This window comes from Cohnella hashimotonis, assembly GCF_030014955.1.
GTDB lineage: Bacteria > Bacillota > Bacilli > Paenibacillales > Paenibacillaceae > Cohnella > Cohnella hashimotonis.
Map to the genome: position 1 here is coordinate 115,344 of NZ_JAGRPV010000001.1, position 115,343 is coordinate 230,686.

The window sequence follows — 115,343 nt, forward strand, 5'->3', positions numbered from 1 at the left end:
GTGCCGGAGACGACCGTCGTCGACGAAGTTCTCGCCGCCAAGCTGGAAGATCTCGCTGCAGCCGGCGTGCCGCTTGTGCTAGTCGGCGCGGGGCCGGATTATATCCGGACCGACGGCGGCCTGAAGGAGGCGGACGGTCTGTACGACAGGCTGGCCAAGTTCCCGGGCGTGAAGCGCGTCGGTTCGGCGAAGGAGCTGGACGCGCCGCTCGCGGCGCTGGTCGCGCCCGATCTGAAGCTCGGGCAGGCGGATCCGGATATATTAAGCGCCATGCGCACGGGCGAGGGAGGCAAGACGTACCTGCTCGTCAACACCGCGGACGAAGCGAAGACGCTCTCCGTGCAGTTCCGGGCGACCGGTTCGCGCGCGCGGCTATGGGATCCGGACGGCGGCGAGGTGAAGCCGCTGGCCGTATCGGCGTCCGGCGACGGGTACACGCAGGCCGAGCTTGCCCTCGGGGAGCGGCAGGCGCTGATCGTGACCTTTGAAAATGAAGTTGGGGAATGAAGCTAGAGAATGAAGCTAGAGAATGAAGCTGGAGCATGAAGGGCATTAAGCGGGAAAAAGGAAGTCCTGACGCAAGAAGAAGGGATGGCGGCAATCGACCGTCATCCCTTTTATTCCGCCCCGGACCGGATGAAGTGATTGCGCTTGAAGGCGCTCGGCGTCTGCCCGGTCAGTTTGCGGAACGTGCTGGCGAACTGCGAGCTGTTGGAGAAGCCGCAGTCCAGGGAGATGGCGCACATCGTCATGTCTGTGGACAGCATCAGCTTCTTGGCGTGCTCGACGCGCTTGTTGATGATGAAGCTGAGCGGCGATTCTCCCGTCTTGTCCTTGAATACGTGGCGAAAGTGGTCGTAGCTGTACCCGGTAATTTTAGCGAGTGAGGGCAGGTCGATTTCCTGATGGAAATTCTCGTTGATGTAATTCTCGATATACTCCAGCAGGTCGGCGAACGATCGGGATGACCGCGTCCGTTCGATCTCGATGATGAACTCGTTGAGCAGCAGCTCGAGCTTGTGCTGGTAATGCAGACGCTGGGTCGAGAGCTCGTGCTTGAGCTTGTTGACGATCTGCATGAGGAGCGAGGAGCGATCCGGATAGACGCCGTTTTCGAATTGAACGGAAGCGCTCTCATTTAACGAAAAGCCGATGCACAGCAGCTCGGTCGTCTCGTCATGCACTTCGTTGTGCGCGGTGCGGGGCCTGATCAGGCTGAAGGTGTTGGGCGCGTAGCGGTATTCCGTGCCGCCGATCGTCGTGGAGCCGGTGCCGGACGTGTAGTACACGAGCTCGTAGCAGTTGTGGTGGTGCGTCGTAATCTCGGTCTGCGGTTTGTGATGGTAGGTAAAGGCGAATTCAAGCTGATCGGCGAACATGCTCGTCCTCCTGACATCCCCATATATGAATGATTGCCGCAGGGCAATCTCACCAACAGTATAGTGGCAAAAGGCATTTTTGTCTGCATCGTACGCGGGATGATCACCATTTTTCGATAATGTTCAACCACTTCCGGATAGATGGTCCTCGCGTGCTGTGTTACATTCAGGTAGGAATGGAAAACGGCTCTCGCGAGGCTGCGCTTTACAGAACAGAGGGGTCTGCGTTCGAAGTACTTCGGTACAAGGGCTTCAGTACGACTATGGAAAGGCCGGCCGCGCGACAATGGTTAAGCGCTTCCATTATCGGCGTTCGGAGAATCGAAGGAGGTTGCAATCGCTTTGTCTACGATAGCAGGGAACGCGCAGCGCGTTATCATCGACACCGATATCGGAGACGACATCGACGACGCGCTCGCGATATGGCTGGCCGTCAAGTCGCCGGAGCTCGACATCGCCGGCATCACGACCGTATATAAGCAGACGCACAAGCGCGCGCAAATGGTATCCGCCTTGCTGAGGGCGACCGGCAGATCAGACATTCCGGTCGTGCCCGGCGCCTCGCTGCCGCTGATCAGCAGGCAGATCTACGGCAAGCCGGTCGATCCCGAGGAGGCGCCGGTGCAGTATCTGGAGGAGATGCGAGGCGAGCCGGTCGACACGCGCCTGACGGCGGCCGAATTCATCGTGCGGACCGCGCTCGAGGCCGAGCGGCCGATCGCGCTCGTCACGCTCGGCGCGTTGACCAACGTCGCGTTGGCGCTGCGCGTCAAGCCGGAGATCGCGGACCGTATCGCCAAGATCGTCGTCATGGGCGGCGCCTACGATATGAACGTGTCCGAATACAACTTCTCCTGCGACCCGGAGGCGGCGCAGATCGTGCTGGGCGCGGGCGTCCCGATCGTCGCCGTGGGGCTCGACGTCACCTTCAAGTGCCTCTTGTCCGAACGGCAAACGGCTTCGATCCGCGACAGCGCGGATCCCGCAGCCAAGCTTGTCATGAGGATGCGCGAACATTGGGCTTCTCCCCACATCTATCTGCACGACCCGCTCGCGGTGGCAGCCGTATTTCGAGAAGACTTCGTCCGTACCGAGCGGCGGGTGATCGATATCGAGACCGGCGGCGCTTATACGCGGGGGATGAGCATCAGCCTTTCAGGCATGAACTGGCATCGGCCGGCCGCGGATTCGCATGTGCGGGTAAGCACGGGCGTCGAGCATCAGGCTTTTATGGATCTGTACATGGAGCGAATATTGGCTTTTACCCCGATAGAGGAGCGTGACGGCATTGCTTAAATTCAAATGGAAGTCCCAGACTCTTATGCTGGCGGCGGCTGCGCTCGTTGCGAGCGGCTGCTCCGGCGGATCCGGCCAATCGGAGTCGACGGCGACGGCTTCGCAAACGGCGAGCGCATCGCAGACGGCGACCGGCTCGGCAACCGCATCGCCCGAAGGGACGGAAGCCGGTCCCAAGGAGATCGCCGGCGGACGTCCCGTGACGCTGACCGTCGACCTTCACGGCTGGATGCCTACGGTCAATACGGAGCCGACGGCGGAAAATCCGACGGTATTCCTGTCCACGCAAAAGATCGCCGACGCGTTCATGAAGCTCCACCCGAACGTGAAGATTGCCTGGGCGCGCACGAAGCCGGTCGGCAAGCTGCAAAACGAGATCGCGGAGTGGCTGACGACCCAGATCTCCGCGGGTACCGCCCCGGCGATCACCTTTACCTGGGGCAACAATTACCTGGATCGCGACTGGTACGAGCCGCTAGGCGACGCGCTGTCGTCGCCGGACGAATACGTGGCGGGCAACGCGAAGTGGAGCGACCTGTTTCCCGACTACCTGATGAAGCACCGTTCGCTTGTCGATAACAATAAGCAGCCGGTCGCCGTGCCGATCGTCCTGTACTCGGGACCGGCTACGGGCTACTACTACAACAAGGACCTGTTCGAGTCGCTCGGCATCAATCCGCCCAAGGATTGGGAGGAGATGTTCACGGACGCCAAGCTGCTCAAGGAAAAGGGCTACGTGCCGTTCGCCCAATGGGGCAACTTTAAGCAGATCGAGCTCGGCCAGTGGAACCAGCAATTCAGCGTCGGCCCGTTTTTTGCGGCGGCGCTCATGGACAAGACCGACTACGACAAGGACGGCCAGGTCGACACGCTCGAGACGCTGCGCGCGACGAAGGCGGGATTGTTCAATGCGGCGGAGCACGATTACGCACAGGAGATGTACCGGCAACTGAAGCGTATGTACACGGAACTGCTGCCCGCAGGCTGGCAGAACACGGATTTCTCGCAGCCCTGGAACGACGGCAAGGTCGCCATGCGCGAGGAAGGGCTGTGGGCGCTCCAGGCGGAGAACGGCAACAAGCAGCGCAAGTTCAATTACGGCGTTATCCCCGCTCCGCCGATCACGAAGTCGACCTCGCCCGACGTCGCCGACGTGCAATACACGGAGAAGGGGCCGTATCAGCCCGATCCGGACTTGTCGCTCAACATCCTGAAGCCGATCGTCAAGGACAATCCGGATCTGAAGGAAGCGGCGATCGCCTTCCTCAAGTATTTGACCGTCCCCGAGAATATTTCGATGATGGTGCTGGAGCAAGGCGCCGCGCTCGGCGCGGTCAAGGGCTCGGAGATTCCGCCGCTGCTCGACGACTGGATGAACAATTCGTTCCCGATTATGCCCAAGGCCAGCTGGCCGAACGCCTTCACCGACGAGCAGGGCATCGCGCTCAACAAGCAGTTCGAGATGTGGGTGAAGGGCGAGACGGACGACGCCAAGTTTTTTGCGAAGAGCAACGAGATCCAGCAGAAGAGCGCGGACGACTATATCAAAAAAATGAACATCGATACGACCGGCTGGTAAGCGGCGGGAGTCGGGGCGGCAGGCGATCGGCCTGCCCTCCCGCATATCGCTCCGGGCTTCCGGCCGGCGTGGAATGGAGAGCGGCATGAAAAGAAAATGGACGATCGCGACGGTCGTGCTGGCCATCGGCGCCCTGCTTGCGGGCTACGATGCCTATCGCGCTACGCAGTACCGCATCGCGCTGCTCGCGATGGACCCGCAGCAGGCGCCGGCGGACGGCCAATCGCCCGTCGCGCTGCGCTTCAAGGTTACGGATGCGAGCGGGCGGCCGGCGAAGGGACATTCGCTCTACGCGCTGCCGAGGGGCGGCGGCATTCTGTCCGCCAGCCGCGTCGTGACCAACGAAGCGGGCGAGGCGTCGTACACCTACTATCCGTACAAAGCTTCCGATTTGCAGCCGGCCAAAGACGTGCAGATCAAGGTCATCGACGAGTCGAACTCGGTCTTCATCGAGATCAACGCCAAGACGACCGTGACCGTGCCGCTCGTACAGCCGGAACGGTCGGCCAAGAGCAATCACAGCCTGGACGACATTTTCGGCGAGTGACCGATAAGCGTCGAGCTAGGCAGGAAAGGAATGACACAAGGATGGCAACCGGTCCTACGCTCTGGGCGAAAATCTGGAGCAGCCGCAAGGCGTATCTGTTTTTGTCCCCGCTGTTTCTGGGGCTGCTTCTGTTCTGCTATTATCCGCCGGTCAGCGGCATTTACCACTCCTTTTTCGACTGGGACAGCGTGGGCAAGGCCGTCTTCATCGGCCTGGACAATTACAGGGAACTGTTCAGGGACCAAGTGTTCCTCGATTCGATCCCGACGGCGTTTCTCATCCTCGTGCCGCGCCTGATCATCGGCATCGTCGTGCCGCTGATCGCGGCCGAGATGATTTTTAACGTGAGACAGAAAAAACTGCAGTCGGCGTACCGGGTGCTCGTGCTGCTGCCGATCGTGGCGCCGGGCGTCGTCGGGCTGCTGATCTGGAAAAACATATACGATCCGACGAACGGCCTGCTCGTCTCGCTGCTGCGCGGAACGGGGCTGATCGCGCCGGACCGGGTGATCGACTGGCTGGGCAGCGCCGATCTGATCATACCGAGCATCATCTTCATGGGCTTCCCCTGGATCGGGGGGACGAGCGTGCTGATCTACATGGCCGGCTTGATGAACATCTCAAGCGAGGTGATCGAGTCCTCGGAACTGGACGGCGCAGGGCTGCTGCGGCGCATCTGGCATATCGATCTGCCGCATTTGATGGGCCAGGTCCGCTTCTTTCTGATCTTCGGCATCATCGGCGGCTTGCAGGACTTCGGCATTCAGATCGTCCTCACGTCGGGCGGTCCGGGCTACAGCACTTACGTCCCCGCATACTACATGTACATCGAGGCCTTTACCGCCGGCCGGATGGGCTACGCGACGACGATCGGCACGGTCATGTTCGCAGCGATCTTCCTCCTGAGCCTGGTCGCGTACCGGGGCATGAAGACGGAGACGAATTAATGGAACGGGGAGAAGAGGCATGACTCAATACAGACGGCTGCCGCAATGGTTCCTGAACGCCGCGCTCGTCGCGCTGCTCGCCATGCTGCTGTATCCGCTCGGGTTCACGCTGTGGGGCGCGTTCAAGTCGGACGTGGCGTTCACCGCGACCCGGTGGTATCCGACGCTGCCGCTTCGCGTCGGCAACGTGTCCAGCGCGTTCGGCAGCATCTGGCGCTATTTGCTCAACACGGTGTTCGTAGCGGGCGTGGGTACGGCGGGCATGCTGCTGATTGCATCGCTGTCGGCTTTTACGTTTGCGCGTATGAAGTTTTTCGGCAAGGAATGGCTGTATATGCTCGTCCTGGCCCTCATGATGATACCGGGGGCGCTTACGCTCGTGCCGGGCTACATGCTCTACAAGACGTTTGGCCTGCTCAACTCCTACTGGGCGCTCATTCTGCCGCTCGTCACGGGCGGTCCGATCTTCGGTATTTTCCTGCTGCGATCGTTCTTCGAGAGCATCCCGAAGGACTACTTCGAGGCGGCTCAGATGGATGGCGCGCACGACTTCAAGCTGTACTACCGAATCGCGCTGCCGCTCTGCATTCCGATTATGGGAACGCTCGCGATCATGCAGATCGTCGGCGCCTGGAACGAATATCTGTGGCCGATGATCACGATCGCCGACCACGAGAAGCTTACGATCGCGGCAGGCCTGCTCATCAGCTTCACCGGACAGTACTCGTCCAACATGCCGGTGACGTTCGGCGGCTATCTGGTCGCGTCGGTGCCGCTCATCCTGCTGTTCACGTTTACGAATCGCTATTACGTGCAAGGGCTGCTGTCGACAGCGATCAAGCTGTAGGGGCGGGCAAGGTTAAACTTTCAAGCGGTTGGTGTTCGAGCTGTTGACGTTCGAGTGATTAACGTTCAAGTGGTTAATGTTCACGCAGTAAATGTGTCAGGCAGTGAACGTTCACACAGTTAACGTTCACGCAGTTAATGTGTCACGAAGTTAACGTGTCATGCGCTTAACGTTCGAGTGGCTAGCGAGCGAATTTAGCGCCATCAAGTCCGACGCCCTCAGGGGCTGCGGGCTTTTTTTGATGCGCAAGAAAGAACGAAAGGACGGGCCTTTTCCAATAAAATTGGACTCGCTCTCTACCAAATCGAATTGGAAGGCGGCAAATCGTGGACGGGCCAAGTGCGCGTTCGGTCCAGCGGCGTTTTTGGAAAGACTGGCGGGGCGAAAAGCCTGCATTTGCGCATGTATTTTCTGCCGGCCCGCGACACTTGATGAAATACCTGCAAATGTGCAGGTAAATTCAAGGCACTAGCCGGACATCCGGCCAGGGGAGGGAAATAACTGCATTTTTGCATCTTTTACGTCCAAAAGGGTCGAAATCGCAAAAAAGGATGCATATTTGCAGGCTTTGCCACGAAGGAAGGACGAGGGCCGGATGGAGCCAAACTATCGGAACGGTAGTCGGATGAGTCGCCGTTGGGCGTTTTGCGTGCACGGTAGTCGGATGAGCCGCAGTTAGGCGTGTTGCGCGAACGGTAGTCGGATGAGCCGCAGTTAGGCGTGTTGCGCGAACGGCAGTCGGATGAGCATCGTTGGGCGGTTTGCGCTCACGGCAGTCGGATGAGCCGACGTTACGCGATTTGCGCGAATCGGGATTCCTCTTCTTGGCATGCGGGTCTGCCCTGGTCGCCGCATGGCGTGTATAATAGACGGCATGCGGTTCAAGGAGGGTGAGTCAGGCAGTGAGCAATAAAATATCCGGCGATAAGCCGGGCGGAAAATACCGCGCGATGCTGCGCGGCTATTTGCTGCCCGAATGGCGGGCGCTGATCGGGCTCGGCGCGCTGCTGCTGTCGTCTATCGCCTTGCAGCTCGTCAATCCGCAAATCATCCGATACTTCATCGATACGGCACAGGGGCACGGCAGCCTGACGCCGCTCTATTACGCAGGCGCGCTGTTCATCGGCTTTTCCCTTCTGCAGCAAGGCGTGTCCGTCGCGGCGTCTTACTTTAGCGAAAATCTCGGCTGGAAGACGACCAACAAGCTGCGCGTCGATCTGGCCGCGCATTGCCTGTCGCTGGACATGTCGTTTCACAAGAAGCATACGTCGGGCTCGCTGATCGAACGCGTGGACGGCGACGTCAACGCGCTCGCGCAATTTTTCTCCAGCTTTATGATCAATCTCGCAGGCAACGGACTGCTTACGCTGGGCATCCTCATCCTGCTGTTTCGCGAGAACTTCTGGATCGGCATCGTGATGGCTGTCTTCGTCGGCGGCAGCATCTGGGCGATCCAGCGCATCCGGGCGTTCGCGGTGCCCGTCTGGACGCGGTGGCGGCAGGCCAACGCCGAATATTACGGCTTTATCGGCGAGCAGCTCGAGGGAACCGAAGATACGCGCGCCAACGGCGCCGTAGGCTTCGCGATGAGCCGCTTTTACGACATGACCCGCAGGATGCTGCCCATGCGCGTGCGGGCATTCTTGGGCTACTTTCTCATGTGGAGCACGACGATTCTCGTATTTGCGCTCGGCAACGCGGCGGCTTTTGTCGTCTGCGCGATATTGTGGAAGCGGGGCGAGCTGACCATCGGGTCGGCGTATCTCGTCTTCTACTATACGGAGCTGCTGGCCAAGCCGATCGAGAAGATTCGGACCCAGCTCGAGGATCTGCAAAAAGCCGATGCCAGCCTCGTTCGGATCGGCGAGCTGCTCGCGACGCAATCTGCGGTCCAGGACGGCCCCGGCGCATCGCTGCCGAGCGGACCGGCTGCCGTGGAGCTGAGCGGAGTCACCTTCGCCTACGAAGAAGACGGCGAGCCTACTCTCCACGACGTGAACCTGAAGCTCGAGCGCGGCCGCACGTTGGGCTTGCTGGGTCGTACGGGCAGCGGCAAGACGACGATCGCGCGCCTGCTGCTCCGCTTCTACGATCCGCAGCAGGGCGCCGTAACGCTGTCCGGTACGGATCTGCGCGCATTCAAGCTCGGCGAGCTGCGCGGGTACGTCGCGATGGTGACGCAAAACATCGAAATACTAGCGGGCACGGTCAGGGACAATCTGACGCTGTTCGACGGGCGCATCCCCGATAGCCGCATTATGGACGTGCTGTCCGAGCTCGGACTGGACGGCTGGTTCGCGGGCATGCCGGACGGACTGGATACGTACTTGTCGTCCGGCGGCGCGGGTTTGTCTGCCGGCGAAGGACAACTGCTTGCTTTTGCGCGCGTGTTCCTTACCGACCCTAAGCTGGTCATCCTGGACGAGGCTTCGTCGCGGCTGGATCCGCTGACGGAGAGCCGGATCGAAGCGGCCGTAGACCGGCTGCTGCAAAACCGGACCTGCATCATCATCGCGCACCGGCTGGCGACGATCCAGCGGGCGGACGATATCGCGATCCTGGAGCAGGGGCGGGTCGTCGAATACGGCAGGCGCGCGTCGCTGGCCGGCAATCCGGATTCCCGCTTCAGCCGGATGCTGGCCGTCGGCATGGAGGAGGTGCTCGTATGAAGACAAGCGGATTTTTCTGGCGAATGCTCGGGTACCGGCCCGGCTTGTACCTGCTGAACCTGCTGGCATGGACGCTCATCCACATGGCGCCGCTGCTGCCGGGTCTGCTGACCAAAGCCTTTTTCGATCATCTGGAAGGCACGCATCCGTTCCCCTTCGGCGCCGGCGCGATCGCCGCGCTTCTTGTGGCCGCGGCGCTGGCGCGGATTGCGCTGATTTATTGCGGATTCCTGACGGACGTCGCGTTCCGCTACCGCATCTCCAGCCTGCTGAGACGCAATTTGCTCGCGCATGTCCTGCGGGCGCCCGGCGCGCGCGCGATTCCCGGTTCCCCCGGCGAAGCGATCAGCAACTTCAGGGACGACGTCGAGCAGGCCGAAGAGGCGACGAGCTGGTCGGTCGACACGCTCGGTCTCGTCGGATTCGTGGTCGCGGCCAGCTGGATACTGCTCTCGATCGACGCGCAGTTGACCGTACTCGTCTTCGTGCCTCTCATTCTCGTCGTCACGGCGGCTCAGATCGCCACGACCCGCATCCGCAAGTACCGGGCGGCGAGCCGGGAATCTACGGCCCAGGTGACGGGCGCGATCAGCGAGATGTTCGGCAGCGTGCTGGCCATCCAGGTAGCCGGCGCGGAGAAGCGGGTCGTCGACCGGTTCGCGAAGCTGGGCGAGAGCAGACGGCAGTCGATGATCAAAGACAAGCTGCTGACGGAGACGCTGTCGTCCGTGTTCAACAACTCCGTGAACCTCGGCACCGGCATCATTTTGCTGCTCGCGGGCATCAAGATGAGGGGCGGCGAATTTACGATCGGCGACTTCTCGCTGTTCGTCTATTATTTGACCTTCGTGACCCAACTGATCTCCAACGTCGGCAACTTCATGACCTATTACAAGCAGATGGACGTCAGCTTCGGCCGGCTCAAGGAGATGCTGCGCGGCGCGTCGCCTGCGCTGCTCGTAAGAAAGGCGTATATCGGTCTCGGCAAAAAGGAAGGGCGGAGAGGCGCGCACGACGAGAATGGACGGAAGGAAGGCGCGGCGCAGCACGAGGAGGAAGAGGCGCTTGCGCCGGTCGTGCAGGCGGCGCCGCTGCGCGAGCTCGCAGCGTCCGGCCTGACCTACCGGTATCCGGAGACGGGAAGGGGCATCGAGGACATCGATCTGACTCTGCCCCGCGGCTCCTTTACCGTGATCACCGGCATGGTCGGCTCGGGCAAGACGACGCTGCTGCGCGCGCTGCTCGGGCTGCTGCCGGCGGAGCGCGGCACGATCCGGTGGAACGGCGAGCCCGTCGCGCAGCCCGCCGACTTCTTCGTGCCGCCGCAGAGCGCCTATACCGCGCAGATTCCCAGGCTGTACAGCGCCACCCTGCGGGACAACATCCTGCTGGGTGCGGCTTCGACGCCGGAAGAGCTTGCGGGCGCGCTGCATGCCGCCGTGCTCGAGGAGGATATCGCGGGACTCCGGGAAGGACTGGAGACGATGGTCGGACCGCGGGGCGTGAAGCTGTCCGGCGGCCAGGCGCAGCGCACCGCGGCGGCGCGCATGCTCGCGCGGGACGCGCAGCTGTACGTCTTCGACGACTTGTCCTCCGCGCTCGACGTGGACACCGAGAGGCGGCTATGGGAGCGCCTGTTCAAGGCGAAGGGCAGCGCGACGTGCCTTGTCGTCTCCCACCGCAAGGCGGCCTTGGCGCGAGCCGACCGGATCGTGCTGCTGAGCGACGGCCGAATCGAGGCCCAGGGTACGGCGGCGGAGCTGCTCGCCTCGAGCGAGAGCTTCCGCAAGCTATGGCAAGGGGAGAGCGCGGAGGAAATCGGGGAAAAGTAAAATAAGCGAGGAGGCAGATAGGGAATGGAGAACAAAGAGCGTTTTACAGATCGCGTGGAGACGTACGTGAAGTACAGGCCAAGTTACCCGGAAGCCGCTATCGATTACTTGTACGGGGAGGCCGGCCTCCGGCGCGATTCGCAAGTTGCGGACATCGGCGCGGGCACCGGAATATTCTCGCGGCTGCTGTTGGAGCGGGGGACGCCCGTCACGGCCATCGAGCCTAACCGCGCGATGCGCGAAGAAGCGGAGCGGGCGCTGCAGGGCTATCAGGGCTTTAAGGCGGTGAACGGCGCGGCGGAGCAGACGGGGCTGCCGGACGCTTCGGCGGACTTTATCGTTTCCGCCCAGGCGTTCCACTGGTTCGATCAGGCCGCGGCGAAGCGGGAGTTCCATCGGCTGCTGCGTCCCAAAGGGAAGGCGGCGCTCATCTGGAACACGCGGCTCACGAGCGGCTCGCCGTTTCTGGAGGCGTACGAGGCGCTGCTGCTGCGTCTGGGCACCGACTATGCGACGGTGAACCATCGCAATATTACGCAGGAGCAGCTCGCGGCCTTCTTCGAGCCGGGCACGAAGCGCGAAGCGCGGTTTCCCAACCGCCAGCTGTTCGACTTCGACGGCTTGAGCGGGCGGCTGCGTTCTTCCTCGTATACCCCCGTACCCGGTGACCCGAACTATGAGCCGATGATGCGCGACCTGCGCGACATCTTCGATCGTTATCAGCAGGATGGATACGTTTCTTTTGATTATGAGACGGAGATTTACTCGGGCTCGGTATAGCGCGCTGCGGGATAAAACACTGCGGGACGCGTCGGGGGCATATCCCGGCTCGTCCGGCGGTTCGTCCGGGGAAAGACGCTTTCCGTCTCCTCGTTGTCGAAAAGCATTTTCACATTTTTAAATTTTCGCTTGCATTTTTCCGGAGGATTTGCTAATAATAGAAATTGCTTTTGGAAAAAAGCTAAAGAAGACGGCCCAGCATATTGCCACCGGACTGATCGCCATGCGCGGAAATAGCTCAGTGGTAGAGCATCTCGTTGCCAACGAGAAGGTCGCGGGTTCGAATCCCGTTTTCCGCTCCATGATATGCGCCCTTAGCTCAGCTGGATAGAGCGTCAGACTACGAATCTGAAGGCCGGGAGTTCGAATCTCTCAGGGCGCGCCACTTTTTTCATACTGTCGGGACGTAGCTCAGCTTGGTAGAGCACCTGGTTTGGGACCAGGGGGTCGCATGTTCGAATCGTGTCGTCCCGACCACTTGATTGCCCGAATGTCCTTCAATATAAAATCGCCTGAAAGCTTACTTCGGTAAGCTTTTTTAATTTCAATTTCATGCCCGACGCCATGCGCTCGAGTGAAGAAACAACGCTGTGGGGCCAAAGAGCCTCGGCAGCGTTGTTTTATATATCGGCCCCTCATCTAATTGTCAGGAATTAGAATGTTCCAGACACAGATTTGCGAACTTCTCCACAATAACGTCAGGTGAATCGAGTCCGAGCCAGAACATGCTCATATTTTCCTCCAACGTATTCCATACCCGATCCTCAAACAACTCGTTGATAAAATAATTGTTGTCCATTCTGTCAGGCGACAAGTTCAACAGCCGCAAGTAGGCTTCCGGTTTAGCGTTGCGGTTAATCGGCTCTTTGACCGAAAGAAACAACGTGTTTTCGGTTAATGCACGCTGCGTTTCGTCAGCCAGCGCGGTACGGACGAATGCGCCGGCAAGCTGCGCGTTCTCGCTGGAGGCCGGAATCATGAAGGCATTCGCCAGCAACAATGTGGAAGCATCGTTGTCGAACGGCAATGGAATGACGCGCGGCATGAAGTCGATATCGACATTTTGCCAATTAGCCATTTCCAGCATGGTCGTAAGGACCATGGCGGATTTGCCGTGGATGAAAGGGGTGCGCGGCCAGACCATCTCCGGGAAGGTGGTGGCGATCCGTTTGCGGAAGAACAAATCCCGGATAACGGACAAAGACTGCAGCAGCACCTCTGTTTGCCGGTCGATATTGCCGGGCGCGAACCCGTTCATCAAGGCGAAAGCCAGCCAACGGTTGATCACAGGATGCATGGAAAACCCGTATTGCGTCGTAATCCCGTCCTGAACGACGGTCAGCTTGGCGGCCGCGGAGACAAAGTCGTCGAAGTTCCACTGCTTTTCCGGGATCGGAATGCCGTGACGTTTGAACAGCTCTGGATTGCAAGCGAAAAAGGCCGACGAAAAAGTGAACGGGGCGGCCATGATCCGATCCCCGGCAGCGAAATGTTTCATGATTTTCGGATAGACGGTGTCGATCTGTCCGGTAAGAAAAGGCGACAAATCGACGAAATCCGCAAGGTTGCTCATCTTCGAGAACTGCATGTCCGGCACCAGGATGAGATCCGCGATCAGCCCCATCTCGCTGCCGGAACGGAACGATTCCCAGAACTTGTCGACCGGCAAGCCATGCACTTTCACTTCGACATCCGGATATTGACGTTCGAACGCTTCGACGAAGACGGGCAAGCCGTGATCGAGAAAAAAGGCCGGCGAAGGGGTCAGAATTCGCAAGGTTCGCCGTTTGTCTCCGGCAATGACGAGATCCTCCGGCACCAGGGTGCCCAGGCCGGCACGTTTCTCGATCAGCCCATCGGCGAGAAGCAGCGAAAGGGCGTGGCGTACGGACTTGCGGCTGATGCCGTAGCGGCTGCTTAATTCATTCTCGGGAAGCAGAAATTCGCCGGGCTTGATGATGCCGGTGCCGATCTGCTCTTTCAGCGTCTTGTATAGTTTGGTGTACAGAAATTCGCTTTCTCTTTTCATAGGGCCCCTCTTCTCGTCGAATTAAAGACGCGTTATCGTGCGGGCGCCGAAAAAACGCATTGACAGGCTGTCTTTTGCTCTCTAGTATAAAGGGTACAGGTTCGATACATGTTACCTGTTTAGCGCTCCTGTATTATAACACTTTTCGAGGGTCAATGAAAGGAAAAAACCGGAAAACAAAGGGGATGAGGCTGTTTTATTACTTTTTGAGCAAACCTTAGGTATTTATTGATCCAAATTCCAACTTTTATCGGGGAGGGCCTAAAAAAATGCGCAAGTTTTCATTGATTTGGACTGCCGCTCTAACCATTGCCCTGACGTTGAGCGCCTGCGGCAACGGAAGCAAGGGCGCAAACGGATCGTCATCTCCCGACAATGCCGCGACAAGCGCCGCTAGCGGTAATCAAAGCGCCGCCAAAGTGCCGATCAAACTCTGGGTTTATCCGATGATGAACGGCATTAACGGCGACGGAACCGGCAACCCGGACGACTGGGCGAAGGAATATGCCCGTCAATTCCAAGCGCAGTATCCGAACGCCGACATTTCGGTGGAGCTGCTCGATTGGGCGGGCGGTACGGAAAAAATCGACGTTGCCGTGGCTGCAGGGTCGCCGCCGGATCTCGTCTACACGATCAACAATTTCGGCGGCGTGACGAAGTACGGCAAACTAGGCGTGCTGGAGCCGATCGACGACTATTTGGAGCAAAGCGACTGGGACGATTACTCGGACGCCGTTAAAGGCGCCCTTCAATATAAAAACAAAACATACATGTGGCCTTGGCTGAAGATGGTGTCGGCCGTGGCAGTCAACATGGACCTGTTCAAAGAACGCAACGCGACGGCGCTGCTGCCGCTGGATCGCGAACTGCGGGACTGGACGTTCGACGAGTTTCTCAAGGCCGCCCAAGCCACGACTTTCAGCCGCAACGGCGGAAGCAATCCTGATGTTTACGGAACGGTCGTGTGGGGGAAGGACGCGCCATTCTATATGTATTTGAACGGATTGACCAATGGCGGCAACATCGTGAATTCGACGTTCGAAAAAGCGACCATTACGGACAAGCCGTTTGAAGAGGGGCTTCAGTTCACGATCGACCTCGCGAACAAGCACAAGGTGGCGCCTCCGGGAGGCGCGGGAATCAGCGCCATGAACGCCAAGGAGATGTTCTTGAACCAGCAGATCGCCATGATGCCCGACGCTCCGTTCCTGCTCGAGGAAGCCAAAAGCGCGCCCAAGCCTTTCGAAATCGCGTTTGTGGCTCCGCCGCACGGAGCGAACCAGCCGACCGCGGCCTGGAACAACGTCGGAGGCTTCATCGTTTTTAAGCAGCAAAACGAAGAGAAGAAAAAATTGGTCATGGAATTCGCCCGGTTCATTACGAACAGCGAAAACTCCAAAATCGTCAAGCAGATCGGCACGTTCCCGGCCCGCAATTCTTCGGGCAACCTGTACAGCGACGACCCGGTCATGACGTATTTCGACAAGCTGTCCAATTACGGCAATTCGGTATTTTCGCGCTCGTTCGGTCTGGTCGATGTCGGCGATTGGGAGAAGGAAATCCAGGCTATGCTGATCGGCGGCAAGAAGGTCGGCGATTCGCTGGCGACGCTGGACGGCATTTTGCAGAAAAAAATGCAAGAGTAGACGAATTAAAAGGATAAGCGGAGAAGTTCTCCCGGTTGCCGAATGGAGGAAACCGGGAGAACGGACGCTTAAGACGACCGGTTTGGGGTGAAATGCGATGTACCGACTGCGGAAAGCGCTTCCGGGTTACCTGTTTCTATTGCCGTCTTGTGCGTTGTTCGCCGTGTTTATGTTTACGCCCATTTTCCGGGGACTTCAGCTCAGCTTCCAGCAATGGACGGTCTCCGGCTATGAATGGGTCGGCTTTAGCAATTACGAAACGGTGTTCAGCGACGCATTTTTTTGGAAATCGCTAGGGATTACCGGTATTTTTACGGTCATTACCGTAGCGGCCGGTTTGATGTTGTCGCTGGCCGCAGCCTTTGCGATCGACCCGTTCAAGGAAAAGACGCAAAATGTGTTCAAGGCGGCATTCTACTTGCCAAGCGTGGCACCGATTGTCATCGTATCGATCATCTGGCTGTGGCTGTATCATCCGTCCTTCGGCTTGCTGAATTATTTGCTGGATTTGGCCGGATTGAAGCCGGTGTTGTGGCTGGGTGACCCGCAAGTGGCGCTGTTCTCGATTATCCTGATGACGGTAGCGGTGTCGCAAGGGCCGAACATTCTGATTTTGGTCACGTCTCTCGGCGGCATTCCGAAAGATTATCAGGAAGCGGCCCGGATGGATGGCGCCAGCCTGTGGCAAGAAATCGTTCACATCAAGCTGCCCATGCTGAAGCCGACGATGACTTATCTGGTCGTCGTCAACACTGTAGGGTCGTTTCAAGTATTCGCACCGGTCTATATGCTGACTTCCGGAGGGCCCAATCGGGCCACGACGACGATCGGCTTTCTGATTTACGAGAACGCGTTTAAAAAATTCGACTTTGGCATCGCTTCGGCCCAAGCCATCGTGCTGCTCGCCATCGTGATGATTGTCGCCATTTTTCAATTCCGCACGATGGCAGGCGATTTGGAGTATTAGGGACCGATTCGAAAACGCGGACGAGAAGGGGAGGGGATGGGATGGCCATCCGGCGAATCGACGGATTGCGATTAATCGGTTTCATCGTGCTAAGCTTGGCCGCGGTCACGCTGCTGTTCCCGTTCTATTGGATGGCGCTGCAGTCTTTCAAGCCTCCGACGTCGGCGATCCAAACGCCGCCCGATCTGTCGTGGGGCGGGCTTACGATCGCCAACTTCAAGAAGCTGACGGCGGACAACTTCATCTGGATCTGGACCTCCAATAGCCTGATTGTGGCTGCCGGCGGTATGTTTGGCAATGTCATCCTGTGCTCGATGGCCGGCTATTCGTTTGCCAAGAAGGACTTTCCCGGCAAGCGGATTTTGTTTTGGGCGATTGTCAGCATTATGATGACCTCCACGCAAGTCATCATGGTGCCGCTGTTTATGCAAATGCGCGATATGCATCTGCTCAATACGTACTGGGCGCTGCTGCTTCCGATTTTGGTTTCCCCGTTCGCGGTGTTTCTGACCAAGCAGTTCATGCATACGATTCCCGGCGAGCTGATCGCCGCGGCGAAGATAGACGGCTGCTCGGAGTGGCGCATTTTTTGGAACATCATCGTTCCGATTTCCATGCCGGTATTGGCCATGGTAGGGATCTTCGGGTTCGTCACGCAGTGGAATGACTTTCTCTGGCCGTTGCTGGCGACGGAATCCCGGAATATGCGGACGCTGCAGGTCGGATTGGCCTCTATGCAACTGCAGAACGTCGATTACGGTCTCGTGCTGGCGGGCGCGACCTGGACGATGGCTCCGATCGCCGCGCTGTTCATCGCCTTTCAGCGGTTTTTCGTCAAGGGAATTACGATTGGAGCCGTCAAAGGTTAAGCTTCGAGAACGGCCCGGAGGTGCGGAATTGTGACGATTACAAAAGTAAAGACAGGTTACTACAAGCAATACGACGCTGATTTTGAACGCCCGGTTCCCGGCGAAGGCTACGGGGGCTGGTACAAGGAAGAACTGGAGCTGGATCTCTCCCGTACGGCAGTCGTCGTTCTGCATGCCTGGGACTTTGGCACGCGCGAACAATTTCCCGGCTGGCATCGGGCGGTCGAATACATTCCGCGGGCCGAGGCGATCTGCCGCAAGGAACTTCCCTTGCTGCTCGACGCTTGTCGACGGAACGGCATGACCGTGTTCCATGTGGTTGAGCCGATCGGGGATTATTACAAAACGTATCCGGGCTACCGGCGCGCGGTACGCTTGGCCGGCGAGACGTCCCCCGAGTGGGAGCAGATTTCGGAGAACGAGACCTATAACCGTCTGCAAGCGTTCCGCCGGGCGAACGCTTTTCCCGGCAGCCATAATTTTTCCGACATAGACGCCGGCTTTGCCAGATTGGATATTCCGGAGCCGGTCCGGCCGGTCGGCGAGGAGGGGGTGGCGGCGACATCGGAGCAGTTGTTCGCGCTGTGCCGCGAACACGGCATTCATCACCTGGTCTACACGGGGTTTGCGCTCAACGCCTGCATCTTGCTCAATCCGGGCGGGATGGCGGATATGCGGCGGCACGGATTAATCTGCTCCGTCATTCCGGAAGCGACGACCGCCGTCGAGAACAAGGAGACGGCCGGTCGGGAGGATGCCAAAGCTTTGACTTTATGGCAAGTCGCTCTATTCTTCGGGTTCGTATTCGGACTGGACGACTGGCTGGCTGCGCTCTCGGGTCAAGACCGGGGCGCGGCGGGTCAAATCGATGATTGACGCGCACATTCACCTGCACGGTTCCGACATTCATCCCGACATGCTGGAGGAAGGGGATCGGCTCGGGATCAAGCTATTCGTCGGCAGCTCTTTGCTGAATCTGAATCCTTTTCCGACCGAAGACGAGGTGGTTAAAGCCAACGACGACATGGTTGCGGCGATGCAGAAGCACCCCGGCCGCTTGGCTGGCTACTGTTACGCAAACCCTCGCCACGGGGCGGCCGCTCTTCGCGATTACCGCAAGCGGGTGGAAGAGCAGGGCATGATCGGACTCAAGCTGTGGATTTCTGTCCTGTGCAACGATCCGCTTGTTTATCCCTTGATCGAGCAATCGATCGAATACCGGGCGCCGGTGCTGATCCATGCCTGGCGCAAATCGTCGGGACAATTGCCGTACGAATCTACGGCCGCGCATGTGGCCGAGCTGGCCCGCCGCTATCCGGAGGCACGCCTCATTATGGCGCATTTGGGCGGGCAGGCCGAATCGGCTGTCAACGCGGTCGCGCCTTACGGTAACGTGTACACGGATACTTCCGGAACGCCGATCGGAGCCGGCGAAGTCGCGCTGGCGGTGGAGCGGCTCGGGGCGGAGCGCGTCCTGTTCGGCTCGGATTTGCCTTACGCTTGTCTGGCGAGCAACCTCGGTAAAGTGCTGGGTGCGCGCTTGCCGGAGCGGGAGTTCCAATTGGTGATGGAAGGGAATATGGCCAGACTGCTGGCGGAGGTGCGAAAATGAACGGTTTCCTGGATCGGTTCAGTCGTGCGGGCGCGGTCGATTTGCTGGCGTTCCTGGGGCAATGGCCCGATCGCCCCGCGCTGTCCGCCGACAACGCGCAATTGTCGGCCATGGCGGACCGGCACGGGCTGCGCGCGGTATGCGTCAGTCATCTGGCATCGGTGACCGGTCACGATACGCGGAGCGGAAATGAGCTGTTGTTCCATGCGATACGAGGCGACGAACGGCTGTGGCCGTTCCCGGTGCTCAATCCGACCGAGCCCGCTTGGGAGAAAGAACTCGAATGGGCCGTGGCGGGCGGGGCGCGGGGCATTCGCCTCGTCCCGGGATATCACGGCTACGGCTTGCGGGACGCCGGAGTCGGGGAATTGGCAGCGGCGGTGCGAGAGCGGAAGCTTCCGCTGCAGGTCGTCGCGCGTATGCAGGATGAGCGGCTGCAGCATCGGCTGCTGGACGTACCCGCCGTCGAGCCGCACGAACTGGCGGAGCTGATGCTGGCGCTCGACGGGCATCCCCTGCTGATCAGCGGACTGCGGGACGGCGAGCGGGAAACGGCGATGCGGCTGGCCGGCCGCGGGGGAATTCTTCCTCATGTGCTGTTCGATCTATGGTTCTGCAACGGACCGTTGGCTGTGATCGCTTCTCTATGCCGGGCCGGCCTGGCCGGCGTGTACGGCTACAGTTCCTGCACACCTTTGCAAACGGCTGAGGCGACCGCGCTTCAACTGGCCGCCGGTGCGATCGGCGACGACGAGTTGCACGACTTGTGCGCCGGCAACGCTCTGCGATTGCTCGGCCCTGCGGCTATTCGGTCGAATTAACCTGGAAGATCGGAAAAACAATTGATGAAACGGGGCGACGGATGATGACATTCAAAAAATATGTTTCGCTGGCGACGCTGTTTTTTGTTTTTTCTTGTGCGCTGAGCCCGATGCTGTCTAGAGCGGCCGCATTGGACTTTGCGACGAAGGCGGCATTCGACGCGCTCGACAACGGCTATAACGGCGGCAACGGCTTAATCGAACCGAACGATATCGGAGCGACGAGCCTGGCCTGGGTGGAAGGTCCGACGCTGGCGTCCTACGTTTCCATGTACAAGCAATATACGGATACGGCGTACCTGGACAAGTTCATCGCGCAGGCCGATCAAGTGCTGAATCTGCGGGACAGCGTGCGGGGGAAAACGGACTACCGCGGGCTGTCTGAGCCGACCTGGGCGGCGGCGACCCGGTTTACGGCGGGGACGGCCACGCTGCGGGATGCGAACGGCGTTCCGACGCTGGAAGTACGGAGCGCCCTGCTGTTCGATTCGTCCGAGAACGAGCTGAAAATTTCCGCGGGCACGACGCCGAACACGTTTAAGCTGGAGGCGTATACGCGGGCCGAATCGATCGCCGCGGGCGGACTTCATACGGTCGCGGTCAACTCGACCGGCCGCGTGTGGAACGCCGGCAACAATTATTACGGCCAACTGGCGTTCGGGACTGCTAACCAGAGCATTCCTTTTCCCGCGGATGGCGTAATCGACTACTACAACGTACTGAGCGTGGCAACCGCGGTTTCCGCCGGTGAATTCCACACGCTGGCGCTGGCCTCTAACGGAACCGTATTGGGCTGGGGCTATAACGCCTACGGTCAATTGGGCGACGGCTCCGGCACGAATCGGTCTGCGGCCGTAAAGGCTACGGGGTTGAGCGGCGTCGTGCAGATCGCGGCGGGATACTACCACAGTCTCGCCCTGAAGGCCGATGGAACGGTATGGAGCTGGGGGTATAACAACAGCGGTCAATTGGGCGACGGATCCACATCCAACCGTTCGGTTCCTGTTCAGGTGTCGGGGCTGAGCAACGTCGTCGCGCTGGCTGCGGGCGGATACCACAGCCTGGCGCTGAAGGACGACGGCACCGTCTGGGCTTGGGGCTCGAACCAGTTCGGCCAATTGGGCGACGGCACGACCGTCAATCGACTCTCGCCCGTTCAGGTCAGCGGACTCTCCGGGGTAACGGATATTGCCGGGGGGCTCGGACACAGTCTGGCGGCGAAAAGCGACGGTTCGGCCTGGAGCTGGGGGTTGAACGCGAATGGACAACTGGGCGACGGTACGACGGCATCGTCCGCTTCGCCCGTTCAGGCCGCTTCGCTCGGCGGCGTCGTGAAAGTTGCGGCGGGCGGCTATCATAGCCTTGCGCTCAAATCGGACAGCACGGTTCGCTCGTGGGGGGCCAACGATGCCGGCCAGCTCGGGGACGGCACCACGACCCAACGGCTTACCAACGTTCAGGTGACGGGCTTGTCCGCCACGGCGATCGCCGCGGGCAAACAGCACAATATCGCCATTACAACGGATCACCGGACGGCGTCCTGGGGACAGAATAATTATGGACAGCTCGGCAACGGGAGCACCGCCAATGCAGGAACCCCTGTCGTCTTTCGCAATATGGAGCGGGCGGACACCTACGACAACTTGACGATGGATCCTTCCAGTCCGAATTACGCGCCGAAAAAAGTCAGGGCGGAAGCCCACTGCGCCTTCGACGGAATGACCAACGGCATCACGGTCAAGGATCTGTCTTCCTCGTCTCCGCTTCCGGCCCGGAACCCGGTCGCCGGATCGGCGGTATTCGTGCCGCTGAGAATGAGCTTTCCCGTGCATACCGGCTTGTTAACCTACCCGATGGCTTCCTTCGCGCGGGTGGTCTACGAGACGCCGGCCTTGAACGCAAACCCGGTCTACAAGAGCGCGGCAGACCGTTACTTCCAAGCGGCGTTGGCCGCGGCCGCGAGCCACGATTACCAGTGGGTGGAGAACGCAAGCAACGAAGGCTGGTACGTCTATCCGAAAGGCGCACCGATGTTCGTGGACGGTTCGGAAAATCAGTTCAATCATTATTTGAGCCTGGGCAAAACCTATGTAGAGCTGGCTCAAATTCCAGGCGCGCATCAGGCAGCCGCATTGAATAAAGCGACGAGAATGGCCAACCGGATGAAAAACGATATGACATGGGACGATGTCAAGAACGCATACGTTTGGTCGTATTATCCGTCCCAAAGCGCCACTTACGCGGGCTGGGACGAACGTACGGGCGCGACCGTGAACCACGAGTACAGCGCTTGCTGGACGGCCGACCATGACGTCAACAAAATCCCGTACGCCGCTATCGAGGTCGACTTTGCAGTGGCCGCTTACGATGCCGGCATCGTCTTCGACGAGCGGGATATGCAGCGATTTGCCAACACATTTACGCGAAACGTGCTGACCTACAACGGAAGCGGTTCCCCGAAGCTGTTCTTCGCCGTCGACGGCTCGGCCGGCATCGCTCCGGAGCTGCAGGAAGTGTTCGCCACGCAGTGGATCAAGACGGCGATATGGGACGACCGGATTTACCATATGTCGCGCAAGCTTTTTGCCTCGCAGTCGTTCGATCCGTCGTTGTCGCCGTACTACACGCGCGCGGTCCATTTCAACGAGTTCGCGAAGCTGGCGGAGAAGAACGGAAAGGTATATACGTGGGGCAACAACATCTACGGCCAGCTCGGCGACGGGACGACGGCTGCCCGTTCGACGCCGTCCGCGCTGAGTTTGCAAGGCGCAATGCAGATTTCATCCGGAGAATATCACAGTCTGGCACTGAAATCGGACGGCACGGTTGTGGCGTGGGGGTACAACGCCTACGGCCAAATCGGAGACGGCTCCACGGCCAACCGCTCCGCGCCTACCGCTGTCGGTTCCTTGGCCGGCGCGATTTCCGTCAAGACCGGACACTATCACAGCTTGGCGCTGAAGGCAGACGGCACCGTCTGGGCTTGGGGCTTCAATAACAACGGACAGCTCGGAGACGGTACGTTAACGAATCGCAGTTCTCCCGTGCAAGTTGCAGGCCTGAGCAACGTGGTGGCGATCGCCGCGGGAGCCTACCACAGTCTGGCGCTGAAGGCCGACGGCACGGTGTGGGCCTGGGGTTCGAATACCGTCGGTCAATTGGGAGACAACAGCACCGTAAATCGTGCGACACCCGTGCTAGTGTCGGGGTTGACCGGCGTAGAAGCGCTTGACGGAGGCATCGGACACAGCGTGGCCTTGAAAAAGGACGGCACGGTATGGAGCTGGGGGTACAACAGCGACGGACAGTTGGGAATCGGTACGACGGTCAATCGCAGCGCTCCCGTGCAAATAGCCGGACTGGCTAAAATAACGGCAGTCGTTGCCGGAGGTTATCACAGCGTCGCCTTAAAGTCCGACGGTTCCGTGTTCGCTTGGGGAGCCAACGGAGAAGGCCAGCTTGGAATCGGGACGACTGCCGGCCGCACTTCGCCCGTTCAGGTGCCGGGACTTGCCGACGTCAAATCGATCGGCGCGGGACTGTACCATAGCTTGGCCGCCAAATACGGAGACGGAACGGTATGGGCATGGGGCGACAATGGCTACGGCCAGTTGGGAGACGGAACGACGACGGATCGGTTGTCTCCGGTGCAGGCGGCCGGAATCGGTTCGATCATGCGGATCGAAGGCGGGGCTTACTCTACGACGGCTTTGCAGTTCGCAAGATGACGTTCAGGCGCTAAAGAGATGATGGAACGGAGAGATTCAGGCAAATGAGGCGTATTGCAGCGAAAGACGGAATGCCGGTACTGGAAGCTTTCGATCCGGCGGATGCGGGAGATCAGGAAGTGAGAATCCGGATGGCCTATTCCGCCGTCAGTCCGGGCACGGAGCTGATGCATCTTCGAAACAAAACGCCTCGAGCATTGTTGGGATACAGCGGGGCGGGCGTCGTCGAATCCGTCGGAAGCGGCGTTCGGCATCTTCGCCCCGGACAGAGAGCCGCGGTTTACGGCGTACCCACCCACAGCGATGTAATCGTCGCGCCCAAGCATCTGACCGTTCCGGTTCCGGACAGCGTCGATCTGCGGGAGGCCGCATTCGCCGGAATCGGTGCGATCGCGATTCATGCGCTGCGGCAGGCCGACCTGCGATTCGGCGAAAGCATGGTTGTCGTCGGACTGGGCATGCTGGGACAATTGACGGCGCAAATCGGTCACGCGGCCGCTTATGTCGTCCTTGCCACCGACAACAACGAATCGCGGTGCCGGATCGCGGCCCGCCGGCTGCCCGGATCGGCGATCGGTTCGACGGAAGCGTGGCTTGAATCCCGGCTCCAACGGGATACCGAGGGCGGCCTCGGAGCCGATTGTGTGATGCTCTGCGCAGGCGGCGGCGGGGACTCCCTGCTGGAGCAGAGCGTCGGCTGGCTGCGGGACCGCGGACGAATCGTCATCGTCGGCGTTCCCAATCCGGCGTTCGACCGCAACGCCTTGTTCGCCAAAGAAGCGGATATCCGCATCTCCCGGGCGGGGGGACCGGGCCGTTACGATCCGTCGTACGAAGCGGGCGGCGTCGATTATCCGCTCGGCTACGTACGCTGGACGGAAGGGCGTAATTTGTCGGCTTTCCTCCGGCTGCTGGAGGAGCGGCGGATCGACCTCAAACCGCTCATAACCAGCGAGTGGCCGCTAGGCAACGCGGCAGAAGCTTATCGCCGCTGCGCGGAAGCGCCGGCCGAAGAAGTCGGACTTTTGTTCAGGGCGGATTAATTCAACCGGCTTGTATTCAAGGGGCAATAGAAACCGGTTCCGGCGTTTGCCGAGAACCGGTTTTAAGGTTGAAGCGGAGGCGGCACGTATTTCGTGCCCCTCAATATCGGCAAATGGGCACGATTCGCTGCGCTGCAGTGAAGGGGGCGAATGCCATGACTTGGCATCCTTATAACCGGTCTGGCCGTTGAGATCAAGATGGCGGCAATTTGCGATTGCCTGGAATCCAACGGCTGGGACGCTGACGGCTTCCCGCTCCGTGGAGGCGAACAGGGTCACGAGCTCGGTCGCGCTGAGCTTTGACAACCTTGCGCAGCTTGGGGAGGGCGAACCGGTCGCTTGTCGGGGCGCATGAAAAGCGCTTAGTGAACCGGGCATCCCCGCTTATTCACTCTATCGTTACGCAACCGCCGGAAGGCATGTTTTTCGACCTTTTCCCGCATGCAAAAGGGGCATTTAAAGAAAATCAAAAAATAACTTGCAATTTGTTTTGGAAGTTGCTATTATAAAAAAGTCGCCTTTGAGGAAAAACGATCGCGGGCAACTGAGAAAAAGCGTTGCGAATGTCGACAATATGCGGAAATAGCTCAGTGGTAGAGCATCTCGTTGCCAACGAGAAGGTCGCGGGTTCGAATCCCGTTTTCCGCTCCATGATATGCGCCCTTAGCTCAGCTGGATAGAGCGTCAGACTACGAATCTGAAGGCCGGGAGTTCGAATCTCTCAGGGCGCGCCACTTTTTTCATACTGTCGGGACGTAGCTCAGCTTGGTAGAGCACCTGGTTTGGGACCAGGGGGTCGCATGTTCGAATCGTGTCGTCCCGACCATTTGTTGCGCGGGTGTAGTTCAATGGTAGAACCTCAGCCTTCCAAGCTGATGGCGTGGGTTCGATTCCCATCACCCGCTCCAACAACCACTTGCAAGCATCAGCCTTGCCATCAAGGCTTTTTATTTTGATTACATATGCGGAAATAGCTCAGTGGTAGAGCATCTCGTTGCCAACGAGAAGGTCGCGGGTTCGAATCCCGTTTTCCGCTCCATAACGAACCTTCATCCGCCTTGATGGCGGATTTTTTGTTTTGATGATTGGTACCAATCCAGATGCGGCGCCTAGAGCCAAACCTAACGCCGTGCTCCCGCCTGCCGCAAGAAGTCTCAACCGGAAACAAAAAAGCCCCGTCGCAACCTCGCCTGGCGTAAAAAGTCTCAACCGGAAATAAAAAAGCCTCGTCGCAACCTCGCCTGGCGTAAAAAGTCTCAACCGGAAACAAAAAAGTCCCGTCGCAACCTCACCTGCCGCAAAAAGTCTCAATCGGAAACAAAAAAAGCCTCGTCGCAACCTCGCCTGCCGCAAAAAGTCTCAACCGGAAACAAAAAAGCCTCGTCGCAACCTCGTCTGCCGCAAAAAGTCTCAACCGGAAACAAAAAAGCCTCGTCGCAACCTCGCATGCTGCAAAAAGTCTCAACCGGAAACAACGTCGCAACCTCGTCTGCCGTAAGAAGTCTCAATCGGAAACAAAATGACCGTCTTGCTGCTTGCTAAGCCGCAAGAGACGAAGCGCGAAAATCCGCGCACCGCCTCTATATGGTAAAGCGGAACCCTCAATAAATTCGCTCGATCGTGAAGTTCGGGAAATCCCCGCGGAAAATGCCGTAGTTGTATTCAAGCGGCGTGTTGTCCGTCAGATACGTGATCGTCTGCACCTCGAAACAGGGTGAGCCTTCGGGAATGTTGAGCAGCTTCGCGACCTGCTTGTCCGCAAGCACGGGCTTCAGCTTCTCGACGGAACGGTGGATCTGCAGATGGTAGCGGCTTTGGATGAGCGAAAATAACGAGCCTTCGTCATGATTGAGCGCAAGGCCCGGCGCCAGACTCCAGGGAATGTAAGAGGTCTCGTAGATCAGCGGCTCGTTATCGGCGTATCGAAGACGCACAAGCTTCGTCACCGGCGATTCGAGGGGGATGCCGAGCACGCCGGCGAGCGGCGAGTCCGCAGGCACGACAACGGCTTCGAGCACCTTGTTGCTGGGCTTTTTGCCCTGGGCGCTGATATCCTCGGAAAAGCTGCGCGTCGCGAGTAGCTGCAGCTCCTTGCGCTTGACGAACGTCCCGCTCCCTTGGATCCGCTCAAGAATGCCTTCCCTCTCCAGCTCCTGGAGCGCGTATCGTACGGTCGTGCGGCTCACTTGATACTGATCGCACAGCTCCGACTCTGTTGGCAATCGATCCCCTACTTTATACTCCTCGGATTGAATTTGAAGCAGCAGCTTCTCCTTCAGCATCGCGTAAAGGGGATTATGTTGTTTCTTTGTCATTACAAATTACCTCCACTAAGTGCAACTGCCAACATTCATCATTATAAATGTATTCGTCATATTTGTGAATCGAATCCTCATTTCCATGCAATTTCGCTATGTTTTTGCGAATTCATTGTAAAGATAACGCTTGCTTACCCTCCGAACTGTCCAAAGCATACAAAAATAATTTAGATGATTGACAAAGGTAATAACAAATAATAACATGTACTTAATTCATTATTACCATTGAGGGATGAGGGGATAAGGAAGGTACGAATTGACTGGCGGAGCAAAGCTTGGAAGAACATCCGATGTTTGCTTGCGCAGCGCCGGCGGAAACCGCAAAAAGGCACGATCAAGAGAAGTGCGAGTCCGCCAACCGTCAAGCTAATGACAAAAGAAAGCGTTACCAGACCAATGGTGAAAACGGTAACATCCAAAACGAATTCAGATCGGGAGGTCGTACGTTTTGCTAAACAAACATTCCTGGCCCAAGTGGGCCGCACCGGTCCTCTTATCCGCAGCGCTGTTGTCGGCTTGCGGTGTAACGCCGGCCGCCAAGTCGGACGCTTCGCAAGACGCTTCGTCGTCGGCTTCCGCCGGCGGCGCGCAAGCCGAGATGGACTGGTCCAAGCTCGGCGACGGCTCGCAAAAGGGCAAGAAAATCACCGTGCTTATGGTCGATACCGACGGACGCGTCGCCGAAATGGCTAAAAAGTTTACCGAAGAGACCGGCATCGAAGTAAACTTCATGGGCGTCGATTACAACTCGCTCTTCGGCAAGATCACGACGGCCTCGCTGTCCAGCTCCTCCGACATCGACATCATCGAGATGGATACGATCTGGGGTGGCCAGTTTTACGAAGGCAAGATCGCCGCGGACCTGACGAACGTCATGCCCAAGGAGACCCTCGCGAACTACACGCAATCCTCTGTCGATTCGGTCATCTACAACGGCCACGTGCTCGCCATTCCTTACTACTCCAGCAGCAAGCATCTGTACTGGAATAAAAAGCTGCTCGCCGATGCGGGCTATGACGCACCGCCCAAGACGTGGGACGAATTCCGCGAGATGTCCAAGAAACTGACCAAAAACGGCGTCTACGGCTCGGCCTGGTCCTGGAAGCAGGCGGAATCGCTCAACATCGACTTCGACACCATCGTCGCTGCGTTCGGCGGCAAGCTGCTCGACGACCAAGGCAAGCTGCATGTCAATTCCAAAGAGGCCGTGCAGGCGCTCACGTACATGACGGACCTGCTGCACGTCGACAAGACGGTCGATCCTTCCAGCCTTCAGTGGACGGAGGACGACGTGAAGAACGCCTTCGCCGCCGGCAAGATCGCCATGATGATCAACTGGGAGGGCATGTATCCCGACCTGAACAACGCGGAAATGTCGCAGGTGGTCGGACAGACCGACGTCGGCCTGATCCCTGGACAGGGAGACATCAAGTCCACCGCCGTATCCGGCTCCGAAGGCATCGGCATCATGCAGAGCAGCAAGAACAAGCAGGCCGCGCTGGAGTTCGTCAAGTGGATCGGTGAAAAGGGCTTCCAGCTCGACAACTTCAAGGAAATGGGCATCTATCCGTCGCTGAAGAGCCTGTACGAGGATCCCGACATGATCGCCGCGGATACGACCGAGACGCTGGGCAAGATCGTCGAGCAGTTCCAGTACGGCTCCAATCGCCCGAATGCGCCGGGTTACGTCGAGTGGGCCGACATCCAATCGAACGAGATTTACAGCGCGCTCGTGAAAAACAAAACGCCGCAGCAGGCGCTGGACGACGCGGCTACCAAGATCGACCAAGCGATACAGCGCGCGGCCAAATAGCAAGGAGGAGCAGGAGTGGCTGAGCCGAACGCGGCACCCAAGAGAAAACGAGCGAAATACACGCCCGCCATGCGACAAGACGCGCTGCTGGCCTATGTGCTGCTGGTGCCGACCCTTTACATTCTGTTCCGCATCTTTGTCGTACCGATCTTTCAATCCTCGGTATGGAGTCTCTATAAGTACAACCTGATGGACGGTTCGGATCCGAAGCCCGTGGGCCTTGGCAACTATGCCGACATCTTCAAGCTGCAAGACTTTTGGACGTCGATGGGGAACACCGTGTACTTCACGGTTTTCTCCGTCGCGGCCGAGCTTGCGATCGGATTTTTCGCCGCGCTGCTTCTGAACCACGCATTCAAGGGCCGGCTGCTGTTCAGAGGCATGATCATGATTCCGTGGGCGATGCTGACGCTCGTCAGCGGCCTGCTCTGGAACTGGATCTACCAGCCGGGCTACGGCGCGCTGACGGTCGTGCTGCACAATCTGCATCTGCTGCCGGACTCGTCCAACCCGCTCTGGCTGTCCAGCTCGACGAAGGTCGTCACGTTCTCGGCGATCGCGGACATTTGGAAGATGACGCCGTTCATGACGCTGCTGCTGCTGGCGGGGCTTCAGAGCATTCCGCATTCGTTGTACGAAGCGGCGGTGATCGACGGAGCGGGCTTCTGGAAAAAGCTTCGGCATATCACTGTACCGCAGCTGCTTCCTACGGCGATCGTCGCGGTTATCCTGCGCATCATCGGCGCGTACCGGGTGTACGACATCCTCACGGTATTCACGGGCGACGCCAAAACCTCGACCTCGTATCTGACTTACAATTATGCCTTCCGTTATTTCTATCTTGGCAAGGCGTCGGCGATGGCATGGGTATCCACGCTGCTGATACTGATCCTCGTCATCGTCTACATGGTGCTGCTCAAGCGCAACCAAGATTCCCACCTTTAAGGAGCCGAGCAACGTATGGAATCGACTAACAACGGCGCCGGCATCCGGCGCTGGTTCACGAGGCCGCGCGACGGCGATCTGATGCCGCCGTTTTATCTGTGGCTCGGCATCGTACTGCTGACGCTGTTCACGATGGGACCTTTCGTCTATCTGCTGACGAGCTCGCTCAGCCTGACGCGCGATCTGCTGTCCGGCCATCTGCTGCCGCATTCGCCGACATGGCTCAATTATCGGCATCTGCTGGGAGGAACGGTCGGCAGCGATTTCTTCCACGCGCTTCGCAACAGCTTCACCGTAAGCGCGCTTACGACGGTGCTGACGATCGTCGTCGGCACGTTAGGCGGCTACGCGCTGGCCAGACTCAAGTTTCCGCTGCGCGTCACGCTGCTGTTCATCATCCTGGCGATGCAGCTGCTGCCCTCGATCAGCATCATCGTCCCGCTGTACGTCATGATGCGGGACGGCATCGACTTCAGCATTCCGTTCACGAGCATCGGCTGGCATACGCCGCCGCTGCTCGATACGAACGCGGCGCTGATCGCCGCCAATTTGTCCTTTTCCCTGCCGTATGCGGCCTGGCTGCTGTCGGGCTATCTGCAGGGCGTGTCCAGGGAGCTCGAGGAGGCCGCGTACATCGACGGCTGCGGCAAGCTCGGTACGATGGCGCGCATTCTCGTTCCGCTCGCGATGCCCGGCATCGCGGCCACCGCGATCTTCACGTTCCTCAACTGCTGGGACGAATTTATCTACGCCAATGCATTCACCCAGACCGTCGCTTCGAAGACGCTGCCGATCGTCGTACGGGAGTTCATCGGCAAGCACAGCATCGACTGGGGCCTTATGACCGCCGGCGGCATCGTCGCCTCGCTGCCGCCGGTGATCATCTCGCTCGTGCTCTACCGTTATATCGTGAGCGGCCTGTCGGCCGGCGGCGTCAAGGAATAAGCCGGCGACGGGCGGAGGCCGAGGGTTGCAAGTCAGCGCGGGTCGCAAGTCAGCAAGATGAAGGAGCGTAAAAGTATGACCAGACAACATCTGAAGGTGGCCGTCATCGGAGGCGGGTCCTCCTACACGCCTGAATTGATCGACGGCATTTTGCGGTATCACGACGAATTTCCGGTTCGGGAGCTCGTGCTGGCGGACATCGCTGCGGGCGCTGAAAAGCTGGCGATCGTAGCGGATCTGGCTCGCCGCATGATCGCGCGCAGCGGCAAGGAGATCTCGCTTCGAACGACGCTCGACCGCCGCGAGGCGATCGCCGGGGCTGACTTCGTCACGACGCAGCTCCGGGTCGGCATGCTCGAGGCGAGATCGCTCGACGAAAAAATCCCGCTGTCGCACGGCCTGATCGGCCAGGAGACGACTGGGGCCGGCGGCTTCGCCAAGGCGCTGCGGACCGTCCCGGTCATCCTGGACATCTGCCGGGACATGGAGGAGCTGGCGCCGGACGCATTCCTCGTCAACTTTACCAATCCCGCCGGACTCGTCACGGAGGCGGTGCTGAAGCACTCTCGCATCAAGACGGTCGGGCTGTGCAATCTTCCGATCGACACCAAGATGCAGATCGCGGCGCTGTACGGCGTGGAGCCGGAGCGAGTGTTCATCGAGATGGCGGGCATCAACCATCTGCACTGGACGACGCGCGTGCTGCTGGACGGCGAGGACGTCACGGCCGCGTTTCTGAAGACGCTCGGCTCAGGCAAAGGACTGACGGTCAAAAACGTCCCCGACCTGGAGTGGGACGCTGCGTTCATCTCTTCGCTCGGCGCGCTGCCGTGCTCGTATCATCGCTACTATTATATGAAGAACGAAATGCTGGCCGAGCTGGCGTCCGCCTTCGAACGCACGGGCAGAACCCGCGCCGATGAGGTCAAGTCGGTCGAAGCCGAGCTGTTCGACATCTATCGCCGTCCCGAGGTGACGGAGAAGCCCAAACAGCTGGAGAAAAGGGGCGGCGCCTACTACTCCGAGGCCGCGGTGCGGCTCATGAAGTCGATCTACACGGACAAGGGCGACATTCAGGTCGTCAACGTGAGAAACGGTGGCATCATCTCCTGCCTGCCTGATGATGCCTCGATCGAGGTCAACTGCGTTATCAAGGCGGACGGCGCGCATCCGCTGCAGCTGGCAGCGCCGTTGTCTCCGCAAATTCGCGGGCTGCTGCAGCTCGTCAAGTCTTACGAGGAATTGACCATCGAGGCAGCCGTGCACGGCGACCGCCATGCGGCGCTGCAAGCGCTCACGGTTCACCCGCTCGTCGGCGACGCCGCGCTGGCGAAGGCGGTGCTCGCCGACATTCTGGAGGCGAACGCGGCTTACCTGCCGCAGTTCGCGGCGCTGGTGCCGTGAGGCCGGCCGTGAACGCGGCGGACGCGGCGGATGTGGCGGACGCGGAGGCCGGACGGCTCGTGCAGGGCGTGCAAGTCGTGATATTGCCGTCCGCGGCCGAAGCGGAGCAACATGTCGCGACGTTGTTCGCGGAGCAGCTGAGGCGCAAGCCGGACAGCGTGCTCGGACTGGCGACCGGCGGGACGCCGGTGGGCGTCTACCGGGCGCTGGTTGCGGCGCATCGCCTGGGCGAAGCGGACTTCGGCCGGGCGCGGACGTTTAACCTCGACGAATATGCCGGGGTGCCGTCCGCGCATCCGCAAAGCTACGCGGCTTACATGAGAACGCATCTGTTCGATCTGGTCAACCTGACGCCGGACAGGACGCACCTGCCGGAAGGCGACGCCGCGAATGCCGAAGACGCTTGCAGGCTGTACGACGCGCTCTATCGCTATTACGGTCCCGCGGATCTCCAACTGCTCGGCATCGGGCTGAACGGCCATATCGGCTTCAACGAGCCGGGGTTCGCTTCCGCGCCGGGCGGCACGCATGTCGTGCGGCTGGACGAATCGACCCGTCGGGCGAACGCGCGGTTTTTCGGAGCAGACGAGCAGGTGCCGGAATACGCGTTGACGATGAGCGCGGGGCGGATCCTGCAGGCCAGGTCCATCGTGCTGCTCGCCACGGGCGCGGCCAAGGCGGCGATCGTCGCCCGGGCGCTCGAAGGGCCGATCGGCACCGATTGCCCGGCGTCGCTGCTGCAGCTGCATCCGGACGCGACGGTCGTGCTTGATCGCGAGGCTGCCGGCGCGCTGGCGCCCGAGAGGGGCTGATCGGCCGGCGGCGCGGCGTCGGATCGGGCGGGGGAGCAAGGCAAGGGGTCATGCAATAGAACAATGCAATAAAGCAATGAAACAGAGCAATGAAACGAGGCAATGAAACGAGGTAATGAAACGAGGCAATGCAAGGGGTTCGGAGCATCAGACTCGTCCAAACGATCAACCGAGGAGGCTCTCAAATGGGCAAAAGGTGGAAGCAAGGAGCAGTGTCGCTGCTGTCGGCGTCGGCGCTGATGGCGCTCGGGCAAGGCGCGTATGCCGCGACGTCCGCGGAGACGATTCCGGCCTGGGCATCGGCCGAGATTCAGACATGGCAGGAGCTCGGGCTGCTGAAAGGCGATCAGAACGGACTCGTCCGTCCGAACGGCGCCGTAACGCGCGCTGAACTGGCCGCGATGCTGAATCGCATATACGGCTATGAGGCGGGCAGCGCGGCATCGTTTGCGGATGTGCCGGCGCAGGCCTGGTATGCAGCCGATATCGCGAAGGTTGCGGCGGCAGGCATTATGCAGGGCGATGCGGCAGGCAACGCGACGCCGCTGGCCAACGTGACCCGCGAGCAAGCGGCCGTCATGCTGGGCCGGGCGCTGCACTTGAGCGCGGCAACGTCCGCCGGCGCATTCGCCGACGAAGGCCAGATCGCCGCCTGGGCGAAGGACGCGGTGCATGCGCTGCAGGAAACAGGCTACATAACGGGAACGCCTGCGGGCGATTTCCAGCCCAAGAAAAGCCTGACGCGCGCCGAAGCGGTCAAGATGCTGAACGGGGCGATGGGGACGCTGATCGCCGACGGCGCCGCGCATGACGGCGTGTCCGGCGGCAATCTAACCGTCAACAAGCCGGGCGCGAAGCTGACCGGCCTGAACCTGACGGGCAGCCTGTATATCGCGCCGGGCGTAGGCGACGGCGAAGTGACGATCGAAGGCTCGAGCGTCGGCGGCACAATCTACGTGCTCGGCGGCGGCGCGCATACGGTCGTGCTGAAGGATACGAAAGCGGCGCGCCTTGTTGTGGACAAGAAATCGGGCGAGATCCGCGTTAAGCTCGAGGGAGATACGAACATCGCCAATGTCGAATTCGCGTCGGGCGGCGAGCTGGACAACGGTTCCGCGCAGCCTGTCGGCGTCGTCTTGATTAAGACGAAGCCTACAGACACGGTCCATTGGAAGGGCGATGCGAAGGAGCTGACATTCGCATCGGGCCTGTCGTTTGAAGGTTCTGCGGGACATATCTCGAAGTTCACGGCAGCCTCGGGCTTGAAGAACGGTAAGATCGTGCTGGCACCCGATTTTCAGCTGGAAACGTTCACGGCCGACGGTCCCGTACAAGTGACGGGCGAAGGCAAGATCGGGACGGCGATCATCAACGCGGAAGGCGTCGAGCTGTCCAAGGCGCCGGGCGTGCTGACGCTGAACGCGAAGAGCGCTACGGTCGCCGGCGAGACGAAATCGAGCGGCGGCACGGGCAGCAGCGGCAGCAACGGCAGCGGCGGCGTAATCGACCTCAGCACGAAGCTGTACAGCTACGCGGAAGCGTCCTCGCAATTGGGCGGCACGACGGCCGAGCTGCAGGTCAAGCAGTATATCGCGTTCCTGCAGGACCCGAGCTACAAGCCTAGCGTAGCCAACTCGGCGACCAAGGTACCGGATCTGACGAATGCGACGACCTACGTCAATTCTTCCTTTGACGTCAAGCCTTCGATCTTCGCCTCGCTCCGGGGCGTCAACACTTCGGTGCTGGACGCGTCGCGTACGTGGCTGTGGCTCGGAACGAACGACGGCGTAACGCGCGTCCGCCTCACGGACAACGAGATGAAGTCCTACACGACGGCAAGCAACGATCTGAAGGACGACAAGGTGCTGCTTCTGATCTCGGACGGCAGAACGGGCGTTTACGCGATCACCGCGACCGGCGTATCCCACATCCAACAATAAGGAAGGTGCCCCATGGCGAACAAAAAACTTAGCAAATGGATGACCGGTGCGCTGACCGCGACGCTGGCCGCCGCGATCGCCGTTCCGTCCGTCAGCGCGAATGTCGCGCTTCCCGGCGCGAGATTCGCGCCGGTCCAGCTCCATGCCGCAGCGACCAAAAACGTCGCTTATTACAAAGCGGGCGACGCCTCCATCCCGGCAGATCTCGCATGGACGACCGCCACCGACATTCCGTTTCTGCCCGGCGCCGTGACCGGCGACGTCACCGCCGCGTTCAAGGACAAGAACAACGTCTACTGGATCGGCACCAAGACCGGCTTGCAGCGCGTTGACTTCACGGAATCCGACGCGCGTGACATCGTTCAGTACTTCGCGGGTCCGCGTTATCTGTACGGCGGAGACGATAATGTGCTGGCGCTCGCCAACGACGACAACGGCGGCGTATGGGCCAAGACGGCAAGCGGCGTCACGCACATCACGATGCCCAAGATGACGCTGCTCGAGCGGACATCCGTCTACGAGAAGCTTGTCAAGGCCGTCAACGATCGCCGCGGCATGGCTTCGGGCGCCTCGTTCACTTTCTCGGACGGCGCTAACACGAGCATCGATTATAACTCCGCAACCGGAACCTTCACGGGATCGCCTGCGACCAGCGATAATGACGGCTTGTGGACGACGATGTACGCGATGGGCGAGATCTTCCGCTACCGTACGCTGAAGGACGAAGCAGGCTCGAGCCCGACGACGCAGCAGAAGGCGGATATCGCGGCCGCAAAAGCCGATGCGCTGCGCGCCTCCAAAGCGGTTCTGCTGCTGGACTACGTGTCCGGCCGCGGCAACGGTTTTCCCGCCCGTTCCTATATGCTAACCAGCGAAGGGCTTGCGCAGACGACGGACGGCACCGACTATGGCTTCCAAAGCCAGAACGGCCTCTGGTTCCATACGATCGTCGGCGACAACGCCGTCAATCCGAACGCAATCATTCCGAGCATGCAGCAGGCCGGCAAGACGCCGATCGGTTACGGCCTCGTACGGGTCACCAAGGACGCCGAGAGCAAGAAGGGCGACACGCTGTTCCCTTCCGGCGGCTCGGACGTCATGAATTACAACGGCTTCGGTCTGAGCCAAGAGGCGATCGACGCGCTGAACGCAACCCGGCCTGCAGGGCAAAAGCTGGGTATCGATATCAAGACCTCTGTCGCACAGGGCGTTTATCAGGTGCTGCCTGTCATCACCGCCAAGACGAACAACGCGAACGCGGCGGAGGACAAAACGACGAACGCTTCGAACAAGCCGCTGTTCCAGCTGACCGTGCCCGTTTACGAGAAGATTCCGAAGTTCTTCAACGATCTGTTCCCGGCCAGCGCCATCGGCAGCGACGGTTATATCGATCAGAATCAGATCGTCTACAAAGCCGATACTTCCTCGGATGAGGTCGACGGCCACTACGCGCTCTTTTTCACCGCTTATCAATATCTGGTCGACGATACGTCCGATCCTGAACTGGCCGAGTTCAAGCGTCTGACCGCAGAGGCGACCGATCGCATGACGAATTTGATCCTGAAGGACGATCACTACTACATCGAGGACGCGACGGGCAAGTCGACCCAATGGTCCAGATGGTTGTCTAAATACTTCAACGACAGCTTGTCCGTCATGGAAAAGCAGGCGCTTTGGACGCAGCACATCGGCGTGGACGAAAACGGCGACGACGCGCTGTCCTACGGTTACGAGGACGGTCCGCTCAACGCGCTTGAGATCATGTCCATGCTCAAGACGGCAATCACCGTGACCGCGGAGGCGTATCCGCAGGATCAGGCCAAGTTCAAGGCGGCCTACGATCTGGTGTACGACGGCGATTACAGCAAGGAAGAGCCGTTCGTCAACGGCAAGGGCTTCATCAACATGGCGCTGGACTATCAAGAGCGCAGACTCGTGCGTCAGGCGAACAACGCCTACAACATTAACGACAACAATCCTGTTACGTATGAGAAACCCGGCTACACGGGCGACCGCGAAGACGATTCCAACATCAACGGAACGCTGCATGGCGATTGGACCCAGTACATCAACTATTCGGACGAGGAGCTTGGCTGGTTCCCGGTCTACGAATTGATTTTGCAGGAACAAGATCCGGTCCGCAAAGCGCAAATCGTCGCGGCTTACGACCAATGGTACGCGAACGAGAAACGCGAGGAAAATCCGTTCTACACGTTCCTGTACCAAATGGCGCATCCGGAGGATACGAGCGTCGACCTCGCGTCGGCCGTCCGCTTCCTGTACCGCATGCCGCTGTACCGCATCGAGTTCGCCGCTCAATACGACCGTCAGGACGTCCTCTATATCGAGCCGGGCGATCGCGACAAGTACAAGCAAACGAACTACGCGCTTGCGCCGGACGAACGCAAGATCATCAAGAACAACAACAACCCGTTCGCCCAGCTCGACGCGGCTTATACCGTCAATCCGAATTACGATTACAACCACGGCAGCATGGACACGTCCGCGGTCTTCACCCTTCCTTACTGGATGGGCCGTTATTTCGGCATCATCAAGGAAGTGCAGTAAACCGTTCGGTTACGCCAAAGCTTGATTTAAAAAGAGCTGTCCCGCAAGTCATGAAAATGACTGTGGGGCGGCTCTTTTTCTTTTGACGGCCATCGACTTGTTCAACTGCGCTGCGGAGCGCATCATGTGCGTATCATGCGTATGAGGAAAATGCTAATTACTATAGTCTCGCGGATCTGCCAGCGGCGGGCGTGCAGGTGTGGTGGTGGTGGTGGTGGTGGTGGTGGTGGTGGTGGTGGTGGTGGTGGTGGTGGTGGTGGTGGTGGTGGTGGTGGTGGTGGTGGGAACCGAGGTGAAGAAGTTCTGTCTAGAGCTACATCGCCGGATCGCGGCACCAATAGAAGCGAAGAAGTTCTATCTAGAGCTACATCGTCGGATCGCGGCACCAACAGAAGCGAAGAAGTTCTATCTAGAGCTACATCGTCGGATCGCGGCACCAACAGAAGCGAAGAAGTTCTATCTAGAGCTGCATCGCCGGATCGCGGCACCAATAGAAGCGAAGAAGTTCTATCTAGAGCTACATCGCCGGACCGCTGCACCAATGGAGGCGAAGAAGTTCCCCATACCGCCCCGACGAGACGGAATAAATTTTTTGGGTTACTTCCGCTTGACGTTTGAACGGGCAATCGATGATATACTGGAGTCCATTAAAGGGAGGTCTCCATATGTTGGGTCAAATTTTTACGGGCTTGGTCGCCTTGGAGCATGTGTACATTCTGATCCTCGAAATGTTTCTCTGGACGACGCCGCGGGCGATGAAGTCGTTCGGCACGACGCCCGAAACGGCGGCGGCCACCAAATCGCTGGCCGCCAATCAGGGGCTGTATAACGGATTTTTGGCGGCCGGCCTGTGCTGGGGACTGCTGCATCCAAGCGCGCAGATCGGTCAGCAGATCGAAGTGTTTTTTCTGGCGTGCGTGTTGATCGCGGCCCTCTTCGGTGGCTTCACGGCGAAGCGGTCGATCCTGCTGGTGCAGGGACTTCCGGCCTTGATCGCGTTGGCGCTGGTGTTGTGGGCGTAGCGTCAAAAAAAGACGGCGAACCGCGAAGAGACAGCGAACCGCGTCATTCGTAGACGCGATGCCAGACGCCGGCGAACTCGGGCACGATCGGCGAGCCGCTAGCCGCGACCTTGTCCCCCGTCTCCTCGCCGAAGAAGAAGCGCGCAAGGCGCTCGGCCTCGGCGGCATCCGCGAACGTATAGTCGAACGGGAAGCATTCATGCGCGAACCCGTGGACGCGCTCGAGTGAATCGTAATAGTTGAGCAAAAAAACGGGCGGGTTCGGCGTTGCGAAGCCGGTGCCCATCGTTTCGAAGATGACGACGGTACCGCCTGGCCGCAGCACGCGGCGAATCTCGTCCAGGATGGCGGCGAGCGCAGAGCCGTCCGGGTCCGTGTCCGAGGCGGCCGAATAGGCGATGCTCCAGCCCGAGACGACGAGGTCGGCGCTGGCGTCCCCGGCGGGGATGCGCAAGTGCGTGCCGACGGCCGTGCGCCAGTTGTCCGCACCGGATGCCGTCAGCCTGGACGCCGCCACCTCGAGCATGGCGGACGACAGATCGACCGCCAGCACGCTGCGGGCCATGGCGGCGAGCGGCAACGTCAGCCGGCCGCTGCCTGCGCCGAGGTCGACGACGTCGAGTCCGGCCAGCGGCCGAATCGCGTTGATACGCGAGCCGAGCAAAGGCTGAGCGGCGATCAGCCGGTCGTACTGCTCCGCCTGGCTGCGGTAGATCTCGTCGTGGTTCGGCTCGGACGAGGGCGGGGGAGAAGACGAAGATGAATACGAAGTCATGGCGCTAACCTCCAGGCATACATAATAGGTATATATTACACGCCATGGCATCCTTCTGGATAGAGGCGGCGGAGGTGCCGGAAGTCGCCGCGAGGCCAGTTTGCTTTCCGCGGTCGCGTGATGCAAGGATCCGCATCCGGCGGGGATTCTTTTATGCGCAGAGCGGTCTCGCGGCACGATTCTCGGCTAACCCGATGCGGGTATATTATTTTTGAGGCTCAGAGCCGAGGGGCAGATTTTATAGATCATTTGTAGTATGATGTTTAGAAGATTGTTTAGCGTCGAAAGTCATGATTTTGAGGTGAATGGGATGACAGAAATGGCTACGGCTAGCCGCTCCTCGACCAACCATTTGCTGCGCCGGGACGTGCGTTTCCTGGGCAACATTTTGGGCGAAGTGCTGGTGCACCAGGGCGGCCGCGAGCTGCTCGACCACGTAGAGAAGATCCGGGAGACGAGCAAGGCGCTGCGTGCCGAATTCGTGCCCGAGCTTTACGAGGAATTCGTCAATACGATTACGGGATTGGAGCCGGGCGTTCGCCACCAGGTGATCCGCGCGTTCGCCATCTACTTCCAGCTCGTCAATATCGCCGAACAGAACCACCGCATCCGCCGCAAGCGCGACTACGAGCGCTCCGCGGGCGAGGCGGTGCAGCCGGGCTCTATCGAGAGCGCGATTCTGGAGCTCAAGGACAAGAACCTGCCGCTGGGCGAGGTGCAGGAGCTGCTGTCCGGCATTTCGCTCGAGCTGGTCATGACCGCGCACCCGACCGAAGCGATGCGCCGGGCCGTGCTCGACGTGCACAAGCGCATTGCCAACGAGATGATGGAGCTGGACAATCCGTCGCTCACCTACCGCGAGCGCGAGCGTCTGCGGGAGCAGCTGCGCAACGAGGTGCTCACCCTCTGGCAGACCGACGAGCTGCGCGACCGCAAGCCGACGGTTATCGACGAAGTGCGCAACGGCATGTACTTTTTCCACGAGACGCTGTTCAACGTGCTTCCTGACGTCTATGACGAGCTGGAACGCTGTCTGGCCAAGTATTATCCGGAGCAAAAGTGGCATGTGCCGACGTACCTCCGCTTCGGTACCTGGATCGGCGGCGACCGCGACGGCAACCCGTCCGTAACGGCCGACATCACCTGGCGCACGCTTAACATGCAGCGCAATCTGGTCATCCACAAGTACGAGACGCTCCTGAAGGCGCTCATGCGGAAGATGAGCTTCAGCACGACGATCGTCGACGTGAATCCGGAGCTGCTCAAGTCGATCGATCGGGAACGCGACACGGTCGAACTCCGCACGGTCGACAAGTGGACCAACGACAACGAGCCTTATCGCATCAAGATCACTTATATGATCCAGAAGCTCCAGAACATGCGCGAGGAGAAATTCAAGGGAACGACCCAGCGCTATCACCATGTGTCCGAATTCATCGCCGATCTGCAGCTGATCGACCGCAGTCTTCGGCACCACTACGCCGACTTTGTCGCCGATACGCATCTGAAGAAGCTGATTCGCCAGGTCGAGCTGTTCGGCTTCTATCTGGCTGCGCTAGACGTGCGTCAGCACTCTCAGGAGCACGAGAACGCGATGACCGAGGTGCTGGCGAAGGCAGGCGTCACGGATCGCTACAACGAGCTCGGCGAGGAAGAGAAGATTGAGCTGCTGCACGGCCTGCTGTCGGATTCGCGTCCGCTGCTGCACGCGACGGCATCGCTCAGCGAAGGCACCAAGGAATGCCTTGAGGTATACCGGACGATCTATCGCGCGCAGGAGGAATTCGGCGATAGCTGCATCACGACGTACCTGATCAGCATGACCCGAGGCGCGAGCGACCTGCTTGAAGTCATGGTATTCGCCAAGGAAGCGGGCCTCGTGCGCCGCACGCCTGAGGGCAAGCTCATCAGCTCGATCCAGTCGGCTCCGCTCTTCGAGACGATCGACGATCTGCATGCGGCGCCGTCGATCATGAAGACGCTGTTCGACCTGCCGGTGTACCGCGAAGCGGTCGCCGCCCGCGGCGACATGCACGAGATCATGCTCGGCTACTCCGACAGCAACAAGGACGGCGGCATGGTCACGGCGAACTGGGAGCTGCGCGTCGCGCTGAACAAGATCACCGAGACGGCCGGCGACTACGGCGTCAAGCTGAAGTTCTTCCACGGCCGCGGCGGCGCGCTCGGTCGCGGCGGAATGCCGCTCAACCGCAGCATTCTCGCCCAGCCTCCGCACACGATCGGCGCGGGCATCAAGATCACGGAGCAGGGCGAAGTGCTGACGTCCCGTTACTCGATGGAAGGTATCGCATACCGCAGCCTCGAACAGGCGACCAGCGCGCTCGTGAAGGCGGCGTACCTGGCGAAGCATCCAACGCTTGATCAGACGGCCGACGCGCATTGGGAGGAGATCCTCCCGTCGATCTCGGAGACGGCGCAGACCAAGTACCAGGATCTGATCTTCCGCGATCCGGGCTTCATGACCTTCTTCAAGGAGTCGACACCGCTGTCCGAGGTCGGCGAGCTCAACATCGGCTCCCGCCCGTCCAAGCGCAAGAACAGCGAGCGCTTCGAGGACTTGCGCGCGATCCCGTGGGTATTCGCCTGGACGCAGAGCCGCTATCTGCTGCCTGCGTGGTATGCAGCCGGCACCGCGTTCGATAAATACGTCGACGGAGATCCCGCCAAGCTGGAGACGCTGCGCCGGATGTACCGCGACTACTCGTTCTTCGCGACGCTCGTCGACAACCTGCAGATGGCGCTGGCCAAGGCGGATCTGCTCATCGCGCAGCAATACGCCGACATGATCAAGGACGACGAGATCCGCACGCGGATTTTCACCCTCGTCCAAGAGGAGTACGATCTGACCAAGCGCATCCTGCTGGAGATCACCGGTCAAGAAGAGATTCTGGACAACGTGCCGGTCATCCAGGAGTCGATTCGCCTGCGCAACCCGTACGTCGATCCCCTCAGCTACCTGCAAGTTCAGCTGCTGAGCGAGCTTAGACAGCGCAGGGATGAAGGCGAGGACGACACCGAGCTGCTCCGCGAGGTGCTGCTCACGATTAACGGCATTGCCGCCGGCCTGCGCAACACGGGCTGATCGGCGGCTATATATAGAAGCGGGCCCGGGCGCATGCCCGGGTTCTTTTTTTGACGAATCAATTCAGAAAGTTCGCCATCGGCTCGGATTTGTTCGCCTGTACGTCGCACGACAGAAAACGGCGTACAATTGCATTTCACGCCATCCGGACACATTCAAAAAGTCCCGTCTCCAAACGCGCGTCTTGATTTTTTGATACAGGTGCATTACCATTTTCTTGATCGCATCATGCGAAGGGTCTTCCCGACCCGGCCGGGCCTTGGCGTCCTGCTTGTCGGCATTCCGATGCCGGGCGGACGAGACGGGCCGAGCGCCGGGCGACCGGCGAAGAAGGTGAGGTTAACACGTTGAAGCCAATAGAGACGCGACTTGCGAAGCTGGCCCGCAAGGGGGATCAGCGCGCGTTCGCGGAGATCGTGGATTTATACAAGGACAAGCTGTACCATCTGGCTTACCGGATGATGAACAACCGGCAGGAGGCGGAGGACGTCGTTCAGGAGTGTTTCCTGCGCGTATACCGCAACCTGGACCGGTACGACGAGAACCAGAAGTTCTCGACCTGGATCTACCGGATCGCGACCAATCTGTGCATCGACCGCTTGCGCAAGCGCCGTCCGATCTATTCGCTGGACGCCGAGTCGTCGGAGCACGAGGGGCTCGACGGATACGCGATGCTGCCGAGCGACGACCGGACGCCCGAGAGCGAGCTGATTCTGTCGGAGACGCAGCGCATTATTCGGGATGCGATCGACACGCTGCCGGTGAAGTACAAGTCGGTGATGGTGCTGCGCTACCTGCAGGACATGTCGCTCCAGGAGATCTCCGACGTGCTGGACATGCCGGTGACGACCATCAAGACGCGCGTCCACCGGGGGCGCGAATTCCTGCGCAAGAAGCTGGAGCACAAGCTTTAGGGAATCGCCCATTTTTCCGCCAAAGATGAAACCGCCCCGAGACGGGGAACGTACAGTATAGAAGCATTCGCAAAGGAGGCTTTATGTTCTCCTGTGCAGAAAGGGATGGCTATCATGAAGTGCAACGATGCCGTGAAGCGGATGCACGAGTATCTCGACGGGGATCTGTCCCGCGAGGAGTCCGTGCTGCTGCAGCAACATCTTCGCGAATGTCCGGCCTGCGAGGCGCGCTACGGGGCGCTGGAGCGTACGGAAGCTTTGATATATGCCCAGCCTGTCCCGGCTGCGCCGTCCCATTTGTCCGACGCCATCATGAGCGCGCTGCCCAAGAAGCGGAGTCCGAAGGTATGGACCTCGTGGGTGCAGCGTCATCCGGCGGCTTCGGCGGCGGCGATCTTCCTGGTCGTCATGCTGTCCAGCTTCGTCGCGATGTGGAATCAGGACGATCAGCTCAGCCTGAGCGGAGACCTGTCGCACGTCGTGATCGAGGGCAACAAGGTCATCGTGCCTGCCGGCCAGAAGGTCGAAGGCAATCTGACGATCAAGAACGGCGAGGCCGAGGTACTCGGCGAAGTCGAGGGCAACCTGACCGTCATCGACGGCAATGTTACGCTCGCATCTACCGCGCACATCGCGGGCAAGGTGAAGACCGTGGACAGGGCGCTCGACTGGGCATGGTACAAGGTGACGACCTGGTTCGACACGGTGGCCTACGGGACATGACGGCCGCCGTCCGGCGGCCTTGGCAGGCGGCCTCCCTGGACATCGGGGAGGTTTTTTTGTATTCTAAACAGGATCTGAACAGGATTTAGAAGTACGTTTATAGAAAACAATATATACATATCCTAAGCGCAATCTGACAAGATTCGGGAAACCCGATCGAGACGCCAGACGGGGGGTGCGTCTTGGATTATTTCGAGAACTTAACGGTGTGGGGCGCCGTCAAGGACGCCGCCGACATCCTCATCGTCAGCTATCTTATATACCGCATGATCCTGCTGGTGCGCGGCACGAAGGCCGTCCAGCTTCTTAAAGGCATCCTGCTGCTCGTGCTCACCTGGGCGCTCAGCACGTGGCTTAACCTGTATACGCTCAAATGGGTGATGAACCAGCTGTTCCCGTTCGGGATTATGACGATTTTGATCATTTTCCAGCCGGAGCTTCGCAGAGCGCTGGAGCAGCTCGGACGCGGCACGCTCTTCAGCCGTTCCTCCCTGGAGGAGCACGACATCAGCCATCCGATCAACGAGGTCATTAAGGCCGTTCAATACCTCGCGAGGCGCAAGATCGGCGCGCTGATCGTTTTCGAGCGGCGCACCGGCCTTGGCGACTATATCGAGACCGGCATCAAGATGGAGTCCGCGATCAGCTCGGAGCTGCTCATCAACATTTTTATCCCGAATACGCCGCTGCACGACGGCGCCGTCATCGTGAGCGGCGGAGAGATCATGGCCGCGGGCTGTTATTTGCCGCTGTCCGAGAATCCGTTCATCTCCAAGGAACTCGGCACCCGGCATCGCGCCGCGATCGGCATCAGCGAGGTATGCGACGCGATCTCGGTCGTCGTCTCCGAGGAGACGGGGCATGTGTCGCTTGCGCTGAACGGGCAGATCGTGCGGGACATCAAGGAGGAGTCGCTGATCTCCAAGCTGTTCGACGAGCTCCGTCAGACGAGCGCGAAGAAGACGCGCCGGAGCTGGAATATTCCTTGGAAGTTCTGGCAGCGGAAAGGCGGTGACGGCCGTGGATAAATGGCTCAGCCATCCGAACGCCGTACGGCTCATCTCGCTGGCTCTCGGCATCCTGCTGTGGGCCGTCGTCCACTTCAATCCCGATTCGACGCCGAACAACGTCGCTTCGCTCATCGAGACGCGCACGTTCACAGACGTGAAGGTGCAGGTGCGCGGGCTGGACGACCAGAGCTATGTGCTCAAGAGCATGGACCCGGCCAAGGTCAAGCTGATCGTCCGCGGGACACCGAGCGACCTGCTTGCCGCGCGTGCCGACGGCGGTTATATCGTGGAGGCCGATTTAAGCACAGTCAAGGCGGGTACGCATACGATAACGCTAAGAACGGATCTGCCCAGAAGCATCCAGACGATCCAGGTCGAGCCTTCGACCGTGACGGTCGTACTGGAGGAGCTGCAGACCAAGGAATTCGAAGTGCAAGTCACGACGACGGGGACGCCCAAGGAAGGCTACAAGGCCGGCGCGCCGGTTCTTCGTCCGACCAACCGGGCGCACGTGACGCTGCCGGCGAGCGAGATGGACCGCGTCGACCATGTCGGCGGCTCGATCTCCATCGACGGCGCGGACAAGACGCTCAAGGACAAGAGCGTCAAGCTTGTCGCCTACGACGGCTCGGGACAGGAGATCCCGGGGGCGGAGGTCGATCCGGCCGTGCTCGAGGTCGAGGTGCCGATCACCAATCCGTTCAAGCAAGTGCCGATTCAGCTCAAGCTGATCGGCCAGCTGCCGGCCGGGCTCAGCGTCGCAAATCTCACGCCTAGCGCGGAGCAGGCGACGATCTACGGACCGCAGACGGAGCTGGACAAGATCGACTTTATCGAAGCCGATCTGAATCTGTCCGAGGTCACCAAGTCGGGCAAAATGGATATCGCGCTGAGCAAGCCCGATGCCGTAACGGAAGTGTCGCCGGCGGCGATCACCGTCGACGTTCAGGTCGTGCTCACGCAGACGCGGACGATTCAAGGCTTGCCGATCACGGTCAAGGGGCTGGGCAACGGCCTCAAGATGCAGATCACCAATCCGGCGGGCGGACAGGCGGATATTACGTTCAAGGGCGCGCCGGCCGTGCTCGACAAGCTGCAGCCGGGCGATGTGAGCGTCGAGGCCGACCTGAGCGGTCGAGGTCCGGGTACCTATACGATTCCGCTGAACGTGAATTCGCCGCGATTCGTCGACCAGAGCGGCGGCAATACGTCGATCGAGGTCGAGATCACGAATGTGGCCACCGAGCCGACGCCTACGCCGGGCTTGCCGAAGACGGACGAACCCGCTTCCGGCAGCGGCATCGAGCCGGATGGCAGCGAACCCTCCGGTACGGAGGCGGAAGGAACTGGCGGAACGGGCGGAAGCGCCGGCGGATCGCCGACGCCAAGCCCGACGATGGCGCCGACACCGACACCGACGTCGACATCGACGCCATCGTCATTGCCGACATCGTCGGATGGCGCTTAGTCGTCATAGTTTGATCGCATGGGGAGTATGAATTGGGGACGAAGGGGTCAAGTGAAGCATGGGGAAATATTTCGGAACGGACGGCGTTCGGGGCGTAGCCAACTTGGAGCTCACCGCCGAGCTTGCTTATAAGATCGGCCGCTGCGGCGGTTATGTACTTGCAGGGGGCGCGCAGCGTCCGAAGGTCATCATCGGCCTTGACACGCGCGTATCGGGCGCGATGCTCGAGAATGCACTGGCGGCGGGATTGCTCTCGATCGGCGCGGATGTTATCCGCCTCGGCGTCGTGAGCACGCCGGCGGTCGCGTATTTGACCCGCACGCTCGGCGCGGATGCCGGCGTCATGATCTCGGCCTCGCACAATCCGGTGCAGGATAACGGCATCAAGTTTTTTGGCGGCGACGGCTTTAAGCTGCTCGACGAGAAGGAAGCGGAGATCGAGCGTCTGCTCGATGCCGAAGAAGATACGCTGCCGCGGCCGATCGGCAAGGACCTGGGCACGGTAACGACGGATCTGGCGCTCAAGCGGATGTACGTCGATTATTTGAAGCTGACGGTGAAGCATTCGTTCGCCGGCCTGAAGATCGTGCTGGACTGCGCGCACGGCGCCGCTTACGAGCTCGCGCCGACGATTTTCCGGGAGCTGGGCGCGGAAGTGGTGACGATGGGCGCGGCGCCCAACGGCCTGAACATCAACGAGGGCGTCGGATCGACGCATCCGGATAAGCTAGCCGCGAAGGTTCTGGAGCTCGGTGCGGATCTGGGGCTGGCGTTCGACGGCGACGCGGATCGTCTCATCGCGATCGACGAGCGCGGCGAAGAGGTCGACGGCGACTATGTGCTGCTTATCTGCGGCGAAGCGCTGCGCCAGCGCGGCAAGCTCAAGCACGACACGGTCGTCACGACGGTCATGGCGAACATCGGCTTTTTCAAGGCCGCAGACAAGCTCGGCCTGACGACGGCTAAGACGGCTGTCGGCGACCGTTATGTCATGGAAGAGATGGTTCGCGGGGGCTTTAACCTGGGCGGAGAGCAGTCCGGACACGTTATTTTCCTCGATCACAATACGACGGGAGACGGCATTCTGACAGGGCTGCAGCTCGTCGACACGATCGCCGCTTCCGGCAAGAAGCTTGGCGAACTCAAGCAGGTCATGCGCAAGTATCCGCAGGTGCTCGTCAACGTTCGCGTCGCGGATAAGTCAAAGTATGACGGCAATGCGGCGATCGCGGCGGCCGTCGAGGCGGCGGAGTCGGCGCTCGGGGACAACGGACGCATCCTGGTGCGGCCGTCCGGCACGGAATCGCTCATCCGCGTCATGGCCGAAGGGCCGGACAAGGCTGAGATCGAAGGTCATGTCGAAGCGATTGCAGACGTGATTCGCGCGGAACTCGTGTAATTGACAGCATGCTGGCTCGCCCGGTGTCGAAGATGCCGGGCGGTGTCATTTCCTGGGCAATACGGTCATTTGGCGGAAAGTCGCGGATAAAGGTTGCGCCGGGTTTTCAAAACGAATATGATGAGTTAGATTATCGGCGCGAGCCGTGGGTAATAGGTTAGGAACGGGAATGTCATTCAAGAAGGAAAGGCAGGATCGGGGTCGTCAAGCAACATAAGCGCCAGAACTTGCCGCCGGCGCGCGGCGAGTTGACGAGGTGGAGGTGTTCGGATGATCGGCGGGGACCTCCCGGCCCAATCGGGGCCGTCAGCCGGAAGACAAATCGCTCAGGGCAACCGGGCGCACAATACGCCGGCACGATAAGAACAACCAATCGGAATCATACTATAGCGGAATGTCCGGCGAACCGGAGCACGGGGACCTCGACATGTCGTGGATATCGGGTAATGCTGATCCTGCGCAAGGCTGCGGCCGGCGGGACGCCTGCGAGGCGCTCGGGCCCAACTTGGCTTAGGGGATCTGCATGCATACCCCTGGTTGTCCGCGGTCTGCTATAGGCGTGCGGCAGCCTGACCGGCTCCGGTACGTCCATCGGACGTTGACCGAAGCGGAGGCATATATCAATGTGCGGAATTGTCGGATATATCGGATTTAGAGAGTCTCAGCCCATTTTGATCGAAGGGCTCAAGAAGCTGGAATACCGCGGCTACGACTCGGCGGGCATCGCCGTGCACACGGAGCGCGGGCTTGAAGTGACCAAAGCTGTAGGGCGTCTGGTCAACCTGGAAAACCGACTGACCGGCGATCCGCTGTGCGGCACGATCGGCATCGGGCACACGCGTTGGGCGACGCACGGCAAACCGTCGGATGCCAACTCGCATCCGCACACGGACAACTCGCTCAAGTTCTCCGTCGTTCACAACGGCATCATCGAGAACTATCTGGAGCTCAAGGAAGAGCTGATGCTTGCGGGACATCGCTTCCTGTCCGAGACGGACACGGAGGTCATCTCGCATCTGATCGCCGTCGAGTACGAAGGCGATATCGTGAAGGCCGTGCAGAAGGCCGTCCGCAAGATGCGCGGCGCGTTCGCGCTGGGCGTGCTGACCGAGCATGAGCCGGACCGCCTGGTGGCCGTACGGTACGCGAGCCCGCTCATCATCGGTGTCGGCGAAGGCGAGAAGTTCATCGCGTCGGATATTCCGGCGATCCTCGAGTACACGCGCGACATCTATATCCTTGAGGACGGCGAGATGGCTGTATTGACGCGCGACGGCGTGGAGCTGTTGACGGTCGAAGGCAATCCGGTCGCGAAGGAAGTATTCCGCGTCAACTGGGATCTGATGACGGCGGAAAAGGGCGGCTACGATCACTTCATGCTGAAGGAGATCTACGAACAGCCTCGCGCGTATCGCGACACGATGCGCGGACGCATCAGCGAGGACGGACGTTCGGTCGTCCTGCCCGAGCTGTCGATCACGGCCGAGCAGTTGCGCGCCGTGAGCCGCGTGCACATCGTCGCGTGCGGCACGGCGATGCATGCCGGCATGGTCGGCAAGACGGTCATCGAGCGACTGGCGCGCATTCCGGTCGAGGTCGACGTAGCGTCGGAGTATCGCTACCGTTCGCCGATCATCACGAAGGATACGCTCGTCATCGTCGTGAGCCAGTCGGGCGAGACGGCCGATACGCTGGCCGCACTGCGCGAAGCCAAGCGCTGCGGCGCCCGCGTGCTGGCGATCACCAACGTCGTCGGCAGCTCGGTCGCGCGCGAAGCGGATGACGTCATCATCACGCTGGCAGGTCCGGAGATCGCCGTCGCATCGACCAAGGCATACTCCACGATGCTGATCGCGTTTTTCCTGCTCGGGCTGTATATGGCCCAGACGCTCGGTACGCAGGATGCGGCGGAGATCGCGCACGTTCTGGCGGCGATGGACTCGCTGCCGGAGCAGGTCGAGCGCATTCTCGCACAGGCAGATACGGTCAAAGGCATCGCCGAGTCGATCGCGAAGTCGAGCAGCCTGTTCTTCATCGGCCGCGGCATCGACTACGCCGTCGCGCTTGAAGGCTCGCTCAAGCTGAAGGAAATCTCGTACATTCACTCCGAAGCGTACGCAGCCGGCGAACTCAAGCACGGCACGCTGGCGCTCATCGAGGACGGCGTTCCCGTCATCGCGCTGCTAACGCAGGAGGACCTGTTCGAGAAGACCGTAAGCAACATTAAAGAAGTGAAGGCGCGCGGCGCCGAGGTACTCGGCCTCGTGAACGAAGGCCATGAGGAGGAGTCGGCGAAGTCCGTCGACCGCCAATTCGCCATCCCGCGCACGCTGCCGCTGCTCACGCCAGCGCTGTCGGTTATCCCGCTGCAGCTGCTGTCCTACTATGCTTCGCTGGCGCTGGGGCATGACGTGGATAAGCCGCGGAATTTGGCGAAGAGCGTGACTGTCGAGTAATAAATCAAAGTGGGCCGTCGGTTGTGTTCGGTGACATTAAAGTTGGTGTCCAGACATTAATGTTGGTGTCCACTGCTGTTTGGAGCCAATAAATATCACCTAGAAATGGTTCCGATGATTAAAATCATTCGGGACCATTTTTATAAAGGCGGAGAAATCATGGATACCATAGGTGCAAGGATAAAGTATGTTAGGAAACTTTGCTGCGGGTAAAGCTCTCGCCTTTTAAACCAGTCTCTGAGGTCCTAGTAAAGAGATTACCCAAAATTAGCGGAGCACTTCTGGGGCTCTCTAAGAAACAAAGTAGTCCAGAAAGTTTCCCTGCTAACCATTTCTTAGACAATATGGCGATCGAAAAGGCACAAAAAGAACGAGAAAAACAAAAGCAACTCGAATATCTTTTCAAAGATCTAAAGATTAACGGATAGGAGTACAACTCATGTACCTAGTTGTCCCACTTCGTACCGCTGAGAAGCGAAACAGAAACGCAAATATGCTGATTCCTTGACCACCCTTTGAACAATTTCAAAGAGGTGGTTTCTCTTTTCAAAACCGCCAACCAATCACCGCGAATATAATGATTTGTACGAGTTGTACATAGCTTTATGCACATCAATACTTTATGTACATCATCCTTAGATAATAAGATCTCTTTTAAGTTAGGGGAATTTTATAAACTTCCATAAATATGTACATCAAAGTTAATTGAGATACTATGCAAATCGACAACAACAATTTTCGGAGCGATAAAAACAACACGCTGGTCAAGCCGACGGATAGGCGTATGGCGGCGCTCGTGGCCTCGTACAGCAAAGACCAGGTAACAAGCTCATACCCCCCCCCCCCCCCCCCGTTGCAGCGGGGGAATAGGAGGGTAATTCAGATGAATACTTTCGAAGAACAAACCGACTACCGTTTTGAACACGCGCCCAACCAGGTGCGCGCCTCGATCAACCTGAAACGGCCGACCAACGACACCGCTTTGTATAGGGGCTTTTGCAGGAGTACGGGTTTTCCTATTACGGCGTAATCCACGACTGGACGGCCGTATTCGGACAAGGCGGCACATTGTCGTGCTGCATCATTTCGTGGACGAGCAGCCGAGGTGGGGGCTTTACGGCAAGGATTCGGGGATCCATTATCGTCACCTGTCGATGGTTAGGGGCCTTGAGTGGTTTCTCGAAACGATTGCCGCAGCGGGATATCGAATCACCATTCCCAAGCAAGGCTCCGTCGACGCTCTGCTGCATGAAATTACCGGACCGTACAACTGGCATTATGAGTCCCCAGTTCACAAGCGAGTGCTCACGGCGCGTGACGAAAGTCTAAAAGGGTATATAACAAGAATTTCAGAAGCGAACTATAATTCTGAACCAAAATCGTTATACAGAGCATCAGGGCCCACAGTTATTTGTTCCTAAAAAGGCACTAGATTTAAAACAATTGAAAATGCTTATAGGGCATCCGGGCTTTGATGAAAAAGTGTTGTTCAAACAGGTCGAACCAATTTCAATGATCTGCCATTTAATATTAAGCACCACTTTTGGAGATTCGCAACATGTGCTGATAAGCAGAGGTTTTAGACCTTAATATGACAGGACAGCTCCAACATAGGAGCTGACCGGAAAGACAGCCGAAATAAACGGAGATTTTTATCCTGTTCGCCGTCCTGTAGTTTGTTTCAAGGTTGCCCAGGCAGTTTATTATGGGGCCAAACGACCGCAAAATACCACGAGCTTGCCAGTTCAACTTAAGTATGCGGGACTTGCGAAATGAAAAAGACTATGATGTCGTTTTCATCATAGCCAGTGACCCAGCAGGATTTTGAACGTATTTATTGTTTCCCTGTACTAGCATTATAAATAAACTGAGTAAGTTTGTTATGCTTGAAGTGTTCATCTATAAGCTTGGAGTAAAAAAGAGAAACAATTACAAATAGGACATATCCAATGATAACTCCACTCATGTTAAAGAATATGTCATTTATATCTATTATTCTGTAAAAATAATTCAGAATAAGTGAAATTGATAACTGTATAATTTCAATGCCTAAACCAAAAGCCAAACCCAAGAAAAAAATATTCAAAATATTTCTTCTTTTAAGATAATTAATTAAAAAACCTAATGGAACGCCCATAAAAGTGTTCAGAATATGCTCTCGTGTTAAAAGTGTAAATTTACTATCTACCCAAAGCGGAAAAAGATTTACGTTTGTGGAGAATGAAATCTGTTCACGCATGACTGACAAGTATTGCGCATTTACTGGAATGGGGAAAAGTGTATATTGAATTACAAATATAAAATATAGAAAAAGGGTACTCCAAAATAATATATACATGAAACTCTTTTTCTTGTATTTTAAAACAAAGATTGAAATGATAAGCACAGGTAAAAACGTTAAAAAAATGATGGAATCAAAGTTGATCACACCAATCTTCCTTTCAATGGTAATAAAGAACTGACCAATAAGGTCAGTTCTTTTAGTATTTAGTTAATTCAAGGTGTAAACGTACTTACCATCGTACCGGAACCGCTAAGATTATACCCGTCATCATTGTTCTTGCCGACTTCGATAAAGTACTCACCCGTAACGTCGCTGCTACCGTCTGCATCAAGTGCCCCAAAATTTTTATAAACGCTCACGTAGCCACCTACAGTGGTGCTAGGAGTAACAGAAAACGACGATCCTACTAATTCATTTGGATTCCAACCATTGTCATCCTCCCATAACCAAAAGGTAATAGGATTCGTTGTTGAATTAGCGCCGGCGTCCTTCGATGATGTAGTTACAGTGCCGCTAAAGACAACAGACCCATCATGTAAGCTGTGCACATTGCCATTATCTTTACCGTTAACATAACGGTTATTCATTTCAAAACCCCAATATTGAGTATCAGTTACCGCTAAAACTGGAATGGCTGTGATAGCCATAATTAAAGAAAAGAAAGACAACATAGCAATAAATTTTTTCACTTTATTTTCCTCCCTAATAATATCAAAGTGTATAATAGCCGGCCGGCATATTAACAAGGATTAATAAATTCTTATCTTCTTCTACAATATACCACTGGATAAAATTCTGTAAATAGCAAAATATAGGATTTTTTGTCGAATTTATGGGGTTGGTGATTCCGATCTCGAGATCAGAATCGCCAACATGATGTATATTCCGCACTTGCGCGGTTTACAAGATCACGCCGAACTTGACATCGGAGGACATTAAAGCGGGCAATTTTCCTGCGGCGAACTAATAGCCAGGTTCGAAAGTTTACGATATTAAACAAGTTGTCTTCTTTAAAAAAAGGCAGACTTTTGTCATTTAACATTGACTCGACTTCCTGCCAGTCATAAAGCATTAATGGAATCCATAGAGGATTTAGATTCATATTTAATTAGAGGTCTTAAACGAATTGTTCAAAAGCTAAAGAAGAAAAGTGGCTATCAGAATGTTTCTTTTGCTGCCCTAAAGTCGTATTCTCCATTGTACAAACAATGCAATAAAGATATGAAAATGAAAATAGAAAAATTATTAGATCAGTATAATTTAGAGGGTATTGAGTAACGGTTTAAGAATACGTGTAGGTTTGTAAGGGAAGAATATTAAAGAGGTGGTTACTCTTGATATCCTTCCCTTCAATTTATCCGGACGAGTTACTCTACAGTGCATTCGCTCGGTATCATCGGAACTCGGGAAATGAAAGTAGCAGGGAAACTATGAAAGAGCTTTTTGACAATCCATCCACATGTTCTTCGATATGGTTCCCATCCCAATTAACTGAATTAACTCGTCAGATACCTGGCCAGGTTTATGATCCAGATGAGCTGATTCAGAAGCATACTTTAATCCCCTACTTCGCTCCGTTTATCCCGCCAGAACGAGCCACAAGGCTTGTAGAAACCATCAAGACCTACGTTAGTTCAAGTGCCAATATGATATTGGGAAGGACTGCTTTTGCGGTAAAGCCGAAACTGAGGCTGTTTTATTGTGACCTTTGTGTTCGTGAGGATCGAGAAAAATATGGAGAGGCATATTGGCGACGCTCTCATCAAGTCGAAGGCGTTTATCTCTGCCCGGTGCATCATAATTGGCTAGTGCAATCCAAGATATCACACCAGATGCGATTGAGTCGTTACCGCTATATAATGCTCGAGCATGCTCTCCAAGAAGCCGGTGAGTCTTGTTTCTTTCCCAATCAAACATTGGATCACCTTCAGTTTATCTCCGAGCAAACACAATTCCTATTAGATAACCAATTATCATCACCGGGTTTACTTAACATCTCTCTATTCTATATATCCAAGTTACGTAGAAATGGGTTCATCTATCAGGCGAGTAATAGAATTAGGTGGGATAAACTGCTTGCCTCCTTTAAAGGTCATTATGGAGAGGCATTTTTAAGTGAGCTAAATGGAGAAGTCGGAAAAGAAGACAGTTGGTTACATAAGCTGCTAAGGAAACCTAGAGTGGCATGCCACCCGTTACGTCATATTTTGCTTCTTGGATTCTTGGGTGAGTCCGTCGAAAGTATGATGAATGAGATCTCGAAGGGATCCAATCAGTTTGATCCATTCGGCCAGGGGCCGTGGCCGTGTCTTAATAAAGCTGCGGATCACTATATGGAACAAACAATTACAAGTTGCAAAATCACCAGGGGTTCGAAGACGGGGAAACCAGTCGGAACATTTGCTTGTAATTGCGGTTTTGTTTATTCGCGAAGCGGCCCGGATATTATTGAAAGTGATCGCTACAGAGTTGGAAGAGTCAAAGAGTTTGGTGACGTTTGGATTAAGAAGTTGGCCGAAATGTCGAATCAAGATTTGGCAGCTAGAAGCCAAGCTAAATTGTTGGGTTGTGATCCTCAAACAGTAATCAACCAACGAAAGCTGCTAATTTTTAAGTAGGATACATCCGTTGTTTCAATTCCTGTGGGGCGCCGTCTTGATCTGCGTCATCATGCTGGGTGCCGTCGGCTCCCACCTGCGCGCCAAAGACAAGTTCGGCGCGATTGTGCCTGCGCTGGTACTTGCCGCGCTCGCCATCGTGCTCGCCTCGCTGCTCGGCTTCGCGCTGGGCGACTTCCCGAAACTGAAGATAACCGCGGAAAGAAGATCCAGAAACGATCCACTGGTCACTTTGATGGTATTGAAGAGCGATAAGAATCTATCTTCAGGCAAGGCACTCCGTTTTCTTACATAGAACATTCGCCGCTTTTAAGCGGGCCTAAAAAAGTATCATAAAGGACCGGTACTGAATGAATTTAAAAGACCCAAGCGCACGGTCATTTAGACCATGAGCGTGGGTCTTTTAACTTTTTAAAACTATCGGAAGGTTTTCGGTCTAGACTACACATCGATCTTAAATAGCTAAAGTAAATTGCTAGGGGAGAATCGCTGAACGACAAAAAACGACATTTAGTTCTTCTACTTTTAAAAACACTATATATAGTAGTGAATTTGAACCAAAAATTGACACCAATAGGTTATTTACATATAATAGAAAGGATAATAGACCTATCTGTCACTGTTTTTGTGACTGTAGGCCTTATAAGAAAGGAGTATACATATTGGGCAGGAAATCTAATTACAAGCAAGGGAAAACATACTCGACACTATGTATTTCTCTCTCTGTTTGTTGAATCCTGCTTCTTCACAAAAAATTCACAAAATAGCGAGAGGAAGGCGTTATATGAAAGGTAGTAAGTATAGGTCGATAACTAAATCATTTGAGAGGTATCTTTTCAGGACTAATCCATTGTATACGGTTCTGAACACATCGTCGCAAAAAAATGCAGAAGAAACGGAAATAGAAAAGATTATCACCAAGGAACTTGAGGAAGACTTTAAAATTGGCGGTCATGTTGACTTTGATTATCTACTTGAGCAACTTAAGAAAGACGAGGACTTTATTGCTGATAACAACCGGGTGACTGACGTTAAGTTTTGTGCGGTTTTTATTGATTTGCGCAATTTTACACGCCGGGCAATGTTTCTCGAAGATCCTGGAGTAGAAACACTGTCAGAAATTGCCGATATGAAACAAAATGCGATCTCCATTTGGATTAAGTTAGCCCGGTTTTACCAAGGACACATTCATTCAATTACTGGTGATGGTCTTATGGTGCTCATGGGTGGCCGGCAACCTGAAGATCAGGATGAATGGACCCTAGGAGCAAGGGCTTTTCTATTTGCGCTAAGAGTGCTCGAAAGTAACGACAGATTAAATGAAGAGTTGAAGCAAACTTTAAAATCAAAAGGTAAGGAATCACATATCAAATCGGATAATTTACTTGATATTAAAGTAGGGGTGGAATATTCGCCCAATACTCTCGTTAATACTCAAGGAGTAATTGTCAATAACAATGGCATCCTCAAAGCTGTGGGAGAAGTAAAAGCTACCTCGTTTGAGGTTGATTTTTCTGCAAAGTTACTTGGATACTACGGTGACGCTAAGAAGCAAATCGAAAACTCGCCTAAGTATGGTCGGTTGCTCATGGTGGGCGAAAAGTATCTGGAATTGATGGAATTCAATGAAGCTATAGATGTGTTAAACGCAGGAACTTACGAGAAGCAAATGTATGATATCAAACAAAAGCGGACTGTCCGCGCGCTTGATTTAAAAGAATATAAACAAACAGTGCTCACGATTGAAAACGTTGCTGCTCTCTGTAATGTATATGATGACTCAGAAGAGGCTCGTAGTGTGATTCAGACTATAGCACGCGAGCAAAAGATAATTCAACATGGGTAACATGATTGAAGCGACTATTGCGGAGCTTCAAACTTTAGGTTTCGTACTATCTGGCTCTGTTTTTGAAGGGCGAGTACCAGCAAAAGGAGATATCGACGGTATGTATATTACCGTCGGTATTTCCCTGCAAGGGTACCCTTACAAACAGCCAAATATTCGATTGTTAAAAATTAAAGAGGAGTCGGAACTCTACCGGGTTATTCCAAAGACATGGCGGCATATTGATGAATGGTTAATTACTCTGGATAGCAGGGATTCACAATTTTACATTTGTTGCCTTCATAATTGGAATGCAAAGGATGCCTACAAAGGGAAATTTATATATCTAAGAATTTTAGAATGGCTGAGATCTAACGTTATGAGAAAATGGAAAGTTGATGAAGATCTACCGAGTTGGCGTATACTTCCGCAACTTAGTAGCAAAACTCTCTTTATTGATGAGAAGGCGCTAGTTGAGTTGCAAAAACATGAACCCAAAACAATTTATACAGGAACCATGTACCATCAGCCCTACAAAATGCATTCTTTGAAGAAACGAAAGCAAATTGTCGATGGAAGCGAATGTTTATTATCTGAAATCAGTCAAGATGATACTAGACATTATTTTTCTTTTATTAATGCCGGAGAAAGATTGTCTCAAATTGGGTCTCAATATTTAACTAAAACAAATGTGCAGACTTCAAAACTACGTTTTATTAGATTGCCAGCTGCTTATCAATTTAAAACAATTTATCAGCTACTTCAAACAATCGTTGTTAACTTTGATTGGAAATCATTGCTCGAGAAACAGGAGCTCACGATCCCGCTGTTAATTATGTTCAAAGGGGATGCTGGTAAGAGAGAGGTAATAATGATTCTTCTTGATCGCGCTTGCTTCGATGAGTCCACAGGAGTAATTGCTAATAATCAAGTGCTGTATATGAACGTGGATTCATTGCCTGCTAAGTCGGAGGGGATATCTAAGTGTATTGGAGTACTGGGGATTGGTACTTTAGGTGGCTATGTTTGTAACCTATTAGTAAAGAAAAACGCATATAAGTTATTTATAAGCGATCCAGACGAGCTGAGGTTGCATAATATCGATACACACGTTTTGGGATCCTTCTACTTGGGAAGGTCTAAAGCAAATGGTTTAGAGGCATTATCAAATATTTTTAATCAATATAATAATTTAGAGGTAATGCAAGATGATACAGAGGTAGCACTTAAGAGTGAAATTCTGGTTGTAGTGGTGGGAGATAATCAATCTTTTGATCGTATTCTTAGAGATTTAGTAAATAGAAGGTATGACAAGCCAGTTATTTGGGCCTGGATGTCTTCTAAAAATATTTTACAGGATATAGTTATGACAACACCAGATACCGGATGCTTGAATTGTTATTATATGTCATTAAGTGATATAAAGCTACGATTTAAAGCGATGGAGGAGATTGATCGTACTATTGTACATACGTTCGACTTTTGTGGAAACTCCCATACTATTTCCTCTATTGAGAAGACAAATTTACTTTCAGCACAGATAGCTGCTTTAATTGAATATTATTGTAAACATGATAAGTTTCCATATGGATTCATTAATATCTACTGGGGAGAAAACGAACCTATACCGATATATGAAACCGGAGAACTTGCCCGCAAATCAGAGTGTTTTTGTGGTGGGGGACAACTGTGAGAAAAATGATCGTCACTAACCAGGTAATTCGGTTGTTAAAGGAGCAAGTGGAAAACCGTAATGTTGAAATGGGTGGGCTTCTTTACGGTAAATTAAACCCAGGATGGATACGTATTGAGAATATCGGTATTTCGGGTCCACACTCGAAGCAGACTCCCGATTATATTTCTTTGGATATGGACTTTGTACGAAAAGAGAGCATGGCCAAGGCCCAAGAGCAAATGCTTGCCGTGGGTACTTGGCACTCCCGTCCTCCGGGTGCCTTATTAAAGCCATCCGCTTTGGATACTAAAATGATGAACATTTTTAGTTCATATTATAAAAAGCCGATGTTGCCGGTGTTTTGCATTTGTTCGTATACAAATAAAAGTTTTAGCTTAGTATGGTATGAGGTAAGCAGCTTGGGTTTACCCAAAGAAGTATCTGTATCTTGCTATGAGGAGAAACCAATTTGCTGAATACAAAAATTGATGATAAAGACATGTACAAGTACAAATTGGATTTTATCTATAAGGCCATCGACGATACACAGAATGGAATTCGTTTTGCAGATACAAAAGCTGCGGCAATAGTTGCATTTTGGGGGTTGATTTGTACAATAATTGTTCGAACTGGGAAGGATTTAGTTGAGCACATATCGCAGCTTAAAAGTGGGGCGGAATTTTTACTTGTATTAGGTTGTCTGCTTGTCTGCATAATATCTTTTATTCAAAGTATCTGGCTCGTCTATCTTAGCATAAATCCAAGATCAAATCCCTCACGCCATATATACAAAAGTAGCCTTCAGCCTAAAGGCTTGTTCTACTTAGCGGAAATGAACTCACACACCGACTTGTTTAAACTCCTTAGAAGTGACCCAAAAGTGAAACTGAAAATGCCTCTAAATGATTATGTATCAAAAATGTCCTCGTTATCTGGAGAAGAATTGTATAGTGAGCTTGTTTTCGAGCTTCAAAAGGTGTCGTTTATACGAAACTTGAAGTTGGCGAGAGTTGATAATGCTATTAAGGCGGTACACCGTTTCTTTATAAGCTGTTTGCTTGTTATTAGTCTGTTAGTTGGTAACTATATCAGTGGCATAAAAGGATTACCATCACTTGATTTTAAGTTAAATGTGGAACTCAGTTTAATCTTTATTGGAATGCATATACTCCTGGAATTCGTGTATAAATATTTGCCGGAAAAGGATACAGTCCATCTTTTAGGACCTTTATTTAAAGCGGCATTTTTATTTGGAACAGTGTTGATTATTATGGGCACTTTTCACTGGCCTTATTTTATTATTTATATAACAATGCAATACGTTCTACAAAAGGATTATTTGTTTGGTAATAGTAAACTCAAGTGGTTATTAAAGAGAATCGCTCCGATTATTATAATTATTCTGATTAGCTTAACGTATTAGAATTGTGCTTAAAATTGATCACTAACTATAATGTAAATATTGAACACCAACATTAATGTAATTGGGGTGACAAGGGCCGTTGCCCAGACACCAACAATAATGTAATTATAAAGCTGAGCAAAACTCCGTTAATTCGTTGTTATTGCTGGATTCTTTAGACACCAACATTAATGTCACTGAACAAAAGTTGATTAAAAACTCCCTGGTTCACATTGCCAGGGAGTTTTTTGATTACCTTGCGATTGTGATCTAGTTGTTAGAAAATATTGTGCTGTGATCTCCTTTGTCGATTCATTCCAATTGTTCTGAGAAAATAAAGTATGACTGGTGGGGGGTATTAAGCGGGCAGGATAGCTAAATCACACGAAGATGAAGGCTAATAATAAGCCCGAGTTCGCGCTTATCCGACCGCCCAACCAAGAAAATGTCCGTATCCGAAATTCGTGAGATATTTATGATTGTCATCGGTAGATTTGCTTTGATTTCTTTGGCAAGCCGATACATTAGTAAACCGTCAAATGGCATGGAAATGCCCCTTCCGTAAGAGATTTATTGTTAAAAAAAGACGCAAAAAAAGCGCCAGTACCGGCGCTTGACATGTGTGAATTAAATTCCGCGAACACTAATAAAAATGTAGCGTAAACACGGACTACACATCGAAAGTCAAAAACACTTGACCTCCTTTGAGTTCGGATATTCATTAAGTTCTGGACTAAAGTTCACGGTTTCAATAATTGAAAAGTATAAACCTATATGATATATTATTATCTAATTTAATAAAACGATTGGAGTTGAAGAGAATAATGTAATATTTCTAGCTGACCTTGTAAAGAATAAACCAGCGCGCCTGTTTTATTCTTGATCAGCATAGAAAGTTACTTATTCTTTTCACTCGATTAAATATACCCATTCCAACACTGTTTAAGGTTGGATTTGCTGTATTTCTTTGAGCCACAAGAAGGTAACTTTCTTGTGGCTTTTTTATATTTATTCAGGAGGTTAGCATCCCAAATGTCATTAATCAATGTAACCAATCTGACGTTTGCATATGACGATACCTACGATGATATCTTCGAGAACGCAAGCTTTCAAATCAATACCGATTGGGAATTAGGATTTACGGGAAGAAACGGACAAGGAAAGACAACATTTCTTAATCTGTTGCTCGGCAAATATGAATACAGCGGTACTATTATCGTCGAACTGTAAGCTAACTTTGCTTAGATTTGGAGGCCGAAATCAATGATTGAAGTCGTAAATGTTCATGTGAACCGCTCGTTGTCCGTGGGTACGGTTCACGATCAAAATAAACGGATGCCGGAGCATTATCCATCTATCGATAGATGCACGTAGCGCTTGAAGGTGCAAGCAGCGTCGTCCATCTATCGATAGATGCACGTAGCGCTTGAAGGTGCAAGCAGCGTCGGTTAATGTAGTTGGTTAATGTAGATGTTAAGTATCCGACATGGGGTACTTAAGGCCTTTTCTCCGGCTTAAGAGGAGAAAGCATCATGAAATCTACTTCTAAATACGAAATGATTCAACGCCTATTGTCTGAATGGAAACAACCCGCCTTTCGGTTCCAACAAATCGCCGATGCGATCTTCAAGCAAAGAATCGGCGAATACGACAAGATGACCATACTACCCAAGAGTATAAGAAACGAATTAGTAAAGCAACTTGGCGAACACGTATTGAACGTAACCCCAGTGATGCAAAAGACATCCAGTCAAGTGAATAAAGTTCTTTTTTCCATTGCCGGCGGCGAACGTATAGAAGCCGTTCAACTGAGCTATGAGCGCGGCTGGAAATCTTACTGCATTTCCAGCCAGTGCGGATGCGGATTCGCTTGCACCTTCTGCGCTACAGGCACGATCGGACTGAAACGAAATCTAACGGCTGATGAAATTACCGATCAATTGTTATACTTTCATTTAAACGGTCAAGCCTTGGACAGCGTCTCGTTTATGGGCATGGGGGAAGCGCTAGCCAATCCTCATCTATTCGACGCGTTAAAGATACTGACGGATCCGCGAACCTTTGGCTTGGGGCATCGAAGAATTACCGTTTCCACCATCGGAATATTGCCGGGTATCGGTCGTCTGGCTAAGGAATTTCCGCAGGTTAACCTGACCTTCTCGCTGCATTCTCCGTTCGACGAACAGAGGAGCGAGCTAATGCCCATTAACAAGCGGTATCCGCTAAATGAAGTGTTTAGCAAGTTGGATCAGCATATTCGCGACACAGGTAGAAAAGTATATATTGCCTATATTTTACTTCGAGGAGAAAACGATTCTAACGAGCACGCGGAAGCCATTGCTGCTTTGTTGAAGCGCAGAGGTTCGTGGGAACATTTATATCACGTTAATTTGATTCCCTACAATGCAACGGACGTGACGCCCGAGAGCTTTCAACAATCGGACAAGGAACGGGTTCAAGGTTTTGTCAGGATCTTAAAGTCAAAGGGAATTCATGTCACGGTACGAATGCAATTCGGAACGGACATCGATGCAGCCTGCGGTCAACTGTACGGACATAACAAGCAATAAAGGAGGGGCAAGATGACTTCGGACACAGTTGTTACGCATGATTGACTCCGTATAAGTCGGTTTGTAGCCATTGAACTTATACGGAGTAAACGAGAATAAATGGATACAGCCGACTTTTTATAAATCAGTATGCGTTTATAAAAAGGAGGATCTACTATGTCAATGATACATGCACAAAACCTGACGTTTTCATATCCTAGCAGCTTTGATAATATTTTCGAAAATGTTAGTTTTCAAATAGATACGGATTGGAAGCTTGGGTTTATTGGCCGCAACGGCCGAGGCAAGACAACTTTTTTCAATCTGTTATTAGGAAAATACGAGTACAGCGGAAATATTATTTCTTCGGTAGAATTTAATTACTTTCCATATCCGGTTTCGGATAAAAGCAGATTCACGTATGAAATATTAGAAGAGATATGCCCTCAAGCGGAAGATTGGGAGTTTCTTCGGGAAATATCTTATTTAGATGTCGAAGCTGAAGTGATGTATCGACCTTTCGAAACGTTATCCAACGGGGAACAAACGAAAGTCTTGCTGGCTGCGCTTTTCTTGGGTGAAGGGAAATTTTTATTAATTGATGAGCCGACCAATCACTTGGATACCGCTGCACGAAAGATCGTTTCTAATTATTTGAAAAGAAAAAAAGGGTTTATATTAATATCGCATGATAGAAACTTTTTGGATGGCTGCGTCGATCATATCTTGTCGATAAACAAAGCCAATATAGAAGTTCAAAGCGGTAATTATTCTTCTTGGAAGCTGAATTTCGATAGACAGCAGGAACATGAGGAAAAATCGAACGAGCGGTTGCAGAAAGACATTGGAAGGCTACAACAATCTTCAAAACAATCGGCCAATTGGTCTAATAAAGTAGAGGCTTCCAAAAACGGTACAACGAATTCCGGTTCTAAATTAGACAAGGGTTATGTCGGACATAAAGCAGCAAAAATGATGAAACGCGCAAAGAACCTGGAATCCAGGCAAAATAAAGCGATAGAAGAAAAGTCGGCGCTGCTAAAAAACGTAGAAAAAACCGTGTCATTGCAATTAGAGCCATTGAATTACAAATCTAAAGAACTCATTCAGTTAACGGGAGTCTCTGTTAAGTACGATGGTGAATTGGTTAATACGCCAATCAGTTTTAGTGTTGAAGCAGGAGACCGAGTTGTGCTTGATGGAAAGAATGGTAGCGGGAAAAGTAGTATTTTAAAACTAATCCTAGGGAATTCACTCCAGCATACGGGTACTTTGAACGTTGGTTCAGGCCTTGTCATTTCTTATGTACAGCAAGATACCTCTCATTTAAAAGGAAAGTTATCTGCTTTTATTGAAGAAAATCAGATTGACGAACCATTATTTAAATCCATTCTACGAAAGATGGATTTTGACCGTATTCAGTTTGAAAAAGATATATCCCACTATTCCGGCGGACAAAAGAAAAAGTTGCTTATCGCCAAAAGTTTATGCGAAAAAGCCCATTTATATATTTGGGACGAGCCGCTAAACTTTATCGACGTTTATTCGCGAATGCAAGTTGAAGAGCTTATTAAAAGCTTTAATCCAACCATGGTTTTTGTAGAACATGACAAGACATTCCAAGAAGAAGTCGCAACGAAAAGAGTTGCCTTATAGTTAATAGAAAGTGATCGCATTTTTCCATGAACTTCAGAAGCTGGTGAAAATGAAACAAGCGGAAGCTCGGAAGTGGGCAGACGAGAAACGAACGAATTCTCAAGATGAAAATGCGAGCTTCCGCCTCGAAGAAAAACCAAGTGGCGGTCAAGTCGCTCTACATTACGCAACAGAATCTGTAATACCGACTGCCCTATCCGCCGAAAACGCATCCGGAACGCTTCCGGATGCGTTTTTTCGTATGATTCGCATTTTTTGTATCTTGACACCCCCTCCCGAAAACTACCATGATAAGGTCAAACAAAAATAAGGGGGCGTTCCCTCTTATGGGTATCCTACGTCTGCTTCGAAGCCGCCGCTATTTGCAGCGCATTCTGCTCTACTTTAATCTGTCCGTCGTCGGGATGCTCGTTCTGTTCTCCTTCTCGTATTACTTCTATTCCAAAGACATCGTGCTGCAAACCCAGAAGGAAGCCAACGAGAAAGTACTGTCCCAAATCAAATACAACATTAATTATTTGAATCAAATCGTGCAGAATATCGCGATCATGATCAGCTTCGATAAGAGCATGATCTATTTGATGAACGCCCGGGAGCCCGACCCGTTCACGAAGTTCCAGACGCTGCGCATGCTGGATACGGTCGCCGATTCCACCTCTTTTGTCGATTCGATCTCCGTGTACAGCGGCGCAAGCGGACAGCTGTATGTCGGAGGTTCCGGCCCCTGGACGCGCGATCATCTGCCGGAATTGAAGAAGATGACGCTGGACCGGCTGCAGGAAGCCGAACGTTCCCCGAGCGGCCGGCTGGTCCCGATGAGGACGGACAAGTCGAGTCCGAACGTGGATTTGTTCTCCTTTTTCGTCCTGGAGGGGCATCCGTCGAACGGTTCAGTGCCGAACGCCGTTATCGTCAACATCCGGCCCCAGTGGATATTCGACAATATTACCAATCTGAATGAACTTGCCGACCATCGCGACGGGGGCGTCTTGCTCGTTCAACATGGGCAGGCGCTGGCATACAGCGGCGAGGGCTCCGCGGCGCTCGGCGAGACGGAACGGCGGCAGCTGTCTGAGATCATCGCGGCCGGGCAGCCGGACGAACTGGAGCCCTTCTCCGTCCGACGGCTGAATGGGGAGAAATACTTCATCTCCGAGACGGGCATCGGCTTCAACGATTGGCGGATCGTGAGCGCGCTGCGGTACGACCAGGTGATGGGCCGCGTGGAATCATTCCGGGACATCTCGTTCATCCTGATCGGTCTGGCGCTAGCTGCGTCGATCGTGCTGTCCGCTGCCATCGCGAACCGGTTGTACAAGCCGATCGGCCGGTTGACCGAGCTGTTCAAGCGGAATTCGCCGGATTCGGGGACGGGTGAGGAGATTTCGAAGACGCAGGATGAGATGGGCTTCATCTCCGGCGTGTACGAGCTGACGCTTCATAAGCTTCAACTGGCCTACCGGGACGAGAGCCGCAATCAACAGATCGTGAACGATTATTTTTTGAGGCGATGGCTCACCGACAGCGAATCCATCACCGAGGAGGAGCTGAAAACGTGCGGCGAGGCGTATCCCGGCCTGTTCGAGGAGAATGGCGGGGAGGAACGGATTTGGCAATTGGCCGTGCTCGCGCTCGATCCCCTGCCGCAGTCCGGCGGCCTGCCGGCCGTTGCGGACGATCTGTACCGGTTCGCGGTCGGCAACATTACGGAGGAGTTGCTCTCGCGGTCGTGTCCGGTTCGCGTGCTCGATATGAAGAACGATTTTATGGTCGTGATCACCCGCGCGCCTGTGAGCGCGGATTCCGCCGCCTTGCGCGAATGTCTGGCCGAAGCGATCGAGACATGCCGCCAATATTATCGGAGGACGTTCTCGGCGGCCGTAAGCGACCCCGTGACCGACGGAATGTCGATAAGCCGGGTCTATCACGCGACGGTGCAGCAGCTGATGTACCGCCTGCTGTTCGGTGCCGGCTCCATCATCACTTCGGCGGACGTAGCGGACAATATGTATCGTCAGGACGCCGCCATCCCGCTGGAATGGGAGAAGAAGCTGGGCGAGGGCATACGCGCGCGCGATCTCAAAGCGATCCAGGCCGCCCTGGACAAATGGTTCGAAGCAATCGCCACGTTCCCTTACGACTATATGACATTCGCGGTTCAGCAGCTGGTCCTTGTCATCAAGCGGGTGCTGCGCGAGCCCGTCTTCGCTTCTCACTTCAATTCGGTCGAGATGCAGACACTGGGCAACAAAGTGATCCGGTCCGATACGCTGGCGGAGATGAGGCAGAAGATCGAGCGCTTCCTGGAGCAAGTATGTCAGGCCGAGCGGGAAGCGCAGAAGGAAGACAAGAGCAAGATTATCGTCGCCGCCATGAAGGAATTCGTAGAGAAAAACGCGCTCGACGTTAATATCAGCCTGCAGTCCATCGCGGCGAACTTCAAGATGTCGCCGGCATACATCGGCCGTATCTTCAAGCAGTGCGAGCATGTATCCGTAAGCGATTACATCACGGGATACCGGTTGGACAAGGCGCGGGATATGCTTCTCGGCAGCGACTTCAGCGTCAAGGAGATCGCCGATTATCTCGGCTTCAACAATGCGAGCTATTTTATCACCTTGTTCAAGAAGAGATTCGGCATCACGCCGAAGGAATTCCGGATGAACGCGACGCTGGAAGGGGAGAAGTCGTCGTGAAGCGGCGGGGTTTTGATACGATGTTCGGAATCTGATACGCCGCTTGTGACGAAATCGCGTTTTTAGCATAGTTTGCAAAGCCTTCATTTGCCAGAATAATAACCGCAAGGCCGCACTAAAACACGGAAAGGTGTGAAGGTGATGAGCAAGCGGATTCTGGCATTTTGTCTGGCTGTCGGATTGTTATTCGGGGTGTGGCCGCCGCCGAGCGGGCATGCGGAGGAAGAAGCGGGAACGGCGTTTTATGTGGCGCCGAATGGAAGCGATTCCAATTCCGGCGGAGAGAGCGATCCGTTCCGGACGCTCGAGGCGGCGCGGGACGCCGTTCGCTCGCTCAAGAGCGGCAGTGGGCTGCCCGACGGCGGCGTAACGGTGTATTTGCGGGAAGGCACGTACCCGAGGAGCTCGACGTTCGAGCTGGCGGAACAGGATTCGGGCACGGCCGATTCCCCGATCGTGTACCGCGCTTATCCCAGCGAGACAGTCACGCTGTCCGGGGGCACGAATCTGGAGCGGTCCGGCTTCGCAGCCGTTACCGATCCATCCGTGCTGGAGCGAATCATCGATCCGGTCGCGCGCGGCAAGGTCGTGGCATTCGATCTGGCCGCCCACGGCCTGACCGATTACGGGCAAATCAGCAGGCACGGGTACTGGAAAGCGAGCGACATCAGCCTGCTGCCGCCAATGGAGCTGTATATCGACGGGCAAGGCATGACGCTGGCACGCTGGCCGAACGAGAGCACGGTGCAGATGGGGGATATCGTCGACCCCGGACCTACCGTGGACGATCCGGATCTGCAGGAGAGAGGAGGCACGTTCAAGTACGGATACGATCGTCCCGCGTTCTGGACGCAAGCGGACGATATTTGGCTGGACGGTATTTTCGGATACAGCTGGGAATGGTCCTATAATAAGATCGCTTCCATCGACCCCGCGAACAAGACGATTACGTTGCGGTACGGGGAGATGTCCGGCATTCAGAAGAACTGGTATCCCGATTTCCATTTCGCCGAGAATTTGCTGGAAGAGATCGATGCCCCGGGCGAGTATTACATCGACCGGACGAACGGCATGCTGTATTTGCTGCCGAATGCGGCTTTTGCGGCCGGGCATGGCGACATCACGGTGACGACGCTGAAGGACCCGATGATCGTCACCCGCGGCGCGTCCTACGTTCGCTTTGAGGAATTGACGATGACTTACGGCCGGGACACGGCTGCCGTTATCATCGGGGGCAGCCATGTGACGATCTCGCACGCCGATATCTCGAACTTCTCCGGCGGCGCGGTGTTCGTCAACGTCCCGTCCCGCCACATGGACCCGGTGCCTGACGCAGAGCTGAACGGCCATGACCACTTGATCGACAGCACCCACATTCACCATATCGGCGCGCTGGCCGTTACATTGAACGGCGGCAGCGCGACGACGCTGCAGCCCGGGAACAACAAGGTGTCCAATTCCCATATTCACGATTTCGCTTACTACAACAAAGCCTACAATCCCGGCATCGCCCTGCGGGGCGTGGGCAACCAGGCGATCGGCAACGAGATTCACGACGCACCGCACCCGGGCTTCCTCATTTACGGCAACGACCATTTGGTGGAAAACAACGAAGTTTACGACATTTGCAAAATGTTCTCCGATCTCGGGGCGATCTATATGAACGCCGGCTCCACGCCGCAGGAGAGGGGAACGGTCATCCGACGCAATTATTTTCACCATATCGGGGAAAACATGCCCGGCGTAGAAGGCGTATATCCCGACAACCTCACCATGGGGCTGAAGATCGAACAGAACATTTTCTACAAGATGGGGAACGCCGCGATCAAGAGCAACGCCGGCTCCTATATCAAGGCGGACAATAACCTGTTCATCGATACCTACGTTCCGTTCGACAACCAGGAGATGTTCATGGGCAACGCGCCCGGCAACAAGATCGACGCGGACTACATGCCGCAATGGCACGCGCTGTTCGATCGCTACGACGATTTTGTCGGCACGCCGTATTTGACCAAGTATCCGGAGCTGGCGAACTTCTTCACGGAGAATCGGTATTACCCGGACAGCAACGACTTCACGAACAACGTCGTGTACAATCCGTCGCTGCAGCGGTCTTCGGAGGTGAACGCGCAAGGCGCGAGGGATGTGCACGATCTGCTGAATTACGCCGGCAACTGGGTGACCGCTTCGGACCCGGGCTTCGAGAACTTGGCCGCCGGTGACCTTCGCCTGAAGGACGACGCCGCGGTATTCAGCCAAATCCCGGGCTTCGTCGACATTCCGTTCGAGCAGATCGGCACGCAGGGGAAGGTAGGCATCTCCCATGCGCCGGATGTGGTGGAGGTCGTCGATATCGCGTTTCCTTCCGGCGCGGTGACGCTCGAATTGGGCCAGGAGAAGATCGTCCGCGCCGAGGCGATTCCGTGGAACGCGACGAACGCCGCGGTGACGTACGACAGCGGCGACCCGTCCGTGGCAACCGTGGACGCCGCCGGAAAAGTCCGGGCGCTCGCCCCGGGGACGACGGTGGTCACGGCGGTATCGGCCGCGAATCCGGCACTTGCGGCTTCGTACGAATTGACCGTCGCGAACGGGGACGGGGTCATGGACTTCACCGACTTCGAGAATGGCGGCAACGGCTGGCCGGTAGATCCCAATCGAAGCATCGCCGAGGATGCCGAAGGCAACCATTGGTACCGGATCGTCGGAGGCGCGAATGCCCAATCGTCGCGGGAGTACGCCGATTACGTGCTGGAGTACAAGCTCAAGACGCCCGCAGATATGCCGATCGGCGCGAACTTCCTCATGTACGAGCGAAGCGGAGCCGCCGGAAGCGGATATGTTTTCTACAAGAAGACAGCGGTGGGCTCTCAGTGGGCGCTCTTCGACTCGCAATGGCAAACGCTGGAGCAAGTCGATCTCCCGGCGGACGATCTGCTTGCCGACCGGGTATACGCGATCAAGCTCGTCGTCCAAGGGGCGAGCGTCAGCCTTTACGTCGACGGAGAGCTGCGACTGCAGGGCGCTAACCCGACCCACAGTCCAAGCGGCAAAGTCGGTTTCTACGTGGAGGGCTTCACGGCGATGCAGTTCGACGACGTCAAATTGTCGCTCGTACGGGAGCCGGTCACGGGAATCGGGCTGAATCAAACCGCGTTGGCGATGGATATGGGCGAGCGCCAAGAATTGACGGCCACGGTCGAGCCGCCGGGCGCCTCCAACCGAAGGGTGAAATGGACCTCCAGCGATCCGGCCGTCGCGAGCGTGGACGATAAGGGCACGGTTACCGCGCATAAGAAGGGCAAGGCGGTCATTACGGCGGCTTCCGCCGAGAATGAAGGGATCAAGGCGGAGGCCGTCGTTACGGTTCGGCCTTGGCCGAACTATCCGGTTCAGTCGCTGGAGAAAGCATTAAAGGACAAGAAGCGCTGGACGGACTCGGACGCCGTTGATTTTCACAAAGGCGAGGTACGCATAAAGGGAGATGGCGTGTATGGCTACGAGGGACAGAAGTTCGGCAGCAAGCTGCTGAAGTTCAAAGCCAAGTTCGGCGCGTACGACGGCGGCTGGTACGGCTTCGCGCTGCGTTCCGACCGGACCGGCGATCCGACATGGGTGAACGGCAACAAGGGATATCTCGTCGTTATTAAGGAGGACCAGATCGAGTTCCAGACCTGGAAGCCGGGACAGAAGATGGTCCGGATCGTTCCGAACACGGCATTCCAGGCCGGGCATGAATACGAGATCGAGATCGGCGTCATCAGGGGCGAGGGAGGGAATCGGTTTATCCTGAAGTCGGGCTCCAGGGTCGTCCTGAACGAGTGGGATGCCGAACCGGACAATCCGATTGCGGCGGAAGGGTATTTTAACGTCTACAACTACGCCGGGAAGGGCAATGCCATCGAACTGAAGCCGGCCAAGGGCAAATCCAAGTAAACACCTGCAAGGAGCCGTTCCCGCGCGTACATCGCCGGGGCGGCTCCTTTTTTATCGCTCCGCTACGATTATTGATGCAATAAGCAAATCCGGCAATCGAAATTGATACGATGTTCGTATTTTGGGATTTCGGCGGCGTTCCGGTACGTGCCATGATGAGGATACGGATCGACGGGATTCCGTATCACTCCATCAGACAGGGGGACAGACCGCATGCAGCAATCCGAAGCCGGCCTGCGCATCGCCGCCGCGGAAGGCAAGAGAAAAGTCCGGCGCAAGCTCCGAAGCGGCGACAAAGAGCTCAGCCTTCTCGCGCTTCCGGCTGCCGTCTATATTTTTGTCTTCAGCTATTTGACGATGTTCGGGGTTATCATCGCGTTCAAGAACTACCGTTACGACAAGGGGATCTGGGGGAGCGAATGGATCGGGCTCGACAATTTCAGGTTCTTCTTTATCTCCGAGAAAGCGTTTATCGTGACCCGCAACACCGTTCTTTACAACATCTGGTTCTGGATCATCACGACATTCTGCGCCTTGCTCGTCGCCATTCTTCTGAATGAGATCTCGCGCAAATGGAGCAAGTACTACCAGACCGTCATGTTTCTCCCGACCTTCGTCTCCTGGGTCGTCATCATGTTCCTCGTACAGATGTTCCTGAACCACGATTACGGATTCGTCAACCGGATGCTGGAAGCGACCGGCGGGGAGCGGGTACGCTGGTATCTGGAGCCGGCATACTGGCCGGGGATTCTGACGCTGGCGCATCTATGGAAATCGATCGGGTTCTCCGCCCTCGTATACTATGCGGGCATCGTGGCGATCGATCCGTCGTATTACGAAGCCGCGCGGATGGACGGGGCGACCCGGTTCCAGATGGTGCGCAAAATTACCATTCCCATGCTTGCCCCGCTGATCACGATTCTGCTCATCATGACGATCGGCAGCATGTTCCGGGGAGATTTCGGCCTGCATTTCTTCGTCTCGAACAATTCGCCGCTGCTGTACAACACGGTGGACATCATCGACACGTTCGTATACCGGGCGCTCAGCGTCAGCGGGGATACTTCGATGGCGGCGGCCGTCGGCCTGTACCAGTCGCTCGTCGGGTTCGTGCTCGTGGTGGCGGCCAACTATACGGTTCGCAAAATAAACGATGAGAATTCGCTATGGTAGGAGGTCGAGCTTCCTCATGAACGCTGCAACGACGTCGCTGAGCAACCGCAAAGGCAATATCGTGATCCATCTGTTCTTCGTTCTGCTCTCCGTCGCGATCATCGCGCCTTTCCTCTTGATCGTATCCGTCTCGTTGACGGACGAGAAGGCGCTTGCGGAGCACGGATACTCGTTCATCCCGGCGCGCTTCAGCGTTCTGGCCTACGAGTTCATTCTGCAGTCGCCCGGCGTTCTGCTGCGGGCCTACGGCAATACCATTTTCATCACGATCGCCGGCACCTTGCTCAGCCTGCTCCTCACCAGCATGATCGCCTACGTGATCTCGCGAAGGGACTACAAGTGGAGGGTGCAGCTCACGGTTTACATTTTCTTCACGATGCTGTTCTCGGGCGGATTGGTGCCCTTCTATATCTTGATGACGCAGTACTTGCATCTGAAGGATTCGCTCTGGGCGATCATCCTGCCAGGGATGCTGTCCCCCTTCTACGTCCTCATCATGAAGGGCTTCATGGGCAAAATCCCCTATGAGCTGATCGAATCCACGAAGGTGGACGGAGCCAGCGAATGGCGCATCTTCTTCATGATGATCCTGCCGCTGTCTACGCCGGCTCTGACGACGCTGGGCCTGTTCATCGCCTTCAACTACTGGAACGAATGGTTTAACGCGCTGCTGTTCATCGACAACGACAAGCTCGTTCCGCTTCAGCTGCTGCTTGTGCGGATCATGAACACGCTCGATTTCCTCCGGAACAACAGCCAATACATTCAGAGTTTGGGACTCGACATGAGCCAGCTCCCGGGCGAGTCGATGCGGATGGCGCTGGTCATTCTGGTCGCGGGTCCGATGATGTTCATCTTTCCGTTTTTCCAGAAGTACTTCGTGCAGGGCATGACGGTCGGTTCGTTAAAGGGATAATCCCTTTAATGTTATATTAAGAAGATGGAGGGGTTTGGATTGAAAAGATTGCGCAAAAAGGGTCTTCCGGCATTAGGCCTGGTGTTGTTCCTGGCGGCGTGCAGCGGCGGGGGCGACCCGAAACCCGCGGCAAGCGGCGGATCGTCGGAACCGGCTTCATCGCCTTCCGCAAGCGAGTCCGGGCAAGCGGCGCTCCCCGAAGTCAAGCTGACCTGGTATTACGGCGTGGCCCAGGTGCCGCCGGATCAGCAGCTCATCGAAGACGAAGTCAATAAGATCGTCAAATCCAAGATCAACGCGACTGTCAAGCTGAAGCCGATCGATTTCGGCAGCTATACGACGAAGCTTAACACGGCGAGCGCCGCGGGCGAGGAATACGATCTGGTGTGGACGGCCAACTGGGCGTTCAACTATGACGAGAACGTCAAGAAAGGCGCGTTCTTGCCCCTGGATCAACTGCTGGACCAATACGCGCCGGAAGCGAAGAAAGCCATACCCGATTTCACCTGGGACGCAACCAGGTACAAGGGAGAGATCTACGCGGTCCCGAATTACCAGACCGTCACTTCCCATTACGGCGTCAACGTGATCAAGGAGTATGCGGACAAATACGGACTGGACGTGAATGCGGTCAAAAAGTTCGAGGATCTGGAGCCGTTTTTCGAGAAGATCAAGCAGAACGAACCCGGCATCATTCCGTTCATGCTCGTCGGCCCGCTCACCAAGTTCCAGCCGATCGCCTACGGCTATGACGACTACGGCGTGAAGATCGGGGACGCTTCGTACAAGTCGAATGCGCTCGAGCAATCGTCCGAATACAAGCAGTTCGCCGAAATGATGCACCGCTGGTTCGAGAAGGGCTACATCAACGAGGATGCGTCCACGGTGAAGCAGATCGACGCGAGCTATAACGGAAAGTTCGCCGTATCTATCGAATATGCGATGAAGCCGGGATACGAGGCCGAGATCGAGTCCAAGAACGGAGGCCGGAAGATCGTCGGCATTCCGCTCGCGGACGTCACGACCAACCGGACTTCCAACATCACGACCTTGACGGCGATCAGCCGCACGTCCAAGAATCCGGAGCGCGCGATGATGCTCATCGAGCTCGTCAACAAGGACCGTGAGCTGTACAACCTGCTCAGCTTCGGCCTGGAAGGCAAGCACTACGAGAAGCTGGACGAAAATACGGTCAGAGTAAATCCCGCCGGCGGCTATACGGCCCCCAATTGGGTGTTCGGCAACGTGTTCAACGGCTATCTGATCGAAGGGCAGGCGCCGGACACTTGGGAAGTGACGCGGAAGCTGAACGAGTCCGCCGTCGTCCAGCCGACGTTCGGGTTTAACTTCGACGATACGGCGGTGAAGGCGGAGGCGGCCAACATCGCGGCGCTCAAGGCCGAATACGAGCCGCTGCTGCTCACGGGCACGGTGGATCCCGCGGAGTATCTGCCGGATTACCTGAACAAGTTGAAGAAGGCGGGCAGCGACAAAGTGCAGGCCGAGCTGCAGAAGCAGCTGGACGCCTGGGTGGCAGAGAAGAAGCAGCAGTGAGGATGCGGGGATTAATCCGAATATGAACATGCGGCCCATGCCTATCGTGCATGGGCCGTTTTTTCGGCGTCATCGGTTCGAGATCGCGCATCTGGCCCGATATTCGATCGGGGAGATGCCCTCCAGGTTCTTGAAGGTGCGAATGAACGAATTGCGGTTCGTGAAGCCGACGGCCGGCCAGATATCCTGCACGTACAGATCGGTCTCCCGCAGCATCTCCTTGGCTTTGCGGATGCGCAGCTCCTGCAGGTACTGTTGAAAGGACACGCCGAGCTCCTTCTTGATCAATCGCGACATGTAATTGGCGGATGTGTTGAACTTCTCGGCCAAATACTCCAGATGGATGTCTTCCCGGTAATGTTCGTCGATATACGCCTTGAAGGAAGCGGGAGCCTGCCGGACTTGCCGGGCGCCGACGCCGATCGTCCCCATTATCTGCTCGTAGAAGCCGGTGATGCTCTCCTCAATATCGTCCGCGGCGGGCACGCGGTCCAGGACAAGCGTCCGCATACTATCCCGATAGGTCGGATCCGGCAGCAGGAGGTCCCCTTGCTTCAGCGCTTGCGCACCTGCCATATATAGATTCAAGTACAGCTCCCTGGCCGAAATGTCACTCAGTCCCGCGCGAACCGCACGCTCGATGATCTCGCGCAGGAGGCTATACAGCTCCATCCGCTTGCATGTCAGCAGCAGGTTGACAATCTTCTTCTCTTCCCGATCGGTTATCGCCGCGCCGGCCGGCGTCTCTTCCTCGCCGCTGTAATATCGGATTCGCTGTTCGGATCGCGACGAGATCCGCCACAGCGCCTTCATCGCCTCCAGGTACGACCGCTGCGCACCCGCATAGCCCCGATGAACCGAGCCGACGCCGATTGCGAAATGCCGGACCGTCTCGTCCTCCGACAGCCTGAGCCGCTGTGTTTCCCGACTCAGGCTGTCGTAAAAGTCGTGTGCTGCCGAGTCCGGCGGCACGTTCGCAATAACGGCCAAAACGTCCGGCTCCAGCTCGACAAGAAGAGATGTCGGCGTCGGCGGCAGAAGCTCGCGGACGATTTGAGCGAGCCGGTCGTCGATCCCGCTCCGCGGATTGGCGTCGAAACCGAGGGGAGCGAATTTGAACCGGACGATCGCAACGGCGAAGCCCGCTTCAGGGAGGACGATGTCGCCACGTTCCAGCAGCGGCCCAATCTCCGCTTCGTCGGGGGCGCGGTTGTATTTGAGCAGACGCACGAACCAGCGCTCGATCGCAAGCGGCGCCGTATGCGAGAGATTGCTGCTCAGCGTCCCCATGTCGTCCATCATCCGGTGGAATTCTCTATCGAGCAGCTTGTATTCGTTGGCGGGAGGACCGGTGGCCGGAGACAGCTTGGCCATGAGCCGCTGCAGCGGCGTGTAGAGGTTCAGACTGAACAGGATGGACAGCAGCAGCGAAGCGATCAGCGCAAGCATCGCCATGCCAAGCCCCCAATTTTCAATTTTCTCCATACTCCTGCGAATATCGGACTGCGGCACGAAGGCGACCATATCCATGCGCTTGAATACGAACTGGCTGGTCGCATAGATGGCCATCGAATCTCTGCCGTCCACTTTCAGCCGCGTCCGGCCTTCCCGCTGCGTCTGCAACGCAAGCTTCGCGAGCCCCAGCTCCCTGCCCGGGTCGGTCACAGTCGATGCGATCGGCGTTCCGCTGTCGTCCAGAATGAACAGCTCGCTGTTCGGTGTCAGCTTGGAATCGACAAGCTGCCGTACAAGCGGTCCGAGCTTCAGATAGATGACATACAGGTCGTTGGAGCGGAACTCGGCGATCGACGTCTGCACGACCGGGAGATAGACGCTGCCGCTGCGGTACGCCGAAGTCGACGGCGGAAGAATTCGGAACGGATGCTGAGCCGCGGGGTATGTCTCCCAGAAGCGCTGCGAGTACAAGTCGAGCGAACCGAAGCGGCTGAAAAAGTCGGATGCGCCGTATGTACCGTCGTTGCTCACGACAAGCCCTTCTCTCCGCTTGTAGATAAAGACGCGATCGACGGTATCGTTCATCAAGCGAATCCGGTTCAGGGAGCGAATGCTCTGCGGGACGACGGCGTAGCTGGACGCGGTGCCCAAGGCATAGTCGGACGAGAACAACTGCATCGTATCGGGGTCGAGCGAGAGCAGGAAGTTGGAATTATAAATGCCGGTGAATGTGCCGTTGAGTTGAGAGGCGACGGATGTCAGCGATTTGGCGTAGTTGTCCTTCAGCTCGTCCTGGAAATAACCGAGATTGACGCGGTAGGTAATCCAGTTAATCGATTGAATCAGCAGAGAGATGAGAAGGAAGAACAGCAGGAACCGATACACGAGACTGCGAAACCCGCCGTTGATAAATTGTCTGATTCGAAATCCCAGGCGCATCGCCATCCCCCCTCACGCTATCTGTTTTGATCCGGTTCGTAATCGAGCCATTTTCAACTATTATAGAGTCCCGATTTTCAAATCGTCTACATTGTGTCATGTAATATGACTTATAATTTAACAAAATGAGACTAATAATATTTTATTGCACGTTAAGAATCATCTTTTATGTAACAATTTATTACACGATTATGACTTTGGGTGTTTCGTTCATCGTCGCCTTCCTGTTAAATAAGGAGCACGACGGTTCCGTCCGGTTCGGTCGTCAGCGAACAGGAAAGGAGGATAGAACGAATGCGCAAACTTGCCAGCGCGAAGGAGCGGGACGCGCCGCGCTCCGCCCGACAACCGCTCGAACGCAGCCGCACGCGGCTTGGCTTCTACTGGGCCAACCATTGGCAATATTATCTGCTTCTGCTGCTTCCGCTTCTTTACTTTATCGTTTTCCGCTACGGACCGATCGCCGGCAATCTGCTTGCCTTCCGCAAGATCGTCCCGGGCGGATCCCTGCTCGGACAGAAATGGGTCGGGCTTCATTATTTCAAATTATTTATGCTAGACCCGAATTTTTGGCACGTGTTCCGCAATACGTGGACGCTCAGCCTGCTCCACCTGCTGATCGCATTTCCGCTGACGCTGATCTTCGCCCTGCTGGTCAACGAATTCGGCCGCAAGCTCCGCAGTCTGATTCAGCTGGTGTCGAGCTTTCCGAACTTCGTATCGGTCGTCATTGTCGTCGGCATGATGAAGGAGCTGCTGTCGCCGTCGGGAGGAATCGTCAACGGATGGCTGGAGCAGTTGGGCATCGCGCCGATCTTCTTCATGAACGAGCCGGGCTGGTTCCGGACGTTGTTCATCGGATCGGATATTTGGCAGTACACGGGCTGGAATGCCATCATTTATCTGGCCGCACTGTCTACGGTAGACCCTCATCTGTACGAAGCTGCCGAGATGGACGGTGCAGGCAGGCTGAGCCAGACCTGGCACGTCACGCTCCCTCAGATCATGCCGACCGTATCCGTCGTGTTCATCCTCTCGCTCGGACAGCTGCTCAATGTCGGTTACGAAAAGGTGCTGCTGATGTATACGCCCAGCAACTCGCAGACAAGCGACATCATCGACACTTATATCTACCGGATAGGGCTGGAGAGCAACAACTACAGCTACGCGACGGCGATCGGCCTGGTCGCCGGGCTGGCCAGCCTAGCGCTCGTGCTGGGCACCAATGCGCTCGTGCGAAGACTGACAGGCCATTCGCTGTACTGATGCGCCTGAAGCTTAGGGGGGGAAAGCAATGAGCTACCGTAACTCGCAGGGCTACAAGCTATTTCGCCTGTTCAACATCGCGCTCATGGCCGTGACGATGACGGCCATCGCATTCCCGTTCCTGCATCTGCTCGCGCTGTCCTTCAGCGACAGCGCCGCGGTCGTCGGCGGACGCGTGACGCTATGGCCGATCGGCTGGGACGCCGGCGCCTACGCCAGAGTGCTCAGCCATCCGAGTGTCGCCTCCGGCTTCGTCAACGCGCTGGCGCAGACCGTTATCGGCACCGTCGTCGGCGTGCTGATGCTGACGATCTGCGCCTACCCGCTATCCAAGCCAATCAAAGGCCGGAAGCTGATTATGAGGCTGATCATGGCCACCATGTTTTTCGGCGGCGGGCTCATCCCTACCTACACGGTCGTCAAAGGGCTCGGCATGATCGATACGATCTGGGCGATCGTCATCCCGTTCTGCATCATGCCCTACTATCTCATGATCATGATCAGCTTCTTCCGCGCCTTCCCGGAGGGGTTGGAGGAATCGGCGATGATCGACGGGCTGGGTCCCATCATGATTCTGCTGCGCATCGTGCTGCCGCTCTCGCGCGCCGTAATCGCTACGATGGGTCTGTTTCTCGCGGTCTACTACTGGAACAACTGGTTCAACGCGCTCATTTATTTGAACAGCACGAACAAGTACCCCATCATGCTGATTGCCCGTCATATCGTCGCCGGCGCCGATCTCGCTTCGGAGCAAGCCTACGGGGCGACTGGAAGGGACAGTCTGTCGGGCGCTTCGCTGAAGGCGGCCGTCATTATGGTGACGATGCTGCCGATCGCTGCGCTTATTCCGTTCGCGCAGCGGCATTTCAATCAGGGTGTCATGCTTGGAGCAGTCAAAGGATAATGAAGAGAGGGATGCGTATATGGGACTTAAAAGAAAGCTTTATTCGCCGGCTGCGGCGGCGCTGTCATTGGCACTGGCGCTAGGAGCCTGCAGCAATGCCGCGAACGATTCATCCTCCGCGTCCGGGTCGCCGGCAAGTGCCTCGAGCGGCAGCGAAGCGGTCAGCTTCAGCATGCTGTACAACGACAATCCATCCTACCCGTTCAACCAGAACTGGCCCGTGCTGAAGGAGATCGAGGCGCGCGCGAAGGTGCATTTGGACATCCAGGCGGTGCCCAATTCCGATTATTTGAGCAAGGCGCGCATCGTGCTGAGCTCCGGCACCATCCCCGACCTGGTGACGACGATCGATCAGCAGACGCTGATGGAATACGCTCCGAGCGGGGTGCTGCTGCCGATCAGCGATTACATGGACAAGCTGCCTCACCTGAAGCAGAAGATCGAGGAATACGGCATCGAGGACGAGCTCGACAATTGGAAGCCGCGGGACGGCAAGCTGTACATTCTCCCGTTCATGAACGAGGCGGCGCTCTACAACCGCGCTCCGCTCATTCGCACCGATCTGATCGACAAGTATGGCCTGGCCGCGCCAACCAACGTGGACGAGCTGTATACGGTACTCAAGACGTTCAAGGAGAAGGAGGGCTCCGGCTATCCGCTGGCCAATACGGACGCCAATTCGCTGCTCGGCATCTTCGGGGCGGCGTGGGGCATCGAGCCGAGCTACAACGGCTTCATGTTCAACGAAGAGACGGGCAAGTTCGAATATGCCTACGCCTCCGACCGCTTCAAGGCGTATTTGACCTATTTGAACCGGCTCGTCTCCGAAGGTCTGGCCGATCCGGAGATCTTCACCTCCAGCCTCGACCAGTGGAAGCAGAAGCTGGCCAGCGGCCAGAGCTCCTTCTCCTTCTACTGGATCAGCGAGCTGGGTCAGCTCAACGAGGACGGCAAGAAGAACGTAAGCCCGGACTTCCAGCTCAGTCCGTTGCCGCCGATCGCCGGACCCGCCGGCAAACTCGCCTACGCTGCGAATCGCATCTATCACGGCACGGTCATCCCGGCCAGCGCCGCCAAAGAACCATACTTCGACAAGCTGCTGGCGTTCGTGGACTGGCTGTACAGCGACGAGGGCAACGAACTGATGACTTGGGGCATCGAAGGCGATACGTTTACGAAGAAGGATGACGGCAACGCATTTACGGAGAAAGCGACGGGTTCGGCGAGCCTGCAGAAGACGCTGTGGGACATCGGTGCCTCGAACAACAATTATACGATGCTGTTCCCCTACAAGTGGTTTGTACAGGTGCTGGGCGCCAAGGAGATCGAGACGCTGACGCAGCAGGCGCAGGACGGCGGCTGGTTCCCGCAGGTGGCCAAGGTGCCGAAGCTGGCGCCGGAGAAGAAGGAGGAAGAGAATCTGGCGCTAACCTCGGTGAAGGATTACTTCGCTAAGATGCAAGAGCAGTTCGTCTACGGCAAAGCCTCGCTCGATACGCAATGGGACAGCTATGTGGAGGAGATAGGCGCCAAGGGCGTCGACAAACTGCTGGCGTTGTACAACGATTCGCTGAAATAAATGTCGCGGCCTGGATACCGGAGAGGACTGGAACGCGAACCGGAAGGAGGGGGTAAGCTTGAAAGTCGGCATTGATATGCATCACGGATTTCTGACGGAGCCGGCGACGGTGGAGCAGGGATTGGAACAGGCGAAGCGCGAAGGCTTCGCGGGCGTGTACTACAAATCCCCGCTCGATCTGTCTCCTCGCCTCGATCCCGGCGAGCTGAGGGCGGCGGCCGAATGCGCCGCATCGCTCGGCCTATATATCGATCTGGGCATAGGAAGAGTGAACCCGTACAACACGAACGAGGTGCGGGACGTGTGGCTGCTGGGCGGAGGCGATTACAAGCTTGCGATGGAGAAGTTGATCGGGGCTGCGGCCGCCGTGGGCTGCCGCGAGCTGATCGGCGTGACGGCGGGCTGGAAAGGGATGTTCACCGGCTACCATGTATACGACCGGTTCCGCACGGACATCGCCTGGGAAGAACAGCTTCGCGCTACGGCGTCCTTCCTTCGCTCGCTCGCTCCGGCGCTGCGCGACGCCGGAGCGCGCATTAACCTGGAGACGCACGAGGAGATTACGACGTGGGAGATTCTGCGGCTGATCGAGCAGGTCGGCGAAGACGCGCTCGGCGTGGCGCTCGATACGGCCAATGTCGTCGCCCGCGGCGAGGATCCACTGGAGGCGGCGAAGCGCGTTGCCCCTTACGTGCACCAGATGCATGCCAAGGATTGCATTGTGTATTTTTCGGACAGCGGCATCGTGCGCCAGATCAAGCCGGCCGGCCAGGGCATCGTCGAATTCGAGGCGGTGCTCAAGCTGATTGCTGAGCACGAGCCGAAGCTGCACCTGCAAATCGAGGATCACAAGGGCTTCATGCACGCCGACCTATTCGAGGCGGCCTGGCGCGACGCCCACCCGGATCTGTCACTGGCCGACACGATGGCGCTTGTCCGCCATGCCCGAAGCTGCGAGCGGCGCATCGCGGCAGGCGAGCTGCCCGATCCGGCGGCTTACGAGCGTCCCGATTATCGCGAGCAGCGGGACGAGCGGTTGACCGCGGCGCGCAGCCATCTGCTGGTCGTGCTGGAGCGGCTGGGGCTGAACGAATCGATCGGTTAAAAAAATGAACGGGAGCAGCCTTATTCGCACAAGCGTAAGGCTGCGAAAGGAGAATATTACATGAACTCAGCATCGGGATCGGAAGCGTCTATTCGCGTGCTTGTTATCGGCGCGCATCCGGACGAGCCAGACATCTATGCGGGCGGCACGGCCGCTTTATTCGCAATGGCCGGGCATGCGGTCAAATTCCTCTCGCTGACGGACGGCTGCGGCGGTCACTATGAGATGGACGGCGAAGCCTTGTCCGAGCGCCGGACGATGGAGGCGCAAGAGGCAGCACGCAGGCTCGGCATCGCCGAGTACGAGGTGCTGCGCCGAACGCACGACGGCGAGCTGTACCCTGACGTCGCCACGCGGCTGGAGGTGGTCCGGCAGATCCGTCGCTGGCAGGCGGACATCGTCATCACCTTCCACCCTGAGGGCTGCAAGCACACGGACAACCGCTACGCAGGACGTGTTGTCGCCGACGCCGCCTCCTTTGCCGGCAGCGTGCGCAACGTTGCGCCCGATGTGCCGCTCTACGGCAAGTCGCCGCTGTATTTGCTCATGCCGGACTACTCCATGCGCGACCGGTACTCGGCTGACATCGTCGTCGACATCGGCGGCGAAGCGCTGGAGCGCAAGCTGCGCGCTTGCGATGCGCATGCTTCGCAATTTTACGAATATACTCCCTGGACCCAGGGACGGCTGAACGAGGTGCCGGAACGCTGGGAGGAGCGGCGGGAATTTCTGCTGGACGGCTGGGCCCCCTTCTTCTACTCCGACGCGAATATGCTGCCCGCGCTTGAGCGGTGGTATGGCGCCGATCACGCGGGGACGGTGTTGTACGCCGAGCCCTTCGAGATCGCCGACTATGGGCGCAGGCCGGAAGACGCCGAGCTTCGCAGGCTGCTGCCGATGCTGGGCGACGCGTCCGGTGTGCGCAAAGGAGGGCTGCCGGCATGACGATACGCAAGCTGAACGTGGTGATGATCTGCGCCCACCCCGACGAGCCCGACATGTACGCGGGCGGTCTGGCTGCGCTCTATGCGGAGCAAGGGCATAACGTCCGGTTTCTGTCGCTGACCAATGGCGACAGCGGCCACTACGCGCTGACGAAACCGGAGATTGCGGCGAGGCGCAGACTTGAAGCCGATCGGGCTGCCGACGTTCTCGGGCTGGACGCCTACGATATTTTGGAGACGTCGGACGGAGAGCTGGAGCCGACGCTGGCCGTGCGCAAGGAGGTCATCCGCTATCTCAGGCAACATGAGCCGGATGTGCTCGTCGCCTTCCATCCGGAGGGCGGCGTCAGTCCGGACAACCGCTATGCGGGCCGAGTGGTGGCCGACGCCGTGCCGTACGCGGGCGTACCCGGCTTCATGCCCGACATTCCGAGTCTGCGCAAGCGGATGCTTGTGCTGCTCATGCCGGATATGTCTCTGCAAACGAGCTACCGGCCGGACGTCGCCATCTGCACGGACAGCGTGCTGGAGAAGAAGCTGCTGGCCTGCGACGCCCATTCCACCACCTTCTATGAGCTGATCCCGTGGGGGGCCGGCAAGCTGGATGCGGTGCCCAAGGATTGGCCGGGACGACGGCAATATCTGATGGACGGTTGGTCGATTTTTGGCAAATCGGATCGCATGCTTCCTGCTCTGGAGCTGCGCTACGGCAAGGAGCGGGCTGCCGGGATCGCCTCGGCGGAAGCGTTCGAGATCGCCAGATACGGTCTGCAGCCGTCCGACTCGGAATTGGACGGGTTGCTGCCGAAGACGCCGTGAAGCGGCTGGCGCTGCTCGGCTGCTGGAACCCGTACCACGCGTCCGACTATGTCCGCGAGGTCGCCGTGGCGGACGATGCGCGGCTCGTCGCGGTGTGGGACGACGAGCCCGCGCGCGGCAAGGCCTTCGCCGCGGAGCATGGCTTGCCGTTCGCCGGCGATCTGGATGCGTTGCTGCTGGGCGGAGAGCTGGATGGCGCGATCGTGCCCGCTGCGCCGAACGGCACGCCAGGCTATGCGGTTATAGCCGCGGCGCGCGCCGGCGTGCCGATTCTCGCGGACCACATCTACGCTACAAGCGCGGCAGAGGCGGAGGCGATCGGCGCCGAGGTTCGGCGCGCCGGCGTGCCGTTCGCCATGGATCTTCCGCTGCTCGATTGGCCGATCAATCTGGCGGCTGTCGCCACGGCGCGTGCCGGACGGCTCGGCCGCATCGTCTCGGTGCGTATCCGCAACGCGCACGGCGGTGCCATTCACGGCGAACTGCCGGAGCGGTTCGGTCGCGCACCCGCCGGCATCGAAACCGACCTTGGCGCGCATGGCCTCTACCTGATGCGCGCGCTGCTGGGAATGCCGCAGACGGTAGTCGCTGCCGGGTGCCTCCTGTCCGGCTGGCAAGTGCCGGACCAGGCGGCGAGCCTGTTCGAGTTCGCCGGCGGCGCGTTCGCCGTTCTGGAGGCGAGCAACGTGTCCGCGGGCTCGCCGTTCGCGATCGAGGTGTATGGCACGGAGGGCTGCTGGCTCGGACGAGCCGACTCCGGCTGGCACCGCCGCCTGCTGCGCAGAAGCGACGCCGTCCTTGCCGGCTACGACAGGCAGGGTCGTGCCCTTGCTTCCGACTTCCTGTGGGAGAGCGCCCCTGAGGCCGTGCCCGGCGTCGTCTCGCGATGGCTGCGGACACTGGCGTCCGGCAAAGGCGGAATCGTCAATGATGAAACGGTGGGAGATGCGGGGCTGGCAGGCCTGATGGAAGGGGCGGACGTGGCTGCGCTGCTGGAGGCCGTCAGGCAGTCGTTCGCCGACGGCGGCCGTATCGTCCTTTCATATTAATAGGGCTGCATATATAAAGACCGGTCGGGACGGATGGACGTCCCGGCCGGTCTATTTGTCGCAGTCGATGATTCGCGCCGATGCCTGCCGCGAGGACACTTCTTTGTCCGGCCGCTTTCGTTCGTCTCCAGGTACCGTCATAGCCCGCGCCTGCGTTTGGGAGAATTTTGTGAACGCGGTCCTGTACAATGCAGCGTAATGTGACTAAATTCAGAGACCGGGGGAAAGCGAAGCGATGGCCGCACACGAATACTACATGCCGACGAATTGGCGGGTGAGGGCGGATATTTGGGAAGTATACGAGATTTGCTCCGACTTCGAGGGCTATGCGCGTTGGTGGCCCGAAGTCTATCTGGGTATTCACGCTGCCGGCAAGGATGCGGAGACGGGCAACGACGTGTTCGCGATTCTGTCAAAAGGGAAGCTGCCGTACAAGCTGCGCTGGACATCGTGCAAGACGGTCGAAAACGCCCCGCATGCCTTGTCGCTGAAGGCGGCGGGGGATCTCGCGGGCCGCGGGACCTGGAAGTTCGAGCAGGACGGCGAATATGTTAACATACGCTTCGATTGGTACGTGAACGCCGATAAGCCGCTGCTCAAATATTTGTCCCCGATCCTGAAGCCGGTATTTCGGTCGAACCACTACTGGGCGATGGATCGCGGGAGGGAGAGCCTCGACCGGGAACTGGCAAGGCGGCATAAGGCCGAGGTCTCCAATAGGTGAGATGCGCCCCGGACCGCGGACGCTCAGTTCGACGGTTTAGTTGGAATGACCGGGCTCGGGCAGTATTTACGGAGAGGGAGAGCTCGCAGGAAAAGGCTTCGATTTCGATGCCCGGCGCTGTTAACGCGCCGGGTTTTTCGGCATGGCCAAGGGTCCGTCGCCAATCGTCAGCGCGGGTGTCCTGTTTAAAACGGGTCCATTTACAAAGATGACGATCCGTTCGCCTCCACGCCATACAAATAACAAGCGAGTTGCAGGCGCAGCATATGTTCGGGCTCCTTGAACGAGATTTGAAGTGCATCCTCGATTTTCTTCATCCGCTGATATAGCGTGTTGACATGAATGTGCAGTGACTCGGCCGTCTGCTGGATGGAACGATTCGTCTTCACGTAGGCGAGCAGTGTCTCCTCAAGCCTGCTTCCGTCTCCTCCGGCATCGCGCAGCGGTCCGAACACTTGCTGGATAAACGCAGCCAATTCCTCGGGGGACTGCTGGAAGAAAAGCTGATTGATGCCGATGTCAGGATAATACATGAAGCCAGAACGCTTCTTGGATACCATGTAGGCAAGCGCTTTGCCCGCCTCGGTGTAGCTCGCGGCGAGCGATTGCAGTCCCGCGAAACTTCTGCCGGCGCCGGCTCGCAGCGTACCTTCGCCACTTCGTCCCCACTCCTTGAACAGAGCGGATAGGTCCTCCTTCAAATCCAGCTTTCGCTCCGCATTGCTCGCCTGAACGATCATTGTTAATTTGCTGCCGAGTACGAACACGACAGCCGCTCTCGTCTGGAATGTTTTCTTCACGAGTGCGACGAGTCGGTAAATCTGGACATTCATCAATCGGAAATCCGAGATCGGCAGGTCGAATAGCACGGCCGCCAGCTCTTTCCCGTCTTCAAGTCCCATCTCGCCGCCTTTGCGCCGAAGCGTGGCAAGATCCTGCAAGGCCAGCAGTTCATGGAAACGATCATGCGCCTTTTTGTAGTAGTAGTCGGCCTGCGATTGCTTGCGAACCATCTCGAGCGATAAAATCGAACGCCCCTGCTCCAGGACGATCCGATCGAGCGTCGTCAGCTCCCGATTCAGCTCGATGACGACATAGCCGAGGCAAGCATCGGCGGCAATGATTGGAACGACATGCAGTCTCCGCATGCCTGCCGAAGTCTCCTCGTCGTAAGTGTCGGGCTCGCGCCTGGAGCCGAGTCGTTGAGCCACCGCCGCAATCGAGACGGGCGACTTCATCCGGTTATTCGATGACGTCACCGTGTACTCAACCAGATCGATGAAATAGAGCGGGCGTTCGATCATCCTCTCCAGCTCGCGCAAAATGACGGCAGGGCCCTTGTTCTTCAGCGATAGTTTCATGAGAATCGCATGAATGTCATCACGCTTGACGAGCAGGGCGTTCTGACGCTGTACCTCGCTGAAAAGGCGGGCATTATGGATCGCGATCGCCACTTGATCGGCGAAGTTGTGCAATAAGTCAAGGTCCTCCAGCGTGAACAACGGGTAGACCCCCATCTGATACAAAATAAGCACGCACACCGTCTCACTGTCCACTTTGACAGGAACGCAGAGGACTGCTTGGTAATTGGGATCTCTATAGGCGAGGGAGGCGCTGAGATAATGGACATTCTCCTCCGACATATTGGCTGCCGCCCTCATAATGGCGTCGGCGCCTCGATAGATCCGCGGCTTCCCATCGAGAAAAGCTTGCCCGATTATGCCTTCGCCGGGCTTCATTCGCATCCGTCCAATCATACTGCGATCAAAACGCTCGGATGCGGTGCGTACGGTCAAGGCATTTTCCTCTGCGTCATACATCCATAGAACACCGACGCTTGCCGTAGGAATAACCGTCATCGTATTATCTAATATTTGCGAGAGCAGCTGGTCGAGATCGAGCAGGGCGGTAATGCTTTTGATGCTGTCGCTCATCTTTCGTACGATCATATGCTGACGCGCAGCGACATGATCTGCATAATACCCCGGGAGCGATGGATACAGTAGGTTCAGCAGCTCGGCAGGCTCATTTCCGGGGGCGTCGAACCAGCGAAAGAGCAGCTGCAGGCCGCTGCTGTAGCGGAAAAAGAAATCGATACAGCCTTGCTCTTTGTTTCGCAGATAGAAGCAATCATTCGTGTCGGACGGGTCCCTGCCCGAAGGCTCGTGAGATTGTCCGCCTCTGGCGGCGATGAGCTGCGGCGGCTGATCCTCTTTACTGGCCCAAAGCTGATAATCGCACTCGCCCATAATTGATGTTATATATTCTTCCATATACATGACCATCAACCTCCGAGGCTATGGATATATCTACACTTAAAATTTATATTTAATAGATTATCATACATTGAACCTTGAATGCAGCATTTCCTATAATGAAAATGTGTTCAGTTATCTTCCATTTGGAAAATAGAGGAGGGTGCCGGATTTATGACAACAAGTGTTTCTTTCAAGTGGAAGTATTGGATTTTAGGCTTGCTGTTCTTGGGCTGGTCGGTAGGAAACATGGACCGGTTCGCAATTAACTATGCGGTGCTTGGCATAACAGAGGACATGGGGTTGAGCGCGTCTTCGACGGGCATTATCCTGAGCAGCTTCTTCGCGGGCTATGCGCTCATGCAGATTCCCGGGGGCTATCTGGCCGACAGGTTCGGTTACCGGCGGGTAATCATTACATCGATCGTGATGTGGTCTTTGTTCACGATTGCAACAGGGCTTGCCTGGTCGCTGACGTCGCTAATCCTCATCCGATTTCTGTTCGGACTCAGCGAGGGCAGCTTCTTCCCTTCCGCCTCGAAGGCAATCACGGGCTGGTTCCCAACCAACGAGCGAAGCCGGGCGATGTCGATTATGCTCACTTCAGGCTCTGTCATGGGCGTCGTAACTCCAATCGTCACGACGCAGGCAATGGCCGCAAACGGCTGGCGGCCGGTCTTCTACTGGATTGGCGCAATCGGACTTCTATTTGCGGTGTTGTTCCTATTTTTCCTGAAAGAGAAGGAAAAGGCAGATAAGAAGAAGCCATCAGAAACGGCGAACCTGCCGGCGGGAACTGCTCAATCTGCACCTCTGGCCTCTGTATTGAAATCGCCGCTCGTCTGGAAGCTGTTCGTCGGATATTTCAGCATCTATGTCGTCAGTTGGGGACTTAATTCCTGGATGCCGACCTATATGCGGGATGTTCGCGGACTGGATCTTGCGTCAATCGGTTACCTGTCGGCCATTCCCGCATTCGTCGGCATTTTTGCGATGCTTATCAGCGGGGTCGTGCTGGATAAGCTGCCCCGGGGCAGAGATTTGCAGGCCGCGGCCGGCTCGGCAGTCGTGGTCGCGATTCTTCTCTATTTGATGCAGGCAGCCGGTTCGGCGGCGATGTTTGTCGGGATCCAGTGCCTTGTAATGGTATTTCAATCCTTCGTCGTCATCCTCATTGCTTCCTCGGCGCTGAAGCATTTGCCCGAGAGCAATGCGGCCTCTGCGAACGGGTTCATTAATACGGGGGCGCAGATCGCCGGATTTCTGGCGCCGACGATGATCGGCTTCATGATCGATGCCTCAGGCGGCTCCTATATGTCGGCCTTTATTCTAATGATGGTATTCGCTTGCGTCAGCGCCGCATCGCTGCTTTTGATCAGCCGCCGGAGCAAACTGGGAAATTTCACGATGAAAGAGGGCATTTTACATGAATAAACAGGTAGCAGAGCAGATTTCGCGTCTTGTCGATGAGAAAGGCGCCAAGATAATCGCCATTAGCGACGAGATATGGGATTACGCGGAAATCCGGTTCGAGGAGTTCCGCTCGTCGGCCCTGCTCGCGGACACGCTTGAAGCCGAAGGCTTCGTCGTCGAACGCGGGGTCGCGGAGCTGGAAACGGGGCTGATCGCGAGCTTCGGCAGCAACGGACCGGTCGTCGCTATTCTCGGCGAGTTTGACGCACTCGCCGGATTGAGCCAGCAGGCGGGCGTTTATGCTCATAATCAAGTCGTCAGCAACGGGAGCGGTCACGGTTGCGGACATCATCTGCTTGGAGCGGGAGCATTGGCTGCGGCAATTGCGGTTAAGGACTATCTGCAGCAGACCGGAATGCCGGGAACCGTCCGTTATTATGGCTGTCCTGCGGAGGAAAGCGGCTATGGAAAGACGTACATGGTTCGCGAAGGATGCTTTGCCGATGTCGATATCGCGCTGTCTTGGCATCCGTTTACGATGAATGTGGTTATGTCGTCGTCAAGTCTGGCCGTCATCCATGCGACGTTCCGTTTTCAGGGGAAAAGCACGCACGCTGCAGTCTCGCCTCATTTGGGCAGAAGCGCGCTCGATGCAGTCGAGCTGATGAACGTCGGCGTCAATTACATGCGGGAGCATATGATCGATCAGGCCCGCATTCACTATGCGGTGACGAATTCGGGCGGCACGTCGCCGAATGTGGTCCAGCGAGATGCGGAGGTGACCTACTTGATCCGCGCGCCGAAGTCAGATCAGGTGAAAACGCTGTATGAGCGGGTCGTAAATGCCGCTCGCGGCGCGGCGCTGATGACGGAGACGGCGATGGAGCACGTGATCGAAGGCGCATGCGTCAATCTCATTCCGAATACGGCGCTGGAGCAAGTGATGCATGACTATATGAGCGCGATTGAACTTCCTGTCTATACGGATGAGGAGCTGACAGAGGCTAAGGCCGCTTATGCTTCGCTGCCGGATACCGATAAGGCTGCCGCCGGGCAGTTGCTTCCGAAGGAGTGGCGCAGCGTCATCGCCGAACAGCCGCTCATAAATACGATTGCGCCTTATAGCGGCTTCAACGGTTCGGTGATGGGCGGTTCCACGGACGTTGCCGACGTGAGCTGGGTCGTGCCGACTGCCCAATGCATGACGGCTACCTATGCCTTCGGTACGCCGTTCCATGCTTGGCAGACTGTGGCGCAGGGCAAGTCGTCCTATGCGCACAAGGCGATGCTGTTCGCCGGGAAAACGATGGCATGCACCGCTGTAGAGGCGCTGCTTGATCCGGCGTTGATCGCCGCTGCGAAAGCGGAGCTCGCCGAGCGGCTTGATGGCGAGCAATACGAATGCCTGGTTCCGAAGGAAATATCGCCGCCGCGCGCGTCTCGTCCGGATTGAGAGGATAAGCTGGTTGCAGAGCAGCAGGAGGTTTGTCTATCGTGCGGTTTAAAGACGTGTTCTCTATCATTGGTCCGGCGATGGTCGGTCCGTCCAGTTCGCACACTGCAGGGGCGGCTCGGATCGGGCGATGTGCCCGACAGCTGTTCGGCCGGCAGCCGGAGCGGGCCGAGGTACGCTTCTTCGGTTCGTTCGCAGCTACGTATCGAGGCCATGGCACGGATGTCGCGATTACTGGCGGGCTGCTGGACTGGCAGACGGACGATCCGCGTATCCCCGGTTCGCTGCTGGCGGCGGAGGAACGGGGCGTGATCGTCACGTTCGACGAAGGCAAAGGGTTGTTCTCTCATCCGAATACGGCGAAGCTTACGCTTTCCTCCGGGGAGGGGGAAGATCGGCGCGAGCTTCGGATGACAGGCACCTCGATCGGCGGGGGAAATATCGAGATTACTGAGATTGACGGCTTCGCCGTACGCATGTCGGGCATCTACCCGACCGTTGTTGTTCGACACCGGGACTGGTCGGGCGTGGTGGCCGGTATAACCGATGTGATGCGGCGCAGCGGCTGCAATATTGCGCATATGACGGTCGATCGGAAGGCAAGAAGCGGCGACGCGCTAACGGTACTTGAACTGGACAGCGCGCTAGACGAGGCGCTGATCCAGGAGCTGTCCGAAGTGGAAAATGTCGAGATGATTCGTACGGTCGATTTAGCGAAGGTCTAGAGCAAGAGTGGAGGGGGCAGCATGAATTTTCGCACCTTGGAGCAATTGGCCGCGCTCAGCGCGGAGCGGGGCGTAACGCTCGGCCGTCTCATGCTGGAGGAGCAGAGCGCGGAATCGGGCCGCACGCCCGAACATGAATTTGACATGATGGCGCAATATTACGCGATTATGAAGGAAGCGGTGCAGCGGGGGTTGACGGAGGATACGACCTCGCGCAGCGGGCTGACGGGCAAGGACGCCCAGCGGGTGATGTCCTTCCGTAGCGGACATGAGCTGAATCTCGGCAAAGCGGCGGGCGATGCGATGGCCTACGCGCTCGCCGTATCGGAAGTCAACGCATCGATGGGCCGAATTATCGCCACACCGACAGCGGGCTCGGCCGGGATCATTCCCGGTGTTTTCGTCAGCTGCCAGGAACGCTTTGGCTGGGATGACGAGCATATGGTCTACGGTCTGTTCGCGGCAGGGGCTATCGGCTATGTCATCGCCAACAATTCATTCGTATCGGGGGCGGAAGGGGGCTGCCAGGCTGAGGTCGGATCGGCGATCGGCATGGCTGCCGGCGCATTGACCGATCTGCGCGGAGGAACGCCCGCGCAAGCGGTCCATGCGGTAGGACTCGCGTTGAAAAATACGCTTGGTCTCATTTGCGACCCTGTCGGCGGGCTTGTGGAAATCCCGTGTATCGTCCGCAACGGCTTCGGCGCGGTGACGGCGTTGGCCGCCGCTGATATGGCGCTTGCCGGCGTACGAAGCGTTATTCCGTCCGACGAAGTTGTGCAGGTGATGCTGGAGGTCGGCTCCAGCATGCCGGAGAAGCACCGTGAGACGGCTGGCGGCGGCCTCGCGCAGACGCCTACCGGGAAGAAGATATTGAACGACCTGCACAAGCGATAATCCGAAACGATGCCGGCTTCGGTCTTATTCGGCTTCGCGTCGGCCTCGTCGGCTGCGGATCCCGTCGTCATGTCGGGCAACCCGAGCAGGCTTTAATCGTATGTGGGGAATTTTACGAGCATCTGCTTATTCCTTTGGTTGTGGTTGGAGAATGACAACCATACAGGAGTAGCAGATGTTTTTTATTTGCGCTCACCGGGACTGTTCTTATCTTCCCCGGCAGCTAATAGAGAAGGCGCTATCCGGCACGCCAACTACGCTAAGATCGTCAGGAAAAGTTTCGTATCGACTCGTCGCCGCGAGGGCATCGATGAGTTACGCTAGTGTTGAAAATATTACCATATCAACCACTTGAGGAGGTAATTATGAAGAAGGCGAAGCTCGGCAAGCTGCTGCTGTCCGGAACGATGCTGGCATCGGTCTTATTCGGCTTCACATCGGCCTCGTCGGCCGCGGATCCCGTCGTCATGTCGGGCAACCCGATCATTACGAGCATCTTCACGGCGGATCCTTCCGCCCATGTGTGGAGCGACGGCAGAATCTACCTGTATCCGTCGCACGATATTTTCCCGTCCCGGGGCAGCGATCTGATGGACAAGTATCATGTCTACTCGTCGGATAACATGGTCGACTGGGTGGACGAGGGAGAGATTCTGAGCGCGGACGACGTGCCGTGGGGACGGCCGGAGGGCGGCTTCATGTGGGCGCCGGATGCGGCGTACAAGAACGGGACGTACTACTTCTACTTCCCGCATCCGAGCGACACGAATTGGAACAGCTCATGGAAGATCGGCGTCGCGACGAGCAGCCAGCCCGATTCAGGCTTCACCGTGCAAGGCTATATACCGGGGCTGCCGGGCAGCAACATGATCGATCCGAACGTGTTCCGCGACGACGACGGCACCTATTACTTGTATGCCGGCGGCGGCGGGGTCAGCTACGGGGCGAAGCTCGGGGCCGACATGATGTCGATCGACGGCCCGATCGCGCAGTTCACGGAGCTTCAGGATTATCACGAGGCGCCGTGGGTATTCAAAAAGGACGGCCTGTACTACATGACTTACGCCGACGGCAATCCGGGCGCGAACCGGATGCGGTACGCGACGAGCGCCAATCCGCTCGGCCCATGGACGAACCGCGGCATTTTGCTGGATCCGGTCGCGGGGAGCGAGACGACGCATGGCTCGGTCGTGGCGTACAAAGGCAACTGGTACTTGTTCTATCATACCGCCAAAGTGTCGAACAACGGCACGCTGCGCAGCACGAGCGTGGACCGGCTGTACTTCAACGCCGACGGCACGATCCAGAAGGTCGTGCAGACGGAGGGCGGCGTGCCGGCGGTCGGACCGCGTTCGACGGCGACGGAAGTCAAGTACTACGATATCGTCAACGCGAACGATGGCGAGTATACCCAGAAGACGGACTACGCGATGACCGCGGGCAACGTGACCTTCGGGGGCGGAGCGACGCGGCCGGGCAGCACGATCGAAAATTTGCATCTGTCGGGCTCTTATATTCAACTTAGCGGCATTAACGGAGGCGCGAGCGGAGGCAAGGCGCTGTTGACGGTGGAGTATGCGTCGGCCGACGGAGGGCCAGCCTTCAAGGTCGATGCCAGCGGAGATCCGTACGGAGACGGCTACTATCTTGGCTTGTCCAACACGGGGGGCTGGGGCAATTATACCGGCATTGCGAAGCGGATCATCGACCTTAATCCGGGCGCGAACAACGTGGTGAAGTTGACCGGGGGCATGGGCGGGGTCAACGTATCCAAAGTCAGCATTTCGCTCAAATCGTCTGTCCCGCAGACGGTGACGGAATATCCGGTGACCGGCAGCAACGTGACTGTAGGGGGCGGGGCGACGAAGAGCGGCTCCAGCATCGAGAACATGCACCTTTCGGGCGCGTACTTCCAGGTGTCCGGCGTGAACGGCGGCACGGGAGGCAATGCGCAGGTGACCGTCGTCTACGGCTCCGCCGACGCGACGTCGACGTTCGGCATGGCGATCGGCAGCAACGCGTATTCGTTGGCGCTGCCGGGAACCGGCGGCTGGAGCACTTACACCGGCAGCGTCAGCAAGCAAGTCGTACTCGCCTCCGGGACGAACAACGTCATCCGGTTCAACGGCGGCGCTGGCGGGGCGAACGTGACGAAAGTGATCGTTACTTTGAATTCGTAAACGGCATCAATCGTATGTCCGGAATTTTAAGAGCATCTGCTTATTCCTTCGGTTATGGTTGGGCAATGACAACCATACAGGAGTAGCAGATGTTTTTTTTGCCTTCCCTATTCAACGATGGGCCTGTTCGTTAACGCAGAAAATGCCGAAGTAATATCCAGGTACAGGAAAAAGGAGGGAATTGATTGGAACGCACGGCTATGCCGCAGCAGCGCCGACAAGCGGAGCCGCGTCCGGCACAGGCCAGGGACGACTCCCGGGACGGGACGGCTTCGCGGACCGCCGCGTCCGCGAAGACTGAGGCCGCCTCGTTCGGATCGCAGGCGCAAGCGCTGCTGAAGCTCCAACAACAAGGCGGCAATCGGGCCGTCGTGCAGATGCTGCGCGCCAAGGACGCGATCCCGGCGGCTTCGGCTCCCCCGATTCAGCGAATGCGCATCGTCAAGGACGCGATTTACCGGGAAGCGCAGGAGACGGATGCGGCTAAAGACGTGGTCGATACCGAGAAACTGAGCGCGCTCGAGCGTCACTCCCTCACTTTGGAGATGACCCTCGAAGGCAACATGGAACTGCTCCGCCGCATTCAGCAGGAATGGGACAAGGGCGAGCTTGACGGCGAGGTCAATTTGGAACAATTGTTCGAGCTGGGGGGACGGATCGCCGAGCTGCAGAAGAAGAAGCCGGAGGAGCTTGAGGCGTCCGACCGCGACCGCATGAAGGAGATTGCCGGCGAGCTGGCGTCCGCGCGCAGGTTCGTCGAACAAAATGCGGCGCAGCCGTCCGTTCAGGTGTACAAGGATGTCGTCATCTCGCTTTCCCGGGAGCTCGCTAAAGCCGAAGGACGGAGCCACGGTTCGAGATCCGAATCGGACGCCGGCTTGGATGCGGGAGAGGCGCCGCAGCAGGCGCCCGACCATCTGAACCTGAACGTCGGTCCCGAAGAACGCCGCAACTATCGCGAGGATCTGAAGAAGATGGGCACCTGGGCGGGAGAAGCGGAAGCCGAATGGCTCGCCGACCATCTCCGGATCAAGGCGCAGGTGTACGTCATCGTCGCAGGGGTATTCCACCGCGTCAATCAGGTCGGCGCCAGCCACACGCCCGTCGGCGATCTGGCTTTGGTGCACTTAGGCAACCACTACGAGGTGGTGGACGGCGTGGCGGACGGGATGGAGGTCGGCCGTCAGCGCAGATGGCTGAAGACGAGCAAGACGGGCGACTGCCTGTTCGAATCGATGCTGCTGATCCGCCACAACGGCAAGCCGATCGAAGAGGACAAGAAGCAGCGGATGATCCTCAAGCTTCGCAAGCAGACGGCCGACCATCTGTCGGACGACGCCATCGACGAGACGATTCACGAGATGCTCGTCTACGGCGACACGGCCGGCACCGGCGAGCATACCTCCAAGCTGGTCGAGGAGCGGCGCGGCGATGCCGCGTCGAAGCGAGAGGCGGACCAGGAGAAGCGCAGGCAGGCCGATGAGAAGGAGAAGTTTGTCGCAAAGGTCGACGCCAAGTTTCTGCAGGACAAGCTCGACAAGCTGCAGACGCTCGAAGGGTTGTCCGCCTTCGGGTTCGACAAGGCGATCGCGGCTTATCTGAAGGCGCGCGGCGAGAATCCGAAGTCGGAGCAGACGTATGCTGAGTTTCGCAAGCTGAACAAGCTGTTTCAGGAAGCGGCCATTGCGTTCAATAATCAGAAAGAACGCGCAGCGTACGAATATCAACCTTTCGAAAAAGAGGAGGAAGAGAGCTGGACCGGCGAGCTGGACCGGCCGGAGGATGCAGAGGAACAGCTTGCCCTGGAGCGCAGGGCGCGCGAGCGTACGTTGAACCGCCGCGACATCAAAAAAACAGCGTCGCCCAACAACGCCAATCAGACGCTGATCGTTCTGCGGGGCGAGGAGGGCGAGTTCGTCCTCGACAAGCTGGGCCAATTGGTGCCTCGCTATTCGCGCCGCAACATCTCGCAGGCGAACCTCGACGAGCTGAACGGCAAGCACGGGGACGTGAAGGGCATGTACCCGTCGAACATGAGTCCGGTGGAGGACGCGGACATCAGCCAGGTCGCGAGCGGCACCGGCGGCAAGAAGCTCCGCAAGGAGAGCGACGAGATGCATCATGTCCAGGGACACAAGCCTTCCGACTACTTGTCGGTCACGGCCCAGAACGAGGACGCGGTCAATCCGAAGGGCAAGAAGTTCGATGCGGCGGCTACGGTCGAGGTCGATCTGTCCTATATCGATCCGGCGAATCTGTCGGCTTTGTACACCTCGCAGGGCATGCGCTACTTTCTGCTGGACGGGATGCTCGCTGGCGACAAGGGAGAGACGATCGATCTGGCCATCCGCGAGCAGTCCAAAGCCCCGCCCGACAAATCTAGCGAGAAGGAAGAACGCAAAGCCGGAGGCAAGAAGAAAAAAGACAAGAAAGACAAAGCCAAGCCCTCCTCCAATCAGCTCGCGCTCGAACACGACCAGCTGTCGGCCAAGGAGTGGCAGGCGCTGCTCGATGTCATCCGTACCAAGGAAGTGCTGATCGAAGACATGATTCCGTCCGAAGCTGTCCGGAAGCTGTAACGCTAACAATATGATGTCGAAAGGGAGGCGGAGCCCCCGCCGGATGATCTTCGTAGGGCCAATCCATATGCCCTGGAAACGGGTCCCGTTGGTCTTAATCATCGGGACCCGCTTTATAACTTCTTCATCCAATCGAGCAGCAGACGGAGGCCTGCGTTTCCAGAACCGTGCCGATAAACCTGGCGATATCCTGATGGTACGGATGCGCAAGGTACGTATCCATATCCTCCAAGGAAGCGAACTTGGTGATCAGGATTAAATCGTATCCTGAAGGGCCAGGGCGAACATTCGCTTCTGCCCGAACGTCGAGAAGCGTATCGATGTTCCCTTTCATGCCGAGCAGGACGGTTTGAACTTGCTTGATATGGGCCGGGCTCCGGTCCTTCAGCTTCAGCATCAAGTGATTGACTATCATTCTTTAGTCAGCTGTATCGCCAGCTGCTTGATTTGATGGTCGCGGATCTGAAAATGGAAATCCAGATAGAGAGGATCCGGGAGGCCCGTTTTGTCGAAGTCGCCGTCGACCTTAAAAACCACCATGGTTTCCGCCTCATGTTGTCTATATCTTTGCGGGTCAAGCGTTACATTTGCGCTAAAATGATGCTCGTCGCTCCATTTTTTAATAGCGTCTTTGCCTACCCATGTTTTTCCTTCGTCGCGGACCGTAGCATCCTCCGAAAAACAGTCGACATAAGCCTCCGGATCGGGTTTATTGGAAGCGGCTATAAACGCTTGAATGACTTGCGGAAGCGGATTGAGTTCCATAGGATCGACTCCTTTATTTTCGTTAAATCGTGCGAATGGTTCCGCCGTCAATGATATATTCGCAGCCCGTTATATAAGAGGCTCTGCTTGACGCAAGGAAAGCGGCGAGCTCGGCAATCTCCTCAGGCTTGGCGGGCCGGCCGAGCGGAATGCCGCCAAGCTCGTCCATGAGCTGCCGTCGTGCAGCCAGATAGTCGGTTCCGGCTTGTTCGGCCATTCTATCGATTAACCGCTCCGCGGCTTCCGTCTCGGTAAATCCCGGCGCCAGTGCATTGATCCTGATCCCTTTAGGGCCGAACTGGGTCGCGATGTTTTTGCTGTAGTTAACGAGCGCAGCTTTGGCGGCGGAATAAGGCATGGTCATTTTACCCGGCAATGTGCGCTGAATAGAGGAAATATGGACAATGACGCCGTGTTGCTGCTCAACCATATAAGGCAGAAATCCACGATCGAGACGGACGGTTGAGAACAGGTTGGCGTTAAACGTCGTCTGCCAGTCCTCATCCGATATCGCCAAAGCCCCCGCCGTGCTGGTCGAGGAGCCTCCCACGTTGTTAATCAAAATATCCAGGCCGCCGAATTTTCGAATCGTTTCCCGGACCAGATGATCCGTGCCTTCCGGGAGGCTGACATCGGCTTGAATGAAGCCTACCCCCTCAGGTACCGCTTCGGGCAGCGACCTTGCCGCAGCGATCACTTCGGCTCCTCCTGCATGCAGACGTTGAACGATCGCCTTGCCGATGCCTCGGGTTCCGCCGGTGACCAGGGCGCGTTGACCTGCAAATTCTTTGCGCATATCCAATAAGTACGGGCTGTTTTCCATCATTCTGCTGAATCCTCCTTCGGATGTCGGGTACAAGGATAGTTTAATCAGCAGAACCTGACAGCATCGTGTCCAGTTATCTCAAATATTTTTTAAACATTCTTTCGGTTTGTTTTTTGATTTCCATCCTGACGGACGCCGGTTCGATGACTTCCAGCAAGTCCCCGAAGGAAAGCAGATATTGAAAAAGCCATTCGCCGGGAGGCATATCCGCAGTAACCAGGAAAGATCCGTCTTCCTGCTTCGCAATGTCCTCTTCCTTAAACTCATCCACGATGCGGTAGGCTCCCGCCGGCTCTATTCTTAATATCAGAGCGACCCTCGGCGGTTTATCGGTCGGAACTTCCGTCCCCGAGGGCTCCGCCTCGCCCTGCTGTAGTTTTTGAAGCTCAATCTCATCTCCGTCTGAAAATCGAACATTCGACATCCGGGTAATTTTAAAGGTTCTTAAAGCTTGTTGGTCAAGGCTATAAGTCTCAACGTACCAGGCTCTATCCTTAAAAAGGAGTTTCAATGGAGCGCCTCTCCGGTTTTTTTGTTCTCCGGCCGCGCTCAAATAGGTAAACGAAATCACTTTATGCTCCAAAATGGCCTGTTTCAGCAGGGCATATAGCTCCTTTTGTTTTTGCCCGCTTCCCCATGAGGAGAAATCCACCTCAATCCAGTTGGCGCTGCTCTTGCTGAACAAGCTGCTCAGCTTCGAGAAAACCTCGTCCGAATCGGGAAATCGGGCCGCGGACAAACTTTGTAAAGCGAAGAGGATCTCATCCTGCTCCTTGTCCGACAGCAGGGACTTGTTCAGGACAAACCTGTCGGCAAGGGAAATGCCGCCGCCTTTTCCTTGACTGGTGTAGATCGGAACGCCGGCCTGGCTTAAAGCCTCGACGTCCCTGTAAATCGTTCTGACGGACACCTCGAACCGCTCGGCCAGCTCAGGTGCCGTAACGGTTCCTTTTTCCAATAAAATATAGATCACTTGAAATAATCTGCTGACTTGCATCCGCGCTCGCCTCCAGGTTCCAGTATATCCTTTGAAACTAGACAATAGGATGTCAGGTCATGATCTTGATTCGCTATATACTTACGGTCCATTCAACAATTGACTGTATAAAATAAAGCTGTTAAAATTCATTCGTCATCAAGAAATGATTTACATATTAGCATTTAATCGTTTACGTAAACGTTTAAATTCATGGGATCATCAAACAAGGAGAGGACACATCATGCATTCCATTCAGAGAGCGAATGATTATATCCAAAATAATAAGAACTCGGTGAATCCGCAATATAAACCGGCATATCATGCCTCGGCCGAGATCGGGTGGATTAACGACCCTAACGGGTTTTCCTTTTACAATTCCGAATTTCATCTGTTTTATCAGTTTCACCCGTACTCTTCTAAGAATGGTCCCATGCATTGGGGGCATATGATCAGCAAGGATTTGGTACGGTGGGAGCATCTGCCCGTATCGTTGGCGCCGGATCGCCCTTATGACCTGCATGGCTGCTTCTCAGGCAGCGCTATTCAAGACGGCGATCGTCACATTCTCATGTATACGGGCCATTTCAATCCGGACGATAACGATCCTTCGCTGATCAGACAAACCCAGTGCATAGCGATCGGAGATGGCGTAACCTATCGCAAGCTTGATCGTAACCCTGTACTTGATGCGAATCATCTTCCGGCCGGTGCATCGATTCAGGATTTTCGCGATCCGAAAATTTGGAAGGAAGGGGATACGTTTTACGCTGTAATCGGCAGCCGGGCCGCGGATGATAGCGGACAACTGCTCTTATACCGTTCGCTAGATGCGGAGCAATGGGAATACGTCAGCATTATGGTCGAAAGCAAAAGTCGTCTGGGCAAGATGTGGGAGTGTCCTGATTTATTTCAACTTGGAGACCGAGACGTTTTAATCGTCTCGCCACAGTTTGTCGAAAGAGAGGGAAACAGGTATCACAACCAACATTCTGTCGTTTATATGGTCGGCTCGCTTGACAGGGAGACGGGAAAGTTCGAGCAAGATGCGCTTGACGAATTAGACTATGGATTGGACTTCTATGCGCCTCAGACGACGATTGACGATCGTGGCAGACGAATCATGATCGGATGGATGCAAATGTGGGACCGCTCCATTCCATCAGATCAACTTGGTCACGGATGGTCCGGCATGATGACGCTCCCCAGAGTGCTACGACTCGAAGGTCAAAAGCTGTATCAGCAACCGATTGAGGAAATTGAGCAGTACCGCGCCAATCATGTTTCGGGCAACCGGCGGTTCGCCGGCGAGGTTTCGGTACCCGGCGTCGAAGGCGAGCAAGTCGAGATGATCGTTCGTTTTACGCCAATAGACGCGACTCAGTTCGGCATCAAAGTCAGGAAAGGCGAAAAGGAAGAGACTGTATTTTCCTATAACGTTCAGGAACAGACGTTTATTCTGGATCGGTCCGCCAGCGGCTATCCGATTCAACCCGGACCTGGCGAAGAAGACGTTCGAGGTCGCCGACAGGTCGAGGTGCAGCTGATTGACGGATCGCTTCACGTTAGACTTTTTCTTGATCGATCCAGTGTCGAAGCCTTTATTCAACTGGGTCTGCGAACGATGAGCGCGACTATTTTTCCTTCGCCGGCCAGCAAAGGAATTGTCTTTTTTGCCGACGGGGAGGTCGAAGTCGACTTCAACAAGTGGGATTTGATCCTCTCCTAAGTTGAATAAATGCCTCTGTCATAAAAGGCGTTTGTTAATAGAACATTTAATCGTTTACGTAATCGTTTAAACCATTGCTATTTACTTCGTCCTAGAAAGGGGGTGATGTATCCTAAGGAATACATGGCATTGCTATATAGAGAATGAACGAACTTGATGGGAGAGAAATTCTGACTGGATAGTACTTACTGTTGCAATCGCTTTCAAAAAATGTAACGGGAGGCTACCCCATGTTAATCAAAAATGGATTCTTCGGAAAAGCGTTTCTTCTTATTGTAATATTAGCTATCATTTCGCCCGCTATCATGGCGCCTTCTCAAGTATCCGCAGCAGCAACGAAAATCGCCGAATGGAAGTTGGACGAAGGCACGGGAAAAGTAACGAAGGAAACCGTAAGCGGCGTCAACGACCCGATTAACTACGTCTTTAGTAGCGCCGCCTACAAACCTTCGACGGATCCTGTATGGCGTACCGATGGAATTGCAGGCAAGACGTTGTTGTTCGACGGTTATTCGAATTGGATCACGCATAGCGCCATCACGACCCCCGCCAATGCGATGACCGTAGAGGCATGGGTAGCCCCCAGAGCTTACGAGTGGGGAGACAACGGCATTCTCTCCGCCATCGTCAATCAGCATGACAAGGGAGCGAAGCAAGGCTTCATCTTAGGCGCATTCCGATCGGGTACTTGGTCCTTCCAAGTCGGGTCAGGCGGGAACTGGTATGAAGTATGGGCTTACGAGCCGCTTCCCAAGTCTGAATGGTCTCATCTGATCGCTACGTTCGACGGGCCGGGAGGCGCCATGAAGCTTTACCTTAACGGCAAGCAGATCGCGGCGACGGCGGTTCCCGTTAACTCGGCGATTACGGCATCCTCGAACCAATTGCTAATCGGCAAAAACAACCAGAGCACGACGCTCGCCGTTTTCCCGCTTAATATGTTCAATGGTCTTATTGACGAAGTCAAAATCTATAACGGAGCCATGACGGCTGCCGAAGCGCAAAGCGCATACGACGGGTATTTAACTGCGCTTGGAGGCAATCTGCCGACTGCGAACGAGACATTCGACAGAAGCGTTTTCGATGGCGACAAATATCGGCCGACTTATCATGCCATGGCGCCAGGGCAATGGATGAACGAACCTCATGCTCCCGTCTACTACAATGGACAGTATCATTTGTTCTACCAGAACAATCCGCAAGGTCCATATTGGCATAACATGCACTGGGGCCATTTGGTCAGCAGCGACATGGTACATTGGCGCGATCTGCCCCCTGCGCTGTCGCCTGAGCTTTTCCAAGTGGATCCCGACGGGGATTGGACGGGGAGCACGGTTATCGATGACAGCGGCAATCCGACCATTCTCTTTACGGCAGGCAACGATGCACGATCCTACATGCAGAGCAATCAGAATGTCGGCGTTGCCCGCAGCACCGTGCAGACCGACGGCGACAACGACCTTAAACGCTGGGTAAAGGAGCAAAAGCTGGCGATCACGCAGCAGCCGGGACAAGGCATCTCGGGCGAATTCCGCGATCCCTATGTGTTTAAGGACGGTTCGACATGGTTTCTAATCATCGGTTCGGGCGTATCCGGACAGGGGGGCACGGCGCTCGTATATACGACCACCGATCCCGCGTTGATGAACTGGACTTACAAAGGTCCGTTGTACCAGGCGAGTACGACGGCTTACCCTTACCTGGGCTCCGTGTGGGAGCTGCCAGTATTGCTGCCGCTGGGCGGTGGCAAGCATCTATTGGCCATCAGTCCGTCCGGTGCGGGGGCGGATGTCGAGGTGTATTATTGGATCGGGACTTGGAACAGCTCGACGGCGAAGTTCACGCCTGACAATCCGACGCCTCAACTCATGGACTTTGGCGACTTCCACTTTACGGGGCCAAGCGCGATGACGGATCCGGTGACGGGCCGAAATATCATGTTCACGATCGCGCAGGGCGAACGGACGTCGCAACAGGACTCCGATTCCGGCTGGGCGCACAATGCGGGGCTGCCTGTAGAATTATCGCTGCGTTCCGATGGCAAATTGGGCATCAATCCGATATCCGAACTTCAATCTCTGCGCGGACAGCAGCTCGTTAACCTAACGACGGATACGACGTTTGCCGCGGCGAATACGGCGCTCGCCAGCGTAACCGGCGATTCGCTCGAGATTGAGTTGGAGCTGGCCCGGGGATCGGCTGACAGCGTAGGCCTCAAGGTGCGCAAGTCGCCGAATAGTGAAGAGGAGACGCTTCTTTATTACAAAAATAGTACGGATGAATACGGGGTTGATCGAACGAAGACGATCGCAGGCGATAATAAAGGGATTCAAAAAGGAACGATTGATATCGGAACCGAAAACGTCAAATTGCACGTTTACCTGGATAAGTCGATGGTGGAATCTTATTTGAATGGATTGAAAGCGATAACAACCCGTACCTATTCCACGCGCTCCGACGCCATGGGTCTTCAATTGTGGGGCGATGCGAGTACAAACACAATCACCGTCAAATCGCTGAAAGTGTGGCGCATGAATTCGGCTTATACCACTGTCCCGGTTACCGGCGTCACCGTTAGTCCGGCGTCGAAGCAAGTGCTTGTCGGGGGCAAGAACAGGCTGCAAGCCGTCGTTGCGCCACAAAATGCAACAAATAAAAACGTCATATGGTCAACGAGCAATGCAAGCATCGCCACGGTTGTAAACGGCGTTGTGACCGGCAAGGCTGCCGGGACGGCAACGATCACCGCGACGACAAGAGATGGCGCCAAGGTGGGTACTTCGACGGTAACCGTCGTTGCTGCGCCTGCATCGACGAATTTATCGAACGGAGGCTTTGAATCAGGCATTCTGGCTCCTTGGACCGTGGAGAGCGGCACGGCTTTCTCGAATGCGAGCATTACGAATAGCACCACATTTTCCGGCAATCAGCCCTTTGGCCAAACGGGTAATTATCACCTCTACGGCTTCCAGGCGGCGGGAGATGCGGCAGTGGGCGTGCTCAAGTCTCCAACCTTTACGCTGGGCGGTAATGGTCAGATTAACTTCCAAGTGGGTGGCGGATCGGATATTGATAAGCTCTATGTGTCTTTCGTGCGCGCCTCGGACGGCAAGGAGCTGTTCCGTACGACCGGTCCCGGAACCTATTGGGACTGGGCCAACAGAAAAGGCGTCACGGAAAGCTATACGCGCCGATTTTGGGATGCAACGGACTATATCGGGACTTCCATGTACATTAAAATCGTAGACGATCGCACCGATGGATGGGGTCATATCAATGTAGATGATTTCATCGTTCCCGTTTCGGGAGGCTCATCGGACACGCAGCCGCCTTCGGCGCCTTCAACCCTGCAGTCTCCTTCAAAGGATTCAAGCTCAGTCACGTTAGGTTGGAGCGCTTCTAGCGATAATGTCGGCGTTACCGGCTATTCCGTATTCCGGGACGGCATACAGGTTGGGGTTTCGACGACGACCCATTATGTAGATCAAGGACTAACGCCGAGCACGACTTACGCTTACGCCGTAAAAGCATTTGACGCTGCAGGGAATATATCCGTAGCAAGCAACGTTTATTCGGTGACGACATCTAACGCCGCGCCGGTGAATGGATTAGTCAATCATGATTTCGAGAGCGGGGATTTAACCGGGTGGACCGTCGTCAGCGGAAATGCGTTCAGTACGGCCGACGTGACATCCGACGTGAACTGGGGCTGGGGCGGACCGTTTAACCAAAGCGGAACCTATCATCTGTGGAGCTTCAAGGATGGGGGAGATGCGCAGACAGGCGTGCTGAAGTCTGTCAACTTCACGCTGGGAGGCAACGGATCGGTCGACTTCCTTATTGGCGGAGGGAACGACATCTCCAATCTGTATATCTCGCTCGTACGCGTATCGGACGGAGCTGAGCTTTTTAAGTCGACTGGCAATAATGACGAAGCTTATACGCGAAAATCGTGGAATGCGGCCGCTTATGTCGGGACCTCCTGCTACATCAAGATCGTAGATAATGCGACGGGCGGATTCGGGCATGTCAACATTGACGATATTAACGTACCCGTCCAGCAAGGCGCGCCGTCGGTCGGAGAGCTCGCTAATCACGATTTTGAAAGCGGTAACTTAAGCGGTTGGAACGTGGTCAGCGGGAATGCGTTTAGCGCGGTTGACGTGACGACCGACGTGAATTGGGGCTGGGGCGGACCGTTTAATCAGAGCGGAACTTATCATCTATGGGGCTTCAAGGATGGGGGAGATGTCCAGATCGGCGTGCTGAAGTCAGCCAACTTTACGTTGGGCGGTAACGGTTCGATCGATTTCTTGGTAGGCGGAGGGAACGACGCCTCTAATCTGTACATCTCGCTTGTACGCGCATCGGACGGGGTCGAGCTTTTTAAGTCTACGGGCAATAACGACGAAGCCTATACGCGAAAATCATGGAACGCTGCCGCATATGTCGGAACGTCCTGCTACATCAAGATCGTCGATAACGCGACCGGCGGATTTGGGCATATCAATATTGACGATGTTAACGTGCCTGTAGCCTTGTAATTCGAAACGGCAGTAGTTCAGGACGAGGAAATAAAAGTCCTGGACTGCTGCCGTTTTCAAACTTAAGAATTGAAAGTTTCTCTATTCAAGTTAACAACATCTTGAAATGAAAAGGAATCCGAAGAAGCTGCCAGCTTTTCCATCACTTGATCACGCAGAAAAGGCGCTCTTTCTTTATTCGCTTTAGTTAAAGCAATGGTTAGTTCTTCTTTTGTAAGCTCGGTACAGTACGCAGGGGTTCCTGGCTGTTGTCTCCACGAATCGTTTAAAGAACCGCTATCTACGGAGTCGAAGCCCAGGTCGTTTGCTACACCCATGATTATTTGTTTATGGGATAGGTCATCACCGGCAATCGTTATCGCAATGCGCCCAACAGTTCCTTCGGGAGCTCCATGATGCTCTAACGTATAGGCTAATAAATTGTTGAACGCTTTGATGATAGGCCTTCCTAAATGTTTGGACACCCAAACACTTTCAACCATTCCGTTTTCAACTTCTTCGATTTTCTGGCTAATTTGCGGATAATAATTTGAAGTATCTACAATGACGACTTCCTTTCCAACTTTATCTATAATATGACGAAGGCTTGGCACAGCATGAAAAGGGATAGATGTAATAAGAACGTCAATATTTTTAACTACATCTTCTACGATCACCGATTCTCCTATCAGTTTTTTTCCTTCCAAACGCTCAATCCCCCGAGCATCTGCAATTTTTACGTCATGTCCTTTTTCAACCAATTTCTTTGCAATATTCGATCCAATGGGTCCTGCGCCTATAATTCCAAATCTCATTTTCATTCCTCCAATACCTTTTTATTGCCCCGAATGCATAGCCTGCATGTATGCAATAATATATACGTTGCTTGAAATTTTGAAGAAGGCAATTAAAATTGACATAGTACTTTTTTTCGTACCTTACAGCAGAAATGAGTGGAATCATGTGTCTAGAATAAATGAAGATGGATTTAGCGAAGAGTGCAAGAAGGATCACAGAGAGGTATATGGCATCGCCTATACGCAAAATCTACTTTCGGGACGTTGGAAGCCTCTCATTCTTTGGTTTTTAAAGTTTAACCCCCGTCGATATCATGAAATTAAGACTCGTTTATGGGGAATTTCGCAAGGATCTCTAACAAAGCAACTTCGTGAATTAGAAGCGGATGGTTTAATTCATCGTAAAGTTTATCCCGAGGTACCTCCGCGCGTTGAGTATTCGTTAACCTCAAAAGGGGAGCATTTGATTCCGATTATTGACCTCATGGAGGAATTCGGAAAGAAGTTTGGAGATGAAATAGATGGTTGACAGTCTGTTGCTGTACATTTTATAATGAAAGCGCATCAGAAAAACGATTACGTAAACGTTTTTATAAGGAGTTAAGCCATGAGGGCAGGAATCAAGCAAGTGGCGCAACTGGCCGAAGTTTCTACGGCGACCGTTTCCCATGTCATTAACAATACAAGGTTCGTATCGCTCGAGACCAAGGAAAAGGTTTTTCGTGCGATGGAGGAGCTTGATTTCCAACCGAACGCAGTGGCGCAGAGCTTGCGAAGCCAACGTTCGAACACGATCGGCCTGATCGTACCGATGCTGCCGTCGGACACCTCGAATTTCTTTTTTATGACCGTTGCCCAAGGTATTCAAAAGACCTTAAAACGGAAAGGCTATCATATGTTGCTTAGCAACAATGCGACAGAAGAATTTGAGGAAGAAATCGAACAAATCAAACTTTTCAACGCCAAACAAATCGACGGCTTGATTATTGCTTCGATTGCCGAGGACGTTACGCATCTGAACGAGACGGTCAAGGATAAATATCCCGTCGTCTTCATCGATCGGCAGCCTCGCGGATACGCAGGCGATCATGTGCTGTCGGACGGCTTCGGCGCCTCGCTGCAAGCCATGCGCTTGCTGCTGGACAAGGGGCATAAGCGAATCGGCTTCCTTACGGGTTATCTCGGCATTACGACAAGTATGGAACGACTTGAAGGCTATAAAAAAGCGCTGGAGGAACGAAACCTCCCGTTCGACCAGAATTTGATTCATGTAACGAGCGCAAGCTTCGATCATGGATACCAAGCGGTGCCCAAGCTGCTCGAGGTTCCGGGTATCACGGCATTGTTCGTTGCCAATAATGTTCTGACGATGGGCGCGATGGGCTACCTTCAAGAAAAACGGATTCGAATCCCGCAGGACCTTGCCGTGATCGGATACGACGACTACGACTGGACGAAGATAACGACGCCTCCGCTAACGGTTATTCGGCAGCCAAGCTTCGAACTGGGAGAAAAGGCGGCCGAAGTGATGCTGTCGCGCATAGAGAAAGGTTTTGTAAACGGCGAAGAGCCGCAGTCTTATCGCCTTCCAGCCGAATTGGTCGTTAGAGACTCTTGTTGATGCCACAGTGTCTCTCTTTTTTTCGAAGGTTCATAAAAACGATTACGTAAACGTTTAAATATCGGCAGGAGGTCAAACGCATGTCCGTAAACAACAAAAGGGAGTCGGATTCCCCGATAGGCCGCCGTCGAATGAAAAGCATCAGGGCGAACTATGAATTGTATCTGCTTATTTTGTTTCCTGTCGTCTACTTCATTATTTTCAAGTACTGGCCCATGTATGGCGTCCAGATCGCATTCAAAGATTTCTCGGCCTCTAAAGGAATATGGGGAAGTCCTTGGGTGGGGTTCGATCATTTCAGGCGGTTTTTCGATTCCTATAACTTCTGGCAAATCATACGCAACACGGTGTACCTCAGCTTTCTTAACCTGGCGATCGCCTTTCCCATTCCGATTATCGTCGCACTCATGCTGAACCAGCTTCGTCAGCAGCGGCTTAAGCGTTTTATACAGACAACGATTTATGCGCCTTACTTTATTTCTACGATCGTGCTTGTCGGCATGCTTTATGTATTCTTGTCCCCGTCGAGCGGACTGGTGAACAATGTCATCAAGATGTTCGGCGGCGAGCCTATTTTGTTCGCGGGCGAATCCGCCTGGTTCAGGCCGATGTATATCTTCTCCTCCGTTTGGCAAGAAACAGGCTTCGCCTCAATCGTGTACCTCGCAGCTTTGTCGGGCATCGATCCGCATCTTCACGAAGCGGCGGTCGTAGACGGCGCGAGCAAGTGGAAGCGCATCCGTCATATCGATCTGCCGGGCATCGCGCCGACCATCGTCGTATTGTTTATCCTGGCCATTGGCAACTTAATGAATGTCGGTTTTGAGAAGGCTTTCCTTCTGCAGAAGGATCTGAACGTGGACGTCTCGGAGATCATTCCTACTTATGTATACAAGATCGGCATCCAGCGCGCGCAGTACAGCTTCTCGGCTGCGATTGGATTATTTAACGCCCTAATCAATCTGGTGTTGCTCTATGTCGTCAACAAGTCGGCCAAAAAAATAAGCGGGAACGGATTGTTCTAGAGAAGGAGGTCCTCATGCTCAACAGAAGAACGAAGTCAGATATTTGGTTCGATCTGTTCAACTACGTGTTCTTGGGCGGATTTACATTGATGATCTTGTATCCGCTCTATTTCATCGTTATTGCATCGATTAGCAGTCCCGACCGGATCTTCTCAGGCGACGTATGGTTTTGGCCGCGCGACATTACATTCGACGGCTACCGCCGCATTTTCCAAGACCCGACGATATGGCTAGGCTATCGGAATTCGATTGTTTACGCGGCGATCAGCGCATTCATCAGCACGACGCTGGTCATTATGGCAGCCTATCCGCTGTCGCGGAAAGACTTCTACGGGCGCAGCACCTTTATGGTTTTCTTCCTGATCACCTTGTTCTTTAACGGGGGCATCATTCCCACTTATCTGATGATGAAGGATATTCACTTAATCGATTCGATGTGGGCCGTTATTCTGCCGTCCGCAGTGGACGCGTTTCTGATCATTATCGCAAAGACGTTTTTCCAGGAGCTGCCCGAGGAACTGCGCGAGGCCGCAGCCATCGACGGCTGTCGTAATCTTCGTTATCTCACCAGCATCGTGCTTCCCGTATCCAAACCGATCATCGCGGTTCTCGTCTTGTTTGCCGTCGTACGTCAGTGGAACGGATTTTTCGATGCCTTGATCTACTTAAGCGATGGAGACAAATTCCCGCTGCAGCTTGTGCTCCGCAACATCCTCATCCAGAGTCAGCCGTCAGGAAACCTGGTGAACGACGTCGACACGCTGCTGGCCAAGCAGCGCGTGACCGAACTGATCAAGTTCGGCGTCATCATCGTTGCCGCGCTTCCGCTGCTTGTGCTGTATCCATTTCTTCAGCGCTACTTTGTCAAAGGGGTTATGGTCGGATCGGTCAAAGGATAATGGCCGATTCGATTCCGTAAGGGAGGTGAGGGCCCGAAAATCCGGCAGGTTGAAGGTTTGGCAAGGCGTATGGAAAAGGGATTATATCATGGGAGGGTTATTGGAAAATGAAAAAAAGCACAGCTGTATTATCGACAGTCGCACTCACTTCTGCCTTGTGGCTGAGCGGTTGCTCCGGCAATAATAACGATGCGAATTCGAGTTCTTCGCCGGCGGCTTCTGCTTCGGGCAGCGCAAGCGCCACCGCCGGAGCGGAAGGCAGCACGCAGGCGTTCCCGCTGAAGGAGAAAGTTACGCTTAAAGCCGTGACGCAGCGGCCGGCGTTGGCGCCGAGCGACTTCAACGAGATGGAGATGGCCAAAAAGCTCGAAGCGGCGACCAATGTTCATATCGAGTGGGATACGATCGTAGATACCGATTATCAGGAAAAGAAAAACCTGCTCATCACGAGCGGCAGCCTGCCGGACTTTTTCCTGAACTCGGGATTCTCGGATTCCGACATCATCCGATACGGCAAGGACGGCACGATCCTTCCATTCAACGATTACATCGACAAGTACATGCCGAATTTGAAAGCGCTTTTTGAGAAGCGTCCCGATATCAAAGCGCTGGTAACGGCGCCCGACGGCAACATTTACTCGCTGCCGGTCGGCGAGGAGCTGGGATCCGGGCAGGAAGAAATCGGCTCGAATCCGGACTTCCTCTATATTAATCAGGATTGGCTCACCAAGTTGAACCTGCAGATGCCGACGACGCTGGAAGAGTACCATAAGGTATTGCAAGCGTTCAAGACACAGGACCCGAACGGCAACAAAAAGGCGGACGAAATCCCGCTGACGTTCATGAACGCATTTTGGACAGGCGACATCGGTTATCTGTTCGGGGCCTTCGGCGTTCCCGACAAAACGTACCAACCGAACAACAACGCTTTTACCGAGCACTTGAATGTCGATAACGGCAAGGTCTCATTTGCAGCCGTTCAAGATGGCTACAAGCAAGCGGCAGCTTACTTCCACGATTGGGTGAAGGAAGGCCTGATCGACAAGGAATCGTTGACGCAAGACGTGACGCAATACTTTGCGAAGGGCAAAAACGATCCGGAAATCATGGGCTCCTTCCTGTGGTGGGACCATACGGACGTCGTCGCCGATCGCGACGCGCACTATCCGATCGTGCCGCCGTTCAAGGACATGGTCGTAAAGTGGAACAACGGATCGGCGCTCGGACGCGGCGGCGCGGTCATTACCAAGGACAACAAAAACCCGGAAATCACGGCGCAGTGGCTCGATAACCTGTATGAGCCGCATACGGCGGCGGAAGTTCGCTGGGGACCTGAAGGCATTTGGTTCGACAAGGACGCGAGCGGCAAGTTTGTGCAAAAAACGGATCTTAATAACCCTGGCGAGTTCCGTCAAAAGGTCTCGCTCGGCGGCGCCGGCGTCATCACCGGCGACGACTTCAAAACGGTTGTCGCGCCTGAAGCGCGCGCTCAAAAGCGTATGGACGACATCAAGAACATCTTCGTACCGCAGATGCAAAAGGAAAAGTATCCGAATATTTTCTTCACGGAAGAGGAACTCGCTACGATCGACAGCATCAAGCCGGAAATTCAAACCTTCACCAACTCGTCTCGCGCCAAGTTCTTGCTGAACGGCGTCACGGACGGCGAATGGAACGACTATGTATCGAAGCTGAAGAAGATGGGACTCGACGACTTGCTCAAAATCTATCAGGACGGCTATAACCGTTATTTAGCCGCCCAAAAATAAGGTTTGACCATTGCACGCGTGCCAATCCGGAACGGCCAGTTAGCTGCCGTTTTGGCTTGGCGCGATGTAAGGTCGTCCGATGAGGAGCGCATTCGAAGAATGACTCAATTCATTGATAAGAAGGAAAACGGCGATATTGCCCGTTGGTCCTTCAACGAAGGCGAGGGAGGACGAACGCGCGATTCGGTGACGGGGATCTGGGATCCAATCGAGTTCGCGCTTGCCCAAGGAAGATATCAACCGCCGCAGACACCAAGGTGGGCCGAGGGGATCGGGGGACAGGCGCTCCTATTCGACGGTTACTCAACCTATATACGCCGGTCCGCTTCCGATATCGCAAGCCCCAAAGACGGACTGACGATTTCGGTTTGGATCGCGCCCGGCACCTACGATCTGTGTGCCGATAATCGCCCCTCTACAATCGTTAATCAACATGACCGCGAAGGCGCGGAGGGATTCTTGCTCGGCATTGGACGTCATGGCGCCTGGACGTTCCAACTCGGCATTGACGGCATCTGGACCGAGCTGTGGACAGACGCTGCCGACGCGACCGCTGTGGTACCGCTTCAAACATGGTCGCATCTGGCCGCAGCCTACGACGGTCAAGCCGGCAAGATGAAACTGTTCCTCAACGGTGAAATCGTAGCCGCGCGTGACGTACCGAAAGACTCCGTACTAACGCCTTCTCAGACTGACTTATTGATCGGTCGCAACAATCAAGGCGCCCTTCTCGCCGAGGCTTTTATCATGAATCACTTCGATGGCCGAATGGACGAACTGTTCATCAGCGCCCGAGCCATGTCAGACGCCGAAATAAAAGGCTTATATCTCGAAGGCGTGGCGCTCTGCGGCGGAACGGTGCCCGAACTTGCGCCGCAGGATTTTATCCTGCCGCGGGAGATGTTCATTCGCGACCGCCATCGTCCGCAATACCATGTCACCACGCCAGGCCATTGGATGAACGAACCGCATGCGCCGTTCTATTATGAAGGCCGCTATCACCTGTTTTATCAGTTCAATCCGAAGGGGCCTTTCTTTCATTATCTGCACTGGGGACACAGCGTGAGCGAGGATCTCGTCCACTGGCGCGATTTGCCGCCCGCGTTGCGACCGGAGCCCGGGATTGATCCGGATGGCGTCTGGTCCGGCAGCGCCACTTACGACGAGGAAGGCCAACCCGCGTTGTTCTATACGACAGGCAATCATTCGTTGAAGCCCAATCAGCAAATAGGTCTTGCGCGACCCAGGGACGGCGGCAAGTCTGATCCCGATCTGATCGCCTGGACGAAGCGGTCCAAGCCGGTCCTCATGCTGGATCAAGACGAAGAGCTGCTTGACGAGTTTCGGGATCCGTTCGTATGGAGAGATCAGGACCGCTGGGTCATGCTCGTCGGCGCAGGACTGAAGAATCGTGGCGGTACGGCGCTGGCTTACGTGTCCGACGACCTGGAGAACTGGACGCCGTGCGGTCCTTTTTATGAGAGCGATCCTTCCAAGTATCCGTTCCTCGGTACCGCTTGGGAACTTCCTGTACTGCTGCCGCTGCGCGACCAGGGCGGGAATAGAACCGACAAACACGTTTTCGTTGTCAGCCCTTGGGGACCGGGCGCGGTGGCCGACATCCGCTATTGGATCGGACGTTATGACTCGGCGCATATCCGCTTCGTACCGGACCATGAAGAGCCGAGATTGATCGATTATGGCGATTTTCATTTTACGGGGCCCAGCGGGATGGTAGACCCGAAGACCGGCCGCTCCATTCTGTTCACCATTGCCCAAGGCGAGCGATCGCCGGAAATCGATTATGACAGCGGATGGTCCCACGGCGCAGGCATGCCGGTAACCCTTACGCTTCTTGATGATTCTACGCTTGGCGTGTCCCCGATCGAAGAGATTGCTTTGCTCCGGGAAGAAACGCTGCTCGATGTGCGGAACGTTACGCTTGAAGCGGCGAACCTGTTGTTGGATGGAATCCACGGCAGCATGCTGGAGATTGAACTCGAGCTTCAAGCAGCGGGCCGCACCGCGATTGCGCTGCGACGCTCGCCTGGCGGAGAAGAAGAGACCGTGCTGTATTGCGACCGAGACCGTTCCGAGATCGGCGTCGATCGCACGCGTTCCACGTTGGATCCGAAGGAGCGAACGCGAGGCATCCAGTCCGGTCCGCTAGCGCTAGGCGAACAATCGCTTCGGCTTCATGTGCTGCTCGACCGTTCGCTCATCGAGGCTTATTTTAACGGACGCAAATGCATGACGACACGGACTTATCCGTCGCGCCTCGATGCGGACGGGCTTCGCCTGGACGCTTCGCCCGGAGCGGTCGTCGAACGGTTAACGGTCAGACGCATGGGCGGCGCATATTCATATACAGAGATTTAGACAGGTGGTGGAGAAACATGCTGGACGTAATCGCTTTGGGGGAAGTGTTGGTGGACTTTACGCCTGCCGGCGACTCCGAGCAAGGATATCCGCTCTATGAGCAGAACCCCGGCGGCGCGCCTGCCAACGTACTATGCGGACTGGCCAAGCTGGGGCGGCGCACGTCGTTTATCGGAGCGGTCGGGGACGATCCGTTGGGACGCTTTCTTGCGACCGTACTGGAGCAGGCAGGCGTAGGATGCACAGGACTGGCGTTTATTAAAGACATCCCTACGACGATGACTTTCGTCCATCTGGATCAGGATGGGGATCGAGCGTTCCGCTTCATCAGAGGGGCGGATACGAGGCTGACCAAGGAGGAGGCGGAGCGAGAGCTTGCGGCCGGATGCCGCGTTTTCCACTTCGGCACGCTCTCCATGACCCATGCCGAATCTGCAAGGGTTACGCTTGAGGCCGTATCGTTGGCCAAGCAATCGGGCTCCTTGATCTCATTCGACCCGAACTTGCGATTATCGCTATGGGAATCGCCAGAGAAGGCAAGAGAGGCTATTTTCCGCGGATTGGAAGTCGCCGATATCGTGAAGCTGTCGGAGGAAGAACTTATCTTCATGACCGGCATGACCGAAGGAGAATCGGGAGCGGAGCTGCTGCTGCGACAGCATGCCGGTATCCGCCTGCTGCTCGTAACGTTGGGGGAGCGGGGCTGCACGATCAGCAATAGAGCCGCGCAAGCGTCCATTCCGGGGTTTCGCGTCCGTACCGTCGATACGACTGGCGCCGGAGATGCATGCATGGCCGGATTGCTCGATCAAATATTGAACGATGGCGTACGTATAGAGGCGCTCTCCGTCGACGATTTGACCAGGATCGGCCGCTTCGCGAATGCGATGGGCGCGCTTGCGACGACGCGCAGAGGGGCGATCCCGGCTCTGCCCGGCCGACAGGATATCGACAACATGATGAACAGTGCGGAGGACGATCCCTTGAACGACAAGTACAGACCGCTTTATCACTTCGCGGCGCCCGCTAACTGGCTGAACGATCCCAACGGAATGGTCTATTACGAGGGCGAGTACCATCTCTTTTATCAGCATCACCCGCATGGCACCCAGTGGGGGCCGATGCATTGGGGCCACGCCCTAAGCCGAGATCTCGTCCGCTGGGAGCATCTTCCGGTCGCGCTCGCGCCGGATGCGAACGGCATGATTTTCTCGGGGTCTGCGGTCGTGGACCGGCACAATACATCTGGATTATTTGA

At 55.9% G+C, this 115,343-nt stretch carries 83 protein-coding genes, 8 tRNA genes and 1 pseudogene (2 of these 92 cut by a window edge); 79 read left to right on the top strand and 13 right to left on the bottom strand.

All coding sequences use genetic code 11. The features are described from left to right. On the top strand, window positions 1-507 hold the 3' portion of the coding sequence (locus KB449_RS00595) for a glycosyl hydrolase (protein ID WP_282906498.1). The gene continues 1,905 nt to the left of window position 1, outside the view; only the last 507 of its 2,412 coding nucleotides appear in the window; its start codon lies beyond the left edge, outside the window; the stop codon is at window positions 505-507. 110 nt (window positions 508-617) lie between these two features. Here KB449_RS00595 and KB449_RS00600 read toward each other — a convergent pair whose 3' ends face one another. Then, complete coding sequence (locus KB449_RS00600) at window positions 618-1,379, bottom strand: helix-turn-helix transcriptional regulator (RefSeq protein WP_282906499.1); 762 nt, start codon at window positions 1,377-1,379, stop codon at window positions 618-620. A gap of 342 nt (window positions 1,380-1,721) precedes the next feature. Between KB449_RS00600 and KB449_RS00605 the strand changes: the two genes are divergently transcribed. From KB449_RS00605 to KB449_RS00655, 11 genes are all read left to right on the top strand, one after another. Then, window positions 1,722-2,675 (top strand): nucleoside hydrolase, encoded by a 954-nt coding sequence (locus KB449_RS00605; RefSeq protein WP_282906500.1) that lies wholly within the window; start codon window positions 1,722-1,724, stop codon window positions 2,673-2,675. Then, window positions 2,668-4,254 carry an ABC transporter substrate-binding protein gene (locus KB449_RS00610; RefSeq protein WP_282906501.1) on the top strand — a complete coding sequence of 529 codons (1,587 nt, stop codon included), beginning with the start codon at window positions 2,668-2,670 and terminating at the stop codon, window positions 4,252-4,254. Before KB449_RS00605 ends, KB449_RS00610 begins: the two co-directional genes overlap by 8 nt. 85 nt (window positions 4,255-4,339) lie before the next feature. Continuing rightward, window positions 4,340-4,801, top strand: coding sequence for an Ig-like domain-containing protein (locus KB449_RS00615; protein ID WP_282906502.1), 462 nt, complete (start codon window positions 4,340-4,342; stop codon window positions 4,799-4,801). 41 nt (window positions 4,802-4,842) lie between these two features. After that, a complete protein-coding gene (locus tag KB449_RS00620) occupies window positions 4,843-5,748 on the top strand; it encodes a carbohydrate ABC transporter permease (protein ID WP_282906503.1) in 906 nt (301 codons plus the stop codon). A gap of 19 nt (window positions 5,749-5,767) precedes the next feature. Further along, window positions 5,768-6,595, top strand: a complete 828-nt coding sequence (locus tag KB449_RS00625) for a carbohydrate ABC transporter permease (RefSeq protein ID WP_277538267.1) — start codon at window positions 5,768-5,770, stop codon at window positions 6,593-6,595. A gap of 950 nt (window positions 6,596-7,545) precedes the next feature. Further along, window positions 7,546-9,264 carry an ABC transporter ATP-binding protein gene (locus tag KB449_RS00630; RefSeq protein ID WP_282912703.1) on the top strand — a complete coding sequence of 573 codons (1,719 nt, stop codon included), beginning with the start codon at window positions 7,546-7,548 and terminating at the stop codon, window positions 9,262-9,264. Then, window positions 9,261-11,096 carry an ABC transporter ATP-binding protein gene (locus tag KB449_RS00635; RefSeq protein WP_282906504.1) on the top strand — a complete coding sequence of 612 codons (1,836 nt, stop codon included), beginning with the start codon at window positions 9,261-9,263 and terminating at the stop codon, window positions 11,094-11,096. Before KB449_RS00630 ends, KB449_RS00635 begins: the two co-directional genes overlap by 4 nt. A gap of 24 nt (window positions 11,097-11,120) precedes the next feature. Then, entirely contained in the window at window positions 11,121-11,876 is a 756-nt protein-coding gene (locus KB449_RS00640) for a class I SAM-dependent methyltransferase (protein ID WP_282906505.1), read from the top strand. Between the two features lie 227 nt (window positions 11,877-12,103). Beyond that, window positions 12,104-12,178 (top strand) — tRNA-Gly (locus KB449_RS00645). A gap of 6 nt (window positions 12,179-12,184) precedes the next feature. Continuing rightward, window positions 12,185-12,261, top strand: a tRNA-Arg gene (locus KB449_RS00650). Window positions 12,262-12,276: 15 nt separating this feature from the next. Further along, window positions 12,277-12,353, top strand: a tRNA-Pro gene (locus tag KB449_RS00655). Window positions 12,354-12,522: 169 nt separating this feature from the next. On the opposite strand, the gene KB449_RS00660 is transcribed toward KB449_RS00655, so the two are convergent. Further along, the gene (locus KB449_RS00660) at window positions 12,523-13,905 is read right to left on the bottom strand and encodes an extracellular solute-binding protein (protein WP_282906506.1); all 1,383 of its coding nucleotides are present in this window, start codon (window positions 13,903-13,905) and stop codon (window positions 12,523-12,525) included. A gap of 269 nt (window positions 13,906-14,174) precedes the next feature. Here KB449_RS00660 and KB449_RS00665 point away from each other — a divergent pair, with 269 nt between their 5' ends. The 13 genes from KB449_RS00665 to KB449_RS00725 all read left to right on the top strand — a co-directional run bounded on the left by KB449_RS00665 (window position 14,175) and on the right by KB449_RS00725 (window position 25,630). Continuing rightward, window positions 14,175-15,551 carry an ABC transporter substrate-binding protein gene (locus KB449_RS00665; protein WP_282906507.1) on the top strand — a complete coding sequence of 459 codons (1,377 nt, stop codon included), beginning with the start codon at window positions 14,175-14,177 and terminating at the stop codon, window positions 15,549-15,551. A 97-nt stretch (window positions 15,552-15,648) separates the two neighbouring features. Continuing rightward, on the top strand, window positions 15,649-16,518 hold the full coding sequence (locus KB449_RS00670; protein WP_282906508.1) for a carbohydrate ABC transporter permease: 870 nt from the start codon (window positions 15,649-15,651) through the stop codon (window positions 16,516-16,518). Window positions 16,519-16,559: 41 nt separating this feature from the next. Beyond that, complete coding sequence (locus tag KB449_RS00675) at window positions 16,560-17,387, top strand: carbohydrate ABC transporter permease (RefSeq protein ID WP_282906509.1); 828 nt, start codon at window positions 16,560-16,562, stop codon at window positions 17,385-17,387. Between the two features lie 30 nt (window positions 17,388-17,417). Next, window positions 17,418-18,263, top strand: a complete 846-nt coding sequence (locus KB449_RS00680) for an isochorismatase family protein (protein ID WP_282906510.1) — start codon at window positions 17,418-17,420, stop codon at window positions 18,261-18,263. Continuing rightward, window positions 18,256-18,999: an amidohydrolase family protein gene (locus tag KB449_RS00685; RefSeq protein WP_282906511.1), complete on the top strand. Its 744-nt coding sequence runs from the start codon at window positions 18,256-18,258 to the stop codon at window positions 18,997-18,999. The genes KB449_RS00680 and KB449_RS00685 overlap by 8 nt, the downstream gene beginning before the upstream one ends. Continuing rightward, window positions 18,996-19,820, top strand: coding sequence for an amidohydrolase family protein (locus KB449_RS00690; RefSeq protein ID WP_282906512.1), 825 nt, complete (start codon window positions 18,996-18,998; stop codon window positions 19,818-19,820). The genes KB449_RS00685 and KB449_RS00690 overlap by 4 nt, the downstream gene beginning before the upstream one ends. Window positions 19,821-19,864: 44 nt before the next feature. Beyond that, entirely contained in the window at window positions 19,865-23,548 is a 3,684-nt protein-coding gene (locus KB449_RS00695; protein WP_282906513.1) for an RCC1 domain-containing protein, read from the top strand. A gap of 44 nt (window positions 23,549-23,592) precedes the next feature. Beyond that, window positions 23,593-24,591: a zinc-dependent alcohol dehydrogenase gene (locus KB449_RS00700; RefSeq protein WP_282906514.1), complete on the top strand. Its 999-nt coding sequence runs from the start codon at window positions 23,593-23,595 to the stop codon at window positions 24,589-24,591. Between the two features lie 576 nt (window positions 24,592-25,167). Then, window positions 25,168-25,242, top strand: a tRNA-Gly gene (locus KB449_RS00705). Between the two features lie 6 nt (window positions 25,243-25,248). After that, a tRNA-Arg gene (locus KB449_RS00710) sits at window positions 25,249-25,325 on the top strand. A 15-nt stretch (window positions 25,326-25,340) separates the two neighbouring features. After that, window positions 25,341-25,417: transfer RNA gene (locus tag KB449_RS00715), tRNA-Pro, on the top strand. Window positions 25,418-25,425: 8 nt separating this feature from the next. After that, a tRNA-Gly gene (locus KB449_RS00720) sits at window positions 25,426-25,499 on the top strand. Window positions 25,500-25,555: 56 nt separating this feature from the next. Beyond that, window positions 25,556-25,630: transfer RNA gene (locus tag KB449_RS00725), tRNA-Gly, on the top strand. A gap of 562 nt (window positions 25,631-26,192) precedes the next feature. On the opposite strand, the gene KB449_RS00730 is transcribed toward KB449_RS00725, so the two are convergent. Beyond that, window positions 26,193-26,906: a GntR family transcriptional regulator gene (locus KB449_RS00730; RefSeq protein WP_282906515.1), complete on the bottom strand. Its 714-nt coding sequence runs from the start codon at window positions 26,904-26,906 to the stop codon at window positions 26,193-26,195. Between the two features lie 451 nt (window positions 26,907-27,357). Between KB449_RS00730 and KB449_RS00735 the strand changes: the two genes are divergently transcribed. From KB449_RS00735 to KB449_RS00770, 8 genes are all read left to right on the top strand, one after another. Further along, entirely contained in the window at window positions 27,358-28,722 is a 1,365-nt protein-coding gene (locus KB449_RS00735) for an ABC transporter substrate-binding protein (RefSeq protein WP_282906516.1), read from the top strand. Between the two features lie 15 nt (window positions 28,723-28,737). Beyond that, window positions 28,738-29,667 carry a carbohydrate ABC transporter permease gene (locus KB449_RS00740; RefSeq protein WP_282906517.1) on the top strand — a complete coding sequence of 310 codons (930 nt, stop codon included), beginning with the start codon at window positions 28,738-28,740 and terminating at the stop codon, window positions 29,665-29,667. Between the two features lie 15 nt (window positions 29,668-29,682). Continuing rightward, complete coding sequence (locus KB449_RS00745) at window positions 29,683-30,612, top strand: carbohydrate ABC transporter permease (RefSeq protein WP_282906518.1); 930 nt, start codon at window positions 29,683-29,685, stop codon at window positions 30,610-30,612. Window positions 30,613-30,687: 75 nt separating this feature from the next. After that, window positions 30,688-32,016 (top strand): 6-phospho-beta-glucosidase, encoded by a 1,329-nt coding sequence (locus KB449_RS00750; protein ID WP_282906519.1) that lies wholly within the window; start codon window positions 30,688-30,690, stop codon window positions 32,014-32,016. 68 nt (window positions 32,017-32,084) lie between these two features. After that, the gene (nagB, locus tag KB449_RS00755) at window positions 32,085-32,828 is read left to right on the top strand and encodes a glucosamine-6-phosphate deaminase (RefSeq protein WP_434082542.1); all 744 of its coding nucleotides are present in this window, start codon (window positions 32,085-32,087) and stop codon (window positions 32,826-32,828) included. Window positions 32,829-33,013: 185 nt separating this feature from the next. Then, window positions 33,014-34,768 (top strand): S-layer homology domain-containing protein, encoded by a 1,755-nt coding sequence (locus KB449_RS00760; protein ID WP_282906521.1) that lies wholly within the window; start codon window positions 33,014-33,016, stop codon window positions 34,766-34,768. Between the two features lie 12 nt (window positions 34,769-34,780). Further along, a complete protein-coding gene (locus KB449_RS00765; RefSeq protein ID WP_282906522.1) occupies window positions 34,781-37,336 on the top strand; it encodes a hypothetical protein in 2,556 nt (851 codons plus the stop codon). 665 nt (window positions 37,337-38,001) lie between these two features. Then, on the top strand, window positions 38,002-38,358 hold the full coding sequence (locus tag KB449_RS00770) for a DUF1304 domain-containing protein (RefSeq protein ID WP_282906523.1): 357 nt from the start codon (window positions 38,002-38,004) through the stop codon (window positions 38,356-38,358). Between the two features lie 43 nt (window positions 38,359-38,401). On the opposite strand, the gene KB449_RS00775 is transcribed toward KB449_RS00770, so the two are convergent. Then, entirely contained in the window at window positions 38,402-39,133 is a 732-nt protein-coding gene (locus KB449_RS00775; RefSeq protein ID WP_282906524.1) for a class I SAM-dependent methyltransferase, read from the bottom strand. 310 nt (window positions 39,134-39,443) lie between these two features. On the opposite strand from KB449_RS00775, the gene ppc reads away from it, so the two are divergent. The 8 genes from ppc to KB449_RS00815 all read left to right on the top strand — a co-directional run bounded on the left by ppc (window position 39,444) and on the right by KB449_RS00815 (window position 51,236). Then, window positions 39,444-42,236, top strand: coding sequence for a phosphoenolpyruvate carboxylase (ppc, locus tag KB449_RS00780; RefSeq protein WP_282906525.1), 2,793 nt, complete (start codon window positions 39,444-39,446; stop codon window positions 42,234-42,236). 356 nt (window positions 42,237-42,592) lie between these two features. Next, window positions 42,593-43,150, top strand: a complete 558-nt coding sequence (gene sigW / locus KB449_RS00785; RefSeq protein WP_378123771.1) for an RNA polymerase sigma factor SigW — start codon at window positions 42,593-42,595, stop codon at window positions 43,148-43,150. 114 nt (window positions 43,151-43,264) lie between these two features. Beyond that, window positions 43,265-43,873, top strand: a complete 609-nt coding sequence (locus tag KB449_RS00790; protein ID WP_282906527.1) for a zf-HC2 domain-containing protein — start codon at window positions 43,265-43,267, stop codon at window positions 43,871-43,873. Between the two features lie 182 nt (window positions 43,874-44,055). Then, window positions 44,056-44,901, top strand: coding sequence for a diadenylate cyclase CdaA (gene cdaA / locus KB449_RS00795; RefSeq protein WP_282906528.1), 846 nt, complete (start codon window positions 44,056-44,058; stop codon window positions 44,899-44,901). Further along, complete coding sequence (locus KB449_RS00800; RefSeq protein WP_282906529.1) at window positions 44,894-46,351, top strand: CdaR family protein; 1,458 nt, start codon at window positions 44,894-44,896, stop codon at window positions 46,349-46,351. The genes cdaA and KB449_RS00800 overlap by 8 nt, the downstream gene beginning before the upstream one ends. A gap of 58 nt (window positions 46,352-46,409) precedes the next feature. Then, on the top strand, window positions 46,410-47,750 hold the full coding sequence (gene glmM, locus KB449_RS00805; protein WP_282906530.1) for a phosphoglucosamine mutase: 1,341 nt from the start codon (window positions 46,410-46,412) through the stop codon (window positions 47,748-47,750). A gap of 623 nt (window positions 47,751-48,373) precedes the next feature. Continuing rightward, the gene (gene glmS, locus KB449_RS00810) at window positions 48,374-50,206 is read left to right on the top strand and encodes a glutamine--fructose-6-phosphate transaminase (isomerizing) (protein WP_282906531.1); all 1,833 of its coding nucleotides are present in this window, start codon (window positions 48,374-48,376) and stop codon (window positions 50,204-50,206) included. An 883-nt stretch (window positions 50,207-51,089) separates the two neighbouring features. Further along, window positions 51,090-51,236, top strand: coding sequence for a hypothetical protein (locus KB449_RS00815; RefSeq protein WP_282906532.1), 147 nt, complete (start codon window positions 51,090-51,092; stop codon window positions 51,234-51,236). Between the two features lie 804 nt (window positions 51,237-52,040). Here KB449_RS00815 and KB449_RS00820 read toward each other — a convergent pair. Both KB449_RS00820 and KB449_RS00825 read right to left on the bottom strand, forming a co-directional pair. Continuing rightward, window positions 52,041-52,634 (bottom strand): VanZ family protein, encoded by a 594-nt coding sequence (locus KB449_RS00820; protein ID WP_282906533.1) that lies wholly within the window; start codon window positions 52,632-52,634, stop codon window positions 52,041-52,043. 68 nt (window positions 52,635-52,702) lie between these two features. Further along, the gene (locus KB449_RS00825; protein WP_282906534.1) at window positions 52,703-53,179 is read right to left on the bottom strand and encodes a hypothetical protein; all 477 of its coding nucleotides are present in this window, start codon (window positions 53,177-53,179) and stop codon (window positions 52,703-52,705) included. A 645-nt stretch (window positions 53,180-53,824) separates the two neighbouring features. On the opposite strand from KB449_RS00825, the gene KB449_RS00830 reads away from it, so the two are divergent. The 15 genes and pseudogenes from KB449_RS00830 (at window position 53,825) to KB449_RS00900 (ending at window position 74,490) form a co-directional block, all read left to right on the top strand. Next, on the top strand, window positions 53,825-55,108 hold the full coding sequence (locus KB449_RS00830; protein ID WP_282906535.1) for a TnsD family Tn7-like transposition protein: 1,284 nt from the start codon (window positions 53,825-53,827) through the stop codon (window positions 55,106-55,108). Window positions 55,109-55,118: 10 nt separating this feature from the next. Further along, a complete protein-coding gene (locus KB449_RS00835) occupies window positions 55,119-55,403 on the top strand; it encodes a DoxX family protein (protein ID WP_282906536.1) in 285 nt (94 codons plus the stop codon). A gap of 489 nt (window positions 55,404-55,892) precedes the next feature. Continuing rightward, window positions 55,893-56,954 carry a hypothetical protein gene (locus KB449_RS00840; RefSeq protein ID WP_282906537.1) on the top strand — a complete coding sequence of 354 codons (1,062 nt, stop codon included), beginning with the start codon at window positions 55,893-55,895 and terminating at the stop codon, window positions 56,952-56,954. After that, window positions 56,947-58,626 carry a ubiquitin-activating E1 family protein gene (locus tag KB449_RS00845; protein ID WP_282906538.1) on the top strand — a complete coding sequence of 560 codons (1,680 nt, stop codon included), beginning with the start codon at window positions 56,947-56,949 and terminating at the stop codon, window positions 58,624-58,626. Before KB449_RS00840 ends, KB449_RS00845 begins: the two co-directional genes overlap by 8 nt. A 5-nt stretch (window positions 58,627-58,631) precedes the next feature. Continuing rightward, the gene (locus tag KB449_RS00850; RefSeq protein ID WP_350356263.1) at window positions 58,632-59,084 is read left to right on the top strand and encodes an MPN domain-containing protein; all 453 of its coding nucleotides are present in this window, start codon (window positions 58,632-58,634) and stop codon (window positions 59,082-59,084) included. Then, on the top strand, window positions 59,078-60,031 hold the full coding sequence (locus KB449_RS00855) for a Pycsar system effector family protein (protein WP_282906540.1): 954 nt from the start codon (window positions 59,078-59,080) through the stop codon (window positions 60,029-60,031). Before KB449_RS00850 ends, KB449_RS00855 begins: the two co-directional genes overlap by 7 nt. Before the next feature lie 1,011 nt (window positions 60,032-61,042). Next, window positions 61,043-61,225: pseudogene (locus KB449_RS00860) on the top strand (ATP-binding cassette domain-containing protein); the annotation flags it as partial. A gap of 317 nt (window positions 61,226-61,542) precedes the next feature. Beyond that, window positions 61,543-62,580, top strand: a complete 1,038-nt coding sequence (locus KB449_RS00865; protein ID WP_282906541.1) for a Cfr family 23S rRNA (adenine(2503)-C(8))-methyltransferase — start codon at window positions 61,543-61,545, stop codon at window positions 62,578-62,580. A 156-nt stretch (window positions 62,581-62,736) separates the two neighbouring features. Next, entirely contained in the window at window positions 62,737-64,215 is a 1,479-nt protein-coding gene (locus KB449_RS00870; RefSeq protein WP_282906542.1) for an Lsa family ABC-F type ribosomal protection protein, read from the top strand. A 49-nt stretch (window positions 64,216-64,264) separates the two neighbouring features. After that, complete coding sequence (locus tag KB449_RS00875) at window positions 64,265-64,525, top strand: hypothetical protein (protein ID WP_282906543.1); 261 nt, start codon at window positions 64,265-64,267, stop codon at window positions 64,523-64,525. Between the two features lie 16 nt (window positions 64,526-64,541). Next, window positions 64,542-66,911: an AraC family transcriptional regulator gene (locus KB449_RS00880; protein ID WP_282906544.1), complete on the top strand. Its 2,370-nt coding sequence runs from the start codon at window positions 64,542-64,544 to the stop codon at window positions 66,909-66,911. A 141-nt stretch (window positions 66,912-67,052) separates the two neighbouring features. Further along, window positions 67,053-70,847 carry an Ig-like domain-containing protein gene (locus KB449_RS00885; protein ID WP_282906545.1) on the top strand — a complete coding sequence of 1,265 codons (3,795 nt, stop codon included), beginning with the start codon at window positions 67,053-67,055 and terminating at the stop codon, window positions 70,845-70,847. A gap of 213 nt (window positions 70,848-71,060) precedes the next feature. Then, window positions 71,061-72,020 (top strand): ABC transporter permease, encoded by a 960-nt coding sequence (locus KB449_RS00890; protein WP_282906546.1) that lies wholly within the window; start codon window positions 71,061-71,063, stop codon window positions 72,018-72,020. Between the two features lie 16 nt (window positions 72,021-72,036). Next, window positions 72,037-72,936 (top strand): carbohydrate ABC transporter permease, encoded by a 900-nt coding sequence (locus tag KB449_RS00895; protein ID WP_282906547.1) that lies wholly within the window; start codon window positions 72,037-72,039, stop codon window positions 72,934-72,936. 39 nt (window positions 72,937-72,975) lie between these two features. Continuing rightward, the gene (locus tag KB449_RS00900; protein ID WP_282906548.1) at window positions 72,976-74,490 is read left to right on the top strand and encodes an ABC transporter substrate-binding protein; all 1,515 of its coding nucleotides are present in this window, start codon (window positions 72,976-72,978) and stop codon (window positions 74,488-74,490) included. Between the two features lie 69 nt (window positions 74,491-74,559). Here the strand turns inward: KB449_RS00900 and KB449_RS00905 are convergent, their stop codons facing one another. Next, window positions 74,560-76,884: a helix-turn-helix domain-containing protein gene (locus KB449_RS00905; RefSeq protein WP_282906549.1), complete on the bottom strand. Its 2,325-nt coding sequence runs from the start codon at window positions 76,882-76,884 to the stop codon at window positions 74,560-74,562. 294 nt (window positions 76,885-77,178) lie between these two features. On the opposite strand from KB449_RS00905, the gene KB449_RS00910 reads away from it, so the two are divergent. From KB449_RS00910 to KB449_RS00945, 8 genes are all read left to right on the top strand, one after another. Beyond that, window positions 77,179-78,150, top strand: a complete 972-nt coding sequence (locus KB449_RS00910; protein WP_282906550.1) for an ABC transporter permease — start codon at window positions 77,179-77,181, stop codon at window positions 78,148-78,150. Window positions 78,151-78,178: 28 nt separating this feature from the next. Beyond that, a complete protein-coding gene (locus KB449_RS00915) occupies window positions 78,179-79,054 on the top strand; it encodes a carbohydrate ABC transporter permease (protein ID WP_282906551.1) in 876 nt (291 codons plus the stop codon). A gap of 19 nt (window positions 79,055-79,073) precedes the next feature. Beyond that, window positions 79,074-80,633: an extracellular solute-binding protein gene (locus KB449_RS00920; RefSeq protein ID WP_282906552.1), complete on the top strand. Its 1,560-nt coding sequence runs from the start codon at window positions 79,074-79,076 to the stop codon at window positions 80,631-80,633. Between the two features lie 58 nt (window positions 80,634-80,691). Next, on the top strand, window positions 80,692-81,738 hold the full coding sequence (locus tag KB449_RS00925) for a sugar phosphate isomerase/epimerase family protein (RefSeq protein ID WP_282906553.1): 1,047 nt from the start codon (window positions 80,692-80,694) through the stop codon (window positions 81,736-81,738). 60 nt (window positions 81,739-81,798) lie between these two features. Further along, window positions 81,799-82,683 (top strand): PIG-L deacetylase family protein, encoded by an 885-nt coding sequence (locus KB449_RS00930; protein ID WP_282906554.1) that lies wholly within the window; start codon window positions 81,799-81,801, stop codon window positions 82,681-82,683. Continuing rightward, complete coding sequence (locus KB449_RS00935; protein WP_282906555.1) at window positions 82,680-83,501, top strand: PIG-L deacetylase family protein; 822 nt, start codon at window positions 82,680-82,682, stop codon at window positions 83,499-83,501. The genes KB449_RS00930 and KB449_RS00935 overlap by 4 nt, the downstream gene beginning before the upstream one ends. Next, a complete protein-coding gene (locus KB449_RS00940) occupies window positions 83,498-84,550 on the top strand; it encodes a Gfo/Idh/MocA family protein (protein WP_282912704.1) in 1,053 nt (350 codons plus the stop codon). The genes KB449_RS00935 and KB449_RS00940 overlap by 4 nt, the downstream gene beginning before the upstream one ends. 235 nt (window positions 84,551-84,785) lie before the next feature. After that, complete coding sequence (locus KB449_RS00945) at window positions 84,786-85,274, top strand: SRPBCC family protein (RefSeq protein ID WP_282906556.1); 489 nt, start codon at window positions 84,786-84,788, stop codon at window positions 85,272-85,274. A gap of 200 nt (window positions 85,275-85,474) precedes the next feature. Here KB449_RS00945 and KB449_RS00950 read toward each other — a convergent pair whose 3' ends face one another. After that, complete coding sequence (locus KB449_RS00950; protein WP_282906557.1) at window positions 85,475-87,553, bottom strand: helix-turn-helix domain-containing protein; 2,079 nt, start codon at window positions 87,551-87,553, stop codon at window positions 85,475-85,477. Between the two features lie 150 nt (window positions 87,554-87,703). Here KB449_RS00950 and KB449_RS00955 point away from each other — a divergent pair, with 150 nt between their 5' ends. The 6 genes from KB449_RS00955 (at window position 87,704) to KB449_RS00980 (ending at window position 96,776) form a co-directional block, all read left to right on the top strand. Then, window positions 87,704-88,963, top strand: coding sequence for an MFS transporter (locus KB449_RS00955; RefSeq protein WP_282906558.1), 1,260 nt, complete (start codon window positions 87,704-87,706; stop codon window positions 88,961-88,963). Further along, complete coding sequence (locus tag KB449_RS00960; RefSeq protein WP_282906559.1) at window positions 88,956-90,395, top strand: M20 family metallopeptidase; 1,440 nt, start codon at window positions 88,956-88,958, stop codon at window positions 90,393-90,395. The genes KB449_RS00955 and KB449_RS00960 overlap by 8 nt, the downstream gene beginning before the upstream one ends. Window positions 90,396-90,436: 41 nt before the next feature. Next, entirely contained in the window at window positions 90,437-91,120 is a 684-nt protein-coding gene (sdaAB, locus tag KB449_RS00965) for an L-serine ammonia-lyase, iron-sulfur-dependent subunit beta (protein ID WP_282906560.1), read from the top strand. Between the two features lie 21 nt (window positions 91,121-91,141). Next, window positions 91,142-92,017: an L-serine ammonia-lyase, iron-sulfur-dependent, subunit alpha gene (sdaAA, locus tag KB449_RS00970; RefSeq protein ID WP_282906561.1), complete on the top strand. Its 876-nt coding sequence runs from the start codon at window positions 91,142-91,144 to the stop codon at window positions 92,015-92,017. 365 nt (window positions 92,018-92,382) lie between these two features. Then, the gene (locus KB449_RS00975; RefSeq protein WP_282906562.1) at window positions 92,383-94,197 is read left to right on the top strand and encodes a family 43 glycosylhydrolase; all 1,815 of its coding nucleotides are present in this window, start codon (window positions 92,383-92,385) and stop codon (window positions 94,195-94,197) included. A 185-nt stretch (window positions 94,198-94,382) separates the two neighbouring features. Continuing rightward, window positions 94,383-96,776, top strand: coding sequence for an OTU domain-containing protein (locus tag KB449_RS00980; protein ID WP_282906563.1), 2,394 nt, complete (start codon window positions 94,383-94,385; stop codon window positions 96,774-96,776). Window positions 96,777-96,900: 124 nt separating this feature from the next. On the opposite strand, the gene KB449_RS00985 is transcribed toward KB449_RS00980, so the two are convergent. From KB449_RS00985 to KB449_RS01000, 4 genes are all read right to left on the bottom strand, one after another. Continuing rightward, window positions 96,901-97,191 carry a Dabb family protein gene (locus KB449_RS00985; protein ID WP_282906564.1) on the bottom strand — a complete coding sequence of 97 codons (291 nt, stop codon included), beginning with the start codon at window positions 97,189-97,191 and terminating at the stop codon, window positions 96,901-96,903. Then, window positions 97,188-97,541, bottom strand: coding sequence for a nuclear transport factor 2 family protein (locus tag KB449_RS00990; RefSeq protein WP_282906565.1), 354 nt, complete (start codon window positions 97,539-97,541; stop codon window positions 97,188-97,190). The genes KB449_RS00985 and KB449_RS00990 overlap by 4 nt, the downstream gene beginning before the upstream one ends. 22 nt (window positions 97,542-97,563) lie before the next feature. After that, window positions 97,564-98,364: an SDR family oxidoreductase gene (locus tag KB449_RS00995; protein ID WP_282912705.1), complete on the bottom strand. Its 801-nt coding sequence runs from the start codon at window positions 98,362-98,364 to the stop codon at window positions 97,564-97,566. Between the two features lie 76 nt (window positions 98,365-98,440). Beyond that, the gene (locus KB449_RS01000) at window positions 98,441-99,364 is read right to left on the bottom strand and encodes a helix-turn-helix transcriptional regulator (protein WP_282906566.1); all 924 of its coding nucleotides are present in this window, start codon (window positions 99,362-99,364) and stop codon (window positions 98,441-98,443) included. A gap of 223 nt (window positions 99,365-99,587) precedes the next feature. On the opposite strand from KB449_RS01000, the gene KB449_RS01005 reads away from it, so the two are divergent. Then, window positions 99,588-101,072 (top strand): glycoside hydrolase family 32 protein, encoded by a 1,485-nt coding sequence (locus KB449_RS01005; protein WP_282906567.1) that lies wholly within the window; start codon window positions 99,588-99,590, stop codon window positions 101,070-101,072. A gap of 230 nt (window positions 101,073-101,302) precedes the next feature. Beyond that, a complete protein-coding gene (locus tag KB449_RS01010) occupies window positions 101,303-105,616 on the top strand; it encodes a GH32 C-terminal domain-containing protein (RefSeq protein WP_282906568.1) in 4,314 nt (1,437 codons plus the stop codon). Window positions 105,617-105,678: 62 nt separating this feature from the next. On the opposite strand, the gene KB449_RS01015 is transcribed toward KB449_RS01010, so the two are convergent. Further along, the gene (locus KB449_RS01015; RefSeq protein ID WP_282906569.1) at window positions 105,679-106,410 is read right to left on the bottom strand and encodes an NADPH-dependent F420 reductase; all 732 of its coding nucleotides are present in this window, start codon (window positions 106,408-106,410) and stop codon (window positions 105,679-105,681) included. 148 nt (window positions 106,411-106,558) lie between these two features. On the opposite strand from KB449_RS01015, the gene KB449_RS01020 reads away from it, so the two are divergent. The 7 genes from KB449_RS01020 to KB449_RS01050 all read left to right on the top strand — a co-directional run. Next, a complete protein-coding gene (locus tag KB449_RS01020; protein WP_282906570.1) occupies window positions 106,559-106,921 on the top strand; it encodes a winged helix-turn-helix transcriptional regulator in 363 nt (120 codons plus the stop codon). Between the two features lie 78 nt (window positions 106,922-106,999). Continuing rightward, window positions 107,000-108,013: a LacI family DNA-binding transcriptional regulator gene (locus tag KB449_RS01025; RefSeq protein WP_282906571.1), complete on the top strand. Its 1,014-nt coding sequence runs from the start codon at window positions 107,000-107,002 to the stop codon at window positions 108,011-108,013. Window positions 108,014-108,093: 80 nt separating this feature from the next. Beyond that, complete coding sequence (locus KB449_RS01030; protein ID WP_282906572.1) at window positions 108,094-109,038, top strand: ABC transporter permease; 945 nt, start codon at window positions 108,094-108,096, stop codon at window positions 109,036-109,038. 14 nt (window positions 109,039-109,052) lie between these two features. Continuing rightward, a complete protein-coding gene (locus tag KB449_RS01035) occupies window positions 109,053-109,937 on the top strand; it encodes a carbohydrate ABC transporter permease (protein ID WP_282906573.1) in 885 nt (294 codons plus the stop codon). Between the two features lie 107 nt (window positions 109,938-110,044). After that, on the top strand, window positions 110,045-111,706 hold the full coding sequence (locus KB449_RS01040) for an extracellular solute-binding protein (protein ID WP_282906574.1): 1,662 nt from the start codon (window positions 110,045-110,047) through the stop codon (window positions 111,704-111,706). Window positions 111,707-111,805: 99 nt separating this feature from the next. After that, window positions 111,806-114,085, top strand: a complete 2,280-nt coding sequence (locus KB449_RS01045; protein WP_282906575.1) for a GH32 C-terminal domain-containing protein — start codon at window positions 111,806-111,808, stop codon at window positions 114,083-114,085. A gap of 17 nt (window positions 114,086-114,102) precedes the next feature. Further along, a protein-coding gene (locus tag KB449_RS01050) for a PfkB family carbohydrate kinase (RefSeq protein ID WP_282906576.1) crosses the window boundary here: on the top strand, window positions 114,103-115,343 show its 5' portion. It continues 1,234 nt past the right edge of the window; 1,241 of the gene's 2,475 nt are visible here — the first part of the coding sequence; its start codon is at window positions 114,103-114,105; the stop codon falls past the right edge of the window.

What these genes read in the sequence shown, in the direction of transcription:
- KB449_RS00600 (WP_282906499.1), bottom strand. Translation starts at nt 1,379, where the DNA reads ATGTTCGCCGATCAGCTTGAATTCGCCTTTACCTACCATCACAAACCG.
- KB449_RS00615 (WP_282906502.1), top strand. Translation starts at nt 4,340, where the DNA reads ATGAAAAGAAAATGGACGATCGCGACGGTCGTGCTGGCCATCGGCGCC.
- KB449_RS00620 (WP_282906503.1), top strand. Translation starts at nt 4,843, where the DNA reads ATGGCAACCGGTCCTACGCTCTGGGCGAAAATCTGGAGCAGCCGCAAG.
- KB449_RS00625 (WP_277538267.1), top strand. Translation starts at nt 5,768, where the DNA reads ATGACTCAATACAGACGGCTGCCGCAATGGTTCCTGAACGCCGCGCTC.
- KB449_RS00630 (WP_282912703.1), top strand. Translation starts at nt 7,546, where the DNA reads ATGCTGCGCGGCTATTTGCTGCCCGAATGGCGGGCGCTGATCGGGCTC.
- KB449_RS00635 (WP_282906504.1), top strand. Translation starts at nt 9,261, where the DNA reads ATGAAGACAAGCGGATTTTTCTGGCGAATGCTCGGGTACCGGCCCGGC.
- KB449_RS00640 (WP_282906505.1), top strand. Translation starts at nt 11,121, where the DNA reads ATGGAGAACAAAGAGCGTTTTACAGATCGCGTGGAGACGTACGTGAAG.
- KB449_RS00660 (WP_282906506.1), bottom strand. Translation starts at nt 13,905, where the DNA reads ATGAAAAGAGAAAGCGAATTTCTGTACACCAAACTATACAAGACGCTG.
- KB449_RS00665 (WP_282906507.1), top strand. Translation starts at nt 14,175, where the DNA reads ATGCGCAAGTTTTCATTGATTTGGACTGCCGCTCTAACCATTGCCCTG.
- KB449_RS00670 (WP_282906508.1), top strand. Translation starts at nt 15,649, where the DNA reads ATGTACCGACTGCGGAAAGCGCTTCCGGGTTACCTGTTTCTATTGCCG.
- KB449_RS00675 (WP_282906509.1), top strand. Translation starts at nt 16,560, where the DNA reads ATGGCCATCCGGCGAATCGACGGATTGCGATTAATCGGTTTCATCGTG.
- KB449_RS00685 (WP_282906511.1), top strand. Translation starts at nt 18,256, where the DNA reads ATGATTGACGCGCACATTCACCTGCACGGTTCCGACATTCATCCCGAC.
- KB449_RS00690 (WP_282906512.1), top strand. Translation starts at nt 18,996, where the DNA reads ATGAACGGTTTCCTGGATCGGTTCAGTCGTGCGGGCGCGGTCGATTTG.
- KB449_RS00695 (WP_282906513.1), top strand. Translation starts at nt 19,865, where the DNA reads ATGACATTCAAAAAATATGTTTCGCTGGCGACGCTGTTTTTTGTTTTT.
- KB449_RS00700 (WP_282906514.1), top strand. Translation starts at nt 23,593, where the DNA reads ATGAGGCGTATTGCAGCGAAAGACGGAATGCCGGTACTGGAAGCTTTC.
- KB449_RS00730 (WP_282906515.1), bottom strand. Translation starts at nt 26,906, where the DNA reads ATGACAAAGAAACAACATAATCCCCTTTACGCGATGCTGAAGGAGAAG.
- KB449_RS00745 (WP_282906518.1), top strand. Translation starts at nt 29,683, where the DNA reads ATGGAATCGACTAACAACGGCGCCGGCATCCGGCGCTGGTTCACGAGG.
- KB449_RS00750 (WP_282906519.1), top strand. Translation starts at nt 30,688, where the DNA reads ATGACCAGACAACATCTGAAGGTGGCCGTCATCGGAGGCGGGTCCTCC.
- KB449_RS00760 (WP_282906521.1), top strand. Translation starts at nt 33,014, where the DNA reads ATGGGCAAAAGGTGGAAGCAAGGAGCAGTGTCGCTGCTGTCGGCGTCG.
- KB449_RS00765 (WP_282906522.1), top strand. Translation starts at nt 34,781, where the DNA reads ATGGCGAACAAAAAACTTAGCAAATGGATGACCGGTGCGCTGACCGCG.
- KB449_RS00770 (WP_282906523.1), top strand. Translation starts at nt 38,002, where the DNA reads ATGTTGGGTCAAATTTTTACGGGCTTGGTCGCCTTGGAGCATGTGTAC.
- KB449_RS00775 (WP_282906524.1), bottom strand. Translation starts at nt 39,133, where the DNA reads ATGACTTCGTATTCATCTTCGTCTTCTCCCCCGCCCTCGTCCGAGCCG.
- ppc (WP_282906525.1), top strand. Translation starts at nt 39,444, where the DNA reads ATGACAGAAATGGCTACGGCTAGCCGCTCCTCGACCAACCATTTGCTG.
- KB449_RS00790 (WP_282906527.1), top strand. Translation starts at nt 43,265, where the DNA reads ATGAAGTGCAACGATGCCGTGAAGCGGATGCACGAGTATCTCGACGGG.
- glmM (WP_282906530.1), top strand. Translation starts at nt 46,410, where the DNA reads ATGGGGAAATATTTCGGAACGGACGGCGTTCGGGGCGTAGCCAACTTG.
- glmS (WP_282906531.1), top strand. Translation starts at nt 48,374, where the DNA reads ATGTGCGGAATTGTCGGATATATCGGATTTAGAGAGTCTCAGCCCATT.
- KB449_RS00815 (WP_282906532.1), top strand. Translation starts at nt 51,090, where the DNA reads ATGAATACTTTCGAAGAACAAACCGACTACCGTTTTGAACACGCGCCC.
- KB449_RS00840 (WP_282906537.1), top strand. Translation starts at nt 55,893, where the DNA reads ATGAAAGGTAGTAAGTATAGGTCGATAACTAAATCATTTGAGAGGTAT.
- KB449_RS00845 (WP_282906538.1), top strand. Translation starts at nt 56,947, where the DNA reads ATGGGTAACATGATTGAAGCGACTATTGCGGAGCTTCAAACTTTAGGT.
- KB449_RS00850 (WP_350356263.1), top strand. Translation starts at nt 58,632, where the DNA reads ATGATCGTCACTAACCAGGTAATTCGGTTGTTAAAGGAGCAAGTGGAA.
- KB449_RS00865 (WP_282906541.1), top strand. Translation starts at nt 61,543, where the DNA reads ATGAAATCTACTTCTAAATACGAAATGATTCAACGCCTATTGTCTGAA.
- KB449_RS00870 (WP_282906542.1), top strand. Translation starts at nt 62,737, where the DNA reads ATGTCAATGATACATGCACAAAACCTGACGTTTTCATATCCTAGCAGC.
- KB449_RS00875 (WP_282906543.1), top strand. Translation starts at nt 64,265, where the DNA reads ATGAAACAAGCGGAAGCTCGGAAGTGGGCAGACGAGAAACGAACGAAT.
- KB449_RS00880 (WP_282906544.1), top strand. Translation starts at nt 64,542, where the DNA reads ATGGGTATCCTACGTCTGCTTCGAAGCCGCCGCTATTTGCAGCGCATT.
- KB449_RS00885 (WP_282906545.1), top strand. Translation starts at nt 67,053, where the DNA reads ATGAGCAAGCGGATTCTGGCATTTTGTCTGGCTGTCGGATTGTTATTC.
- KB449_RS00890 (WP_282906546.1), top strand. Translation starts at nt 71,061, where the DNA reads ATGCAGCAATCCGAAGCCGGCCTGCGCATCGCCGCCGCGGAAGGCAAG.
- KB449_RS00895 (WP_282906547.1), top strand. Translation starts at nt 72,037, where the DNA reads ATGAACGCTGCAACGACGTCGCTGAGCAACCGCAAAGGCAATATCGTG.
- KB449_RS00905 (WP_282906549.1), bottom strand. Translation starts at nt 76,884, where the DNA reads ATGCGCCTGGGATTTCGAATCAGACAATTTATCAACGGCGGGTTTCGC.
- KB449_RS00910 (WP_282906550.1), top strand. Translation starts at nt 77,179, where the DNA reads ATGCGCAAACTTGCCAGCGCGAAGGAGCGGGACGCGCCGCGCTCCGCC.
- KB449_RS00915 (WP_282906551.1), top strand. Translation starts at nt 78,179, where the DNA reads ATGAGCTACCGTAACTCGCAGGGCTACAAGCTATTTCGCCTGTTCAAC.
- KB449_RS00920 (WP_282906552.1), top strand. Translation starts at nt 79,074, where the DNA reads ATGGGACTTAAAAGAAAGCTTTATTCGCCGGCTGCGGCGGCGCTGTCA.
- KB449_RS00930 (WP_282906554.1), top strand. Translation starts at nt 81,799, where the DNA reads ATGAACTCAGCATCGGGATCGGAAGCGTCTATTCGCGTGCTTGTTATC.
- KB449_RS00935 (WP_282906555.1), top strand. Translation starts at nt 82,680, where the DNA reads ATGACGATACGCAAGCTGAACGTGGTGATGATCTGCGCCCACCCCGAC.
- KB449_RS00945 (WP_282906556.1), top strand. Translation starts at nt 84,786, where the DNA reads ATGGCCGCACACGAATACTACATGCCGACGAATTGGCGGGTGAGGGCG.
- KB449_RS00950 (WP_282906557.1), bottom strand. Translation starts at nt 87,553, where the DNA reads ATGTATATGGAAGAATATATAACATCAATTATGGGCGAGTGCGATTAT.
- KB449_RS00955 (WP_282906558.1), top strand. Translation starts at nt 87,704, where the DNA reads ATGACAACAAGTGTTTCTTTCAAGTGGAAGTATTGGATTTTAGGCTTG.
- KB449_RS00960 (WP_282906559.1), top strand. Translation starts at nt 88,956, where the DNA reads ATGAATAAACAGGTAGCAGAGCAGATTTCGCGTCTTGTCGATGAGAAA.
- sdaAA (WP_282906561.1), top strand. Translation starts at nt 91,142, where the DNA reads ATGAATTTTCGCACCTTGGAGCAATTGGCCGCGCTCAGCGCGGAGCGG.
- KB449_RS00975 (WP_282906562.1), top strand. Translation starts at nt 92,383, where the DNA reads ATGAAGAAGGCGAAGCTCGGCAAGCTGCTGCTGTCCGGAACGATGCTG.
- KB449_RS00985 (WP_282906564.1), bottom strand. Translation starts at nt 97,191, where the DNA reads ATGATAGTCAATCACTTGATGCTGAAGCTGAAGGACCGGAGCCCGGCC.
- KB449_RS00990 (WP_282906565.1), bottom strand. Translation starts at nt 97,541, where the DNA reads ATGGAACTCAATCCGCTTCCGCAAGTCATTCAAGCGTTTATAGCCGCT.
- KB449_RS00995 (WP_282912705.1), bottom strand. Translation starts at nt 98,364, where the DNA reads ATGGAAAACAGCCCGTACTTATTGGATATGCGCAAAGAATTTGCAGGT.
- KB449_RS01000 (WP_282906566.1), bottom strand. Translation starts at nt 99,364, where the DNA reads ATGCAAGTCAGCAGATTATTTCAAGTGATCTATATTTTATTGGAAAAA.
- KB449_RS01005 (WP_282906567.1), top strand. Translation starts at nt 99,588, where the DNA reads ATGCATTCCATTCAGAGAGCGAATGATTATATCCAAAATAATAAGAAC.
- KB449_RS01010 (WP_282906568.1), top strand. Translation starts at nt 101,303, where the DNA reads ATGTTAATCAAAAATGGATTCTTCGGAAAAGCGTTTCTTCTTATTGTA.
- KB449_RS01015 (WP_282906569.1), bottom strand. Translation starts at nt 106,410, where the DNA reads ATGAGATTTGGAATTATAGGCGCAGGACCCATTGGATCGAATATTGCA.
- KB449_RS01025 (WP_282906571.1), top strand. Translation starts at nt 107,000, where the DNA reads ATGAGGGCAGGAATCAAGCAAGTGGCGCAACTGGCCGAAGTTTCTACG.
- KB449_RS01030 (WP_282906572.1), top strand. Translation starts at nt 108,094, where the DNA reads ATGTCCGTAAACAACAAAAGGGAGTCGGATTCCCCGATAGGCCGCCGT.
- KB449_RS01035 (WP_282906573.1), top strand. Translation starts at nt 109,053, where the DNA reads ATGCTCAACAGAAGAACGAAGTCAGATATTTGGTTCGATCTGTTCAAC.
- KB449_RS01040 (WP_282906574.1), top strand. Translation starts at nt 110,045, where the DNA reads ATGAAAAAAAGCACAGCTGTATTATCGACAGTCGCACTCACTTCTGCC.
- KB449_RS01045 (WP_282906575.1), top strand. Translation starts at nt 111,806, where the DNA reads ATGACTCAATTCATTGATAAGAAGGAAAACGGCGATATTGCCCGTTGG.